Here is a 111,614-nt window from a genome sequence, read left to right as displayed (position 1 = left end):
GCAGGGCAAGGGAAAGCTGCTGCGTCTCGCGGATTATGAGGCTGCGCGCCCCGACCGGATCCTGGGCGACCTGCGCGGCTATTGGGAAAGCCTGCGTCAGGGACGCGCCATTCCGGCCCGCGCCGATGTCGAGCCGCGTGGCATCCGCCGGGCGCTGGACTACGCCTTCATTCTCGAACGGATCGCCCCCGGGGCGGCGCGGTTTCGTCTGGCCGGCCGGCATCTGATCGACCTGATGGGAATGGAGGTGCGCGGCATGCCGGTCTGCTCCTTTCTGAACACCAGTTCGCGCGGGCGGCTGTCGGATGTGCTGGAAAGCGTCTTTCGCGGGCCTCAGATCGCCGAGATGCGGCTGGATTCGCCGGCCTCTTATGGCCGTCCCGGCCTTGTCGGCCATCTGCTGCTTTTGCCGCTGCGCTCGGATCTGGGCGATGTGACCCGCGCGCTTGGCTGTCTGGTCGCCGAGGGCGAGATCGGCCAGAACCCCCGCCGCTTCGATCTGGTCGAAGACCATGAGTTTCCGGTCATTCCCGGCGCCAAGGTGCTGGAGCCCTCAGCCTCGGCGGCAGGTTTCTCGGAACCGCCGCTGCCGTTCCGGGCCGGCCCCGCCACTGAAAAGCCCGCGCTTCCCGCGGATGCCAGCCCCGAGGAACGTCGCGCGCGCTTTCGCGTCATCAGCCAGAACGAAGAATCCAGCGGGCCGCGCCCGCGTCTTTGACGAGACGCCCCGCAGGGCATGAAAAACGGCGGCTGGACCCAAGGTCCGCCGCCGTTTTCGTTACGCTGGGCGCGATGCCCCTCAGCTGGCCATGGCCTGCTTGCCGCCGGCGCCGTTCACGCGGCGATTGCGCAGTTCCTCGGCCACCAAGAAGGCCAGTTCCAGCGACTGGCTGGCATTCAGGCGCGGGTCGCAGGCGGTGTGATAGCGATCCGACAGATCCTCGTCGGTGACCGCGCGCACGCCGCCGGTGCATTCGGTCACGTCCTGGCCGGTCATCTCGAAATGCACGCCGCCGGGGATGGTGCCCTCGGCACGGTGGACGGCGAAGAACTCGCGCACTTCGCGCAGCACACTGTCAAAGGGCCGGGTCTTGTAGCCCGAGGCCGACTTGATCGTGTTGCCATGCATCGGGTCGCAGGACCAGACAACATTCGCGCCCTCTTCCTGCACGGCCTTGATCAGGCGCGGCAGGTGATCGCCCACGGTGCCAGCACCAAAGCGCGCGATCAGCGTCAGCCGGCCCGCCTCATTGGCCGGGTTCAGCTTGGCCATCAGCACCTTCAGGTCATCGGCCGTGGTCGAGGGGCCGGTTTTCAGGCCGATCGGGTTCTGCACGCCGCGGGCAAACTCGACATGCGCGCCGTCCGGCTGCCGGGTGCGGTCGCCGATCCAGATCATGTGGCCCGAGCCCGCGACCGGCAGGCCGGTGGTCGAATCGATCCGGGCCAGCGCCTCTTCGTATTCAAGCAGCAATGCTTCGTGGCTGGTGTAGAAGTCCACCTGCCCCAGATCATGCGCGGTTTCCGAGGTCACCCCCGCCGCCGCCATGAAGGCCATGGCATCGCTGATGCGGTCGGCGATGTCGCGGTAACGCGCCGCCTCTTCGCCGCCGGTGAAATCGCTGATCCAGCTTTGCACGCGATGCATGTCGGCATAACCGCCGGTCGAGAAGGCGCGCAGCAGGTTCAGCGAGGCCGCAGCCTGCGTATAGGCCGCCAGCATCCGCTGCGGGTCGGGAATGCGCGCCTCGGGCGTGAAGTCGAAGCCGTTGATGATGTCGCCGCGATAGCTGGGCAGTTCCTGCGCGCCGATCTTCTCGGTCGGGGCCGAGCGGGGCTTGGCGAATTGCCCGGCCATGCGGCCGACCTTGACGACCGGCAGCTGCGCGCCCCAGGTCAGGACGACCGCCATCTGCAGCATCACCTTGAAGGTGTCGCGGATATTGTCGGCCGAGAATTCCGAGAAGCTTTCGGCGCAATCCCCGCCCTGCAGCAGGAAGGCGCGGCCGGCCGCGACATCGGCCAGATGGGCCCGCAGCCGGCGGGCCTCGCCGGCAAAGACCAGCGGCGGGAACTTGGCCAGCTGGCCCTCGACCGCCTGCAAGGCCGCCTGATCGGGATAGTCCGGCATCTGGACGCGCGGATAGGCGCGCCAGCCACGCTTTTCCCATGCCTGTGCCGGGGTCGCGGAACTGGGTTTCGTCTGTGCCATGATCCTATCCTTCATGTTTAACCGTGATCGCCATATAGTGCGTCGTGACGCGAAGGAAAAGCCTTGCGCGTGGCCCGATAGCCTGCTGATCTGCGCCGGTTCTCAGACGCGCGACCGACATGCCAGACCTTACGCCAGCTGTCCCCCCCGATCCGGCCGCTTTCCCGCGCCCGGTGCCCGACCGACCCCAGCGCTATCTTTTCCTGCTGCTGGACCGCTTTACGATGATTTCCTTCGCCGCCGCGATCGAGCCCTTGCGGCTGGCGAACCGCCTGTCGGGCCGGGCGCTTTACGACTGGCGCCTGCTGGGTGAAGGCGGCGCATCCGCCACCTGCTCGAACGGCGCGCGGCTGGCGCTGGACGGCGATCTGCTTGAAACCCAGCGCGGCGACACGATTCTGGTTTGCGGGGGCGTCGACGTGGCGCGCGCGACCAGCCGCCCGGTCCTGGGCTGGTTGCGGCGCGAGGCGCGGCGCGGGGCGCGCATGGGCGCGCTTTGCACCGGCGCCTGGGTCCTGGCCGAGGCCGGGTTGCTGGACGGGCGCCGGGCCACCATCCATTGGGAAAACCAGGACGGATTCGCCGAGGAATTCCCCGATGTGACCCTGATCCGGACCGTCTTTGTCGAGGATGGCAGCCGCCTGACCGCCGCTGGCGGCACTGCCGCCATCGACATGATGCTGCGCCAGATCGCCCGCGACCATGGCAATGAACTGGCCAGCCGCGTCGCCGATCAGATGATCCACACCTCGATCCGCTCCGAGGACGACCAGCAGCGCCTGTCGATTCCGATCCGCATCGGCGCACGCCATCCCCGGCTGGCCCAGGTCGTGGCCCGGATGGAGGCCAATATCGAGGACCCGGTCAGCCCCGCCCGCCTTGCCTCCGAGGCGGGGATGTCGCCGCGCCAGCTGGAGCGGCTGTTCGCGCGCTATCTGGGCCGCTCGCCCAAGCGCTACTACATGGAAATCCGGCTGGAGCGCGCCCGCAACCTGTTGATGCAGACGGAAATGAGCGTGATCGAGATCGCGCTGGCCTGCGGCTTTGCCTCGGCAGCGCATTTCTCGAAATGCTACCGCACGAGCTATGGCAGCACCCCCTATCGCCATCGCGGCGGCAACGGCGCGGCGGGCTGAGGGCGGCGGCATGGCAAGGGGTGGATGCCGCAGCGTCAGCTTGGCCATTTCGGCAGCGCCGCCCCCCGCCAACAGACTTTTCTTTTCGTCCGGGGGCTTATAGCCTCAGCCGCAGGACAATGTTCCACACAGGGAGTAACTCGATGAAAAAACTTCTTCTGGCCACCGCCGCAGGTGCCCTGATCGCCGGCGCCGCAGGTGCCGAGGAAATCAAGATGGGCATCTCGCTGGGCCTGACCGGTCCGCTGGAATCCATCGCGCCGCCGATCCAGAAGGGTGCCGAGACGGCGATGAAAGAGGTCTCGGACAGCGGCAAGCTGCTGGACGGCTCGACCATCGTGCCGGTCGTTGCCGACAACACCTGCATCGACGCCGCAGCCTCGGTCGCCGCGGTCGAGCGTCTGGTCACCGCCGAAGGCGTCAAGGGCATCATGGGCGGCATGTGCTCGGGTGAAACCATCGCCTCGCTGGAAAAGGTCGGGATCCCGAACGGCATCGTGATGATCTCGCCCTCGGCCACCTCGCCGGCGCTGTCGACGCTGGACGACAAGGGCTTCTTCTTCCGCACCTCGCCCTCGGACGCGCGTCAGGGCGAAGTCATGGCCGATATCGTGCTGGAGCGCGGCATCAAGTCGGTCGCCGTGACCTTCACCAACAACGACTATGGCAAGGGCCTCGCGGACAGCTTCGCCAATGCCTACAAGGCCAAGGGCGGCAACGTGACCGTGGTTTCGGCCCATGACGACGGCAAGGGCGACTACTCGGCCGAGGTCGCGGCGCTGGCCGCAGCCGGCGGCGACGCGCTGGTCGTGGTCGGCTACGCCGATCAGGGCGGCGCGGGCATCATCCAGGGCTCGCTGGACACTGGCGCCTTTGAAACCTTCGTGCTGCCCGACGGCATGGTGAACCAGGCGCTGGTCGACAAGTTCGGCGCGCAGCTGGAAACCTCGTTTGGTCAGAACCCCTCGGCCGAGGGCGACGGGCATGACAAGTTCGCCGAACTGGCCAAAGCCGCCGGCTTCGACGGCACCTCGGCCTTCTCGGGCGAGGCATATGACGCCGCTTCGCTGATCCTGCTGGCCATGCAGGCGGCGAAATCCAGCGACCCCAAGGTCTATAAGGACAAGGTCATGGAGATCGCCAACGCCCCGGGCGAGAAAATCTTGCCCGGCGAGCTGGCCAAGGGCCTCGAACTGCTGGCGGCGGGGACGGATATCGACTATGTCGGCGCGACCTCGGTCGAGCTGGTCGAGCCGGGCGAAAGCTCGGGCGTCTATCGCGAGGTGGACTTCAAGGGTGGCAAGCTGAACGTCGTCGGCTTCCGCTAAGGTCCAGAGAACCCGGAGAGGGTCCGGTTATCCGGACCCTTTCTGCAATATAAAACAGTCCCGTAATGGGTATTCTTCATGCAACGCGTGAAGGTGGGGAGCGACATGATCCAGGTCCATGACCTGCATAAGCATTTCGGGGGCTTTCGCGCCGTGGACGGCGCCAGCCTGACCATCGAAACCGGCTCGATCACCGGGCTGATCGGCCCGAACGGGGCCGGAAAATCCACGCTTTTCAACGTGATCGCCGGGGTTTTGAAACCCACCTCGGGGCGCGTCACCATGGCGGGCGAGGATATCACCGGGCTTGCGCCGCATGAGCTGTTCCACAAGGGACTTTTGCGCACCTTCCAGCTTGCGCATGAGTTTTCCTCGATGACGGTGCGCGAGAACCTGATGATGGTGCCCGCCGCCCAGACCGGCGAGACGCTGGTCAATACCTGGCTGCACCGTGGCCGCATCCGCGAAGAGGAACGCGCGCTTCGCAAGAAAGCCGACGAAGTGCTTGAGTTTCTGACCATTTCCCATGTCGCCGACGAAAAGGCCGGGAACCTCTCGGGCGGGCAGAAAAAGCTGCTGGAGCTGGGCCGTACGATGATGGTCGACGCCCGGATCGTGTTTCTGGACGAGGTCGGCGCCGGCGTGAACCGCACGCTTCTGGGCACGATCGGCGATGCCATCACCCGGCTGAACAAGGAACGCGGCTATACCTTCTGCGTGATCGAGCATGACATGGATTTCATCGGCCGCCTGTGCGATCCGGTGATCGTCATGGCCGCCGGCAATGTGCTGGCCCAGGGCAGCGCCGACAGCATCATGAAGAACGAGGCCGTGATCGAGGCCTATCTGGGCACCGGCCTGAAAAACAAGGTCGCCGCCGAGATCGCCGAGGAATCCGCCTTTCACGAAAGCCATGGCGCCCAGCCCGGTCTTGGCGCCGAGGCCGGTCAGGGTGGCGACGGCAAGCCTGCGGGGGATCTGTGATGGCCCAGACATCGACCGAACGGCCATTCCTGTCCGCCACCGACATGCGCGGCGGCTATGGCAAGGCCGATATCCTGAACGGCTGCACGCTGACCGTTGAAAAGGGCCAGATCGCGGTGATCGTCGGCCCGAACGGCGCCGGCAAGTCCACCGCCATGAAGGCCGTCTTCGGCATGCTGAACCTGCGCGAGGGCGCCGTTCTGCTGGACGGACAGGACATCACCGCCCTGACCCCGCAGGAGCGTGTTCACAAGGGCATGGGCTTTGTTCCCCAGACCCACAACATCTTCCCGACCATGACGGTCGAGGAGAACCTTGAAATGGGTGCCTTCATCCGCACCGACGATTGCCGCGCCACCATGGAGCAGGTCTATCACCTGTTCCCCGCCGTCGCCGACAAGCGCCGCCAGAACGCGGGCGAGCTGTCGGGCGGCCAGCGCCAGCAGGTCGCCGTCGGACGCGCGCTGATGACCCGGCCCAGCCTGTTGATGCTGGACGAGCCGACCGCCGGCGTCAGCCCCATCGTCATGGATGAGCTGTTTGACCGCATCATCGAGGTGGCCCGCACCGGAATCTCGATCCTGATGGTCGAACAGAATGCCCGTCAGGCGCTTGAGATCGCCGATATCGGCTATGTGCTCGTGCAGGGCGCCAACGCTTACACCGACACCGGCCCGGCCCTGCTTGCCGATCCCGAGGTCCGCCGCACCTTCCTGGGGGGCTGAGATGGATATTCTGAACGCCATCGTGTTGTTGCTGAACTTTGTCGTGGTCCCCGCCGCCGCTTATGGCGCGCAGCTCGCGCTTGGCGCGCTGGGGGTGACGCTGATCTATGGCATCCTGCGATTCTCGAACTTTGCCCATGGCGACACCATGGCCTTTGGCACCGCGATGGTCATTCTGGTGACCTGGGGGCTGCAGGCCATGGGCATCAGCCTTGGACCGCTGCCGACCGCGCTTCTGGCGCTGCCCTTCGGCATCGCGCTGACCTCGATCTTCGTGCTGGGCACGGACCGGGTGGTCTATCGCTTCTACCGCAAGAAACGCTCCGAGCCGATCATTCTGGTCATGGCCTCGGTGGGCGTCATGTTCGTCATGAACGGGCTGACCCGGATGCTGCCCGGGATCGGCGTCAACGAGGTGCGCTTTGACGACGGTGCGCGCTTCCTGTTCTCGGTGCAGGAGTTCAAGGCCTGGACCGGGCTGACCGAGGGGCTTTCGCTGCGCGTCAGCCAGGCGCTGACGCTGATCGTGACGGCGCTGTGCTGCTGGGCGCTGTTCCGGTTCCTGAACCGCTCGCGCGAGGGCAAGGCGATGCGCGCCTATTCCGACAACGAGGATCTGGCGCTTTTGTCCGGGATCGACCCCGAGCGCGTCGTGCGCCTGACCTGGATCATCGCGACCGCGCTGGCGGTGACGGCGGGCACGCTTTACGGTCTGGATAAAAGCTTCAAGGCGTTCAACTATTTCCAGATCCTGCTGCCGATCTTTGCCGCCGCCATCGTCGGCGGGCTTGGCAATCCGTTGGGTGCGGTCGCCGGCGGCTTCATCGTCGCCTTTTCCGAGGTCGCGATCACCTATCCCTGGAAAAAGGTCGCAAACTATCTGGGCTTCGAGCCGGATGGGCTGCTGCAGCTGCTGTCCACCGAATATAAATTTGCGGTCAGCTTCGTCATCCTGATCGTGGTCCTGCTGTTCCGGCCGACCGGCCTGTTCCGCGGCAAATCCGTCTGAGGGGGCTGAACCATGTCGAATACCCGTCAAGCCGACGCGACGAGCCCCTGGCGCGCCCCGATCATGTTCCTGATCCTCGCGGCGCTGTTCTTTGCCGAAGGAACCTTTCGCAACGCCATGTTCTCGGGCAGCTGGAACACGGCGCTGAGCATCCTGAACATGGGGCTGATCTCGGCCGTCATGGCCCTGGGCGTGAACATGCAATGGGGCTATGCGGGCCTCTTCAACGCTGGCGTCGTGGGCTTTCTGGCCCTGGGTGGACTGGCCCCAGTGCTGATCTCGAGCGCGCCGGTCGAGGGGGCCTGGGCGGCCGGGATTCCCCGGGTGGCGCTGGCGCTGGTCGTCGGTCTGGGCACGCTGGCGCTGTCTGCGCAGGTCTGGCGCCGGCTTTCCGGCATCGTCAGGGTTCCGGCGCTGATCGGCACTCTGGTGCTGGGCTTCGTGCTTTACCGCTATCTGTTCGATCCCGCCGTCATCGCCATCGAGGCCAATAACGCGGCCTCGGCCGGCAATATCGGCGGTCTGGGCTGGCCGGTGCTGCTGTCCTGGCCGGTGGGGGCGCTTTTCGCCGCCGCCGCCGCCTGGGGTATCGGCAAGGTCGCACTGGGGTTGCGCTCGGACTATCTGGCGATCGCGACGCTGGGGATCGGCGAAATCATCGTCGCGGTCATGCGCAACGAGGAATGGCTGTCGCGCGGCGTCAAGAACGTCTCGGGCCTGCCGCGGCCGGTTCCCTATGAACTGGACCTGCAGGGCGATACCGGCTTTGTCGCCAAGGCCGCCGAATGGGGGATGGATCCGGCCACCGCCTCGGCGATCTGGGTCAAGCTGCTTTACGCGGGGCTGTTCAGCTTTGTGCTGCTGCTCTTGATCCTGCTGGCGGAGCTGGCGTTGAAATCGCCCTGGGGCCGGATGATGCGCGCGATCCGCGACAATGAGACCGCCGCCGAGGCCATGGGCAAGAACGTGACCCGCCGCCATCTGCAGATCTTCATCATCGGCAGCGCCGTGATCGGTCTGGGCGGGGCGATGATGGCGACGCTGGACGGGCTGCTCTCCCCGAACAGCTTCAACCCGCTGCGCTATACCTTCCTGATCTGGGTGATGGTGATCGTCGGCGGCTCGGGCAATAACTGGGGGGCGGCGCTGGGGGCGATCCTGATCTGGTTCCTGTGGATCAAGGCCGAGGTCTGGGGCCCGGAATTCATGCGCCTGATCACCGCGCCCCTGCCCGAGGGGGGATTGCGCGAGCATCTTCTGGGCAGCGCACCGCATATGCGCTTTATCGCGCTGGGGGTGGTCTTGCTGCTGGTCTTGCGCTTTGCGCCGCGCGGGCTGGTGCCGGAGAAATAGGTTTCGGGACAGGTTCGTGGGGCTCTGCCCCACACCCCGGGATATTTTGGCATGAAAGAAGAAGGGGCCGCGTTGGCCCCTTTTTTCATGCAGCGGTGAGGGTGATCGGCGTCAGGTCGCCTTGGGCGAAACGGCGCAGGACCTGCGGGTAAAGGCGATGTTCCTGCGTCAGGACCCGGGCGGCAAGGGTTTCGGCACTGTCGCCCGGCAGCACCGGAACGCGGGCCTGTCCGAGGATCGGGCCGGCATCGAGTTCGGGGGTGACGAGATGGACCGAGGCGCCAGCCTCGGCATCGCCCGCGTCGAGCGCGCGCTGATGGGTGTGCAGGCCGGGATATTTCGGCAGGAGCGAGGGGTGGATATTGAGCATCCGGCCTTCAAACCTTTGCACGAAATCCGGGGTCAGGATGCGCATGAAGCCGGCAAGGCAGAGGATGTCGGGCTCAGCCGCAAGCAGTGGTTCCAGCAATGCAGCCTCGAAGGCCGGGCGGTCGCCCTTGTAGGCGCGATGATCGACAGCGAAGGTCGGCACGCCCATGGCGGCGGCTTTTGCAAGGCCGCCCGCCTGCGGATCGTTCGAGCCGACGATGACCGCCCGCGCCGGGTGGTCGCCGGTCATCGATTCGACCAGCTTGACCATGTTCGAGCCGCCGCCCGAAATCAGGATGGCGACGCGTTTCACCGCAGCCGGCCGGAATAGCGCACGCCCTCGCCCGGGGTCACATGGCCAAGCCGGATGACGGTTTCGCCCTGCGCCTTCAGCAGCGCCTCGAGATCGGTGGCGCGATCGGCCGCGACCGAAAGGATCATGCCGATGCCCGAGTTGAAGGTTTTCAGCATCTCTGGTTCCGAGATGCCGCCGGCCTCGGCCAGCCAGTCGAAAACCGCAGGCAGGCTGTAGCTGTCGAGGTCGATCTGGGCGCCAAGCCCCTTGGGCAGCACGCGCGGCAGGTTCTCGGTGATGCCGCCGCCGGTGATATGGGCCGCGGCATGAACGCCGCCCGCACGGATCGCAGCCAGCACCGGCTGGACATAGAGCCGGGTCGGGACCAGCAGCGCCTGCCCCAGCGTGCCGGTGCCGAAGGGCGCGGGCGAATGCCAATCGAGGCCCGCATGTTCGGCGACCTTGCGCACCAGCGAGAAACCGTTCGAATGCACCCCGTCCGAGGCGAGGCCCAGAAGCACATCGCCATCGCTGACGCCGGCCGGCAGGGCCGCGCCCCGCTCCATCGCGCCGACGGCAAAGCCGGCAAGATCGAAATCGCCCTTGGCATACATGCCGGGCATTTCCGCCGTCTCGCCGCCGATCAGGGCGCAGCCGGAACGGCGGCAGCCCTCGGCGATGCCGTTGATGACGCGCGTGGCCTCATCGACCGAGAGTTTCCCGGTGGCGAAATAGTCGAGAAAGAACAGCGGCTCCGCCCCTTGGCAGACGAGGTCGTTCACGCACATGGCGACCAGATCGATGCCCAGCCCGTCCAGCTCGCCGGTGTCGATGCCGATGCGCAGCTTGGTGCCGACGCCATCGGTCGCGGCGACCAGCACCGGATCCTGATAGCCGGCCGCGCGCGGATCGAACAGCGCGCCGAAGCCGCCCAGACCATCCATCACGCCGGGGCGTTTGGTCGCGGCGGCGGCGGGCTTGATGCGCTCGACCAGCGCATTGCCCGCGTCGATATCCACTCCGGCCTTGGCGTAGGACAGGCCGCTATTGCGCTCGGTCATCTGAAGGGTCCCCTTTGCTTTGGGACCCGATAGCGCAGGCGCGGCGGACAGGCAATCATCCGCAGCGCCCGCGCAGGTTATTCGCCGATGTCCCAGGGCATTTTCGGGTCCACGCGCGGCGGGTCGGGCCAGCCGAAACGCGCGGCGCGGGCCAGGGCGATGACCTCGTCACGGGTTTTGGGTCGCTCAGCCTCTGCCAAGGACGCCATCGTTTCCGCCAGCCAGCGCGTCAGCCGGGGCGTGGCAATGCTGGTGCCGCTGACCAGCGACATCGCTGCGGGCGTCATGCCCGAAGCCAGCACGCCCCGCCGCGCCATGCCGCGATCGCCGGTCGCGACCAGATCGCCCGCCGCGCCGTCTTTCAAAAGCGAGCTATAGGGCGCGATGCGCGTCGGATTTTCGCTGAACGGTCCCAGGGCCGCGCCGCACCGGATCTGCTCACTGCCCCAGGCATAGGCGTTCAGGGTGCCATCACGCCGGATCATCGCCTTGGGCGGGACCGGATCGGGGCCGGGCCATTGCCCGTTCGGAAGCCAGATCTGATAGCCGGGATCGACCAGATAGGACTGCCGCCCCGAAGGCGGAAATCCCGGCACGCGGTCGTCGCGCTGGATCACCACGTCGCAACTGCCGGCCGGGGCGGAAAGCAGTTGCAGCATCCATTTTCCGGCGACGGCGGTGGTCACATCGGGCAGCCAGACGACGCTGGGCGGCATGATGATGGTCAGCACCTGCCGCATCACCGAATCTTCCTCCTCGCCCCAGCCCTGCAGGTAGAGACGCGCCACCTCATAGCCCAGATCGTCGCGGATATAGGCGATCTGGCCCTTGCCCGCCTCGGGCGGAGCGAAGTTGCTGGTCACCGAGCGGCCATCCGGCGCGGTCAGCATGATCCTGATGGCATCCTGTTTGGGGGCGTGCGGCGCGCTCCAGATTTCAAGCGAACTGAGGGTGCGGTCGTCGGGCAGCAACTGCCAGCCGATCTCGTCCATGACCTCGGCTGGCTTGTCCGGCGGAGTCGCGGGCGCAGGCTCTGCCTTTGCTCGAGGGGTCAGCACGGCATTCAGCATCTCTTGCCGGCTGTTGCCGGCTGACAGCACGAAATGCACCGGCCCCAGCCCGGTCGGAGGATTGCGCGACAGCTTGTCCTGCAAACGCTCGATCAGCGACGAGCCGTCACGCGGCCCGGCCGTGATCCCCAGCGAGATATTGATGACCAGCGGCCGCCTGTTCGGCTGCCCCGCCCCGTGCGAGAGCAGCCAGGAAAGGCTTCGCGCCTGAGCGATGATATAGGTGACGCCGGCCTGGATCAGCAGCGGCGTCGCCGCCCCCGAGGTGTCGGCCAGCGCCCAATCGGGCAGGCTGACCCCGATCAGCGGATGCGCCAGCCCGCGCGCGTCTTCGGGCGCATAGCCAGCCGCGGTTCCGGCCACGGCAGCGCCATGGCTGTATTGGCGCATGAACCAGCGTCCGGTGGCATTGGCCGGTGCGATCAGCCCCAGCCAGCGATAGAGTTCCTCGGGGCTACGCCTGACCGGGCCGCCATCCAGCCCGCGCAGATAGTCGATCTGCTGGCCGGTCAGATGCTGGCCGAAGGGGATATGCGGCGCGGGGCTGACCGTGGGCGCACCCTGCAGCCAGATCCCGGCGACGCGGCTATGCCCCGATGCGCAAGTGAGCAGGTGATGCGCAAAGGGAATGGTATGATCGATCACGGCGACGATGCAGGTCGCCTTGGGATTTGGCGGGAACGCCTGCGGTGATAGCGGGCCGTCCTTGGGTCCGAGATCGCGCGCCAGCACGACATCTCTCGGCGCCAGATCGCCGAGATGATCGATATAGTCGCCGACCAGATCGCCAAAGGCATCGATGGTGTTCTGAACAATCATGGCCGGAACGCCAGATCGATGAGTTTCTCGAACGCCCTGCGCCGGCTTTCCGCAAGCCCCTTGGGATGCTCGCTGCCCGGCACCGGATAGCCCTTCGGCGGATGCATCAGGTAATCGACGACTGCGGGTGTATGCGGCCCAAGACGGGCATTCGTCTTGGGCCCGGCTGGGTCCCAGACGAGGCCCTGCTTGCCGTGGTCCTTGTCGTCATCGTCGTTTTCGGGGGGTGTGGGGATCAGCTCCATCTGTTGCTCCATTCGTCAGCGGCCATCTCCCAGACGCCGGAGATCAGCACAGAATCCGGGCCGGTGACGGGTTGGTTGATCGTCAGGCAGGGATCGAGACCTTTCAGCACCTCGCAAAGCAGCGCCAGATAAAAGTCGCGGGTGCCGCCCGGCGCCCCGTCGCCCCATTTCTCGGCATGAAAGTCCATGCTGCGGCAATCGGGGCTGGTCGCGCCCGCCCTGACCGCGATCCAGCGCGCCAGCGTGATCCCAAGAAGCGCGCCGGAAGCGCTGTCCGAGGGGAAATGCACCCCGGCGACGGTCCGGTTCACCGCGATCCGCGCCGCCATCCGAAACAGCTGGCTGTCGGGTGAGACCTCGGCAGGCTTGGTATTGTCCTCGCGGGTCAGGATTGTCAGCAGCATCGCCACCGCAAAGGCCTGCGTGGCATGGCCGCTGGGATAGCTGGCATGCAAGGGGGTGGGCAGCATGGGCTGGACCTGCGTGCTCAGCACATCGGGGCGCGGGGCGTCGAAGGCCAGCTTGATGCGCTGCACGATGGCCGTGGACAGGTTCATGGCCAGATCGATCAGGTAATTCACCATCCGCGCGCGCTGCGCGGGAATCGGCAGGATCGACTTGAAGAACGAAACGATATCGGTGGTCTGAACGGTAATCTCGGGCAGCCGTTCAGAGCGCAGCGTGGCATAGCCCAGGATCAGCTTCAGTTCCCTGGCGAAATCTTCGTCAGTCGGCTGGGTAAGCCTGAGCAACAAGGAGCAGTTCTCTGCGCTATCGTCCTTGCCCGGGGCATCGCCGGCCTGCGCCTCGGCGAGTTCCTTTTCAGAGCTTGTCTTTTCTTTGCAGAACGGGATGCGAGCCATCAGCTTGACATCGGGCAAAGGCGTTTCTTTGGGCGCAGGCACCACGATCAGGCTGTCCAGCATTTCCGACAGCAGGATCGACTGGGCGAAATCATACTCGATCCGCCGCAGCCGCTGGGCCGGGCTGAGATCCTTACGGTCAGGCTTGTCCGTCTTGGGCGGCGTGGCATCGATGATCCCTTCGCGGGCGATGTTGATCGCCTGCGACATCAGCGCCTGATCGACTTCGATGGCGGCGCTATGCGCGTTATGCGCATTGTGTGCGTTATGCGCATTATGCGCATTATGTGCATTATGTGCGTTATTCAGGGCCACGTTCTGCTAGCCTCCCTCTTCATTGTTTCGGTTGTGCCAGGTTAATAAGTATTATTATTCAATCATAACTGTTCACGTCAGGCGAATCGCCATGCCCGCCACGCTGAGTCTGATGGGGTCCGTGCGGCTGCGCGGCACCATCGGGGACGACCTGACCCCCCGCAGCCAGAAGGCGCGCGGGGCGCTGGCGCTGCTTGGCACGGCGCCCGATCTGCGCCTGAGCCGCGCCCGGTTGCAGGACCTGCTGTGGAGCGAGCGGACCAAGCAGCAGGGATCGGACAGCCTGCGCCAGATGCTGCGCGAGCTGCGCGGCGCGCTGGGTGAGGAAAAGCACATCCTGCAGACCGGCGTGGGTTGGGTCGGGCTTGACCCCGAGCGCATGCGCATCGATCTGACGCCGGTCTATGATGCCGGCGGCGCGCCGATCGAATTTGCCGCCGACATCGACATTCCCGACCCCGAATTCGAATGCTGGCTGCGCGACATGCGCCTGCGCCTGACCCCCGAGGATGACGGCCCGACCGCTCTGCAGCGGCAAGGCGGATATGATCAAGCCGACGGCGGCATCAGCGGCACCAGCTCGATCGCTGCCGCGCTGGCCGGGGCCGAGCGCGCGCCCGCCGGCTATGTAGTCGCCCTGGCGCCTGTGGAAAGCAACGATGCCCGCGCCCATGTCATCGGCGAGATGGTCGTGAACGAGGCCGCCGCCCGCGCCTGCGAGATGATCCCGGCACGGCTTGCGGATGATATCTCGGCGCTGAGCCCCTTGGCCGGCACGCAGATCGGTGTCATCTGCTATTCGGCGGGGGTGGATTGCTCGCTGATGGTGGTGATGCGCGACATCCCGAGCGGCCAGCGCGACTGGACGCGCCGCTTCACCATCCGCGCCGCCGACGAGACCGTCACCATGCGCCACGCGGTCGCCCAGATCACCGTCGCCCTGCTGGACCGCGCCCGCCGCACCGCCTCGCCCAACTGGATGACCTTCCCGATCTGGGACGTGTTCAGCTATTCGCGCGAAAGGCTTGAAAATGCCGACCGGGTGCTGGCCGCCATGCCCAGCGGGCCGCAGACCGCGGTCAGCCTGGCGCTGCGCTCCTATCTGCGCAACACGCTGATCATCGAGCGGCTGGTCGACGATCCCAAGGCCTGCTCGGATGAGGCCGACGAGTTTTGCGCCCGCTCGCGCGATCTGGCGCCGAACAACCCCGTCGTGCTGGCTGTCGCCTCGCTGACCGCATCCTGGCGGCGCGATGCCGTGGGGGCGCTCGAACTGGCGCAAGCCGCCTGCCGCGCCGATCCCGACAATGAGCTGGCCTGCCATGCGCTGTCCCAGGCCCTGACCGATTGCGGCCGCGATGCCGAGGCGCTCGAGGCCAATGAGCGCGGCTTTCGCGGCGCGCTGGCCGAGCTGGGTCCGGCATGCTGGCTCATGCGCCGCTCGGTGGTGCAGATCCGGCTGGGCCGTCTTGGCGATGCCGAGAACTCGGCCGCGGCGGCCTTCGCCTTTGCCTCGGACAACCGGCCCTCGCTGCGGTTCCTGGCGGCGCTGCGCTACCATCGCGGCGATCTGTCGGGGGCCGCCGATGCCCTGCGCCATCTGCGCCATGCCGAGCCCGATTTCAGCCTGCCCCTGATGGGAAGCCCGGAATACCCGGTCTCGACCCTGCGCATGGCGGGGCTGATGGGCATTGTCGCCTCGGGTCTCTGATCGCGGGGCATGGCGGGTCATGGCGTCACCAGCACGTCAAAGGCGATCGGCGCGCGCCCCTCGCCACGCTCGACAACCATCCGCGCCCTGCCCGGCGCGACGGCATCGAAGGCCAGCACATAGACCGGCCCCTCGACGGCGCATGGCAGGTTCGATCCGCTCAGGATCTGCGCGCCTTCGATCCGGGCCAGCCCCGGCTTGCGCGCCGCCGGATCCGCCTCATTGCGCAGATGCACTTCCAGCCGGTCGCCGCAGCGCAGCGCGACCGGAGCGTTCATGTGATCTTCGTGAAGGATGCAGGTCGAGGGGCCCTGCCGGGCCGGATAGCGCAAGGGCGGTGCGCCAATGGCCAGCGCGCGCTGCATCGTGTCCAGCCAGGCGCCGCGCAGCCGCGCATCGGTGAGGTCCGCACCGTCAAGCCTTGTGCCGGTCAGGTCGGCACGCTCCAGCTGCGCCCCGCGCAGATCCGCCCCGGCCAGATCGGCAAGGCCAAGACTGGCCCCGACCAGATTGGCGCCCCGGAAATTCGCCCCCTTGGCCTTGGCCGACCACAGGCTTGCGCCCGAAAGCTGCGCCCCCGAAAGATCGGCGCCGCGCAGGTCGGTGTAAGACAGATCGGCCCCGACCATGGTCAGGCCGCTAAGATCCAGTCCCGCCATATCCTTGCCCGCCATTTCCAGTCGTCCGGTCGTCCCGATCTTGCGCATGATGTCGGCGCGGGTGAATTCAGCCATGTCCACCTCTTGTTGTTATTCCGGCGCGGGGCCGGAAGCTTCTGAGTGCCCGGGGAAGGCTGCCTCCTTCCCCGGGCTACCGGATCAGTCTCCCAGGTTGGACTGCATCCAGTATCTCTTGCGGAACCCGCGCGCGCATTCGATCTCGATGCCCTCGCGCGCGACGATCCGTGCGGTATTGCTGCGAACGCCGTAGCCGACCTCAGTCGTGCCCGGCAGAATGGTCAGGTTCAGGGGCGCCGCCCCCCGCGCCGCCAGATCCCGCATCAGCCGCGCGGAATGGCGGGCCAGCGATTGCGCGGTGCCCGGCGCCTCGAGGGCGCAGGTGGGGGCAAAGCCCTCGGGCACCGGCGGATCCTCGGAGCCGCTGTTGGAATAGCTGCGCGCGGGCAGCAGTTCCGCCACCTGACGCAGGGTCGATTCGATGCGCAGAACCGTGCCGTCGGGGCGCATCGCCAGCCGCAGCGTGCCCGCGCCCGGGGTCAGGATCGGAATGCCGCCGATCGACTGGCGGAACTGCACGATGATCTCGTCCAGCGTCTCGACGGGCGGCTCGGCCGCCAGATGCAGGCTCTGTGTCGCCGAGAGCGCCAGCGAAATGCGGTCAAAGACCAGCTCCGAGCCCGGCGAAACAAAGCCGTAGCGGCGCAGCGCGCTGCGCGCCCGGTTGACGAGGGCGCGGCGCTGGATCGGCACGCCGCTCCGCTCGCGCTCGCCGGGTCCGCTGCGGGCAAGTTCCAGCAGGATATGCCCGTCCGCGCGGCGCATGAAATGGATCGCGTCCGAGGAAACCGTCATGCGCCCCTGATCGTCGCGCGGCACCAGCCGGGGCGAGATGTTCAGCGTGTGCAGCACGCGTTCCGCCAGCGCGGTATCCTCGGCCACCGGAACCAATCTGGCGGTGCGCAGCTCGGAGGGCGGTGCCGACAGCACGACATCGCGCCGATGCGCCGGCAGCGTCGCGTGCCAGCGCCAGGCCCACCACGATCCCTTGGCCCGCGCGGCATCAAAGCGGCGCTCGTCAAACAGCGTCGCCAGCGCCTCGTCGCGGGTCGCGCCGCAGGCGGCAACGACCGGATTCTGGTCATGGGCGACGTCCCAGGCGCCGTCCAGCCAGGCTTGGGAAAAGGATTTGCCCATGCGCCAATGGCGCCAGAAATTCGCCCCATACGAGCCCGAATCCCAGCAGACCGAATCGAAACCGAACATCATCCGCAGCCCGGCATTGCTACGTGCCCAGCTGCGCAAGGGATTGCGCCCCTCGGACACGCAAAGCGATTCACTCGTTGACCAAAACAGATACCGCAGCTTGTCGGCGCCAAGCCACATGCGCCCGGATTCCAGACAGGCATCGACGCCGGTCCACAATGCCCCCATCGGCAGGCGGAAGTTCCCGGTATCGTCCATCCGGCCATGCCCGGCATGGTAAAACACGCGGACGGCATCGATATTGCGCCCGGCGGCGGCGGCCAGCCCGGAATCGTAGAGCCAGGATTTCACCGCCGCGTCGCGGCGCCAGTAATCGGGGGCGGCAAAGCTGTCCACCGCATCCAGAAACCCGCCCGCATCGCGATGGGCGGCATTCAGCGCGCCGGCGGCGCGATAGGTCTCGACGCTGCACGCGCCGTAGACCTGGGTCGAGGGGCGGCAGGCATCCAGCATGCCGCTGTTGACGGGCGCGGCAGGGTCGCCGGCAAGGTGCTCTGCCCAGTTCAGGCCAAGCATGCCCGGCTCAAAGCTGTCAAAACTGCCAACGAGATCGTCCATGTTCTGGCTCCTGGCGTAATCGTCCGCGATCCCTTCGGCGGGACCACTGGATCGAATGTTAATGAAAGGCTAAATCATCGACCGTGAAACAGACGTGAATCGCGAATCTTTCCCAGGCACTACCCGAAAATATTAGCATAACATATTGTTTTAAAACAATATCGATTCAACTTGCAGGACGAATCACTCGCTGTCTGTACGCCTGACCATGCCAAAGGACAGTTCGCGCGCAGCCGCGATCACGGTCTCGGAAATGGCCGTCAGCCGCGCATCCCCCATCCGCACCAAGGGTCCCGAGACCGAGATCCCAGCCGCCGCTTCGCCTGCAAGGTCAAAGATCGGTGCGGCAATACAGCGCATGCCAAGGCTGCGCTCTTCATTGTCCAGCGAATAGCCGCGCGCCCGGATCTGTCCGAGATCCTCGAGCAGCGCCTGCGGCTGGGTCAGGGTCATGGGGGTGAAACGCTCAAGCCGCATCTCGCGCAACAGAAAGCGCAGCTCGGTCGGGCGCATATGCGCCAGAAGCGCCTTGCCGATCCCCGAAGCATGCAGCGGCGAGCGGGTGCCGGGCGGGAAAAAGGCGCGGATCGTCTCATGGGTTTCGGCCTGGCTGAGAAACAGCACCGTATCGCCGTTGAGGATGCCCAGATTGGCGGTCTCGCCCGTGGCCTCCATCAGCCGGCGCAGGACCGGGCGCGCACGCTCAACCAGGCCCGAGCGGCGCATGAAGGCCGAGCCGTGGCGAAAGGCAGTCGGCCCGACATGCCAACCCTGGGTCGCATGATCGCTTTCCGCCACGCCCCGCGCGGCCAGCGTGACCAGCACCCGATGCACGGTCGAGGGCGCCAGATCCAGCCGCTGGGCGATCTCGCTCAGCGTCAGCCCGCCCCCTGCGGCAATGAGGTCCAGAATGTCCAGCGCCCGGTGCAGCGCCCGCACGCCGCCGGAATCCTCGCTGCCCGCCGCACGGCCGCGCGGACGACCCCTTTTCCGCGTTTCTGCTGACATTCAACCATTCCTTTCGACTGGTTATCCATTCTATTGAAAATCAAGAATATGAAACGGAAAAACGCAGACCACTGATCTGCAGAGGAAATACACGATTTTTCCATCATTGCGAAATATTTTTCAGAAAAATTGCCCGACTGGACGCCGCGCCCTAGGCTGTTTCACAACTGCGGAGGAAAGCCATGACAAGCCAGAACCCAATCTTTATTCCCGGCCCGACCAACATCCCCGAGGAGATGCGCAAGGCCGTGGACATGCCCACGATCGACCACCGTTCGCCGGTGTTCGGGCGGATGCTGCATCCCGCGCTGGACGGGGTGAAGCAGGTTCTCAAGACCACAGAGGCGCAGGTCTTTCTGTTCCCCTCGACCGGGACCGGCGGCTGGGAAACCGCGATCTCGAACACGCTGTCGCCGGGCGACAAGGTGCTGGCGGCGCGCAACGGCATGTTCAGCCTGCGCTGGATCGACATGTGCCAGCGCCACGCGCTGGACGTCACCATCGTCGAGACGCCCTGGGGCGAAGGCATCCCCGCCGACCGCTTCGAAGAGATCCTGACCGCCGACAAGGGCCATGAGATCCGCGTCGTTCTGGCCACCCATAACGAGACCGCCACCGGCGTGAAATCCGACATTGCCGCCGTCCGTCGGGCGCTGGATGCGGCGGGCCACCCGGCGCTGCTGTTCGTCGATGGCGTCAGCTCGATCGGCTCGATGGATTTCCGCATGGACGAATGGGGCGTCGATATCGCCGTCACCGGCTCGCAAAAGGGCTTCATGCTGCCGCCCGGTCTGGCGATCACCGCCTTTTCGCCCAAGGCCATGCAGGCCGTCGAAACCGCCCGCCTGCCCCACACCTTCTTTGACATCCGCGACATGGCCTCGGGCTATGCGCGCAACGGCTATCCCTATACGCCGCCGGTCGGGCTGATCAACGGGCTGAACCTGGCCTGCCAGCGCCTGCTGGACGAGGGGCTGGAGAATGTCTTTGCCCGCCATGCCCGCATCGCCGGCGGCGTGCGCGCGGCGGTCGATGCCTGGGGCTTCAGGCTTTGCGCCGCGCGCCCGGCGCTTTACTCGGACAGCGTCAGCGCCATCCGCATGCCCGAGGGTTTTGACGCCAACCGCTTTGTCGCCCATGCGCTGGAAACCTATGACATGGCCTTTGGCACCGGGCTGGGGCAACTGGCTGGCAAGGTCTTCCGCATCGGCCATCTGGGCAGCCTGACCGACGCCATGGCGTTGTCGGGTCTGGCCACAGCTGAAATGGTCATGGCCGATCTGGGCCTGCCGGTCACCCTGGGTTCGGGTGTCGCGGCGGCGCAGGAACATTACCGCCGCTCGACCGCGGCGGCCCTGCAGAAGGCGGCCTAGGATGCGGGACGCCATGTATATCCCGACGCTCGATGACATGCTGGTCGCACGCGCCCGCATTGCCCCGCATATCCACCGCACGCCGGTCCTGACCTCGCGCTTTCTGAACGAGCTGACCGGGGCCGAGCTGTTCTTCAAATGCGAGAACCTGCAAAAGGCCGGGGCCTTCAAGGCGCGCGGGGCCAGCAATGCGGTCTTTGGCCTGACCGACGATCAGGCGGCGCGCGGCGTCGCCACCCATTCCAGCGGCAATCACGGCACCTGCTTGTCCTATGCCGCCGGCCGGCGCGGCATCCCCTGCACCGTGGTCATGCCGCGCACGGCGCCGCAGGCCAAGAAGGATGCCGTCAAAGGCTATGGCGGCCGGGTGGTGGAATGCGAACCCTCGACCAGCTCGCGCGAGGCGGTCTTTGCCGAGGTCGTGGCCGAGACCGGGGCCGAGTTCGTGCATCCCTATAACGACTGGCGGGTGATCGCCGGACAGGCGACCTGCTCGGCGGAACTGATCGAACAGGTCGAGGGGCTCAATGCGGTGGTCGCGCCCATCGGCGGCGGCGGCATGATCTCGGGCACCTGCCTGACGCTCTCGAACCTTGCATCGGGGGTGAAAATCTACGCCGCCGAGCCGGAACAGGCCGACGATGCCTATCGCAGCTTCAAGGCCGGCCACATCATCGCCGACGACGCCCCCGAGACCGTCGCCGACGGGCTGAAGGTGCCGCTGAAGGAACTGACCTGGCATTTCGTCAAAAGCCACGTCACCGACATCCTGACCGCCTCGGACCCCGAGATCATTGAGGCGATGAAGCTGATCTGGAAGCGCATGAAGATCGTGATGGAGCCATCGAGCGCCGTGCCTTTGGCCACGATCCTGAAGAACCCCGACACATTCGCCGGCAAGCGCGTCGGCATCATCATCACCGGCGGCAATGTCGATCTTGACCGCCTGCCGTGGAACTGAGGTAACGCCATGAACGCCAAAACGGATTTCGCCGGCTACGAGGTCGGCTATGATATTCCCGCCCTGCCCGGCATGAACGAGGCCGATATCCAGACCCCCTGCCTGATCCTTGATCTGGACGCGCTGGAGCGCAATATCGCCAAGATGGGCGCCTATGCGGCAGCCCATGGCATGCGCCATCGCAGCCATGGCAAGATGCACAAATCGGTCGATGTGCAAAAGCTGCAGGAAAGCCTTGGCGGCGCAATCGGTGTCTGCTGCCAGAAGGTGTCCGAGGCCGAGGTCTTTGCCCGTGGCGGCATTCAGGACATTCTGGTCTCCAATCAGGTCCGCGATCCGCAAAAGATCGACCGGCTGGCGCGGCTGCCGAAAACCGGCGCGCGCATCCTCGTCTGCGTCGATGATGTCGCGAACGTGGCCGACCTCTCGGCGGCGGCGGTGCGCCATGGCACCGAACTGGAGTGCTTTGTCGAGATCGACTGCGGCGCCGGGCGCTGCGGCGTCAAGACCACCCCCGCCGTGCTTGCGATCGCACAGGCCATCGACGCCGCACCCAACCTGAAATTCACCGGCCTTCAGGCCTATCAGGGCGCCATGCAGCACATGGACAGCTTTGAGGATCGCAAGGCGAAACTCGACGCGGCCATCGCGCAGGTGCGTGACGCGGTCGAGGCGCTGACGGCTTTGGGGCTGGAGCCCGAACTGGTCTCGGGCGGCGGCACCGGCAGCTATTACTTTGAGAGCAATTCGGGCGTCTATAACGAGCTGCAATGCGGCAGCTATGCCTTCATGGATGCCGATTACGGCCGCATCAAGGATCGCGACGGCCAGCGCATCGACCAGGGCGAATGGGAAAACGCGCTGTTCATCCTGACCAGCGTGATGAGCCACGCGAAACCCGATCTGGCGGTCTGCGACGCGGGCCTCAAGGCGCAATCGGTCGATAGCGGCCTGCCCTTCATCTATGGCCGCGACGATGTGAAATACATCAAATGCAGCGACGAGCATGGCGTGATCGAGGACAAGGACGGCGTCTTGCGCGTCAACGACAAGCTGCGCCTTGTCCCCGGCCATTGCGACCCGACCTGCAATGTCCATGACTGGTATGTCGGCGTCCGCAACGGCAAGGTCGAGACCGTCTGGCCGGTCAGCGCCCGTGGAAAGGGCTATTGATGCTGGTCGTCGCCGAAAACCAGATCGCCGGGCTGATGACGCCCGAGGCAGCCTTTGACGCCATCGAGGCCGTCTTTGCCGCCATGGCCCGGCGCAAGGCCCAGAACTTTCCGGTCGTGCGTGAGGCGCTGGGGCATGAGGACGCGCTTTACGGCTTCAAGGGCGGCTTTGACGCCGACGCCCTGACGCTGGGCCTGAAGGCCGGGGGCTATTGGCCCAACAACCAGAAGCACGGGCTGATCAACCACCAATCGACGGTGTTCCTGTTCGACGCCGATACCGGGCGCGTCTCGGCGGCGGTGGGCGGGAACCTTTTGACCGCCCTGCGCACGGCGGCGGCCAGCGCGGTCTCGATCAAGTATCTGGCGCCCAAGGGGGCGAAGGTGCTGGGCATGATCGGCGCCGGCCATCAATCCGCCTTTCAGCTTCGTGCAGCGGCCCGCGCCCATGCCTTTGAGCGGGTGATCGGCTGGAACCCCCATCCCGAGATGCTGACCCGTCTGGCAGATACCGCCAGCGAACTTGGTCTGCCCTTCGAGGCGGTGGACCTGCCGACGCTGGGCGCGCAGGCCGATGTGATCATCTCGATCACCTCGTCCTTTGGCCCGCTTTTGATGGACGGCCATGTCGCGGGGCCGACCCATATCGCGGCCATGGGCACCGACACCAAGGGCAAGCAGGAACTCGACCCGGCGCTGGTCGCCCGCGCCCGCGTCTTTACCGATGAGATCGCGCAATCGGTCAGCATCGGCGAATGCCAGCACGCCATCGCGCAGGGCCTGATCGCAGAGGAGACGATCGGGGAACTGGGTGCGGTGGTGACCGGCGACAACCCCGGCCGCGCAGGCGCCGAGGTCACCATCTTCGACGGCACCGGCGTGGGCCTGCAAGACCTCGCGGTCGCGGCGGCCGTGGTCGAATTGGCAAAACAGAAAGGGGTGGCGCAAAAGGTCGATATCTGACCTCAAAGCCACACCCGTCCGATCAGGGAGGATAAGGACGGATGCAAGCAGTTGAAACCCAGACCGGGTTCGACCCGGTCGAGGAACGCATCCCCGGCCCAAGGCTGCTGGCGCTTGGCCTGCAGCATGTGCTGGTGATGTATGCCGGCGCCATCGCGGTGCCGCTGATCGTTGGCCGCGCCCTGCAGCTTGAGGCGCAGGACGTGGCCTTTCTGATTTCCGCCGACCTGTTCGTCTGCGGGATCGTCACCATCATCCAGTCCTTTGGCGTCACGCAATGGTTCGGCATCAAGCTGCCGGTGATGATGGGTGTGACCATCGCCGCCGTCGGGCCGATGGTCGCCATCGCCTCGGCCAGCCCCGGACATGAGGGCGCGCGGATGATGTTCGGCGCGATCATGGCCGCGGGCCTCATCTCGATCCTGTTCGCGCCGCTGGTCGGGCGGCTCTTGCGGTTCTTCCCCAGCGTGGTGACCGGGACCGTCATTCTGGTCATCGGCGTCAGCCTGATGCCGGTCGGGATCAACTGGCTCTTCGGCCTGCCGGTCGGCCCGACCGCGCCCAAGCTGGTCGATCCAGGCCATGCCGCCTGGCTGGAGGGCGCCGTCGCCGCCGGTGGCGTGCCCGCTGGCGTCAAGCTGATGCCTTCGGTCGCCAACCCCGAATATGCCTCGCTGCCGCGGATCCTGATCGGGCTGGTGGTGCTGGGCTCGATCCTGATGATCTCGCGCTTTGCCAAGGGGTTTCTGGCCAATATCGCGGTGCTGATGGGCATCGTGATCGGCGGCATCCTGGCAGCCTCGCTGGGCATGATGCATTTCGACCGGATCGCCGGCGCGGCATGGTTTGCGCCGATCGCGCCCCTGCATTTCGGCACGCCGATCTTTGACCCGGTGATGATCCTGACCATGCTTCTGGTGATGTTCGTGACCATGATCGAATCGACCGGCATGTTCCTGGCGCTCAGCGACCTTTGCGGGCGCAAGATCACCCCAAAGGCGCTGACCGCCGGGCTGCGCGTTGACGGGCTGGGCACCGCGATCGGCGGGCTCTTCAACACCTTCCCCTATACGTCGTTTTCGCAGAATGTCGGGCTGGTCGGCGTGACCGGCGTGCGCTCGCGCTTTGTCTGCGTGGCGGGTGGCGCGATCATGGTGGTGCTGGGGCTGATCCCGAAAATGGGCGCGCTGGTCGAAAGCCTGCCGACGACGGTGCTGGGCGGCGCGGGTCTGGTGATGTTCGGCATGGTCGCCGCGACCGGCATCCGCATCCTTGCAACGGTGGACTTCAAGGGCAACAAGCATAATCTCTTCATTGTCGCCGTTTCCCTTGGGCTTGGAATGATCCCGATGATCGCACCCGACTTCAACCAGTGGCTGCCGCATTCGCTGCATACGCTGATCCATTCCGGCATCCTGCTGGCGGCCGTCGCGGCAGTCCTGCTGAACTGGTTCTTCAACGGCGCCCCCCACGCGACCGAGGAAGACATCCGCAATGCCGGCCACGCCGCCGAGGTGCATTGATGCCCCGCCGCCTGCTGATCCGCGGCGCCGAAGTGGTCGTGACCATGTACGGTGCCCGGCGTGAAATCGCGGGCGGAGACGTTCTGATCGACGGCGGGGTCATCCTCGCCGTCGGCACGAACCTTTCCTCCGAGGGCGCCGAGATCGTCAATGCCCGGGGCTGCGTCGTCACCCCGGGCTTTGTGAACACCCATCACCACCTGTTCCAGACCCTGACCCGCGCCGTGCCCGCCGCACAGGACGCGGCGCTGTTTGGCTGGCTCAGGACACTTTACCCGATCTGGGGCCGCATGGGTCCCGATGACATCCGCCTTTCGACCCGGATCGGACTGGCCGAACTGGCGCTGTCGGGCTGCACCTGTTCGTCGGATCATCTTTACCTGTTCCCGAACGGCGCCCGCCTTGACGACAGCATCGAGGCGGCCTCCGAAATCGGCATCCGCTTCACGGCCACGCGCGGCGCCATGTCCATCGGCGAAAGCAAGGGCGGCCTGCCCCCCGACGCGCTGGTCGAAACTGAGGCCGCGATCCTCAAGGACAGCGAACGCCTGATCGCCGCCTTCCACGACCCGAACCCCGGCGCCATGGTGCAGGTCGGCCTCGCGCCCTGCTCGCCCTTCTCGGTCAGTCGCGAGCTGATGCGCGACGCCGCCATCCTTGCCCGCGACAAGGGCGTGCGCCTGCACACCCATCTGGCCGAAAACGACGAGGATATCGCCTATTCGCTGGCCAATTTCGGCATGCTGCCCGGCGATTACGCCGAAAGCCTGGGCTGGACCGGGGACGATGTCTGGCACGCGCATTGCGTGAAACTCTCGGACACCGAGATCGACCTCTTCGCCCGCACCGGCACCGGGGTGGCGCATTGCCCCTGCTCGAACGCGCGCCTCGCCTCGGGGATCGCGCCCGTCCGCCAGATGCGCAACGCGGGCGTCCCGGTCGGGCTCGGCGTCGATGGCTCGGCCTCGAACGATTGCAGCCATCTCGGGCTTGAGGCGCGCCAGGCCATGCTGGTCGCCCGCCTGCGTGACGGCCCCGCCGCCATGGGCGCGCGCGAGGCGCTGGAGATCGCCACATTGGGCGGCGCCCGCGTCCTTGGCCGCAGCGATATCGGCGCACTGGAACCCGGAAAACGTGCCGACCTGGTGCTGTGGGACGTCTCGGAACTGCCGACGGCCGGGCAATGGGACCCGGTCGCGGCGCTGATCTTCTGCGCCCCGATCCGCCCCCGCGCCGTCTATGTCGAGGGCCGCGCCGTGGTCGATGACCACCGCCTGCTGACCGCTGACACGAACCGCCTGCACGACCAGGCCCGCGCCGCCATCACCCGCCTCGCCGATTGATTACAGGAGCCCACATGCCCGGCTATCTCACCACACATGTCCTCGACACTGCCAATGGCGCGCCCGCGCAGGGCATGCGCATCGAACTCTGGCGCCTCGACGGCGACCGCCGCCTGATCGCCGAAACCGTCACCAATCATGACGGCCGCACCGATGGCCCGATCCTGCCCGAAACCAGCTTCGAGACCGGCGAATACGAGCTGGTCTTCCATGTCGGCGCCTGGCTCGACGCCATCGGCCACAAGGCCGCCGAGCCGCGCTTTCTCGATCAGGTGCCGCTGCGCTTTGGCATGTCCGAACAGGACCATTACCACGTCCCCCTGCTGATCTCGCCCTACGGCTACTCGACCTATCGCGGCAGTTGACCGGCTTCTTTCATGTCCAAATATCCCGGGGGAGGCCCGGTACGGGCCGGGGGCAGCGCCCCCTGAACCGAACGACCGAGGGGGCATTGCCCCCTCTTTCCATTTTCATCATTCCGGCAGATAGATTTTCAACGATCCGTTAAGACAACAAGGGCGAATGCGTGAATAGTCCTGCCCTGCCCGCTCGGGCTAATCTGGCCGCAAGCAAGAACAGGGAGACCCTCAATGTCCGATTTCGCCGTCATCTGGGACTGGCTCGCCTTTGCGATCCGCTGGACGCATGTCGTCACCGCCATCTGCTGGATCGGCTCGTCCTTCTATTTCGTGGCGCTTGATCTGGGGCTGCAAAAGGCGCCCGGACTGCCCAAGGGCGCGCATGGCGAGGAATGGCAGGTCCATGGCGGCGGCTTCTACCATATCCAGAAATACCTGGTCGCGCCCGAGCGCATGCCCGAGCATCTGGTCTGGTTCAAATGGGAAAGCTACATGACCTGGATCTCGGGGGCGGCGCTTCTGATGGTCACCTATTGGGTCGGGTCCGAGCTGTTCCTGATCGACCCCGCCAAGATGGAGCTGGCGCCCTGGCAGGCGATCCTGATCTCGGCCGGCTCGCTCTCGGTCGGCTGGCTGGTCTATACGAACCTGTGCAAATCCAAGCTGGGCGAGACCCCCACGCTGCTGATGCTGCTGCTGTTCGCGCTGCTGATGGTCATGGGCTGGGCCTATAATCAGGTCTTTACCGGCCGCGCCACCATGCTGCATCTGGGCGCCTTCACCGCCACGATCATGACCGCGAACGTGTTCTTCGTCATCATGCCGAACCAGCGCATCGTCGTCGCCGATCTCGGGGCCGGCCGCCCCGCCGATCCGAAATACGGCAAGATCGCAAAACTGCGCTCGACCCATAACAACTACCTGACGCTGCCGGTCGTCTTCCTGATGCTGTCGAACCACTATCCGCTGGCCTTCGCCAATGAATATAACTGGGTGATCGCCGGGCTTATCTTCCTGATGGGCGTCACCATCCGGCATTTCTTCAACACCATGCATGCCCGCAAGGGAATGCCGTGGTGGACATGGGCGGTGACGACGGTGCTGTTCATCATCGTCATGTGGATCTCGACCGCGCCGATGCTGCGCGAAACCGTCGAGGAATCCGAGGCCCGCATCCTGACCCCCACCCAGCAGGCCATGGTCGAGGCGCCCGGCTGGGACGCGGCCTACGGCGCCGTCATGGGCCGGTGTTCGATGTGCCACGCCCGCGAGCCGGGCTATGAGGGCATCCACACCGCGCCCAAGGGCATCTTGCTGGAGACCCCCGACGACATCACCCGCGCGGCGCGCGAAATCTATATCCAGGCCGGCGTCACCGATGCCATGCCCCCCGCCAATGTCAGCTTCATGGAGCCGCAGGAGCGGCAGGCCATCGTGGACTGGTATCGCAGCCTGCCCAAGACCTTCGCCATGAACTGAGGAAAACCGCTTGCCGCGCATCTCCCGGTGCGGCTGGCACTTGGGCGCTCCTCAGGACAGGACAAGCCCACACCGGCTGTTCGCCATGGGCATTTTGACCAACCTTTTGAACCCATACTGGCGCAGTCGCTGGTTCTGGGCGGCCGCCCGGCATGGCTCAAGGCGCAACGCTGGCTGATGGGCATGGTGCTGGCCGCTCTTGCCCTGCGTCTGGCGATCGAGGCCCGGCGCGAAGGATATTTGCCCCACATCGCCCAATCGGCTAGAGCAGCGCAAAGGACATAGCCGGGGGCGCAAATGGACAATAATGGCTGGGACGATTCCGCCGAGGCCTGGATCGCCGATATGGGCGACAAGGGCGATTTTTCGCGCCGCCATGTCCTTGACGCGCCGATGCTGGCGCGCATCCGCGGCCGGGGCTTTCGGAACGCGCTGGATGTCGGCTGCGGCGAGGGGCGGTTTTGCCGGATGCTGGCCGCCGAGGGCATCGCCACCTCCGGCATCGACCCGACCGCGCGCCTGCTGGATGCGGCCCGCGCCCGTGACCCGCAGGGCAGCTATCTGCAAGCCCGGGCCGAGGCCCTGCCCTTTGGCGATGCCGGTTTCGATCTGGTGGTCAGCTATCTGACGCTGATCGACATCGACGACTATGCCGCCGCCATCGCCGAGATGGCGCGCGTCCTGCGCCCCGGCGGCAGCCTGCTGATCGCCAACCTGAATTCCTTCAGCACCGCCGGGGACTGGACCGCCGAGGGCAAGGCCGCCTCCGGTTTTCTGATCGACAACTATCTGGACAGCCGCGCCGAATGGGAAAGCTGGAACGGCATGCTGATCCGCAACTGGCACCGGCCGTTCCACCTGTACATGCAGGCGCTGCTGCAGAACGGGCTGCGGCTGGCGCATTTCGACGAGCCCGCGCCAACGGATGGCGATGCCCAGACCATCGCGCGCTATCGCCGCGCGCCGTGGCTGCATGTCATGGAATGGGTCCGCGACGAGGCCCGCGCCGCCTTTTGATACATGCCGCAGACATGATATGTCTGACGCAATCTCATACGAGGATCGACATGAAGCTGCCGCTGACCAGTCTCGTGCTACTGCCGCTGAGTGCCGGCGCGGCGCTGGCCTGTTCGGCCGTCGAGGTCACGAAATCCACCGTCACGCGCGGCGAGGGCTGTTCGGTCGCCTACAGTTCCGCAAAGCTGTCCATCGCCTCCTACCCCGTCGAGCGGCTTTCCCCACATGTCTTGCGGCAGGTCGTCACCAAGGGCGCCTGCATTGGCGAGCAGATCGTGTTCTATTACGATTGCGCGCAGGGCCGGGGCGTCTGGCTGGGCGGAGAGTTCAGCACCATGGGCGTGTTCTCGCCCGAGCCACCGAAGAAATCCGCCAGCTATGTGCCGCCGGCGATGTCCCCCGGCCCGGCCGCATATTTCGCCGAGAATCTGGAACCGACATTCGCGCCGGGCTACGATATCGACGCCATCCACACCAAGGCCGCCGCCCTGCCTTGGATCACGCAAACGGGCCGGATCAGCACGCCCAAGGTCACGGTCGAGGGCAAACCCTTCAACCTTGCCTGCGGCTGCAAGCTGAAGTCCGCGCCGTAACCGTCAGGCAAAGACCCCCCGCGTCTCGCGGGCGATGAAATCGGCAAACAGCCGCACCTTGGGATCCTGCAAGCGGCGGTGCGGGGTCAGCACGCCGAATTGCGCCGGCACCGGCGGGGTCTTTGCCAGCACCTCGACCAGCCGGCCCTGCGCCAGATGCTCGGCTACCTCATAGCGCGGGCGGTTGACGATGCCGCGCCCCTCCAGCGCCCAGCCGCTGAGCACGTCACCGTCATCGGCGTCGAAACGACCATTCACCAGCAGCTTCTGCGGACCCTCGGGGGTTTGCAGCACCCAGTAATATTCCGGGCTGCGCGGGTAACGCAGCAGCAGGCAGTTATGCGCGGTCAGATCCTCGGGGCGCTCGGGCGTGCCGTGCCGCTCCAGATAGGCGCGCGTCGCCACCAGCACGCGCTTGCATTCGGCGATGCGGCGCCATTTCAGCGCCGAATCCTGCGGCTCTCCCAGAAAGAAGGCCAGATCGATGCCATCGGCGATGATGTCGACATTGCGATCGGAAAGCCTCAGGCGCAGCTCGACCCCCGGATATTCGTCGCAGAACTTGGGCACCAAAGGCGCGATCAGCCGCCGCCCCAGACCCAAAGGCGCCGTCACCCGCAAGGCGCCATGCGGCATGCCCGAAAAACCCGACACCACCGCCTCGGCCTCGTCCAGAGTCTCGATCACGCGGCGGGCATTGTCGTAGAAGGCGCGCCCCACCTCGGTCGGGACCAACTTGCGGGTGGTGCGGTTCAGTAGCCGCACCCCGTAGCGGGTTTCCAGATCCTTGATCCGGTTCGAGGCCACCGCCGGCGACATGCGCAGATCGCGCCCCCCCGCCGTGATCGAACCCAGTTCGACCACCCGCACGAAGACCCGCAGACTTTCAAGATATGGCACGGGGCCGCCCCACTTCTTTCAATGAATGGTGGAAAGTCTTATGCTCATTCGGTGATTTCGCAAAGCCCATTTCGCCACTAGGCTTTTCCCAAGATCCAGCCATCCCACGCGAGAGCCGAATGAACCAGGAATTGCGATTTTTGCTCAATGACACCGAGATCCGGCTGAGCGAGGCCGGAGCCGGCGATACGCTTCTGGACTTTCTGCGCCTGAACCGCCGCCTGACCGGCAGCAAGGAAGGTTGCGCCGAGGGGGATTGCGGGGCCTGCACCGTGCTGGTGGGGCGGCTTCATCACGGCCAGTTGCGCTATGAGCCGATCAACGCCTGCATCCGCTTTCTGGCCTCGTGCCATGGCTGTCATGTGGTGACCATCGAACATCTGCGCGGTCCCGATGGGGACCTGCATCCGGTTCAGGCCGCCATGGTCGAACATCACGGCAGCCAGTGCGGGTTCTGCACGCCCGGCTTTGTCATGGCGCTTTATGGTCTGTGGATGGGAAATCCCCGCCCCGACATGGGGGCGATTGAAACCGCGCTGCAGGGAAATTTGTGCCGCTGCACCGGATATGAGCCGATCGTGAAGGCGGCCTTTGCCGCCAGCGAGGCGGGCGGCCAGCATATGGACGCGCTGATTGCCGAGCGCACCCGCATCAGCGCGCAGCTTGCCGCGATCCCCGCCGACCGGGTCGAGATCGCGCGCGGGGATGACCGCGCCATCCTGCCCGCGGATGCCGCCGATCTGGCGCAGGTGCTGGCCGAAAACCCCAAGGCCACCCTTGTCGCGGGCGCGACCGATGTGGGGCTGTGGGTGACAAAACACCTGCGCAATATCTCGCCCGCCGTGTTCATCGGCCATCTGCAGGACCTGAAACGGATCCAGATCACCCCTGGCCATATCACCATCGGCGCCGGCGTCACCTATTCGGAATTCGAGCCCTTCATTCTGCAGCATTTCCCCGAGGCGCAGGATTACTGGCTGCGCATCGGCGGCTGGCAGGTCAGGAATGCGGGCACGATCGGCGGCAATGTGGCGAATGGCTCCCCCATCGGGGAAACGCCACCTTTGCTGATCGCGCTTGGTGCCAGCTTGGTCCTGCGCAGCACCGAGGGCCGGCGCGAAATCCCGGTCGAGGATTATTTCATCGCATACGGCCAGCAGGACCGCCGCCCCGGCGAATTTCTGGAATCGATCACCGTGCCGCTGCGGGGCGATGCACTGATCGCCGCCTACAAGGTCAGCAAACGCCACCATGCCGATATCAGCGCCGCGGCTGCCGCCTTCCGGGTGGAAACCGACGGCAGCATCATCACCGATGCCCGCGTGGCCTTTGGCGGCATGGCGGGCATCCCCAAACGCGCCCCCCATGCCGAGGCGGCCTTGCAAGGCCAGCCCTTCGCCGCGGAAACCTTTGAGGCGGCGGCTCGCGCCGTGGCAGATGACTTTCAACCGCTCAGCGACTGGCGCGCCAGTGCCGCATACCGCCAGCAGCTTGCCGCCAATTTCTTTCGCCGCTTCTGGCTGGAACAATCCGGCATCGAACATCGCCTGAGGAGGGGCGCATGAAACAGAACGTCTCTCCCAAGGGTGCCGCCCATAGCCCGATCATCCACGATTCGGCACAAAAGCATGTGACCGGGCGCGCGGATTATATCGACGACCTGACCGAACCCAGCGGGACGCTTCACGCCTATCTGGGGCTGTCGGACATTCCTCATGGCCGGATCACCGCCATGGATCTTGAGGCGGTGCGCAAGGCCCCCGGCGTGCATCTGGTCCTGACCGCGGATGATATCCCTGGCGAAAACGACATCAGCCCGACCGGGCTGCATGACGATCCGGTCCTTGCCTTCCCGAATGTGGCCTTTTACGGCCAGCCGATCTTTGCCGTTGTGGCCGAAACCCGCGATCAAGCACGGCGCGCCTGCAAGCTGGCCCGCATCGACTATGAAACGCTGCCCTTTGCGCTGGACCCGATAACCGCCCGTGATGCTGACATGGGCTATGTGACCAAGCCGCTGACGCTGGCGCGCGGCGATATGGAGGATATGGCCCGCGCGCCGCGCCGACTGTCTGCACGGATGACGGTCGGCGGGCAGGAGCATTTCTACCTTGAAAGCCAGATCGCCATGGCCATCCCGGGCGAGGATGACGAGGTCAGCATCCATGTCTCGACCCAGCACCCGACCGAGGTGCAGCACATGGTCGCCCATGTCCTTGGCGTTCCGGCCAGCGCGGTGGTGGTGAACGTGCGCCGCATGGGCGGAGGGTTCGGCGGCAAGGAAACGCAGATGAACCTGTTTGCCTGCGTGGCGGCGGTGGCGGCAAAGCGGCTGGGCCGGGCGGTCAAACTGCGCCCCGACCGCGACGACGACATGACCATCACCGGCAAGCGCCATGATTTCGTCATCGATTATGAGGTGGGCTTTGACGACAACGGCAAGATCCACGCCGTCAGTGGCGATTTCTATGCCCGCTGCGGCTTTTCGGCTGACCTGTCGGGGCCGGTCACGGACCGGGCCCTGTTTCACGCCGACAATGCCTATTACTATCCGGCGGTCGCGCTGCGCAGCCACCCGATGCGCACCAATACCTGCTCGAACACGGCATTTCGCGGCTTTGGCGGCCCGCAGGGCGTGATCCTGGCCGAACGCGTGGTCGAGGATATCGCCTATGCCCTTGGCCGCGACCCTTTGGAAATCCGCAAGCTGAACCTTTACGAAAACGGCCAGCTTACCCCCTATCACCAGACGGTCGAGGATCAGATCCTGCCCCAGATCCTTGCCGAGCTGGAAAGCAGCAGCGACTACCACGCCCGCCGTCAGGCCGTGCTGGACTGGAACGCAAGGGGCGGCGTCATCCGCAAGGGCATTGCCCTGACCCCGGTCAAGTTCGGCATCAGCTTTACCGCGACATGGTACAATCAGGCCGGCGCGCTGATCCATATCTATTCCGACGGTTCGATCCACCTGAACCATGGCGGGACCGAGCTGGGTCAGGGCCTGAACACCAAGGTCGCACAGATCGTGGCCGAGGCGCTTGGCGTCGATATCGACCGCATCCGCATCACCAAGACCACGACTGAAAAAGTGCCCAATACCTCGGCCACGGCAGCGTCCTCGGGCACGGACCTGAACGGCATGGCAGCACTGGACGCCTGCCGCCAGATCCTGGAGCGCCTGACGGGTTTCGCCGTGGACAGCCATGGCGTCAAACCCGATCAGGTCAGCATTGGCGAGGTCGTCCAGATTGGTGACAAGACCCTGCCCTTTGCCGATTTCATTCGTCAGGCCTATATGGCCCGGATCCAGCTTTCGGCGGCGGGCTTTTACAAGACGCCGAAAATCCACTGGAACCGCGACGCGGGACGCGGGCGGCCATTCTATTACTTCGCCTATGGCGCCGCCTGCGCCGAGGTTTCTGTCGATACGCTCAGCGGCGAATACGTGATCGAGCGTGCGGATGTCCTGCATGACGTGGGCCGCAGCCTGAACCCCGCACTGGACAAGGGACAGGTCGAGGGCGCCTTTGTCCAGGGCACCGGCTGGCTGACCAGCGAAGAGCTGTGGTGGGATGACAAGGGGCGGCTGCGTACGCATGCGCCCTCGACCTACAAGATCCCGCTGGCCTCGGACCGGCCAAAGGTCTTCAACGTGGCGCTTGCGGATTGGTCGGTGAACCGCGAACACACCATCAAGCGATCCAAGGCCGTGGGCGAGCCACCCTTCATGCTGGGCATCTCGGTCTTTCAGGCTTTGAATATGGCGGTGGCCAGTTTCAACGACTATCTGGAAAACCCGCGCATCGATGCCCCCGCCACGCCCGAGCGTGTGCTGATGGCCATCGAGAGGCTCAGATGATCCGGGTTGTTATCACGCATACGCGCGGCTCAACCCCGCGCGAGACGGGCGCCGCGATGTTCGTCACGGCGGATGGCACGCAAGGTACGATCGGCGGCGGCCAACTGGAATACATGGCCATCGACCGCGCCCGCCAGATGCTTGTTCGGGCCGAAGACGCAGCCTGCATGGACGTACCGCTTGGCCCCGAGATCGGCCAATGCTGCGGCGGCCGGGTCAAGCTGACGTTGACCCGCATCAGCTCCATGCCCGCCCCGCCCGACCATCCGCAGGTGCTGATCTTTGGCGCGGGCCATGTCGGGCGGGCGCTTGCCCATGCGCTGGCCCCCCTGCCGGTACGACCGATCCTGATCGATCAGCGTGCCCCCGAACTGGCGCAGGCAAGTGGCGAAACCCGGCTGACCCCGCTGCCCGAGGCAGAGATCCGCCGCGCCCCCACGGGCAGCAGCTACCTCATCCTGACCCATGACCACGCGCTTGATTTCCTGCTTGCCGCCGAGGCGCTTCGGCGCCTTGACGCGCCCTATATCGGCATGATCGGCAGCCGGACAAAGCTGGTGCAATTCCGCCGCTTCGCCCATGCGCAGGGGCTGGATACCGACCGCCTGACCTGCCCCATCGGCGCGGGCTGGTCAGGGGACAAGCGCCCCGAAATCATCGCCGCCTTCACCGCCGCCGAACTGATCGGCCGCCTTACCCAAACCGTCTCTTCGTCAAGTGAACACCCATGCGACAACTGATCCGGGGGCGCACGCTCTCTTTCCATGCCGACCCGGCTGAAACCGGCAAGGCCTTCACCTATCATCATGACGGTGCCATCATCACCCGCGATGGCAGGATCGAGGCGATCGGCGACTATGCCACGCTGCGCGCGCCCGACCTGCCCGAGATCGACCACCGGCCGCACCTGATCCTGCCCGGCTTTATCGATCCGCATCTGCATTTCCCGCAGGTACAGGTGATCGCCAGCTGGGGCGCGCAGCTTCTTGACTGGCTCAACACCTATACATTCCCCGCCGAGGCGCGCTTTGCCGATCCGGCACATGCGGCAACCATGGCCGATGCCTTTCTAAGGCTGCTGCTTTCGCATGGCACCACCACTGCGGCCGCGTTCTGTTCAAGCCACCCGCAATCGGCTGACGCCCTGTTCACCGCAGCCAGGGCCCGGAACATGGCCATGATCGCGGGCAAGGTGATGATGGACCGCAATGCCCCCGATGCGGTGCTGGACACGCCGCAGCAAGGCTATGACGACAGCAAGCGGCTTATCGAAACCTGGCACGGGCACGGCCGCCAACGCTACGCCATCACGCCGCGCTTTGCGATCACCTCGACGCCCGAGCAGCTGGCAATGACCGGCCAGCTTGCCCGCGAACATCCCGACTGCCACATCCAGACCCATCTGAGCGAAAATCATGCCGAGATCGAACTGACCCTGAGCCTGTACCCAAAGGCGCGCGACTATCTGGACATCTACGAAACCCATGGCCTGCTTGGCCCAAAGCTTTTGCTTGGCCATTCCATCCACCTTAAGCCGCGCGAGATCGCCCGCATGGCGGAGACCGGCAGCCGCGCCATCTTCTGTCCGACCTCGAACCTCTTCCTCGGCTCGGGCCTGTTTGACGAGGCGGGGCTGCGCGCGGCGGGGATCACCACGGGCATCGCCACCGATATCGGCGGCGGCACCAGCTATTCCATGCTGCAGACCCTGAACGAGGGCTACAAGATCCTGCAACTGCGCGGCCAGAAACTGCATCCCTTGGCCGCCTTCCATTGGGCCACGCGCGGCAATGCGCTGGCGCTTGGCATGGCGGACCGTATCGGCACGCTTGATCCCGGAACGGATGCCGATCTGGTGGTTCTGAACAGCCGCGCCACCCCCGCCATGGCGCTGCGCATGGAAACGGTCGAGACGCTGGCCGAAGAGCTGTTCGTCCTGCAGATCCTTGGTGACGACCGCGCCATTGCCCAGACCTATGTCGCCGGAAAGCCCATGCTGGGCTGATCCACGACAGAAGGCTGTGAACGCCAAGCCCGGCGCATTCTCCGTCAGGCCGCGCTGACCCGCCAGATCACATCGCCCACATCATCGGCCATCAGCAGCGATTTTCCGTCCGGCCCCACGGCCACGCCTACCGGCCGGCCATAGGAAAACTTCTCGTCCGGCGACAGAAATCCGGTCAGAATATCGCGCGCCGGACCCGAGGGGCGGCCATTTTCGAAGGGCACGAAGATCAGCTTGTAGCCCGACAGCGTCGAGCGGTTCCACGACCCGTGCTGGCCGATGGCCATGCCCTCCGGGAAACCGGGCAGCGTGCCCGCCGGCACCCAGCACAAGCCCAGCGAGGCCGTATGCCCCCCCAGCGCATAATCGGGGGTGATGGCACGCGCGACCGAGGCCGGGTCCTGCGGCACCCGGTCATCGACCGTGCCGCCCCAATAGGAATAGGGCCAGCCGTAAAAGCCCCCCTCCTGCACCGAGGTCAGGTAATCGGGCGGCGTCTCGTCCCCCAGCCCGTCGCGTTCGTTGACCACGGTCCAAAGCGCACCGGTCACCGGCTCCCATGCCATGCCGACGGCATTGCGCAGGCCCCCGGCAAAGATGCGCGCCTGTCCGCTTTCCAGATCCAGTTCCCAGATCGCGGCGCGGCCTTCCTCGGCCTCCATGCCCTCATCGGCGATATTGGTCAGCGAGCCCACGCCCGCATAGATGCGCTTGCGGTCGGGCGAGACGATCAGGCTGCGCGTCCAGTGCCCGCCGGGCTTGAAGGTCACCAGCTTGCGCCCCGGCCCGGTCAGCCGCGAGGCGCCGGGCTGATAATCGAAGGCCACAATGCCGTCGGTATTGCCGACATAGAAAATGTCCCCGACCAGCGCCATGCCAAAGGGCTGGCGCTGGCCATCCAGAAAGACCTCGCGCGTTTCGGCCACGCCATCGCCGTCGCTGTCGCGCCACAGGCTGATGCGGTTGGCGCTGGCACCAAGCGCGCGGGCGCGGCGCATGGTCGCCTGCATGGCGCGGTCCATGAGGCTTCGCGGCGGGCCGGCCTCTTGCAGGGCCTCGGCGACCAGCACATCGCCATTGGGCAGCACCTCGATCCAGCGCGGATGCTGCAGGTCGCGGGCAAAGGCGTTGACGCGCAGACCGGGCGCGGGCACCGGGGCCTCATTTCCCTGCCAGCCACGGGCGGTTGGCATCTTCAGCGTCATGATGCCCTGTTTCCGCGCCTCGGGGATTTCGGGGCGGGCACCGAAGGCGGTCTTGCCGGGCGCATGCACGCGCCGCATCCGCACCATGGCGCCGCCGACGATTTCGGTGAGTTTGGCCATCAGGTCCATGCCGCTAGTCTCCGTGTTCCGCGTCGGACGAAAGCTAAACGAGCAGGTTCAGGGGTCAATCCGCGATTTCGCCTAGAGGTGGTGAAGGCCGGAAAATCGGGATATGAGCATGAGAAAATTGGTGCCCGCATGCCCGACCTCTTTGACCGCCCGGCCTCGATCCCCGCTTTTGCGCTGTTTGCGCTGTTGCCCGGTTTTTTGCTGCTGGCGGCGTGTCTGCTGGGCGGGGGCTGGATCTGGGCCGCGCTGATCTGGATGGCGGGGGCAAGCCAGATCGTCGATACGGTGATCGCGCGCGGCTTTGCCGATCCGGCAAGCGAGCAGGCGCCACCGGGCACGGACGGGCTGTCGGTGGTGCTGGCGGGGTTGCATTTCGTCCTGATGATCGCCGGGCTGGCGGCCCTGACCGCCGCGGGAACCGGCGCGGCTCAGCGGATCGCGCTGTTTCTTGCGCTGGGGCTGTTCTTTGGACAGGTCTCGAATTCGAACGCGCATGAGCTGATCCATCGCGGATCGCGGGCGCTCTACCGGCTGGGGGCGGCGGTCTATGTCAGCCTGCTGTTTGGGCATCATACCTCGGCGCATCGGCTGGTCCATCACCGCCATGTGGCGACCGCGCTGGACCCGAACTCGGCGCGGCTGGGGGAAAGCTTCTGGCATTTCTTTCCGCGCGCCTGGTTCGGGTCGTTCCGCGCCGGGCTGGCCGCGGAACGGGCGCTATCGGCTGCGAAACCCGGCCGGATGAACCCCTATCTGGTCTGGGTCGGCGGCGGGATCCTGTGCGGCCTTGCCGTGCTGCTGGCCTTTGGCGGCGCGGGGCTGGGCTGGTATCTGGGGCTGTGTCTTTACGCGCAGATGCAGTTGATGCTGTCGGATTACGTCCAGCATTACGGGCTGGAGCGAGCCCTGCGCCCGGATGGCCGGCACGAGCCGGTCGGGCCGCGCCACAGCTGGGACGCGCCACATTTCCTGTCCTCGTTGATGATGGTGAATGCACCGCGCCATTCAGATCATCACAGCCACCCCTCGCGCCCCTATCCGGGCTTGCGGCTGGGGCGCGAGGAAAGCCCGCGCCCGATGCTGCCCTATTCGCTGCCGGTGATGGCCAGCATCGCCACCCTGCCGCGCCTGTGGCGGCGGGTCATGGACCGGCGCGTCAAGCGGATGCGGGACGGCTGAGGGCGGGTCCGGAATGGTCAGGGGCGGCGCTTGCGGCACCGCCCCATGGATATTTTCATGAAGAAGAAAGATCAGCCGCGCAGTTCGCGCACCAGATGCGCCAGATGCAGGGTCGAGGGGTCATGGCCGGGGGCGGGTTTGCCCTCAAGCAGCGGGGCGACTTTCAGCGCCAGTTCCTTGCCCAGCTCGACCCCCCATTGGTCAAAGCTGTTGATGCCCAGAATGACGCCCTCGGCAAAGACGCGATGTTCGTAAAGCGCGACGATCTGGCCCAGGGCATAGGGGGTCAGCTGCTGGATCAGCAGCGTGGTCGAGGGGCGGTTTCCGGGGAAGACGCGGTGGCGCGCCTGCCGGTCGAGTTCCGCGCCCGTCAGGCCCTTGGCCTGCATCAGGGCGCGCGCCTCGTCCAGCGAGCGGCCGCGCATCAGCGCCTCGGATTGGGCAAGGCAGTTCGCGATCAAAAGCAGGTGCTGATGCGCAAGGTCGGGTTCATGGCCGCGCGCGGCGACGATGAACTCGCAAGGCACCACCGCCGTGCCCTGATGGATCAGCTGGTAGAAGGCGTGCTGGCCATTGGTGCCCGGCTCGCCCCAGACCACCGGGCCGGAAACCAACGCCAGATCGCTGCCATCCATGGCGACGCGCTTGCCGTTCGATTCCATTTCCAGCTGCTGCAGATAGGCCGGCAGCCGCGCGAGGCGGTTGTCATAGGGCAGCACGGCACGGGTCGCGTAGCCGCAGATCTGGTGATGCCAGATGCCGATCAGCGCCAGCAGGATCGGCAGGTTCCTGTCGGCCGGAGCCTCGCGGAAATGACGGTCCATGGCAGCGCCGCCAGCCAGAAAGCGGTCGAAATTCTCGGGGCCGATGGCGATCATAAGCGACAGGCCGATCGGACCCCACATGGAATAGCGCCCGCCGACCCAATCCTCGAAGCCGAAGACGCGGGCCGGGTCGATGCCCCATTCGCCGGTCCTGTCCTGCGCCGAGGAGAGCGCCGCAAATTGCGCCGCCGGGACCTTGACCTTGCGCGCCATCCAGTCGCGGGCGGTCTGGGCATTGGTCATCGTCTCGATGGTGGTGAAGGTCTTTGAGGCCACGATGATCAGCGTGGTTTCCGGGTCGAGTCCTTTCAGCGTATCGGCGATATCGGCGCCGTCCACGTTCGAGACGAAATGCACCCGCGGCCCGTCATGGAAGGGCGACAGCGCCCGCGTCGCCATGGCCGGCCCCAGATCCGAGCCGCCGATGCCGATATTGACCACATCGGTGATGCGCCCGCCCTGCCCGGTAAAGCGGCCCGAGCGCAGGTCATTGGCAAAATCGCTCATGCGCTGGTGGGTGCGGCGCACCTCGGGCATGACGTCCTGACCCTCGACCTGAACGCTGCCGCCCAGATTGCGCAGCGCGGTGTGCAGGACGGCGCGGTTTTCGGTCTCGTTGATGCGCTGGCCGCCAAACATGGCGTCGCGATGGGCGGCGACGGGCGCGGCCAGCTCCAGAAGCAGCCGCAGCGCGCCCTGATCGATCAGCGTCTTTGACCAGTCAAAGACCAGCCCGTCGGCATGGGTCGCGAAACTATCGGCGCGGGTGCCGTCGTCGTGAAACAGCGTCTCGATGCGCAGATCGCCCTGCGATTTGCGGTAATCCTGCAGTCTGGTCCAGATATCGCTCATGTCACTCTGCCCAATGTACGGTGATGTCACTCAGGAATTCACGGATCGGCGCCTCGGTCGGGTCAAGTTTCTGCGCCCGCTCAAGTGCCTCGCGCTTGTCGGCGCCGGTGATCAGCAGATGGGTGTGGATCGCCCCGCGCAGCGCCGAGGCGGTCAGGGTCAGGCGCGGCTCGTCCTTGACGCTGCGGATGGCCATGACCGGCGGCGCATCGGGCGCCAGCGCCAGCACGGTTTCCGAGGCGGCAGGGAAAAGGCTCGCCGTATGCATGTCATTGCCCATGCCCAGCAGCAGGACCGTGATCGGCAGATGCGGCGCGACGGCCTCGGTCAGGGCGGGGACCGCCTCTTCGGGGGTGGCGTCGCCGGTATAAAGGTCCAGATAACGCGCCGCCTGCGCCTTGTCGCGCAGCAGGTGCTGATGCAGGAGACGGCTGTTCGAGCGCGGGTTCTGCCCGTCGACCCAGCGTTCGTCATTGAGCATGACAGTGACGCGGGACCAGTCCAGCTCGCTTGCGGACAGCATCTCGAAGACCGGTGCGGGCGTGGTGCCGCCGGGCACGCAAAGACTGGCGCCGTCGCTCACGCGCAGATGCTGCGACAGCTGCCCGGCAAGCTTGCTGGCCAGGAACAAGGCCAGCATCTCGCGGTCGGGATATTCGATGAACTCCATGCTCATGAGCGGATCTCCCGCCAGCGGCGGTTGTCGCGGTGCAGAAGGCGCAGCGCCTCCTCGGGGCCGCTTGAACCGGAATCGTAGGGTTCGGGGCGTTTTGAGCCACTTTCCCAGGCAGCGATCACCGGATCGGTCCAGGCCCAGGCCGCCTCAAGCTCGTCCCCGCGCATGAACAGGGTCTGGTTGCCGCGAATCACGTCCATGATCAACCGCTCATAAGCGTCGGGCATGTCGGTGCCCTCGGTTCCCAGAGCATCGGCAAAGCTCATGTCCAGAGGCACCTGCACCAGACGCATGCCGCCCGGTCCCGGCTCCTTGATCATCACCGTCAGGTTCATGCCCTCGTTCGGCTGCAGCTTGATGACCAGCTGATTAGCCTTGTGCGAGCCGCCATCGTCAAAGATCGAATGCGGCGGTTCCTTGAAGGTGATGACGATTTCGCTGGTGCGGGCGCGCAGCCGTTTGCCGGTGCGCAGATAAAAGGGCGTGCCGGTCCAGCGCCAGTTCGCGATCCGAAGCTTCAGCGCGACGAAGCTTTCGGTGCGCGAGGCGGGATCGCCCGCATCCTCGAGATAGCCCGGCCCGTCCGGCCCGGCCTGATACTGGCCGCGCACGATATCCTCGGGCGCCAGCGGCTCGAGCGCGCGGATCACCTTGAGCTTTTCGTCGCGCACCGCATCGGGGTCGAAATGATAGGGCGGCTCCATCGCGATCAGGCACAGAAGCTGCATCATGTGGTTCTGCACCATGTCGCGGATGGCGCCGGAATGGTCGTAATATTCGCCGCGCCCGCCCACGCCCACGGTCTCGGCCACGGTGATCTGGACGTGATCGACGTATTGCGCGTTCCAGAGCGGCTCGAACAGGATATTGGCAAAGCGCACGGCCATCAGGTTCTGGACGGTTTCCTTGCCCAGATAATGGTCGATCCGGTAGATCTGGTTTTCGGCGAAATGCCGCGCCAGCGTCGCGTTCAGTTCGCGCGCGGTGGCCAGATTGCGGCCAAAGGGCTTTTCGACGACGATGCGGCTGTCAGCATCGGCAATGCCGTTATCGGCCAGACGCTCGGCGATATCGCCAAACAGCGCCGGCGCCACCGAGAAATAGAATGCATGGACCGCGCCCGGCCGCATCCGCGCCTTGAGTTCAGCCCAACCGCCGGTGCCGCGCGCGTCGATCGCGACATAGCCCAGCGTGTCCAGAAAGGCCGCAAGCTGCGCCTCGTCCTCATCGGGGCCGATGAATTCATGGATCGCCGCGCGCATTTCAGTGCGGAAGGCGTCGTCATCCTGTTTCGTGCGCGCCGCGCCGATGATTCGGGCGCTGGCGGGCATCTGCCCGGCCACAAAGCGCCGATACAGGCCCGGCACGATCTTGCGCCGCGCAAGATCCCCGGTCGCGCCAAAGATCACCAGATCAAAGTCTTCGACCGGAATGATGCGAGAAACCATGGCTGCCTCCTTGTCGCTGAAAAGCGGATTAGCCGATGTTAGCGTTAACAACAAGTCTTGTGATCCCGTTCGTCTCGTCAAGTTCAATTCTGTGGCAAGCCTTCGCCTGCATCCAGCCGCGCCATGGCCTTGGCCAGACGCGGCAGGCGGGCGCGGCGCATCAGTTCCTTGCGGGGCATTGCACCGCCAGCGGCGCGGGCGCGGGCCTCGGCACCGGCAATGGCGGCAAGGATCGGCTCGGGCGCTTGCAGGAAAAGCTCGCGCAGGAATTCGTCGGGGTGGATGGCCGACAGCCCCACCGCAGCCAGCGCGCCGCGCGGAAAATCGCGCAGATTGGCAGTCAAGATCCGGGATGCACCGGCGGCCAGCGCGGTCTCGACCACATGGCGGTCGGCCGGGTCGGGCAGATCAAGGCCCCGTGCATCCCCTGCCCCCTTGACCATCGCCTGCGGAAAACGCTCCTCGGTCAGGGCGATCTCGACCCCGGCATCAAGGTTCTGACGTGCGGCGGCATGGCGCCATTCATCCAGGATGCGCCGTGACCAGACCGGCTGGTAAAGGCCCGCCCCGGCCACATCCGTCAGGATCTCGCGCAGGACGGTGGGGTAAAGGACGCAGGCGTCCAGAACCGCCCTCATCATCCGTCCAGCCGGAAGAACAGCGCCTTGAGATAGCCCGTCTCGGCCAGTTGCGGCAGCGTCGGGTGATCGGGGCCGGCCTGACCGCTGTGCAAAAGCTGCATCCGCCGCCCGCCGCGCCCGATGCCGCGCGCGCTGGCATTGCGAAAGGCCGACAGATCGGCAGCATGGCTGCACGAACACAGTCCCAGATACCCGCCCGGCGCAACCAGCGGCGCGGCCAGCTTCGCCACCCGCTCATAGGCGCGCAGCCCGGCCTCAAGCGCCGGTTTCGAGGGCGCAAAGGCCGGCGGGTCGCAGATCACCAGATCGAACTGCGCCCCCTCGGCGGCCAGCGCCTCAAGCTGGGCAAAGGCATCGCCCTGCCGGGTGACCAGCTGCGCCTCGGCGCCCATGGCGCGGGCGCCGCCCCGGGCCAGCTCCAGCGCCGCGGCCGAGCCATCGACACAGGTCGCCTGCGTGGCCCCGGCCGCCAGCGCCGCAAGGCCAAAGCCGCCAACATGGGAAAACACGTCCAGCACCCGCGCGCCGCCCGCGAGCCGCTGCGCAAAGGCGTGGTTCGGGAGCTGGTCATAGAACAGCCCGGTCTTTTGCCCCTGCGTCAGGTCGGCCAGATAGATGGCGCCGTTCATCGGCACCTCGACCGGGCCGCTGACCCCGCCCGAAAGAACCTCCATCCGCTCGTCCAGCCCCTCAAGGCCGCGAGCGCGGCCCTGCCCGTTCAGGATCACCGTGGTGACGCCGGTCACCTCGCGCAGCGCCCCGGCGATGTCGGCGACCATACGCTCGGCCCAGGCGGCATTGGGCTGGATGACGGCTGCGTCACCAAAGCGGTCGATGATGGTGCCCGGCAGGCCGTCGGCCTCGGCATGGACCAGCCGGTAAAAGGGCTTGTCGTATAGCCGCTCGCGCAGCGCCAAGGCCCGGCGCAGCCGCGCCGCGATCCAGTCGCGGTCGATATGCGTCTGCGGATCGGGATCCATGACCCGCGCGATAATGCGCGAATCAGGGTTCACCGTGACCAGCGCAAGCGGCTGGCGCTCGGCATCCTCAAGCACGGCAAAACTGCCCGGCGCGATGGCCTTGGTGCGCCGGTCGGTCACCAGTTCATCGGCAAAGACCCATGGGAAGCCATGGCGGATCGCCTGCGGTTTTGACTTGGGACGCAAACGGATAATAGGCAGATCGGCGGTCATGCTGGGCCTCATGGGGAACGGCGCAGGATTGCCACGCAAAGACGCTGCGGGCAAGAGCGAGCCGGTTGCATTGTTACCGCTAACGGACTACATTATAGACAAACGGAGGAAGCACGCCATGACCCTGCACGCCACCATCGACCGTGTCACTGATCGCATTCGCGAACGCTCGGCCAAAGCCCGCACCGCCTATCTGGCCAAGATCGCCCGCCAGGCCGAGGAAGGGCCCCGCCGCGCGCATCTGTCCTGCGGCAACCAGGCCCATGCCTATGCTGCGATGCCCGACAAGGACGAGATGGCGGGCACCCGCAAGCCCAATATCGGCATTGTCACCGCCTATAACGACATGCTGTCGGCCCATCAGCCCTATGAGCATTACCCCGACCTGATCCGCAAGGCGGCGCATGCGGCGGGGGCGACGGCGCAGGTGGCGGGCGGCGTGCCGGCAATGTGCGACGGGGTGACGCAGGGCCGCCCGGGGATGGAGCTGTCGCTGTTTTCGCGCGATGTGATCGCGCTGGCGACGGGCGTGGCGCTGTCTCATGACACCTTTGATGCGGCGCTGTATCTGGGGGTCTGCGACAAGATCGTCCCGGGCCTGATCATCGCCGCAGGGACCTTTGGCCATATCCCGGCGGTCTTCGTGCCGGCCGGGCCGATGCCCTCGGGCCTGCCCAATGACGAGAAGTCCAAGGTCCGCCAGCAATTCGCCCTCGGCGAGGTCGGGCGCGAGGCGCTGATGGCAGCCGAGATGGCCAGCTATCACGCGCCGGGCACCTGCACCTTTTACGGGACCGCGAACACCAACCAGATGCTGATGGAGTTCATGGGCCTGCACCTGCCCGGCTCGAGCTTCGTGAACCCGAACACCCCCCTGCGCGAGGCGCTGACCACCGCCGCCGTCACCCGCGCCGCCGCGATCACCCGGCTGGGCAATGACTACCTGCCCGCGGGCGAGGTTTTGGACGAGCGTGCCTTCGTCAACGGCATCGTCGGGCTGATGTCCACCGGCGGCTCGACCAACCTGATCCTGCATCTGCCGGCCATGGCCCGCGCCGCCGGGGTGATCCTTGATCTTGAGGATTTCCACGACCTGTCGGAAAGCGTGCCGCTGATGGCGCGGGTCTATCCGAACGGTCTGGCGGATGTGAACCATTTCCACGCCGCAGGCGGGCTTGGCTTCATGATCGGGCGCCTGCTCGAGGCCGGGCTTTTGCACGAGGATGTGCGCACCATAACCGGCGGCGGGCTGGATCAATACGTGACCGAACCCAAGCTGCGCGACGGACGCGTCGAATGGGTCGAGGGCGCGCGCGAGACGCTGAACGACAAGATCCTGCGCCCGGCCAGCGACCCCTTTGCCAAGACCGGCGGGCTGAAGCAGCTGTCGGGCAATCTTGGCCGAGGCGTCATCAAGGTCTCGGCTGTCGCCCCCGAGCGGCACATCATCGAGGCCCCTGCCCGCGTCTTTGCCGATCAGGAAGAGGTCAAGGCCGCCTTCAAGGCCGGCGCCTTCACCGAGGATACCGTGGTCGTCGTCCGCTTCCAGGGCCCGCGCGCCAATGGCATGCCGGAACTGCATTCGCTGACCCCGATTCTGGCGGTGCTGCAGGATCGTGGTCTGCGCGTGGCGCTGGTCACCGACGGCCGCATGTCGGGCGCCTCGGGCAAGGTGCCGGCCGCGATCCACGTCTCGCCCGAGGCGGCGGATGGCGGCGCGCTGGCCATGATCCGCGATGGCGACATCATCCGTCTGGACGCCGTGAGTGGCACGCTGAGCTGCCTGACCGCTGGGTTCGAGACCCGCGAGCCCGCGCAATACGACCCCTCGCGATCATCCGAGGGGCTGGGACGCGAGCTTTTCGCCGCCTTCCGCGCCCATGTCAGCCCCGCGACCGAAGGCGCAGCCGTGGTCGTCTGACCGCCCGGGACGGGTGACGATGCAAGACAGGCCCCGGGTCAGATCTCTGGCCGGGGCCATAGCCCCTTTATCCATGCCGCGGATAGACCCGGCCATACCCCGCGGCGCTATCCCAGCGATCCGGCAGCTGTTCGACAGGGCGGCCCGGCAGTTGGATGATCGCGGCCCCCGCGCCAGCCAGTTCCGGTGCGACGCTGTGCAGGGGACCGTCCTCGCCAATCGATTCGCGCAGGAAGAGAACGTTCAGGCAGATATCGCCTCGCGAGTCGTGAATCGGACAGATCCGCGCATCGACCCGGAACCGCCGGCCCGCCTTTGAAATCTGGCACAGACCGTGGATGCGATGTTCCTGCCCGTGCCTGGCATCAAGCATGCTGCCCAGCCGCCCCGGCACCTTTTCCGACGGATCAAGCAGCACCATCACAGGGCGGCCGATCAACTCGTCGCAGCGATAGCCACACATGCGCAGGCAGGACTGGTTGACCGCCACGATCCGCCCGACAAGATCGAGAATCAGCACCGCACGATGGGTACGGATCGCCCGCATGGCCCATTCCATGTCGTGTTGAAGCAATTGGACATCCGACATCCGAATACTCCCAAAAGGATTTCCGGCATGTTGACATCAATTGCCTAAGATTCGGTTAGCGCTGACTTATTCGACGATTGGCGGCCCGAAACGCTCGATCATGCGCTTTTGGATCTGATCGCGGACGCTGCGATAAAGCGCCAGCTTGGCCTCGCGCCCCTCGGCCAGACCGGCAGGGTCCATGATCGCCCAGTATTCCACGTCCAGATGCGCGACGCGCGTCAACTCCAGCGCCATGCGCTGGCTGGCCGGCGACAGCGCCACAACCAGATCGAAACTGCCCAGATCATCGCCCCATTCCTTCATTTCCTCAAAGGAACGCGACCGGTGCGCCGACAGCTCGACATCGATTTCATGGCAGACGGCGACGGCGAATCCGTCGATCTCCATGTCGTTCTTGACCCCGGCCGATTGCACATAGGCGCTGCGGCCGTAGAATTTCTTCATCATCCCCTCGGCCATGGGAGAGCGGATGGCGTTGTGATCGCAGCAGAAAAGTACCGAATTGGGGATCGGTCCGGCCACGAATCACTCCTGGATCAAGGCGCAGATCAGGGTGAAAAGGCGTCGGGCAGTATCGATATCAATCTCGGCTTTGCCTTCGAGACGCTCTTGCAAGGTGCGGGCACCCTCGTTGTGGATGCCGCGCCGGGCCATGTCGATGGCCTCGATCTGCGCGGGCGGAAGGCGTTTGACCGCATCGAAATAGCTGGCGCAGATCTGGAAGTAATCCTTGACCGTCTGGCGAAAGGGCCCCAGCGAGAGGTGGAATTCGGCAACCTTTTCGCCGCCCTCGGTGGCGATGTCGAAGACCAGCCGCTTGTCGCGCACCGCCAGAACCAGCGCATAGGGGCCAGCGGGCGCGGGCTGCCCCTCGCGTCCGGGCAGGGTGAAGCTGTTGTCCTCAAGCAGGTCGAATACCGCGACGCGGCGGTCCTGCTCCATCTCGGGGGTGGGCGGCGGCAGCGCGCTGTCGTCGATGTCGATGCGCCCGATGCGATTCTTGGCGTTACCCTTCATCCCTGGTCCTCGTTCAAAACCGCCAGCCGCGCCGAGACGGACAGGCCATGCGCCGACAACCCTTCCGAGGCGGCAAGCCGCACCGCAGCCGGCCCGATCGCCGCCAGCGCCGCCGGCGTCAGCCGCGCCAGGGTCGTACGTTTCAGAAAATCCATCACCGACAGACCCGAGGAAAACCGCGCCGAACGCGCCGTTGGCAGGACATGATTCGGGCCGCTGACATAATCGCCGACCGCCTCGGGCGTCCAGCCGCCCAGAAAGATCGCCCCGGCATGGCGAGTCTTTTGGGCAAGCGCCTCGGGATCGTCGACGCAAAGCTCCAGATGCTCGGGCGCGATGCGATCTGACAGCGCAGCCGCCTCCTCCAGATCACGGGTGAGGATAATCGTGCCGTAGTCGCGCCAGCTTGCCCCGGCGACCGCAGCGCGCGGCAGGCCGGGCAGCAGACGCTCAACCTCGGCCTCGACAGCGCGGGCCAGATCCGCATCGGGGGTGATCAGGATCGATTGCGCATCGGCGTCATGCTCGGCCTGGGCCAGCAGATCCAGCGCCAGCCATTCAGGGTTCTGCGCGCCCTCAGCGATGATCAGCACCTCGGAGGGGCCGGCGATCATGTCGATGCCGACGCGGCCAAAAACATGGCGCTTGGCGGCCGCGACATAGGCATTGCCGGGGCCGGTGATCTTGTCGACCGCGCGGATGGTTTCGGTGCCGTAAGCCATGGCGGCAATCGCCTGCGCACCGCCAATGCGATAGATTTCATCGACACCGGCCAGTTCGGCCGCCAGCAGAACCAGCGGATTGACCACGCCATCGGGCGTCGGCACGCAGATCACCAGCCGCTCGACCCCCGCCACCCGCGCCGGAATCGCATTCATCAGGACCGAGGACGGATAGCTTGCCTGCCCGCCCGGAACATAAAGCCCCGCAGCGGATACCGGCGTCCAGCGCCAGCCCAGCGTCGCGCCTTCGGGGTCGGTCCAGCGCATGTCCTCAGGCATCTGGCGGGCATGATAGGCACGGATGCGGCTGGCGGCCATGGCCAGCGCAGCGCGGTCCTCGGGGGCGACCTTTGCGGTATGTTCGGTGATTTCCGCCTTGGAGAAGGCGAGGCTTGCCGGTGTCAGCGACAGCCGGTCGAAACGCGCAGTCAGATCGACCAGCGCCGCATTACCCCTGCCCCGGACCTCGGCGATGATCGCAGCCACGGCATCGTTCACGTCCGCCGCATCCTCGCGCTTCATCGAAAGCATCCCGGCAAAGCGGGTCTCAAAGTCGGGCTGGGCGGTCGAAAGGTGGATCGGCATGGGGCCTGCTCGGAGTGACTGCACCTTGTTAGCGGCTGCGCGAGGAGCGCTCAAGCGGCGATGACAATTCGAGGCATTCGTCCGATCCGCCAATGGCGCGGCCAGATATGGATATTTAAGTGAAGAAGAAAGGCAGGACGGACGGCCCTGTTTCTTCTTCATTCAAATATCCAAACCGCAGGTCGCGCCGCATTCCTGTCCGTGACATGATGCGCTGTCAGGTCTCGGGGTGCTGGGGTTGCTTGCGCGAAGGCGCGATATAGGGCCGGGTCACGTCGCGTAGCTCGACATTCAGGCATTCCGCGTGAACGGCCAGCGTGCCATCCCCGGCGAAATCCAGCAGCAGGCGGCCAGCCCCGTCGTCGCTCGGCTGCCATTGCAGCGCCAGCAGTTCCAGCACCAGATCGGTGGCGCGCCGGTCGATGCCGTCGCTTTGCACCTTTTGCACATCCGAGATCAGCAGCACCGCGCGCACCCGTTCATAGGGGCGATCCTCGCGCCGAGCCTGTTCGGCATCCTCCCAACGGAAGCGGTTCAGCAGCAGCGCCAGCTGGCGGTGGCGGCTGTCATATGACACGTCGCTGACCTGCAGCACCGCATCCTGCACAAGGGCCGAGATCACCGTCAGGTCTTCGGCATCGCCGGCCAGCAGCGCCAGAGGCGCGGGGTCGGCATCCGCAAAACGCGCGTCAGTCATGGGCAGGCGTCTCCTTGATACGTTCGATCTGCGCGCCGACGCCGCGCAGCTTGCGCACGACTTTTTCATAGCCGCGGTCGAGGTGATAGACGCGGCTGACGATGGTTTCACCCTCGGCCGCCAGACCGGCCAGGATCAGGCTGACCGAGGCGCGCAGGTCAGTCGCCATGACCGGAGCGCCGCGCAGCTTTTGCACGCCATGGACGGTGGCGTGGCCGCCATGGACCTCGATCCGGGCGCCCATGCGGGTCAGTTCAGGCGCGTGCATGAAACGGTTCTCGAAGATCTTTTCCTCAAGCACCGAGGTGCCCTCGGCCGTGCAAAGCAGCGCCATCATTTGCGCCTGCAAGTCGGTCGGAAAGCCTGGGAAAGGCTCGGTGATCACGTCGACCGCCCGCACCCGGCCGTTCTTGCGCGACACTTTCAAGCCGCGATCGGTCTCGGTGATGGAGACGCCGGCCGCGTCGAGTTTTTCGCAAAATGCCGCCAGCAGGTCGATGCGGCCACCAAGGCACTCGACCTCGCCGCCGCAGATCGCCGGGGCCAACATATAGGTGCCCAACTCGATCCGGTCGGTGACGACGGGATGGGTGGCGCCGCCCAGCGAACGCACGCCCTCGACGGTGATGATCGAGGTTCCCTCGCCCTCGATCTGCGCGCCCATGCGACGCAGGCATTGGGCAAGATCGACGATCTCGGGCTCGCGCGCGGCGTTCTTGATGACCGTGGTGCCGCGCGCCAGCGTCGCCGCCATCAGCGCGTTTTCCGTCGCCCCGACCGAGACGATGGGAAAGTCGATGACCGCACCCTTGAGGCCCCCTGCCGGGGCCTTCGCATGGACATAGCCGTCGCGCAGGTCCAGTTCTGCCCCCATCGCCTCAAGCGCCTTGAGATGCAGGTCCACCGGTCGCGCACCGATGGCGCAGCCGCCGGGCAGCGACACGATGGCATGGCCGTCGCGCGCCAGCATCGGCCCCAGCACCAGGATCGAGGCCCGCATCTTGCGCACGATGTCATAATCGGCCGTGTGATTGTCCAGATCATGGCTGGAAAGCGCCAGCACCTGCCCGTCCTGCAAACTTGCCACCTCGGCCCCGAGCGAGCGTAAAAGCTCGGTCATGGTGCGGATATCCGAAAGGCGCGGCGCGTTGGTCAGCGTCAGCGGCTGGTCGGTCAGCAGCGTCGCCGGCATGAGCGTCAGGCAGGCATTCTTGGCCCCGGCAATCGGAATCTCGCCATTCAGCGGCCCGTTGCCCCTTACGATGATCTGGTCCATCTATTCCTCGTTCTCGGGCGCGCGTCCGTTTGGCGGCGTCTCTGGCCCGTTCTGCTCGTCCATCGCGATCCCCTCGCCCGCACGGGCGCGCCCCTGCGCCTTGCGCCGGGCCAGATTGGCCCTGAGCGCCGCCTTGAGCCGCGCCTCGCGTTTGTCACTGGCCTTGGGATCGTGGGGTGTTTTCGTCATGCCCCCTGTTAACGGTCTTGCGGCCTTCCGTCCAGCGGCGGCGCCAGAACCATGCGCTGGATCGGCAGGGAATAACGAAACGTGACCGAAGACAGATTTTTCGCCGCTACCCTCTTGCGCCCCGTTCACACTCGGTCTAAAGCCCCCGCACAGTGCTGTGGTAGCTCAGTGGTAGAGCACTCCCTTGGTAAGGGAGAGGTCGAGAGTTCAATCCTCTCTCACAGCACCATCTTCCCGTTGATATCGAAGAAACTCCCGCATTATCAGGGCCGTGGCCTGCCTCACTTGTATACAGGGCTGGTATACACGGGCTTGAGAATGTCTGCTCCTTGGAAGCATCCAGACACGGGCGTGTTCTACGTCAATGAGCCTGTTCCGGCTGCTGTTCTGGACAGAGACACGGGCAGGAAACTGACCCCCACCGTTGCTGGTCAGGGCCATTCCGTGACGGTGGGGAACGCTGTCAAACTGTCACTGCGGACCAAGGACGCCACCACCGCCAAGGAACGCTTCAGGGACGCCACAGCAGCGCTTCAGGAACATTGGCGCTGATCCAGCAGGAAGCCGCAACCGGGCCTGTGCGACTCACCCAAAGGCGGACGGAAGCCCTTGCTGGGGGCCACTGCCGCGACCCGTATAGCGAGACGCACGAGAACCCCGGCCACCCTGATGATTGGGACGATGGGCTGTCCGCGCTCCATGACATTGGCGAAACCGAAGCGGGGCGAGAAAAGCCGCATCCGACCGGTTCAGATCACGAAAAGGCCGACAATCGCCGGATCCGGAGACGCATCGGGAAATACCGGCACGACCTAATCGGCCGGAAGATAGATCTCCACCGCAAGCACCCCATTCGTCATGGTCGAATACTCGATCCGGGTCACAAAGCGCTCGCCTGGCCAATCCGCAAACAGGGTGAAGTCGTCCTCGCTTTCAGAATCCGGCGGGCTGCCGGCGCAGGCAAGAACCTCGGACCAGCCGCATCCGAACCGCAGGCCACCGGGCAGATCACCGGGCCAGACCGCCGAGCCGTAGCGGCGGTCCCCCGTCAACTGCACCAAGGCCAGAACCATCTCGTCGTCCACGCGCTCGAATTCGAGATAGGCGCCAAGATCCTCGCGCAGATCCATGATCGAGGATGACTCGTCGATCCATTGCAGCCTGTGCGGATAGCCCAGGGAATGCAGCCCCTGCCGCGTCTTCGGATCGTCGACCGGCACGCCGAGAAGCGCGCCGAGCTGGCGCAATGACGGGTAGTTTTCGGCCTGATCGGGACCCTCGCCGGCAGGAGGCTGGCACAGCAGCACGACGAATGACAGGATACCCCCGTCAAGATAGCCGCAAGTGACCATGAAGCCGTCAAAGGCCCAGGTATCAAGCTCGCGGGACCGGCGCTCCTTTGCCAGCGGGTCCAGCTTTGCGCGGATCGTCTCGCGATCGTCGCCGTGATCGATCCCAAATGGCAGGGCGCCGAGATAGCTGGCTGCCTCGGGATGACTCGAATACAGATAGATCTGCGTCAGCAGCATCGGGCCAAGACCCCAGAGATCCGGCGGCTCGCCGTTGAAGGAAGCTTCGTCCTCGAAGCCGAACTCGATCCCGCGGGTGAGGTTCGCCAGCCAGTCCTGCGGGTTTGTGATCTCGGAATCGTCCGGTTCGTCGAAACTGTCGCGCTCGACGCTGGGCATGCGGGTAATCAGGAACTGCCGCAGCAATGCGACCACGGCCCGATCATCCTGCGGCAGGCCGAGATAGCCCAGCATCGGTTCGCGCGCGCGCATCTCAAACCTCTTCGGGAAGATAGACGGTCAGCGTCATGAATTCCTTGAAATCCTCGGAATACAAGGCCGTCACCACAAGACCGTCGATGATCCATTCGTCCCAGGCGTCCTCCTCGTCCGAGTCGCTGGGTTTGCCAAGCTTCTTGCGCAGGGTCTTGCGGGTGTCGTCGCGCGTGATTGCGAACGGCATCTGCCCGGTATAGCCCTCATCTCCATAGTCCTCCAGATGGATGGAGATGCCCGAGAATATTCCGACGCCATCCCCGTACTTGCCTTCATTCCCGAAATAGATCGGGTCGGTCACCGTCACGGTCAGCGCGCCCACATCCTCGCTTGCCTCGACATGATCGCGCGCGATGACCGGAATCTTCGTGATGCCGGCCGCGTGGAACTCGGCGACAAGTGCGGGGTCCAGCGTCGATTGGCCGAAATGGCGCGCCCAATCCGCATAGCTGGCATTTCGTGGGATCGTCATGGGTGTACTCCTTGCTGGCTATTTCCTTTTCCTTTTCTTTCCATATTTTTTCTCGCATTCGGCAACGGCCTTCTTGATCATCCGTTGCGGATCCTGCTTGCGCGCTTTTCGCGCAGCCTTCCTATAGGCGGCGGCGCAGGCCTTGTTCGTTTCGTTCCCGTTCTTGGCCTTTGCATCTAGGTGTTTCTGCATGGCCGCGAGATCGCGGTTGATCGCTTTCTTCATGGCCTCGGGCGAGCTGCTGTCGCTTGTGATCCGGGAGGTCGTGTTGCGTGCCCCACATGTGGGGCTGTAGCCGCGATGCGGAGATTTCGGAATGACGATGGCCAATCCACGGTATTCAAGTGCCGCAAGCACGCAAGCCCTTCCTTTTGGGCTTAGGCCTTGATACTTTTTGTTCTTCTTTGCGGCAGCGAAAAGCTGTGCCTTTGCGGGAACGTGATCCCGCTCGAACCTGCCAGCGGTCCGCTTCTGATTCTTGAGCGTGCCATAGCTGCCCACTTCGCCGCATTTATGAACGTATTTCTTGCCAGTCTTGGGGTCGATCACACCCGACAGATTGGCGGCGTTCTGGTTGTTGTGAAACAGCTTGTCGGTATGGCGGCAGGCGTTCTTGCCGTCGAATTTCACATCAAAGGAATAGGTGATCCAGTCCGTCGCCTTCATGTTGACGCCGGATTTCACCCCGCCCGCCGTGCCGGCCTCGTCGCCGTTCGAGGAACTGAATTGCGAGCCCTTGACCGCGATCATCTGGCCCTTGGCCTTGACCGTGGTGGTGCCATTCTGCAGCGTCGACTGGCTGGCGATATTGGGATAGGGGATCGGCACCGGGCCGCCGGGCGACGGCGTCTTGCAGACATCGGGGATCGTCGCCGTCGACATGCCGATGGTGCCTTTGTAGGTCAGGCCCAGACCGTTGACGACGATATGGGTGGGCATCAGCGGCCTCCCGCGCGGCGCAGGATGGCGGCGCCGCGTTGGCCTGCTGGCGAACTGGCCCAGATCATGCTGAGCGGGCCTTTCGAATAGCCCCGCGCCTCGGCTTCGGCGACAAGTGCGGCATAAAGCGGCCCCGAGGCCGCGCCGACATCGCCCCAGCAATCCGCCGGGGCCTCGAAATCGCCGGCATTGCGAAACAGCGCGGTGCTTTTCAGCACCGCAAAGCCGTATTCATTGCCCCGGTAACGCTCGCCGTTCATGTCGCACAGGATCCGGTCGACCTGCCGGTCGCCGGCCAGACCGGCCCCGCTGCCGGCTTCGTGAAACGCCGCGGCCAGCCCATGACCCAGCACGATATCCTCGGTCCGGATCAGGTTATCCTCGATCGCCGCGCCGACGCCGGCAAGGTCAAGAAGCGGCCGCAGCCCCAGCCGGCGGGCCGCGTCGGGGGCGGCCATCAGCACGAAGCCGGCCGCCTCGCCGGGACAGAAGCCATAAATATTGTCGTCGGAATGAAGTTGCTCGGTCTCATCAAGCCAGTCCAGGGTCTCGGGCGCCAGATAGCTGTCGACACCCCCGGCCAGCACCAGATCGGCCCGGCCCTCGGCGATGATGCGCGCGCCCGCCTCCATCGCGAGGATGCCGCCGGCATGGCCGCCCATCCAGGGCAGCACCCGGCCCGGTGCGAAGCGCGCGTCAAGCCAGGCGCTGAGCATCTCGGCCACGGCGGCGCCGGTTTCCGGCTCCTGTCCCGGACGCGCCTCGCCAAGGCTGAGGGTCAGGGCGATCCGCGGGACCGAGGCGATGCCCGCAAGCGGCGCCAGCGCCTCGGCCATGGCGGGAAGGGCCAGCGCCGCCAGCCGCTCGTCGCCAGCCAGTTCGATATCCAGCGCCGCGTCGCGCGTCACCTTCATAGGGGTCCCGAAACGGTCGATCATCGAAGGGTGCTCGCCAATTGCCGAAATCCCGCAGCGCACGGCCGCGGCGCTGGCGGCGCGGTTGAAGCCCAGAGGCGTGCGCGCCCCGATCCCTATGATCGCGGCCATCGTCATTGCAGCCAGACCCCGGTGGCGCGGACCGAATCCGGCGTGCCGATCCGCCGCCGCAGCCGGACCGTCGTGCCGACAAGCTTTTCCTCGCGCCCCGGCGGCACCTCGAGCGCGGACAGAAACACCAGCTCAAAGCGGCGGTAATCGGGCATCAGCCAAAGCGTGTGGATCGCCGGCCGCTGGCGGATATCGCGCCCGCCCTTGAAGCTGGTGATCACGTCAAGGACGAGGCGCGGCAGGATGAAGCCCAGAAACCCGTCCGGCGTCAGCCCGCCCAGCCGGACCTGCTCATAGCCGACAAGAGGCTGCCGGGTCTGCTGGTCGGCGGGGGCCGAGCGGAAATAGCGGCGGTCGAAATCCTCGGGCAGCAGCGGGTCACGCGTCTTTTGCCAATGCGCGTCATAGGTGCCGGCATAGCCGACGCGCGGCTTCCAGTGATGCGCGACGGGACCCAGCGCGGCCGGGCGGCCCGATCCCGGCCCGCGATAGGCGGCGTCGACATATTCCACATTCGGCGCCAGCGTCTCGTAGAGCCGCTCGACCGAGGTGGCGAACCCCAGACCGGCCGGGTTTTCGGCCACCCATTCCTGGTTCCGGGCCTGCTGGTCCCAGCCGCCATAGGTGCGCTCCCACATCAGCGGCATGGTCAGGAACGGCGCGGCGCCGGTGATGCCAAGCCCGGTGCCGCCCTTGTAGAGCCGCCTTTCGCCATGCACGGTCAGCGTCTTGTCGATCCCCGCGAGCATGATCCGCACCTGCGTGCGCAGCGCAGGCTGGCCATTCGGGGCATGGGCGCGGCCCTGCACCAGCACATCGGTTCCGTCCTTGTGCAGCACGAAATCGCTATCGACCAGCAGCCCGCTGCTTTGCGGATCGCCGGCAAAGACCGGCGCGCGCTGCACCTCGGTCTGCTTTTCGGCGGGCATCTGCTGCCCCTCCGCGTCGATGACAAAGGCCGCCCGCACCGCGACCAGCCAGAATTCCGCCCCCCGTTCATCGCGGGTCCAGGTCCGCTCGGCCGCGAAGGGGGTTTCATTGTTCAGCAACCACACGGAGCAGACCACCCGGCTGAAGGACCACATGCCGGCGCGCCGGTCCCCCTGCGCGCCCAAAACTGTTTCGCCCGCGCCGCCATGATCTCAGTTCAAGTCGATCGAGCCGCCGCGAATGCGGTTCGAGCGCGCGGCATGGCTGACCACATCCTGGCCGCGGATGGTGATGCGGCCGTCCTTTTCCATGATGATGGCCGACCGGCCGACGCGCAGTTCGATCCGCTGCCGGGCGCTGATCCTGACCGTTTCACCGTCGCTGACCACCATCGGCGGCCCGGATCCGTCGCCGCGCACCGGCTCGATGATGCGGCCGATGATCAGCGGCCGTCCAAGATCGCCATCCTCGAACAGCAGCGCGACCTCGGATCCCGGATCCTCTGCGGTCAGAGGGGTCAGGCTGCGGGCGGGTATCGCGTGGTCCTGCGGGTTCGAGGCGAACACGACCAAGGGAATGCCATCGCGGAACCCCAGCAGGAGTCCGATGACAACGCCATCCAAACGGTCCTTGATATCCATGAGCCGTCTCGCATTCGACGGAATAAGAATAAGCACAGTATTTCACGGCGGCTGCGATTCACCAAGGCTTGTAATCATCAAGCCTGCGAATTGCGCCAGACGGACGGCCTGCGCCGGCGAAAAGCCAATTAACCATCGGGCGAAACCGTGGCCGGCACTTATCCTTGGAGGCGTTGCCAGAATCGGGCTTATCTGTAAGACTGTGAGTTCAAGTGAATATCCTCAGATTATTTGTTACCTTTTTAGAAGGTATCGTGGCATGAATCTGGAGAGCCTCCTTGCTCCGCTTCCCGGTGACCAACCTTCGGGGGTGGAGTTGAGGAACGATGCGCGCTTCAACTCGGTCGAACGCCTGCTGGAACCAGCCGCGCGCGCCAATCGGGTCAAGGCCGACGGATCGGTCAACGAGTCCGCGCCGCCGGTGGATTGGGCGGAAATCGCCTCGCTGGGCGAGACGCTTGCAGCCGATGGCCGCGACCTGCGGCTGCTGGTGATCATGGTGCGGGTGCTTTTCGCGACCGAGGGGTTCGAAGGGCTGTCGCAGGGATTGGGCATGCTGAGCCGCAATCTCGATGAATACTGGGACAGCATTCACCCCGTCCTGCGCGCACGCGACGATCCGAAAATGGCCACGATGCCGCGGGCCAACGCATTGCGGCAACTGGAAAACGACGACAACGGCTTGCTGGGCGATCTGCGTTTCGGCGTCGTCTTCAGCCCGCGCGGAATCGGGCCGGTGTCCTACAGTGATGTCGCCTCGGTGCTCCTGTCGGATTTCGACGTGCTGAACCGGGCGGCCTCGGGTCTGAGCAAGGCCGAACAGGACGATATCCTTGCCCGTCACGGCGAGCGCGCCAGACGCGCCGCACTCGCCTGCCGTGTGATGGCCGCCGAACAGGCCGAGGATGTCGCGGCGATGGCAGCGGGCATTGGCGCGGCATTGTCCGGTCTTGAAAGGCTCGCGGCAAGTTTCGGCGAGAAAACCGGCTTCGGCGGCGATGGCGGGCTGGCCCTGACCGGATTGACCGGACTTCTGACCAGCTGCCGCAAGGCGCTGGAAAAGGCGCTGGCCGAGGCCAGTTCCGACGCCGCCGATCCAGGCGCGGCGGAACATGCCGGATCGACCAGCGACGCGTCGGCTCCGGCCGATGGCGCTGCCCCGGTGGCGAAGGCGCAGAATGGCGCAATTAATTCGCGCGATGATGTCGAATCGGCATTGGACCGGATCATTGCCTTTTACGAACGCTCGGAACCGTCCAGCCCAATCCCGCATGTCGCCCGTCGCCTGCGCCGGATGGTGTCGATGGATTTTCTGCAATTGATGCAGGAGGTGGCACCGTCGGGGTTGCGCGAATTCCGCGACATCGCCGGCATCAATAATAAAGAAAACTGAAAACCAGAGAATACGGATGGAAAAGCAGCAATAACGGAAAGGGTCGAGGATGAGCGAGAGCAAGCAGAAGGTCATCGAGCGAAACCGGGCGCCGCGCGTCCAGATCGCCTATGACGTCGAACATTATGGCAGTCCGACCACCATCGAATTGCCTTTCGTGATGGGCGTGATGGCCGATCTGGCCGGCGAATCCGAAACCCGAGAGGCCACGAAGCCGGTCGGCGAGCGCAGCTTCGTGGAGACCGATGCCGGCCGCTTCGGCAAGTTCATGGAGGCGCTGTCGCCGCGGGTAAAGACGCGGGTGCCAAACACCCTGCCCGGCTCGGAGGGAGAGGAGGAACTCTTCGTCGATCTGAGCTTCAAGAGCATGAGCGACTTCGCCCCCGACAAGATCGCCGAGCAGGTGCCGGCGCTCAGCGAATTGCTGAAGATGCGCCGCCAGCTTGAAGAGCTGCTGAGCTACATGGACGGCAAGGTCGATGCCGAGAAGCGGATCGCGCAACTGCTGAACAATGAGCCGCTGCTCCAGCAGGTCGCCGAACAGGCAGTCGCTGCAACCAATTCTGAACAGGCGGGCTGAGCATGGCAGAGGAAAAGCAGCAGGTCGCCGCCGGAGCGGCCGAAGCCGAGGCCATCGACCTGGCCGAGTTCAGCGAACTTCTGGAAAAGGATTTCCGGGTCAAGGACCGCGACGGCGAGAAACTGCAATCGCTGGTCGCAAACCTTGCCGTTGCCGCGAAAGAGCGCTCGGGCACGGCCACGATTTCGGGCAATGCGATCAGGTCGATCAAGTCGCTGATCGCCGGAATCGACCAGGTCCTGTCTAATCAGATGAACGAGATCCTGCATGACGAGAAGGTGCGCCAGATCGAGGGCACGTGGCGCGGCCTGCATTATCTGGTCAACAACACCGAGACCGACTCCAAGCTGAAGATCCGGGTCCTCAACATCAAGAAGGACGAGCTGGCCGACGTGCTCGAAGATTACGAAGGCCAGATGTGGGACCAGTCGCCGGTCTTCAAGAAGATCTATACCGACGAGTATTCGATGTTCGGGGGCGAGCCGCTCGGCGCGCTCATCGGGGCTTATGAATTCGGCCACAAGCCGAAGGATGTCGGGCTGTTGCGCAACCTCTCGGGGGTTTGCGCCTCGGCCCATGCGCCCTTCATCGCCGCCGCCGCGCCGCAGCTGTTCCGGATGGAAAGCTGGCAGGAACTGCCCAATCCGCAGGACCTCCAGCAGATCGTCTCGGGCCCGGAATTCGCCAGCTGGCAATCGCTGCGCGAAAGCGAGGATGCGCGCTATATCGGCCTGACCATGCCGCGGGTGCTGGGGCGGCTGCCTTATGGCGCCGACACTGTGCCGGTGAAGGGCTTCGCCTTCGAGGAACAGATCGACGGCAAGCACGACCACTATGTCTGGATGAACGCGGCTTTCGCGATGGGCGTGAACATCAACCGCAGCCACAAGCTTTATGGCTGGGGCACGCAGATCCGGGGCGTGGAATCGGGCGGTTCGGTCCTGAACCTGCCGGTCCATACCTTCCCGACCGACGATGGCAGCGTGGCGATGAAATGCCCGACCGAGATCGCCATCGACGACCGGCGCGAGGCCGAGCTGGCCAAGCTGGGCATGATGCCGATCCTGCACCGCAAGAACACCGATGTCGCCGCCTTCATCGGCGCGCATAGCCTGCAAGATGACGAGGCCCGGGCCGGGCGGCTGGTCGATCCCGACGCCCAGGCGAATGAGCGGCTATCGGCGAACCTGCCCTATCTGTTCCCGGTGGCGCGCTTCGCCCATTACCTGAAGGCCATCGCCCGCGACAAGGTCGGCACCTTCAAGGAGCGCGGCGACATGCAGAAATGGCTGTCCGAATGGATCAACCGCTATGTGCTGACGAACCCGGCCATGGCGGACGACCGCGACAAGGCCAAGCGTCCGCTGGCTGCGGCAGAGGTCCAGGTGGACAGCGTCGAAGGGCGCCCGGGGTATTACAACGCACGCTTCTACCTGCGCCCGCATTACCAGCTGGAAGGCATCAATGCGAGCCTGCGCCTCGTGTCCGAACTGCCGTCGGTCAAGAGCACCTGACCACGTATGGCTGCTGCCACCATACGAACCCGGTGCGGGCCTGCACGTTCAGGCCCGCACCTTTCGCCAACAAGGCCCGAAACAGAGACATGAAAGGATATTGTCATGGCATTCAGCGGCTACTTGAAGATCGCCGACATCAAGGGCGAAAGCGTGCGGAAGGGTCACGAGAACGAGATCGTGATCGCGTCCTTTTCCTGGGGGGTCAGTCGATCCGCCTTCCGCAATTCCGGCGGCCAGCGCGAAAGCGGCCTGCCCGAGATACAATCGCTCTCGATCAGCAAGGACTACGATGCCTCGTCACCCTACCTGGCGAAGGCCTGCATCAAGGCCGTCAACCTGAAGGAAGTGGTGATGACGCTGCGGAAGGACCAGGGGGAAGAGCATTCCGACTACCTGCAGATCACGATGCAAAACACCCTTGTCGAGAATTATCAGGTTTCGGGCGGTAGCGGCGGCAACCCGGTCGACAGCTTCACGCTCAGCTTTGACAAGATCAAGATCATGTATATCCAGGATGCGAACGACCTGACGAAAGGCGGCGAGCACCCGATCGAGTACGATATCCTCGCGGCAACGTGACCCAAGGTGCTCTGTTGCGCGCACGGGGCTGACAGGTGATCGATCGCACCGATACGCCGCAGGCCATCCGCGAGGCGCTCCAGCCCTCGCTGTGGGACCGGCTCGTGGATGAACTGCACGACCTGGGCGCCGAGGCTGCGGCGCTCAGACGTGAGTTGGGCAAGCTGCTGGACAACGAGCAGGCCGTCGAGACCCTGCTGGCTGGCGGCGCACAGGCGATCGCCGCCGAGTCCCGGCTGGACGATGACGCGCGGCTGCGGGCACATCGGCTGGGCAGGATCCTTCAGCGCCAGTCGCGGCTAAAGGAAGGCGGGGTGGTGGTGACATCCGAGGTGCTGCGCGAGGCGGTCCGGCGCGACATCGAGATGCTGTTCAACACCGAGCGGCTGGAGGTGGCCTATTTGCTGTCCGAACACGAGATGCTTTCCACCCAAAGCCCCGACGACCTGCTGCGGGACTACCCCGAGATCCGGCGTTCGGTGCTGAATTACGGGGTGCCGCCCTTTTCCGGGCGTCGCGGATCGGATTTCGACACCGAGGCGCTGGCCCGCGAGTTGAAAGAGGTGCTGGCGATCTTCGAGCCGCGGCTGCGGCGGGACTCGATCCGGGTCACCGTGAATACCGGGGAAGCGACCGGCCTGCGGGTCGAGATCGACGCCCTGCTGATGCTGACGCCGGTGCCGGAACGGTTGCGGCTGTCGACGCTGATCGATCTGGACAACGGCCGCGCCACGACACGGATGGAGGATAGATGATGGATCGGGTCTTCCTTGACTATTATGAGGAAGAGCTTCAGCACATCCGCTCGCTTGCGACGGGGTTCGCGGCGCTGCATCCCAATGTCGCGCGCAACCTGTCGCTGGATTCCGTGCCCTGCCCCGACCCCTATGTCGAGCGCCTGCTCGAGGGCGTGGCCTATCTGGCCGCGCGCACCCGGCTCAAGATCGATGTCGAATCCAGCCGCTATGTGCGCGATCTGATCGACACGCTCTATCCCGATCTGGCCGGTCCGGCACCGGCCATGACCCTGGTCGACCTGGTGCCCGGCCCGCAGGTCGATCAGATGCTGGACGGGCATATCGTGCGCCGCGGCACGCGGCTGATCTCGTCGCTGCGCGAGGGCAGCCGGACCCGCTGCACCTATACGACGACGCAGGCGGTGCAGATGTGGCCGCTGTTACTGGCTACGGTCGACTATCTGCAGGACAAGGGCGCATTGGCGCAGATCGGGCTGTCCGAGCGCGTCACCCGCGACGCCGAGGCCGCGTTGCGGCTGCGGCTGCGCCGCCGCGGCACCGGCACGCTGTCCGAACTGTCGCTGGAATCGCTGCCGGTGTTTTTCGGTGCCGGCCAGCGCGGCGGCGCGATCTTCGATTCGATCTTCGGCTTTGGCGTCGGGGCTCTGGCCCGGCCTGCGGACGGCAAATCGGTCTTCATACCGATCGAGTCGCCGGCCATGGTCGGCATCTCGGACGATGAGATGCTGCTGCCACGGGTGCGCGAATCCTTCGAGGGCTACCGGCTGCTGCGCGAATATTTCCTGATGCCCGAGCGGTTTCACTTCGCGCGCCTGGGCGGCCTCGCGCGTGCCGTGCGTGCCTGTCGCGAGCCGCAGACCGAACTTGAGATCGTGATCCTGCTGTCGCGCCCCAACGCTGAGCTTGCCAGTGCCACGGCCGAGGACTTCCGGCTTTTCGCGACCCCCGCCGTCAACCTGTTCGAGCATGAATGCAATATCGTCGAGTTGCGCGCCGGGCGCTCGGCCCATCTTGTCCATGCCGACAGGACGCGGCCCAAGGATTTCGAGATCTATCGCCTTCTGCGCGTCGACGATGCCGCGATCGAGGGTCCGCAGGCGCGGCTGACACCGCTGATCTCGGTCGAGGCACGGGGCGAAAACGGTCATGTCTATACCACCGAGCGCCGGCCGCGCCGCCCTGATACCGAGGAGGTGCGGCGCGGCCAGACCCGCTCCAGCTATTCCGGCGATGATTTCTATATCTCGGTCGCCCGTCCCGCCAGCAATCGCAGCGCGCCGCCGGTCACCCGGCTGGACATCCGGGCGCTGTGCACCAATCGCGACCTGCCGATCCTGGATGACCGGCCGACGCTGACGCTGGAAACCGGTGATCCGGTCCAGCAGGTCAGGTTGCTTGCGCCGATGCGCCGCCCCCGCCCCTCGCTGCGCGCCACCTTGCCGTCGGGTGCCGCCGGCGAGACGCAGATGGACGATCTGACCTGGCGCTGGATCGCGCAGCTCAGTCTTGATCACATCTCGCTTGCCGCAGACGAACGTGACGCCGAGCCGCTGCGCGCGCTGGTCAGGCTTTATGCCGATCGCGGCGACCCGACATTGATCCGCCACGGCGAGTCACTGGTGCGGGTGCAGTCGCGCCCACTGATCGAGCGGCTTGAGATCCCCGGCCCTCGCTGCTTTGCCCATGGCACCGAGATCACGCTGGACGTCAATGAAACGCTGCTTTCCGGCGGCAGCGCGCTGCTGCTCTCGGCGCTGCTGGCGCGGCTTTTCGCCCGCCATGCCGCAGTGAATTCCTTTGTCCGCACCCGGACCCGGCTGACGCAGTCGCAAACCGAGGTTTCATGGCCGATCAGGACCGGCACGCGGGCGCTGATATGACACAAGCGCCGCCGCCCGATATCGCCAATACCGATTTCTTCGACCTGCTGCGGCAGTTCGAGACGGCGACGATGCGCTTTGGCCGGGCGGGCGGCGCGGACGCCGAGCCGGCCCGGCTGGGCCAGATGGCGCGGCAGTCCTTCGCGGTCAGCGACGTGGCCGAGGTTATCGCCGGCCAGGACGGTCAAAAGCCGCAGATCTCGGTCAATGTGCTGGGCCTGATCGGACCCGAAGGGCCGATGCCGCTGCATCTGACGCGCTGGATCCTCGCACGCCAATCCAGCCGCTGGTTCGGTGGCACCGGCAGCGAGGCGACGGCCGATACCTCGTTTCTGGACTTTCTCAACATGCTCCAGCACCGGATGCTGGCGCTTTACTGGCGCGCCTGGGCCGATGCACGGGCGGATATCCAGATCGCGCATGGCGAAGGCGGCCGCGTGGTGGCGATGATGCGGGCGATGACGGGCATCGGCCTGCCGGGTACCCGTGGCAGGGACAGCCGCCTTGACAGCGCCAAGCTGCGGCATGCGACCTCGCTGGCGCAAGAGACCCGCAGTCCCGAGCGGTTGACGGCATTCCTGCAAAGCGTGCTGGGCGTGCCGGTGTCACTGTCCGAATTCGTCGGAGTCTGGATCGATATTCCCGACCATCTGCAGACCCGCGTCGGCACCCGCTATACCCGGCTGGGAACCGGCGCCGTGATCGGCGCGCGCCAATTCGACCGCCAGTCCCGGGCGGAAATCCGGCTGGGGCCGCTGACCCGGGCCGAGTTCGATTACTTCGCCGACGATCCGCAGGCCCGGGCCCGGCTGTGTCACGCGCTGGTCTTTGCCCAGGGCCATGATGTCGAATTCGATCTGCGGCTGATCCTTGCGGCGGGCGAGGTGCCAAGGGCGCGGCTAGGCAGCTGCCGCATCGGTCGCACGACCTGGATCGATCCCCGGCCCGGCCGCGACGGGGACGAGCTGTGCTTTCACGGGATCATCCGCGGCACCGCCGATGCCGGCACCGGGAGGGACGCTGCATGAGCCTGCGACTGGTCATCGAATCCGCACCCCATACGCAGGCCGTGACCGAGCGTGTCTTCGATGGCGGGCGGCTGGTCATCGGGCGCAGCGACGAAGCCGACTGGACGTTGAACGATCCCGACATGTTCATTTCGCGCCAGCACTGCATCCTGACCGAAAAGGACGGGCGGGTGCTGGCCATGGATGCCTCAAGCGGCGGGCTGTTCATCGACAATGCCGCCCATCCGGTCGGCGCCAGCAATGCGGTGCCGATCGAGCCGGGCATGCGGCTGCGCATGGGCGATTTCGTGCTGCGGGTCGAGGCGGTCTCGGGTCCGGCGGCGGGACCCGGTCCCGCGCCACGCCCGGCCCCCGGCCCGGCGCCGGGCCGGATGAGCTTTGAATTCGGCCGCGATGCGGACGAGCCGCCGCCGCCCGAACCTGTCGAGCGCCCGAAGGACCTGCCCGATCCTTTCGGTCTTGCCAGCAGCGACCGCAGCCGCGAACGCCGCCGCGAGCCAGCCCACCAACCCCGGCCACTGGATCAGGACGATCCCTTCGGGCTGGATCTGCGCAAGGCATTCGCAGGCCCCGGCGATACGCCGCCGGCTGCGGAGCCTGCCGCCAGATCCGGCGCCGGCGGGCGCAGCAACTATTTCGGCGATTCCGCCGCACCCCTGCCCCCCGGCGACGATCCCGCACGGGATCGCGCCCCTGCCGCGATGCCCGGTGCCAAGCCCGACCTTTTCGCCGGCTGGTCCCAACCCCTCGCGACGCAGCCCCCCGAGACCGCGCCAGAGCCTGAGCCTGAGCCACAGCCCGAAGCCACGCCAGAGCCTGCCCCTGCCCCGCGAACCGAACCGCCATTGGCAGCGGTGGTGAAAGCCGAACCGCAAAGGCCGCCGCTCGTGCCCGATCCGGCACCGCCTGCCCCCGGCGCAGAACCGGCCGCCGCCGACAGCGATCTTTACGCGGCATTGCTGCGCGGCATGGGTCTCGAGCCGTCACAATTCGACGGCGATCCGGTTCAGCAGGCCGAACGGATCGGGCGGTCGACGCGCCTTCTGGTCGAGGGCGTCATGCTGTTGCTGCGCAGCCGTGCCGAGGCCAAGCAAAAGGCCCGGGTCGCGCAGACGATCATCGCCAGCGCGAATGTGAACCCGTTGAAATTCCTTGCCTCGCCCGAGGATGTGCTGGCAAGCTTCATGGAACCGCAACGGCGCGGCTATTTGGCTGCCGACGACGCGGTGAACGAGGCATTCCGGGATCTGGCCGACCATCATCTGCGGACCTGGACCGCGCTTCAGGCAGCGTTGCGGCGGATGATCGACCGCTTTGACCCGGACGAGATCGAGAAGGCGATGGAGAATGTCGGCCTGCTGGAAAGCCTGATCGCGGGAGGACGCAGCGCCAAGCTGTGGCGCCTCTATCAGGAACGCTACCGCGAAATTGCCCGTGCCGCCGAAGACCGCTTTCTGGGTGAGGTCGGCGCGGATTTCCGTGACGCATATGAAAACGAACGGAGGAGAAGGGATGACCAGTCAAATTCATAGAAGAGGCTTTCTTGCCACCGGCATGGCGGTGCTGACCCTGGCGGCCTGTGGCGGCGAGCCGCCGCCCACGGTGCTGTCGGTCACGGCGCAGGGCGCGGCCGGGATGAATCCGGGGCCCGATGGCGCCGACCGGCCGGTCACGCTGAGCATCCTGCAGATGTCGGGCTCGAGCGCCTTCAACGCCGCCGACTATTTCGCCCTGCAAGATCCCGCGGCGGCATTGGGCGCCGAGCTGGTGCGCTCGGATCAGATCGTGCTGTCGCCCGGCACGCCGGTAACCATGCCGATCACCGTGCAGGCGGGGGTGACCGCCATCGGTGTGACCGCCGGCATGCGCAGCCCGACCGGGCGCAGCACGCGCCAGCTGATCACGGTGCCGCCGGCCTCGACCACGATGACAATCTCGGTCGGGCCGAAGGGCATTTCGGTCACCACGGGCTAAAGCCAGAATGGCGGGATCGGCATGACGGACAGAAACAAGGTCGTCTGGTCCGAGGGGCAGTACCTCAGGACACAGCATCTGCAACAGCAGGACCGGCATTTCGACTGGTTGCTGCGGCAGGCCCTGCGCGCCATGCCGCTGCAAAGCTTCGGCTTTGTCGGGTTGCAGCTGGACGAAGAGGCCCGCGAGGCCGGGCAGATGGCGCTGACGGCGGCGGCTGGCGTCATGCCGGACGGCACCGTCTTCGCGATCCCCGAAGGCAGCTTCCCGGTCGAGCCGGTGGCACCGGGCGCCAAGACCGGGGCCGGCCTGGTTCATCTGGCGATCCCGGCCGAGACCGCCGGCGCGGCCGAGATCGACGCCGCCCATGACAAGCCCTCGGGGATGCGCTATCGCGGCGATTACATCACCGTGCGCGACGCCATCCGTGGCGGGGCCGATCCGACCGAGATCGAGGTGGCGCGGCTTGCGCCCAAACTCTTGCTGCCGGGCGAGGAAACCCGCGGCTATGCCACGCTGCCCATCGCCCGGATCACCGGGCTGACGGCGGATGGCGCGGTGGCGCTGGATCGCGGCTTTCTGGCACCTGCGCTGAATATCGGCGCGGTGGCCTGGTACGGGCAATTGCTCAAGGAACTGGTGACCGGGATCGACCGGATCGCCGAGGCGCATGGCTCGATGGTGCTGGGCGGCACCGGCGCCTCGATGGAGAACCTGCTGATCCTTGAGTTGGCCAACAGCGCCCGGCCCCGGCTCGCGCATCTGCTGGCGCAAAACGATTGCCACCCTTCGGATCTGTTTGGCGAGCTGGCCGGGCTGGGCGGGCGGATGGCGACCTATGGCGCCTCGGCGCGGCGCATGGCGGAGCTGCCGGTCTATGACCATGCCGATCCGCAACTGGCCTATACGGCGCTGGCCGATGCGCTGCGGTCGCTGGTGCTGTCCCTGCGCCATGTCGAGCCGAAGTCGCGTGCGCTGCGGGTGTCGCGCCATTCCGAAAACATCTGGACGGTGCGCATCGACAATCCCGAGATCATCAAGTCGAGCCGCATCGTGCTGCGCATCGGCGGCGACATGTCCGAGGCGATGCTGCGCAAGATCTTCGTCGATCAGGCGACGGTGGGCGCGGCGGATGATTTCGACAAGCTGTGGAAATCCAAGCTGCCCGGCATTCCGCTGAAGCCGCTGAACTCGCAGCCGCGCGAAATTCCCTATGACGGCGACCGGCTGTGCCTGGAACTTGACCGAAGCTCGGAACATTACGCGGCGCTGGCCGAGGCGCCGGGCTTTGTTCTGGGCGTGGCCGGCAAGCTGGATCGCGAACCTGAAATCGATTGCTATGCGGTGAACCGATAGGACCGACATGACCAGCGAGGATCCATTTGGACTGGGTGACGATGCCGGACGGACCCGGATCCGTCCGCGAGGGTCGAATGGCGCGCGCCCGGCGGCAGCCGCCACCGCTGCCGCCGCCAGCAATGCGCCGCTGCGCGAAAGCCGCGCCAGTGACAATCCGCTGGTGCGCGCCTTTGCCGCCCTGCTGGGCATCGCCCCCGAGCTTGAGCGTGCCATGGCGCCCGAAAACCCCGACCTGCTGCGCACGCGGCTGCAAGAAAACCTGACCTATGCGCGCGACGGCGCGGTCTCGATGGGCGTGCCGCTGAGTCGGGCCGATCAGGGCGCATGGTTCGTCGGCGCGCTTCTGGACGATGTCGCGATCAACACCCCCTGGGGCGGCTCAAGCGGCTGGCCGCGCCAACCGCTGGTCGCCTCGATGTATGGCAATGTCGATGCCGGCAACCGCTTCTTTGAACTGGCCGAGGACCTGCTGCGCTATCCCGAACGCGACCCGCAATTGCTGGAGCTGGTCTTTTTGTGCCTGTCGCTGGGCTTTCGCGGCAAATACCGCATCAACGGCGCCGCCGGCGAGGCCGAGATCGCCCGGTTGCGCGCGCAGATGGCGCGGCTCATGCACGACCGCGACACCGCCGACCCGCCGCTGGCCCCGCATTGGCAAGGCGTGATCGCCGAGGACGAGGACCGGAAATTCGTGGTTCCGATCTGGTCGATCCTGCTGATCGCGGCGGCGCTGGTGACGGCGATCTATGTCGGGCTTGGCATCCGCCTCTCGGGTCGCGGCGAGCAGCTTTTCACGCTGGCCGGCGTGTTGCCGCCCCCCGAACGCGCCGAGATCTTTCGCCCGGTGATCGACACGGTCACGGCACCGGCGCTGACGGTCGAGCCGCTGGTCTTCGAGCTGCTGCCGCTGTTCGCCGGGGCCGCGCCCAAAGATACCGCCACGGCGCTGACCGGGCGCGAGGATGTCTCGGTCGCGGTGGTGGTGATCCAGGCCAGCAATCCCGAGGTTTTCCGCTCGGCCAGGGCGGATCTGAACGAGGGGTATGTGCCGCTGATCCAGTCCGTGGCCACGGTCATCAAGGACAATGCCGAGCTGATCGGTTCGGTGCGGGTGGTCGGGCATACCGACAGCATTCCGGTCCAGACCTCGAACCCGTTCCGGTCGAACCAGGGTCTCAGCGAGGCGCGGGCCAAGACCATCGCCGACCTGCTGGTCAAGGCCGGGGTGCCGGCGGGGCTGGTGACCTCGGAAGGCAAGGCCGCGACCGAATCCATCGCCGATAACGGCACCAAGGACGGCCGGGCCCGCAACCGCCGGGTCGAGATCATACTGCAGAAGAAGGTCTGAGCGATGCGCGTGCTGAAAAAGATCTTCGGCTTCCTGTTCTCGCGCTTCCTGTGGACGCTGATCGGGATTGCGGTGCTTTGTACCCTGATCTGGTTTTACGGGCCGCTGATCTCGGTCGGCGACATGCAGCCTTTGGCGGCGGATCTGACCCGCCTTGTCGTGATCGCCGTCATCATCATCTTGTGGCTGGTCTCGATGCTGATCCGCCAGATGCGCGCGGCTTCGGCCAACCGCGTCTTTGTCACCGAACTGGCCGCCGCCCCGCCCCGGACCGCCGGCCCCGGCGAAGAAAACCTGGCCGAGGTCCATGGCAAGTTCCAGGGCATCCTTGAGCAGATGAAGCGCTCGAAGCTGGGCGGGCGGAAATTCCTGCGCGACATGCCCTGGTATGTCATCATCGGACCGCCCGGCACCGGCAAGACCAAGGCGCTGCGCCAGTCGGGGCTGCATTTCCCGATCGACCTTTCCGACGATCTGAAGGGCATCGGCGGCACCCGCAACTGCGACTGGTTCTTTACCGAGGATGCGGTGCTGATCGACACTGCGGGGCGCTATGTCCAGCAGCAATCCGACCCCGACGCCGATGCCGCCGAGTGGAAAGGCTTCATGCAGATGCTGGTCCGCCATCGCGGCCGGCGGGCGCTGAACGGGGTCATCCTGACCCTGTCAGTGCAGGAACTGGCGGGCGACAATGTCTCGATCCGCGAGCATGGGCGCGAGATCCGCAAGCGCCTGGCCGAGCTGCGTCAGGAGACGGGGCTGAAACTGCCGGTCTATCTGATGATCACCAAGGCCGATCTGGTTCCCGGATTCGAGGAGTTCTTCGGCGATCTGAATTCGCGCCAGCGCGAACAGGTCTGGGGCGCGACCTTGGGAACCGCCGATCGGGTCGATGAAATGACCGTCGAGCGCGAGATGAAGGTGCTGCAGGAGGCGTTGGAAAAACGCATGACCGAGCGCATCGCGGATGATCTGCCGCTGTCGCAGCGGGCAGAGGTGTTCCGCTTTCCGTCGCAGCTTGACCTGCTGACCGGCCCCCTGAAAGTGCTGGTCGAGGCTATCTTCGGCGAAAGCCGCTATGAGGAAAGCCCGTGGCTGCGCGGCATCTACTTCACCTCGGCCACGCAGGAAGGCTCGCCCATCGACCGCATGGTGGCCGGGATCGCCGGATCGCTGGGACTGTCGCCGCCAGCGCCCGAGGCGCGCCGACATGGCGAGAAGCGCAGCTTCTTTCTGCGCAATCTGCTGATCGAGGTCATTTTCCCCGAGGCCGGGCTGGGCCGCTTCGACCCCCGCGCCGAAGAGCGCCGGCGCTGGATCTGGCGCGGCACGCTGGCCGCCTCGGTCGCCGTCGTCGTGTTGCTGGGCACGCTGTTTCTGTTCTCGTATCTGCGCTGGAACGGGGCGCTGCGCGATCAGGAACGCCAGCTTGCGGATCTGACCGCGAGGCTCGCCAATATCGCGGCCCGGCAGGCGCCGACCGATCCGCTGGACCTGAACCTGGCGCTGGACGCCGCAACCGAGGTCAGGAATGCCGCGACACCCGCCCCCGTCGGCGCGCTGACCGCGCTTGGCCCCGGCGCGGGACCGGAATTGCAGCAGGTCGACACGATCGCCTATGACCGGACGCTGCGCAATATCCTTGAGCCGCGCATGGTCGCCCTGCTCGAGGCGACGATGTGGCGCCACAGCCGCGACCCGGAATTCCTGCTGGATGCGCTGAAAGCCTATCAGATGCTGACCGGACAGGCGCCCTATGACGCCGATTTCCTTGCCGCCTTCTGGCAGGAGAAGCTGCCGCAATACGCCCCTATCGACGCGTTCCCGACCGATGAAAGTCTGAACCACCAGCTGGCGGCCATCGACCGGATGCGGTCCGAGGAGAGCAAGATCAAGCCCGATCCGCAACTGGTCGCGGTCGCGCTGGAAAGCATCTGCACCATCCCGCTTGCGGTGCGCGCCTATCGCAGCCTGCGCTCGGACCCGGCGGTGGCCGGGCTGGCGGAATGGGTGCCGGCCGAAAAGGCCGGGCCGAATGGCGCAAGCGTCCTGACGCGGGTGTCGGAAAAATCGCTGCGCACGGGGCTGCCGGGCGCCTTCACCTATGCGGGCTTTCACGAGGTGGTGCTGCCGCTGGTGCCCGAGGTTGCGGCACAGGCGACGCTTGACCGCGCCGTCTTCGCCGGCGGCTGCAATGAAAGCGCCGAAGCCTCGGCGGACACGCTCGAGACCGATATTCTCAAGCTCTATTACGACGATTCCATCGCGCAATGGGACGGCTTCCTGCGCGATGTCCGGCTGACGCCGATCAACGATCTGGCCGAGGCGCAGCGCAATCTCAAGGACCTGTCCTCGGCTGACAGCGCGCTGAAACGCCTGCTCGAGGCGGTGGTGGCGGAAACCGATCTGGCCCGCCCGGTCGCGCCCGAAGCTGAGGCCATCGACACCGCCGCCGCGCAGCAGGCCGGGATGAAGGCCGCCGCCAAACTGGGCAAGCTTGGCAAGCTGGTCAAGGCCGGCAGCAAGATCGTCGGGAAACCCGGTGCCGAGGCCGAGGCGCCACCGCCCCCGCCGGGGCAGCCGGTTTCCGACCATTTCGCCGCGATCCGCGCCACCGTGCAGGAGGTGGACGGCAAGCCGCCGCTGCTGGGGGATGCGGTGACCGCGCTGGCGGCCCTGTCCAACGAGTTGCAGACCGTCGCCGCCAGCCCCGACCCGCAATCGGCGCTGCTGGCGCGAGGGGGGTTGCCGCAGCTGACCGGCAGCATCGCCAATGAGGCCGCGCGCCTGCCCGATCCGATCGACAAATGGGTGGCGGGCATCGCCGGCGACACGATCAGCGTCACGCGCGAGGCGGTGATCGCCCAGCTGAATGCCCGCTGGCGGGCCGATGTGCAGCCCTTCTGCCAGTCGGCGACGGCGGGGCGCTATCCCTTCGATCAATCCTCGGCCATCGACGTCAACACCCAGGACTTCCAGCGCCTGTTCGGACCGGGCGGGCTGATCGACGGCTTCACCAACGACAACCTTCAGGCCTATATCGACACCACCGTGCGGCCTTGGGCCTGGCGGGCCGATTTCGGGCTGGACAATGCGCTGCTGGCGCCGTTCGAGCGGGCGCGCTCGATGCGCGACGCGCTGTTTCCGGGCGGATCGGGGCCGGTCATGGCCTTCAGCCTTGAGCCCAAGGACCTGTCGGCCAATGCAAGCCGGGTGACGCTGAATGTGGACGGTCAGGTGCTGACCTATTTCAATGCCGCCGCCCGCCCCGAGCCGATGACATGGCCGGGCCGCGACGGCACAAACATGGTCACGCTGAGCTTCGCGCCCGTCGACGGCTCGGCCGAGGTCATCACCTCGCAGACCGGCAGCTGGGCCTTCCTGCGGCTGCTGCGCGGCGGTCAGCTCTCCAAGTCGGCGCAGCCCGACGTGTTCAGCCTGCGCCTGTCGGCGCGGGGATTTTCGGCCAGCTTCGACCTGCGCGCCAACTCGGTCGAAAACCCGTTTGATCTGACCATGTTCTCGGGCTTCAGTTGCCCGCGCGGGTTCTGAGCCATGGGCACCGGCTTTTTTGGCAAGCTGCCCACGAATGGCGACTTTGTCGCGCGCGGCCTGCCCGCCGGGGTGCAGCCGGTGCTGGATCGCTGGCTGACCCGGCTGCTGGTGGCCTGCGGCGATGCTGCCGAGCGCTGGCCGGAAGACGGTCTGCGCGGGCTGATCGCCCATGCCGGCCATCCGCTCGCTCTGCTTGTCGTGCCAAGTCAGGATGCGGCGGGGCGGGAGTTTCCGCTGGCCGCGCTGACCCCCGCGAATGATGCCGGACGAGCGGAAATCGACATCTGGGCCGGGCTGGCCCTGCCTGCCCTGCGTGACGCGGCACAAGGCGGGCTCGATGCGGCGGGGCTGGTCGCGTCGCTGGGCAGCATCCCCGCAATATCGGGGCCGGGGGATGGCGCAGGACTTGTGCCGCCGCTCGTCTGGACAGGTGTGAACCCGCCCGAGGATCCTGCCGATTTCATGGCGCGCATGACCGGGATTGGCTGTTCGGCCCCAAATCGATGATGGACCGGATCGGGCGCAAGCCTGCCCGCAAAAGCATTCAGGCCTGCACATGCGGCGATGGGCGCGACCGAACAGATGACAAGGCTGGATATGTGTCAGCCGGAACCGATAGCGCCTCTAGAAGGAAATCTCGGCACCGGTCTCGTCCAGTTCCCAACTGAGACGGCGGCCATCGTCGCGGGCAAGACCGCCCAGCAGCAGAAACTGCACTTCCGAGGGGGTCGGTTCGGGACGCTCGCGCAGCTGGTCGGGATCGAGCCAGGACCACAGCGCCGGATCGTGCTTGGTCCGGCTGGCCTCGGCCACTAGCCGCCAGCCCTGCGCGCCGCGACAGACCAGAACGCTGCCGCCCCAGGGCATCGCCGTTTCCAGACACATCAGCGCCAGCAGGATCATCCGTGCCTCGCCGCGCGGCAGGTCGCCCTCGGCCTCGATCCGCAGCCGCAGCCGTCCGGCCTTTTCGACATCGGCCAGAAGTGCCGCGATCTCGGCGATGCTCAACCGCTGGTCGGTCGCGGCATGACCGAAAGCCACCCGGAAACAGCGGATCCGCGCCCGCGCCGCATTCAGGCTTTCAAGGATCAACGCCATCTCACCGCTGTTCGTGATTCCGGGAAACTCGCCCGAGAGTTCCAGCAGCTCCAGACCGTTTCCGATCGCGCCCAGCGGCGAGACGAGATCGTGGCAAAGCCGCGATCCCAGCAATACGGCAAGATGCTCGGGCCCGGCAGCGACCGGGTTTCGCGACGTACGGTAGATTGTCAGATCGTCCATGGATGTTTAGCCTGCCTGCTGCCAGATATGAGGGCGTGTGATGAATGAAATTCTTGAACCCGGTATGATCGTCCGCCATCCCGGCGCGCCCGAATGGGGCACCGGACAGGTCCAGTCGCGTATCGGGGATCGTATCACGGTCAATTTCGCACATGCCGGCAAGCAGGTGGTCGATGGCCGCCATATCAATCTCGAACTGGTCACGGATGCGTCCTCCAGAGAATAACGCGAGGTTAGTTCAACTATTACGTGTGTCAATTATCAAAGCTGTAGCCTGGGAACATGCGGCACCGCGACGCTGTTGCAATGTCGCCCCCCGCCGCCTAGACACAGGCCACACGGATATGACTGCGATCAGGCGGGATTTCAGGCTGGAAGATGACTGTCGAGACCTCCTTTTTCGAAACCCGGCTGGCCACCGATGAAACCGACCTTCTGGCGGCGCAGCGGCTGCGCTATCGCGTCTTTGTCGAGGAGCTGGGCGGCGACGGCCCGCTGGTCGATCATGAGCGCCGGCTGGAACGCGATGAGTTCGACACCGTCGTCGATCAGATGATCCTGGTGGACAACCGCCGCTCGCGCGATGACCTTGACCATGTCGTCGGTGTCTATCGCCTGCTGCCGGGGGACCGGGCCGAACGCTTCGGGCGGTTTTACTGCGACAGCGAATATGACCTGAGCAGCCTGCGCAGTTCCGGTCGCTCGCTGCTGGAAATGGGGCGTTCCTGCGTCGATCCGGCCTTTCGCGGCGGCGCCGGCCTGATGTTGCTGTGGAGCGCGCTGGCCGAATATGTGCTGTCGCGCGATATCGACATCCTGTTCGGGGTCGCCTCGTTCCATGGCACCGATGCCGGGCGTCTGGCCCAGCCGCTCAGCTGGCTGCACCACAACCACCTGGCCCCGTCCGAGATGCGTCCGCGCGCCCTGCCCGACGCCTATCAGCCCATGGACCTGATCGCCGCGCCCCAGCTGGACCGGCGCGCGGCGATGGTGGGCATGCCGCCGCTGATCAAGGCCTATCTGCGGCTGGGTGGCCAGATTGGCGAAGGCGCATGGATCGACCACGAATTCAACACGACCGACGTGTTCCTGCTGCTGGACACCAAGGCCATGTCGCAAAAGCATCGCAAGTTCTACGAGACCCGGCAGGAGCAATGAGCGAGGGCGCAAGCGCCACCTGGCGTGGCGAAGAGCCGCCGCCCATCCCGCGACCCGGCCCGCTGGGCTGGGTGCTGATCGCGCTGCGCGGCGGCGGCATCGTTCTGGTGCTGGCGCTTGGCGTGCTGCTGATCCTGCCGATCCGCTTCGCCGAACGCCTGCTGACCGGCCCGCGCCGCCCGGTGACCGGGCCATGGGTGCAGGGTGTCTGCCGAATCTGCCTGTGGATCATGGGGCTGAAATGGCAGCGCCAGGGGGTGCCGATGCGCGGGTCCGGCGCGGTGGTCGCGAACCATTCCAGCTGGCTTGACATCTTCGTCCTGAACGCGGCCATGCCGGTGTTTTTCGTCTCAAAGGCCGAGGTCGCGGGCTGGCCGGGCATCAATATCCTGACCCGCGTCACCGACACCCATTTCGTCACCCGCGACCCGAAACTGGCCCGCGAACAGGCCGAGGAATTCGCCGCCCGCACCCGCGCCGGCCACCGTCTGCTGTTCTTTCCCGAGGGCACCAGCACCGACGGTCAGCGCGTGCTGCCCTTCAAGCCGACGCTGTTTCAGGGCTTTCTGGACCCGGGCCTGCCCGAAACCCTCACCATCCAGCCGATGAGCGCGCATTACCACGCCCCCAGGGGCCGCGATCCGCGCTTTTACGGCTGGTGGGGCGACATGGATCTGGGGCCGCATCTGCTGGCGGTGCTGGCGCAATATCCGCAGGGTCGGGTGACCGTGCGCCTGCATGATCCGATCCCGGTCGCGGGCGAGACGCGCAAGACGCTTTCCGCCGCCGCCGAGACCGCGATCCGCAGCGGCTTCGACAGGGACTAGCCCGGCAGCGACTGCGCCGGCCTTACAGCGGCCAGAACAGCGGAATGGTCAGGCAGGCGACGATGCCGGTGATGATGTCCAGGGGCACGCCGACGCGGATGAAATCGCTGAACTTGTAGCCGCCGGGGCCATAGACCATCATATGGGTCTGGTAGCCGATGGGCGTCGCGAAGGCGACCGTGGCCGAGAACATCACCGCAACCACATAGGCGCGCGGATCATGCCCCAGCGAGGTCGCGAGCGCGATGGCGATGGGTGTCAACAGCACCGCGACGGCGTTGTTGGACAGGACCTCGGTCATCGCCAACCCAAGGAAATAGACGCAGACCAGCGTGACAAAGGGCGGCATGCCGGCCAGATAGGGCGCGACGAAATCCACGATCAGCGCGACGGTGCCGGTATGTTCCAGCGCCTCGCCCACCGCCAGCATGGCAAAGATCATCGCCAACAAGCGGCCATCGACAAAGGAAAACGCCTCTTCGGCATCGACGCAGCGCGTGACCAGAACCACCGCCGAGGCGATGAAGGCCAGCGCCATGATCGGCGCCACATCCATCGCCGCCAGCACCACGACCGAAAGCAGCGCCAGAATCGCGATGGGCGCCTTTTCGCGGCGATAGGCCCGGGCCGAAGGGCGCGAGACATCGACCAGTTCCATATCGACCGCCAGACGGCCGATATCCTCGGGCGCACCTTCGAGCAGCAGCGTGTCGCCCACCCGCACCACCAGATCGTCCAGCTGGCGGCCGATATTCTGGCTGCGGCGATGCGCGGCCAGCACATAGACGCCATAGCGGCGGCGCAGGCGCATGTCGCCCAGACGCCGCCCGATCAGCCGCGCGCCGGGCGAGATCAGCACCTCGACCGTCTCGGTCGCGACCGAACTCAGCTTGTCGACCATCTGCAGGTTCTTGTTGCCCTGCATCTCCAGCAGGTCGGCGATCTCGGTGCGCAGAACCACGCGGTCGCCCGGCTCGAGCACCACCTCGGCCAGATTGCGGCGCAGCGAGGCATCGCCGCGCAAGACGTCCACCACCCGCACCGCCTGGCGCTTGAACAGCGGAATCTCCAGCACCGGCTGGCCGACAAGGCCGGAATCCTCGGGGATGGCGACCTCGGTGAAATATTTCATCTCGCGGCGCGAGCCCAGAAAGGTGGCAAGCGAACTGCGATCGGGCAAGAGCTTGCGGCCGATCAGCGCGAAATAGGCAATGCCCGCCAGCGTCACCGCAATCCCGACCGGGGCGATCTCGAAGATGGTAAAGGGCTTCATCCCCGCCTCGCGCGCGACGCCATCGACCAGAAGGTTGGTCGAGGTGCCCAAAAGCGTCATCATCCCGCCCAGAATGGTGAAATAGCTCAGCGGCATCAGGAACTTGGAGGGGGAAACTCCAAGCCTTATAGCCACCTGGATAAAGATCGGGATCATCACCGCGACCACCGGCGTGTTGTTCATGATCGCCGAGGCCAGAATGACAAAGCCGAACAGCATGATCACCGTCAGCACCGGCTGGGTCGAGATGCGGCTGGAAACCGCGCGCGACATCATCTCGAGCGCGCCGGTCCTGAGCAGACCGCCCATGATCAGGAACATGAAGGCGATGGTCCAGGGCGCGGCATTCGACAGAACGCCCGCCGCCTCTTTGACCGGCAAAAGCCCCAAAAGCATCATGATCGCGGCCGAGCCGATGGCGACGACCTCGGGCGGGTGTTTCTCGCGGATGAACTGGATGAAGGTCATGGTGACGATGACCAGCATGGCCAGCGCCGCGTTCGTTCCGGTCAGCTCAAATCCGAACATTCACAACCTGCAAATTTGCGCCGCAAGATCCGGCCCGCCCGTTGGGTGATATGCGGTTTCGCCCCGGCCCCGCAAGCGCAAGCCCGCGTCTCAGGCAGAAACCGGCGAAGGCGACAACCGCCCGCCCTGCCGCACCGGCTCGATCGCGGTGGCAAGTCCGGTGCGGTCGTCGGTGGTGACGATGACGCCCGAGAGAGTCGCCTCGCCCTCGGCGGGTGAAAAACGCTCTGCGGCCATGCCGGTCAGGAAGCGGCGCAAGGGCTCGGTCTTTTCCATGCCGATCACGCTGTCATAATCGCCGCACATGCCGGCATCGGACTGATAGGCGGTGCCACGGTTCAGGATCATCGTGTCCGAGGTCGGCACATGCGTATGCGTGCCGATGACCAGACTGCTGCGACCGTCGCACCAATGGCCCATGGCCATCTTTTCGCTGGTTGCCTCGGCATGGATATCGACGACGCTGGCCTGCACGAGCCCGCCCAGCGGATGCGCGCGCAAGACCGCATCAATGGCCGAAAACGGATCGTCAAAGGGCCGCTTCATGAAGACCTGCCCCAGCACCTGCGCCACCAGAACCTTGCGCCCGCGCGTCGCCTCATAGACGCGCGCGCCCTTGCCGGGCGCGGCCTTGGAATAGTTCAGCGGCCGGATAATCCGGGGTTCCGTCTCGATATAGGACAGCATGTCCTTCTGATCGAAGGCATGGTCGCCCAGAGTGATGCAATCGGCCCCCGATTCGAGGATCAGCTTGGCATGGCTGCCGGTCAGCCCCATGCCGCCGCTGGCATTCTCGCCGTTCACCACGGTGAAATCGACGCGCAGCCGCTCCTTGAGGGCGCCAAGCCCCTCATTGATCGCCCGCCGTCCGGCACGGCCCATCACATCGCCAAGATAGAGTATTCGCATGGGGCACAGGGTTAGGGCAAAGCCGGGGCGCGCTCAACCCCCCGGCCCTGCCATGGGCTCAACCCAGCCACAACCCGGCCAGCATCGCGGCGATGGCGATGGCGCCGCCGGCGATCATGCCGGTGATGATGCCGGCGCGGCGCGGCTCACGCGCGGGGGGCGGCGGTTCGCGCAGCAATTCGGGCATGCGGCGTTCCAGAAACTCTGGCAGCAGCGGCGCGAAACGGCCCAGAACCTGCGCCGAGCGCAGCAGATCGCGCGCCGCAGCCTTTGGCCCCAGATTGTCGCGGATATAGTTTTCGACCACCGGGCGGGCGACTTCCCACATGTTGATCTGCGGATCGAGCGAGCGCGCGACGCCCTCGACCACCACCATGGTGCGTTGCAGCAGGATCAGTTCCGTGCGGGTGGCCATGCCGAAGCGCTCGGTCACCTCGAAGAGATAGGCCAGAAGGTTCGCCATCGAGATGCGGCTGGCATCGGCGCCAAAGATCGGCTCGCCCACGGCGCGCAGCGCACGGGCGAATTCCTTAATGTCGCGGTCGCGGGGCACATAGCCCGCCTCGAAATGGACCCGCGCGACGCGTTCGTAATCGCGGCGGATGAAGCCCATCAGGATCTCGGCATAGACGCGACGGGTATATTCGTCGATCTCGCCCATGATGCCGAAATCATAGATGACGATATCGCCATTGGCCGCGACCTTCAGGTTGCCCTGATGCATGTCGGCGTGGAAATAGCCGTCGCGCAGCGCATGGCGCAGGAAAAGCTGCAGCACATGGGTGCCGATCAGTTGCAGATCGTGGCCTGCGGCACGCAGGGCGGCGACATCGCTCATGGCGATGCCCTCGGCCCAGTCGGTGGTCAGGACGCGCCGGGCGCTCAGGTGCCAATGCGGCCTTGGCACGGCCATGCCGGCATCGCCCGTGGTGTTTTCCGCGAATTCCGAGGCCGAGGCGGCTTCGAGCCGCAGATCCAGCTCGCCATTCACCACCGATTCGAAATGGCTGATCACGTCGCGCGGACGCAGGCGCCTTGTGGCGGGGGACAGGCGCTCGATCATGCCAGCGGCGAAATGGAAGGCGTCGATATCGCGGCGGAAGGCACCCTCGATCCCCGGGCGCAGCACCTTGACCGCGACCTCGCGCCCGTTGTCGATCCGGCGCGCGCGGTGAACCTGCGCGATCGAGGCGGCGGCGACGGGGTCGGAGAATTCGCTGAACAGCGCGCCGACCGGCTCACCCAGCGCGGATTCGATGGTCTGGCGCGCGCGTTCGGTCGGAAAAGGCGGCAGCCGGTCCTGCAGCATGGAGAGCTGGTTGGCCAGCTCGACCCCGACCACATCGGGGCGCGTGGACAGAATCTGGCCGAATTTCACATAGGCCGGCCCCAGCGCGGTGATGGCGCGGGTGACGGGGGGCAGCGACGGGTCGCCCTTGTAGCCCAGCCAGGCAAAGGGCCAGCCGAGGATGCGGGCGGCGACGCGCACGCGGCCGGGTGCGTTCAGCGCGTCCAATGCGGCCTTCATCGCGCCGGTGCGCTCGAACGTGGCGCCGGTGCGGATCAGGCGCCAGATGTTATGGGGTCCGCGCATCGCTCAGAGTTTCCAGCCCGAATGCAGCGCGGCGATGCCCATGGACAGGTTGCGCCATTGCACGCGGCCGAAACCCGCCTCGCGGATCATCTGGGCGAAGGCCTCCTGATCGGGGAATTTGCGGATCGATTCGACCAGATACTGATAGCTGTCGCGATCATTGGCGACGACCTGCCCCATGACCGGAATGACGTTGAAGGAATAGCGGTCGTAAAGCCATTGCAGCATCGGCACCGGGATCTGGCTGAATTCCAGCACCATCAGCCGGCCGCCGGGTTTCAGGACGCGGCGTGCCTCGGCCAGCGCGTCGGGAATGCGGGTGACGTTGCGGATGCCGAAGCTGATCGTATAGCGGTCAAAGCTGTTATCGGCAAAGGGCAGCGCCATCGCGTCGCCCGTGACCCAGCCAAGACGCTCGGCCAGCTTGCCGGCCTCGGCGCGCTTGCGGCCCTCGACCAGCATGGATTCGGTCATGTCGCAGACGGTGACCCGGGCGCCGGGGGCGCGTTCCAGGAAACGAAAGGCGATGTCGCCGGTGCCGCCGGCCACATCCAGCAGGTGCTGGCCGTCGCGCGGCACCAGCCAATCCATCATCGCGGTTTTCCAGACCCGGTGGACGCCCACGCTCATCAGGTCGTTCATCACGTCATAGCGCGAGGCGACGCGGGAAAAGACGCCATGGACGAGGCCGGCCTTGTCCTTCTCGGCCACGGTACGAAAGCCGAAATGGGTTTCCTTGGGCTCGTCACGGGTCATGTCGCTTGTCCATTCGTCGTTTCGCGCCCAGATAGTCCGAAAACGCGGCGCGCGCCAGCCGGGCGCGGGCGCACCATGCGATGAATGGGACGAAAATGCCAGAACTGCCAGAGGTCGAAACCGTCCGACGCGGCCTTCAGCCGCATCTTGAAGGGCACCGCATTGCCCGGGCCGAGGCCCGCCGCCCCGATCTGCGCTGGCCGCTGCCACCCGATCTGGTGCAGGTGCTGACCGGGGCGCGGGTCACCGGCCTGCGGCGACGCTCGAAATACATCCTGGCCGATCTGGAGGATCGCGGCAGTCTGCTGCTGCATCTGGGCATGTCGGGCCGGATGCTGATCGAGGACGAGGCGCAAGGCGCGTTTCACCGCGATCCGGCGATCCTGCCCCGTCACGATCATGTGGTGATCTGGAACGATCAAGGCACGCGCATCACCTTCAACGACGCGCGCCGATTCGGCATGGTCGATCTGGTCGCGCCGGGGGCCGAGCATCCGCTGCTGGCGCATCTGGGGCCGGAACCCTTGTCCGAGGAATTTACCCCCGAGGTGCTGGCGCGGGCCTTTGACGGGCGTCGCGCCCCGGTCAAGGCGGCGCTGCTGGACCAGCGAATCGTCGCGGGGCTGGGCAATATCTATGTCTCGGAGGCGCTGCACCGGGCCGGGATCGATCCGCGCCGGGCCGCGGGCCGGATCGGGCCTGCACGGCTGGCCGCGCTGGTCGGCCATATCCGCGACGTGCTGGTCGAGGCCATTGCGGCGGGCGGATCGTCCTTGCGCGACCACCGGCAGGCCAGCGGCGAGCTGGGCTATTTCCAGCATTCATTTCGGGTCTATGACCGCGAGGGCGCGCCCTGCCCCAATCCGGAATGTGCGGGCAGGGTCCAGCGCATCGTGCAATCGGGGCGGTCAAGCTATTTCTGCGGGCTTTGCCAGAAGTGAAGCGGCCCATGGCCGCTGCCTCCGGCGGGGATATTTGGGCATGAAAGAAGCGGATGCGGCGGTGCTGGTCTTGAGCCGCTGCTTTTGCTAGGAGTCGCGGTCAGCTTACTTCCGAAAGGCGAAGAGACAATGGCTTACCAGACCATTATCGTCGAGATCGAAGACTATGTCGCATTGATCCGACTGAACCGGCCCGAGGCGCTGAACGCGTTGAATTCGCAGCTGATGCGCGAATTGGGCGAGGCGCTGACCGAGGCCGACCGCAATGAAAAGGTGCGCTGCATCGTGCTGACCGGCAGCGAAAAGGCCTTTGCCGCCGGAGCCGACATCAAGGAGATGTCGACGAAGAATTTCGTCGACGTCTATACCGAGAACCTGTTTGGCGACGAGATCGAGCGCATCACCGCGACCCGCAAGCCGATCATCGCCGCCGTCTCGGGCTATACGCTGGGGGGCGGCTGCGAACTGGCCATGGCCTGTGATTTCATCATCTGCGCCGACAATGCGAAATTCGGCCAGCCCGAGATCAATCTGGGCGTCATGGCCGGCATCGGCGGCACCCAGCGCCTGACCCGCTTTGTCGGCAAGTCGAAATCGATGGAGATGCATCTGACCGGCCGTTTTATGGATGCGGTCGAAGCCGAGCGCGCAGGTCTGGTCAGCCGGATCGTGCCGGCCAGCAAGCTGCTTCCCGAGGTCATGGCCGTCGCGCGCAAGATCGCGGAAAAATCCCAGATCGCCGTCGTCGCCGCCAAGGAGGCGGTGAACCGCGCCTATGAGACCACGCTGAGCGAGGGGCTGCTGTTCGAGCGGCGCAATTTTCAGGCGCTGTTCGCGACCGAGGACCAGAAGGAAGGCATGGCCGCATTCCTTGAAAAGCGCGAGCCGCAATTCCGCGATAAGTGATTTGCGCTTGGCTTTCGACCCCGGCCCCTGTATAGGGCCGGGCTTACATGCGCGTGGGCCCGCTTAAGGCAAGAATCATGACCGTCCCCTGATGGACGGTGCCATGGGGCTTTTGCGTGATCGATTTCGTAAAGACTAAAGACAGGAACGCCCCCATGGCCAATACGCCCCAGTCCAAGAAACGCGCCCGCCAGATCGAGCGTCAGACCGCCGTCAACAAGGCTCGCCGCTCGCGCATCCGCACCTTCCTGCGCAAGGTCGAAGAAGCCATCGCCAGCGGCGATGCGGCTGCCGCCCGTGATGCGCTGCAAAGCGCCCAGCCCGAACTGATGCGCGGCGTGACCAAAGGCGTCGTCCACAAGAACACCGCCGCGCGCAAGATCTCGCGTCTGTCGGCCGGCGTGAAGGCTCTGGCCACCGCCTGATCGGCTGCGGCATTTACGCAACTAAAAGTAGAATAAATGAGGGGCGCGCTCAGCTTTAGCGCGCCTTTTTGTTGCGGATACCCACAGTTGACGTTGCGTAATGCTATATATTTCAATTAGTTATGACCTGTCACGCTGGTGTTGCAGCATCGTCAGATTCGCTACGGCAAAGTGACTGTCAAGCGCGAAGAACAGTTGCTGGCGGGGCCTGCTTCTTGGTAGCTTCATGCTGCGATTCACGTCGCACCTGGGGGACATGTTCTGAAGAATCGGCGCTGCCGCCGAGGATTCAGGGCGGCTGCACGATCCTTGCGATCTGCGGTTGATGATGCGCAAGCCGACTGCCACCGGCTCGCGTTTCGTGTCTGTATCTTTGGCCGCAGAACGGCCCCGCGTGCCTCCTTGGCGGCGCCGGGATGTTCTGTTGCCGATACGCACGTCCTCTGGGCTGGATGCGAATCGTCTCACGTCGGGAAAATCCGGCGGAGTCAGGGGATAAGAAACGGAACCGGGTCAGATGGACAAGCTTTGGGGGCAAGCGCGTGAAGAACTTCAGAAAATCGTCGGAGCCGATAGTTTCGCCACCTGGATCGAGCCGCTGCGCCTGACCGGCGTCTCCGAGGGCACCGCCACCATCGCCTGCCCGACGCGGTTCCTGTCCGACTGGGTCGCCCGCCATTACAGCAACGACATCCTGCAGGTCCTCGACCGGATCGAGGGGCCGGTGCAGCGCCTGAACTTCGAGACCCGCGCCCAGACCGCGCGTCAGGCCGCCGCCCCCGCCAAGCGCGTCGCCGCGCCGCGCCCTGTCGCCGCCAATGACGATCTGGCCGCGCCGCTGGACCAGCGCTTCACCTTTGAGAATTTCGTCGTCGGCAAGCCCAACGAGCTGGCCCATGCCGCCGCCCGCCGGGTGGCCGAGGGCGGGCCGGTGACCTTCAACCCGCTGTTTCTTTACGGCGGCGTGGGTTTGGGCAAGACGCACCTGATGCATGCCATCGCCCGCGAGATCCAGACCCGCCAGCCCGAGGCGCGGGTGCTGTATCTGTCGGCCGAGCAGTTCATGTACCGCTTTGTGCAGGCGCTGCGCGAACGCACGATGATGGATTTCAAGGAAATGTTCCGGGCCGTCTCGGTGCTGATGGTCGATGACGTGCAGTTCATCGCCGGCAAGGATTCCACGCAGGAGGAATTCTTCCACACGTTCAACACGCTGGTCGATCAGGGCAAGCAGATCGTCATCTCGGCCGACCGTTCGCCGGGCGAGATCAAGGATCTGGAGGAGCGCATCAAGTCGCGCCTGCAATGCGGCCTTGTCGTCGACCTGCACCCGACCGATTACGAGCTGCGTCTGGGCATCCTGCAATCCAAGACCGACAATTTCCGCCAGCAATATCCGGGCCTCAAGATCGCGCCAGGCGTGCTGGAGTTTCTGGCCCATCGCATCACCTCGAACGTGCGGGTTCTGGAGGGCGCGCTGCAGCGGCTGTTCGCATTCGCCAGCCTGATGGGCCGCGAGATCAATCTGGACATGACTCAGGAATGTCTGGCCGACATCCTGCGCGCCAATGACCGCAAGGTCTCGATCGAGGAAATCCAGCGCAAGGTGGCCGAGCATTACAACATCCGCCTTGCCGACATGATCGGGCCCAAGCGGGTGCGCACCGTCGCCCGGCCGCGCCAGATCGCGATGTATCTGTCCAAGCAGATGACCTCGCGTTCGCTGCCGGAAATCGGGCGCCGGTTTGGCGGGCGCGACCACACCACCATCATGCATGGCGTCAAAAAGATCGAAGAGCTGCGCAGCGCCGACCATAGCCTGGCAGAAGATATCGACCTGCTGCGCCGCCTGCTGGAGGCCTGAGTCTGAAAGCTTGACCCTGCGCTGGTTTGTGCCAAATTGGCGCCCCGCAGGTCGGGACAGATAAAAGGCCGGAACGTCATAAGGGTTGACCATGAAATTCTCGATCGAACGTGCCGCTCTGGTAAAGGCCGTCTCTCAGGCCCAGTCCGTCGTTGAACGCCGCAACACCATTCCGATCCTGGCCAACGTGCTGATCGAGGCCACGCCCGAGGGTGTCAGCTTCCGCGCGACCGACCTGGATACTGAAATCGTCGACCGCACCATCGCGCAGGTCGAACGCCCCGGCGCGACCACGGTCTCGGCCAGCATGCTCAACGACATCTCGCGCAAGCTGCCCGATGGGGCGCTGGTGCAGCTTAGTCTGGACAGCGCCTCGCAGCGGCTGTCGGTGCAGGCCGGGCGCTCGAACTTCAATCTGGCGACCCTGCCGCGCGAGGATTTCCCGCTGATGTCCTCGTCGGAATATGGCGCGAATTTCTCGGCCCCTGCCGCGGTACTGCGCCGGCTGTTCGACAAGTCGAAATTCGCCATCTCGAACGAAGAGACGCGCTATTACCTGAACGGCGTCTATATGCATGTCGCCCAGTCCGAGGACGGCCCCTGCCTGCGCTGCGTGGCGACCGATGGCCACCGGCTGGCGCGCATCGACGCACCGCTGCCCGCGGGCGCCGATGGCATGCCCGGCGTGATCGTGCCGCGCAAGACCGTGGCCGAGCTGCGCAAGCTTCTGGATGATGACGAGGCGCAGATCGCCGTTTCGGTCAGCGAAACCAAGGTCCGCTTTGCCACGCCCACGATCACCCTGACCTCGAAAGTGATCGACGGCACCTTCCCCGATTACAGCCGGGTGATTCCCTCGGGCAATACCCGCAAGCTTGAGGTGGACGCAGGCGATTTCGCCAAGGCCGTGGACCGCGTGGCCACCGTCAGCAGCGAACGCTCGCGCGCCGTCAAGCTGGCGCTGGACGAGGATCGGCTGGTCCTTTCGGTCAATGCCCCCGATGCCGGCGCCGCCGAAGAGGAGCTGCCCGTCGCCTATGCCGACGAGCCGTTGGAAATCGGCTTCAACGCCAAGTACCTACACGAGATCGCCAGCCAGATCGAACGCGAGAACGCGGTCTTCCTGTTCAACGGCTCGGGCGATGCGGCGCTGATCCGCGAGGGCGGCGACAGCTCGGCCGTCTATGTCGTCATGCCGATGCGCGTGTGACGCTGACGCGCCTGCACCTGACCCAGTTTCGCAGCTGGAACAGGCTTGAACTTGACGCCGATGACCGGCCCGTGGCGATCCATGGGCCGAATGGCGCGGGCAAGACCAATATCCTTGAAGCCGTCTCGATGCTGGCACCCGGTCGCGGCATGCGTGGCGCCCTGCCCGGCGATCAGGCCCGCAAGGGGCCGGATGTCGGCTGGCAGATCCGCGCCGGGATCGGCGAATATCAGGTCCTGACCCGCGCCCTGCCCGGCCAGCCGCGCGAGGTGCTGGTCGATGACAAGCCCTCGACCCAGATCGCGCTGGGGCGGCTGATGCGGGTGATCTGGCTGACCCCGGCCATGGACCGGCTTTGGACCGATACGCCCGAACAGCGCCGCCGCTTTCTGGACCGGGTGACGCTGAGCTTCACCCCCGGCCATGCCGAGGATGCGCTGGCCTATGAAAAGGCTATGCGTGAAAGGAACCGCCTGCTGCGCGACGAGGTGCGCGACATTGGCTGGTATCGCGCGCTTGAGGCGCAGATGGCCGAGACCGGCGCCGCCATCACCCGCAACCGTCAGGACGCCATTGCCCGGATCACAGCGGCGCAGGACGGTGTGGCGCAAGATGGTGCGGGCGACTCATTTCCCGCCGCCCGGCTGACGCTTTTGCCCGGCGAGGGCTTTGCCGACGATCCCGACCCCGAAAGCATCGCCAGCCGTCTGGCCGAGACCCGCTCCCGCGACATGGCGGCGGGGCGGACCCTGACCGGGCCGCATCGCGCCGATCTGGGTGCGCATTGGGGGCCGCAGGACATGCCCGCCGCGCTGTCCTCGACCGGTGAGCAAAAGGCGCTGCTGCTGTCGCTGATCCTTGCCAATGCCCGGGCGCTGTCGGGGGAAAACCCGGTCCTGCTCTTGGACGAGGTGGCGGCGCATCTGGATGCCGACCGCCGCGCCGCGCTTTATGACGAGATCACCGCGCTCAAGGCGCAGGCCTTCCTGACCGGCACCGGCCCCGAGCTCTTCGAGACCCTGCAAGGCCGCGCGCAGTTCCTGTCGGTCCTGCGCGAGGGCGCGACCTCGCATCTGGCCTAGACCAGCAGATCGACCAGCTCGAACCGCGTCACATCGACGATCCCCAGATCCGAGATGCGCAATTCCGGGATCACCACCAGCGCCAGCAGCGAATGCTGCATATAGGCGTTGTTGAGCTGGCAGCCGCAATCCTGCATGGCACGGACGATGCCCTGCGCGGCCTCGGCCACCTCTGTGGCGGGGCGGTCCGACATCAGCCCGGCGATGGGCAGCGGCACGGTCGCCAGTTCCTGCCCGTCACGGAAAACGGTGACGCCACCGCCGATCCGGCCCAGATGATTGGCCGCCGCCGCCATGGTCTCGCGGTCAGTGCCGACGACGATCATGTGATGGCTGTCATGGGCCACGGTCGAGGCCACCGCCACCCGGCCCTGATAGCCAAAGCCCGCGACAAAGCCGTTGACCACGCCGCCAGTGGCCCGGTGCCGCTCGACCAGCGCGATCTGGCAGATATCGTCCCGGCCCTCGATCACGCCGTCGCGAATGGGCAGATCGGCCTCAAGCGCGCGGGTCGGTGCCTGATTTTCGACGACGCCGATGACGCGGACACGGGCCGATTCGCCCGTGGCGATCACGGCGAAATCGTCACCGGCCAGTTCCTTACCCAGATGCACCGAGTTGCGCGCGGACTCGGGCCAGTCGATGCGTGGGCAGTCAACCAGCAGCCGGCCGTTTTCCGCCACAAGCTGTCCCTGCGCGATCACCGCCTCGATGGGCAGGGTCCGCAGGTCCGAGCTCAGGATCACATCCGCCCGCCGCCCCGGCGTGATCGAGCCCAGCTCACGCTCCAGTCCGAAATGGCTGGCGGCATTGATTGTCGCCATCTGGATCGCGACCAGCGGGTCGCAACCGCAATCCACGGCATGGCGCACCACCCGGTCCATATGTCCGTCATGGACCAGCGTGCCGGAATGGCAGTCATCCGTGCACAGGATGAAAAAGCGCGGGTCCAGCCCCTTTTCGGTGATCGCGGTGATCTGGCTTTCGACGTCATACCATGCGCTGCCCAGCCGCATCATGCAGCCCATGCCCTGCCGGACGCGGGCGATGCCCTGCGCCTCGCTGGTGGTTTCATGGTCATCATTCGCCCCGCCCGCGACATAGGCGTGAAAACCGCGCCCCAGATCGGGGCTGGCATAATGGCCGCCCACGGTCTTGCCGGCGGCACGGGTCGCGGCGATCTCGGCCAGCATCTGGCCATCGCCCGCCACCACGCCGGGGAAATTCATCATCTCGCCCAGACCGATGATCCCCTCCCAGCCCATGGCCTGGGCGACCTCGCCCTCGCTGATCGGGCTGCCGGTGGTTTCCAGCCCGGGGGCCGAGGGCGCACAGCTGGGCATCTGGGTGAACATGCTGACCGGCTGGATCAGCGATTCGTCCCGCATCAGCCGCACCCCCTGAAGGCCAAGGACATTCGCGATCTCATGGGGGTCGTGAAACATCGTGGTCGTGCCATGCGGAATCACCGCGGCGGCAAAACCGGCCGGGGTCAGCATGCCCGATTCGACATGCATATGGGCGTCGATCAACCCGGGCAGCATATAGCGGCCGGCGGCCTCGATCACCTGCGTATCGGGGCCGATCGAGGGCCCGGCATCCGGCCCGACATAGGCCACGCGGCCATCCGCGATGGCGATATCCATGCCCTCGATCAGCTCGCGCGTATGGACATTGACCCAGATCCCGCCCCGGATCACCAGATCCGCCGGGGCGCGTCCCGCCGCGATCTCGACCAGCCGGGCCTGCGCAAGTGTCCATGGTTTCAGCATGTCAGCCTCTCTTGTTCGCTTGCCCCTGTTTGCGGCAGGGTGGCCGCGAAAGAAAGGTGCAAGAATGGAATGGAGCGGCGAAGCCAGCGTCATGACGCAACGAAGGCATGGCGAGAATGCCGTGATCCTGACCGTTTTCGCGCGCGATACCGGACTGATCTCGGGCTTGGTGCCGGGCGGCGCCAGCACGAAACGCGCCGCCATCCTGCAACCGGGAAACCGCGTCGCCCTGCGCTGGCGGGCGCGGCTTGAGGATCAGTTGGGCACGTTCTCGGTGGAACCCGCCCGCGCCCGGCCCGGCCTGATCGGCAGCGCGGATGCCTTGGCGGGGGTGAACGCGGTGACCGCGCTGATCGGCTTTGCCCTGCCCGAGCGCGACCCGCATCCGCGCCTGTCGGACGCGACCGAGGCGCTGCTGGACGCCATCGATCAGGGCGAGGACTGGGCCGAGGCCTATCTGCAATGGGAAATGCGCCTGCTGGACGAGTTGGGCTTTGGCCTTGATCTGGGCAGTTGCGCCGTCACCGGCACGCGCGAGGGGCTGGCCTATGTCAGCCCGCGCACTGGCCGCGCGGTCAGCGCGGCGGCGGCCGGGGAATGGGCATCGCGGCTTTTGCCGCTGCCGGCCATCTTTGGCGGGCGCGGCAATGGCGGGCTGGCGGACGCATTCGCGCTGACCGGGCATTTCCTGGCCTCGCGGCTGGCCGAGGACCACGCCGGACGCCCCCTGCCCGCCGCCCGCGCCCGGCTGGTGGCGCGTCTTGCCGCGCGCGAGGCGGGCGCGTTCTGACATCACGGCCCGGAATGAAAAACGGCGCCGCGTGATGCGGCGCCGTTTCTGGTCCGGCTGCGGAGGGCTTACTTTTCCTTGCGGTAGCCCGGCTCATAGGTCAGGTAGGTCGGCCCCTGAACGGTAAGGACACCGCCTTCAAAGGTGATGCCATTGGCGCCTTGCAGCGCCTCAAGGTAGCGGCGCTCAAGCCGGCCGGCGCCGCCGCCGCAACCCATCTTGGTCGTGACGATCGGTCCCAGCGCAAAGCCCGGCGGCTCGGCGGTCTGCGGGGCCGAATAATGGTTGCAGGGCGCCTGCCCCGAGATCGAGCCATCCGCCTCGATGGTCATGCCGACATTGCGCTGCGGCACGGTGTCCGATCCGATGCCGACCAGCACATAGGGGCCGGTCGGGATATTGGCGCCGGGGGTCGAGGAAGTCGTCGGCTCGCAGGCAGCAAGGCCGAGCGTGGCGGCGATGGCCGCCGAAATCAGGGGGATGCGGGTCATTGGCAGCTCCGGTTTTCATTGTCTGGCGTCATAATGCCTGATCGCCCCCCGCTGTCCAGAAGGGCGCCGGATTTCCGGCCCGCGCAGTCACCCGCTTGCAATAGCGCCAAGCGGCGCGAATGGGCCTTGCGGCCATCGGCGCTGCACCGCAATTTGCCGCCATGTTCGGACTGGACCCCTTTTCCTTCTGGATCGTGATCGTGGTCACGCTGTTTTCGGGCTTTGTCAAAGGCGCGGTCGGCTTTGCCATGCCGATGATCATGATGTCGGCGCTGGGGTCGTTCCTGCCCGCGCAGCAGGCCCTGGCGGTGCTGATCCTGCCGACGCTGTTCACCAATATCGGCCAGGCCTTCCGGCAGGGCTGGCGGCCGGCATGGGAATCGATCGTCACCTATCGCTGGCATATCGGCATGGTCATGCTGTTCATTCCGCTCAGCGCGATGCTGGCGCCGGTGGTGCCGCAATGGATCATGTATGCGCTGCTGGGCGTGCCGATCACCGGTTTCGCGCTGTGGCAGCTGGCCGGGCGCAGTCTGGCCATTCCCATCCATCACCGCCGCCGGGTCGAGATCGTCACCGGCATCATCGGCGGGCTTTACGGCGGCATCTCGGGGATCTGGGGGCCGCCGCTGATCGTCTATCTGCTGTCCGTCGGCACCCCCAAGACCGAACAGGTCCGCGTGCAGGGCGTGGTCTTTCTGTTGGGCGCGGTGGCGCTGACCTTCGCACATCTGAACTCGGGCCTGCTGAACGCCCAGACCCTGCCCCTGTCGGCGGTGGTCGTCATCCCGGCGCTGATCGGGCTTTGGCTGGGCTTTCTGGCCCATGACCGGCTGGACGTGGCGCAGTTCCGGCGCTGGACGCTGGTGCTGTTGGTCCTGACCGGCGCCAATCTGATCCGCCGCGCGCTGGAAATCGCCGGATCAGAGCCGTAACATCCCTGCCGCCATCACCGAATTCCCCTTGTGCATATCGCATCCGAAAGGCCCGCCATGCCCCAAAACCCCGACGCCGCCGACCTGACCGCCCGCCTGATCCGCTGCCCCTCGGTCACGCCCGACGAGGGCGGCGCGCTGACGCTGCTTGCCGATGAGCTGGTGGCGGCGGGCTTTATCTGCCAGCGCGTCGACCAGAACGGCACCCCGAACCTGTTCGCGCGCTGGGGCGCCAAGGGGGCGGCGCGCAGCTTTGGCTTCAACGGCCATACCGACGTGGTCCCGCCCGGCGATCCGTCCAGCTGGACCCACCCGCCCTTTTCCGGGCACGAGACCGACGGCTGGATCTGGGGCCGCGGCGCCACCGACATGAAATCCGGCGTCGCGGCCTTCGTCGCCGCCGCCATCGCCTTTGTGCGCGAGACCCCGCCAAAGGATGGCGCGCTGATCCTGACCATCACCGGCGACGAAGAGGGCGCCGGTAAGGACGGCACGCTGGCGCTGCTGGACTGGATGCGCGCCGAGGGCGAACAGATGAGCGTCTGCCTGGTGGGCGAGCCCTCGAACCCCGACCGCATGGGCGAGATGATCAAGATCGGCCGGCGCGGCTCGATCACCATCCATATCGAGGCGCGCGGCCTGCAGGGCCATGCCGCCTATCCGCATCGGGTGCGCAACCCGCTGCATGCGCTGACCCGGCTGCTGCATGATCTGGTCACCACGCCGCTGGATCATGGCACGGCGCATTTCGACCCTTCGGGCCTGCAGGTGACGACCATCGATTGCGGCAACCCGGCCTCGAATGTGGTGCCCGAAAAGGCCCGCGCCACGCTGAACATCCGCTTCAACGACCTCCATAGCGGCGCCAGCCTTGAGACGATGATCCGCGACCGCGCGGACACCATCTCGGCCGAGACCGGCGTGGATTTCACCATGACCAGCGACATCGCGGGCGAAAGCTTCCTGACCGAACCCGGCCCCTTCGTCGATCTGGTGGCGGGCGTGGTGCGCGAGGAAACCGGGCTGGATCCGGTCCTGTCCACCTCGGGCGGGACGTCGGATGCGCGTTTCGTCAAGGATCACTGCCCGGTCCTTGAATTCGGCCTTGTCGGCCATTTCATGCATCAGGTGGATGAGCGCGTGCCGGCCGATCAGGTCCGCCAGCTTGCCCGCATCTATCGCCGCATCCTGGAGCGTTACTTCGCATGATGATCGCAAGAACCGACGATATCGACGCCTGCCTGTTTATCCGGCGCGAGGTGTTCATCGATGAACAGAACGTCCCCGAGGCCGAGGAAATCGACGATCTGGACGCAGGCGCCATCCATCTGCTGGCCCGCGACGCCGAGGGCCAGCCATGGGGCACGGCGCGGCTGCTGATCCAGGGCGCGACCGGCAAGATCGGCCGCGTCGCCGTGCGCAAGGGCGCGCGCGGCACCGGCTTGGGCGCGCGGCTGATCGAGGCCTCGATCACGGAACTGGGCAAGGTGCCCGGCGTCACCCGGCTGAAGCTGAGCGCCCAGACCCATGTCATCCCCTTTTACGAACGCTTCGGCTTTGTCGCCCATGGTCCCGAATATGACGATGCGGGCATTCCACATCGCGACATGACCCGGGATCTTTAGGGTGATCCGCCCGGAACTGGCCGCGCGCCTGCGCCCCTGGGCGGAAACCGGCGTCGCGCTGGCGGCGACGGCCTTTGGCCTATGGGTGTTTTCGCTGGGCGGCTGGATCCTGTGGCCTCTGGGCGCGGTCATCGCCGGGGCGGCGGCGCTTTGGGCGCTGGACGCGCGTCGGCGCATGCGCTTTCGCCATGAGGCGCTGGGACCGGGCATGGTCGAGCTGGACGAGGGCGCGATCCGCTATCTGTCCCCGAACCGTCTGCTGGGCGGCGAGGTCTCGCTGCGCGAGCTGGGCGAGATCCGGCTGATGCGCCTGAACGGCCGTCGCCACTGGCGGCTAAAAAGCACGGACGGTCAGGCACTGCTGATCCCCGTCGATGCGGCCGGGGCCGAATATCTGGCCGGGGCCTTTGCCACCCTGCCCGGCGTCGATATGGGCCGCGTCTCGGCGGCGCTGGCCCCTGACGCCCCCACGATACAGACCGTCTGGAGCCGCGCCCCCCGCGCGTAGCGGCTTGACTTGCCCCCCAAGCATTGCCACCTGTGGCGTGCATGAAAATGAAAGGCCTCCGATGTCCATTCCCCAGCAGGGCGGCGGCCCGATCGAGCGTCCCGAACAACTGGCCGAATATATCGCCTCGGGCGAAAAGCCGCGCGATGCCTGGCGCATCGGCACCGAGCACGAGAAATTCGGCTATCGCCAATCCGACCTGATGCCCCTGCCCTATGAGGCGCCGGCGGGCCAGCCCTCGGTCAAGGCCATGCTTGAGGGGCTGCGCGACGCTTTTGGCTGGACCCCGGTGCTTGAGGCCGGCCATATCATCGGGCTGGAGCGCAATGGCGCCAATGTCAGCCTTGAGCCGGGCGGGCAACTGGAACTGTCCGGCGCACCGCTGGAGACCATTCACCAGACCTGTGACGAGGTGAACCAGCATCTGGCCGAGGTGAAGACCATCGCCGACAAGATGGGCGCGGGTTTCATCGGGCTGGGCGCGGCGCCGATCTGGCATCAGGACCAGATGCCGATGATGCCCAAGGGCCGCTACCGGCTGATGACCGATTACATGGGCCGGGTCGGCACGCTGGGCACGCAGATGATGTATCGCACCTGCACGGTGCAGGTGAATCTGGACTTCGCGTCCGAGGCGGACATGGTCCAGAAACTGCGCGTGGCGCTGGCCTTGCAGCCGGTGGCGAACGCGCTTTTCGCCAACTCGCCTTTTCTTGACGGCAAGCCGAATGGCTGGAAAAGCTGGCGCGCGCATATCTGGCAAAACCTTGACGATGCGCGCACTGGCATGCTGCCCTTCGCGTTTCAGGACGGCATGGGCTATGAGGCCTGGGTGGATTACGTCCTCGATGTGCCGATGTATTTCGTCTATCGCGACGGCAAATATATCGACGCCCTGGGGCAGAGCTTCCGCGATTTCCTGAAGGGCCGCCTGCCCGCCCTGCCGGGCGAGGTGCCGACGCTGTCGGATTGGGCGGATCACCTGACCACCGTCTTCCCCGAGGCGCGGGTCAAGAAATTCATCGAGATGCGCGGCGCCGATGGCGGCCCGTGGCGCCGGCTTTGCGCCCTGCCCGCGTTCTGGGTCGGGCTGATCTATGACCAGTCGGCGCTGGATGCGGCCTGGGATCTGGTCAAGGGCTGGGATCATGAGACCCGCGAAGGCCTGCGCCGCGCCGCCGGAATCCATGCGCTGGAGGCGCAGGTCGGCGACATCAGGATGCGCGATCTGGCGCGGGAGGTTCTGGCGATTTCCGAGGCTGGACTGAAGGCCCGCGCCCGCACCGGCGCCGGTGGGCTGGTCCCGGACGAGACCCATTTCCTGAACGCGCTCAAGGAAAGCGTCGAGACGGGCAAGGTGCCCGCCGATGAGATGCTGGAGAAATATCACGGCGAATGGGCGGGCGATCTGTCGCACGTCTATGCCGAATATTCCTACTGAGAACCTGCGTTTCGACGAACAGAAGGGCCGGGGTTTCCCCCGGCCCTTTTTCCATATCAGGGTGATGCGGTCAGTTCTGCGGTTGGCGCGGTTCGCCCCGGCCTTCGATGAACTGGTCGAACTCGGCCTTGTCCTTGGCCTCGCGCAGCTTTTTCAGGAAGTCGAGGAATTCGCGGTGCTCATCCTCAAGCCGTTTCAGCGTTTCTTCGCGATAGGCGTCAAAGGCCGAATTGCCGGTCGGCGCGGCAAAGCCGTGGCGGCGGAAGCCGTGATTGTCATTGCGGTGACAGCGGGAAAACATGCGTTTGCTCCAGATCAGATAGGCAAGAAGGGCCAGCCCCACCGGCCAGCAGGCGACGAAAGCCAGGATCATTGCGGCGATCCAGGCGCCCTTTCCGCGCTCGTCCAGCCAATCGCGGATCCCGGCCAAAGCCGAACCGATCCGGTCCATGACGGAAGGGCGGGCGGCGATTTCTGTGTGACTCATTGACGGTGCCTTTCCATGTTAATGTTATTCACATTTACATAAATGGGGGATGCGCGCCGGCAGTCAAGAGAAAGTTGAAGAATTTTTTGAAAGGATGCCCGGACAGCGCCGCCCTGCGCCTTCGGGCGCCGCTATTCCTCGTGCGCGCAGGGGTCGCGGTCACGCGCGTGATGATGCAACAGCGGGAATGGCGGCAGCCAGCCTTCGCGGCGGATGGTCCACAGCTCATAGGTCGGAACCATCTGATTCGGCGTGTCGAGCGAACCCAGATGCACCTCGATCTCGTCCTCGCTGCGGGAAAAGACCGGCGAGCCGCAGCGCGGGCAGAAAAAGCGCCCGTCATATTCGCCCGCCTGCCCCGCGACGGTCACCGCGTTTTCGGGAAACACCGCCGAAGCATGAAACAGCGCGCCATGATGCTTGCGGCAGTCCATGCAGTGACAAAGCCCGACCCGATAGGGCATCCCCCATGCCTCGATCCGCAGATTTCCGCACAGGCAACCACCAGTGAATCGCTCCATGCCCGCCTCCTTCACCATCACCTGAGGAAAATCTTAGCAACGAAGCGTGGCGGGCGTCCACTGCCGGAAACCGGCGAACAAAGGCCCCGGCCCACAGATCAATCGGTGATGACGCCCAGCCCGCGCAGATAGATCAGCGCCCCGCTTTCCAGCATGTCCGCGGGAGAGATGGGCGAGCGGCTGCCGGGCTTGCCGCGGCTGAACAGCTCGACCACGCCATGGCTCAGCGCCCAGATGTGGTCGGCGACCATGCCGGGGGGCGGGCGACGCCCCTCGGGCAGCTTGTCGAAAAGGCCGCCGGCCGCGCGCACCAGCACCCCCCGCGCCCGTTCGGACGCCAAAGACAACCCGGCATTGCCTGCAATCGAGATGCCGGATTCGAACATGGCGATGTAATAGCCGCGCCGGTCGGCGGCAAAGTTCAGGTATTCCTGACCCATGCGCAGGAATGCGGTCAGCGCGCGCGGACGGCCGTCGTCATAGGCGGCCTCAAGCCGGTCGGCGAATTCCTCGAACCCCTGCCGCGCGACGTCTTCCAGCAATTCGTCGCGGCCGGTGAAATGGCGATAAGGCGCGGCGGCGCTGACGCCGGCCAGCCGCGCGGCCTCGGCCAGGGTAAAGCCCTGCGGACCATTTTCCTCGATCAGCCGGACGGTCGCCTCGACCAGGGCCTGACGCAGATTGCCGTGATGATAGGATGAGCGGGCCACGATCCCGCCTTACATGCCTTCGCCGAAGTAATCTCCGACAAGGGCGCTCAGCGCGTCAGCCAGCTCGGCCGCTTGCGCGCCGGTGGTGGTGATGCGGATGGTGCTGCCGCGCGGGGCGGTCAGCATCAAAAGGCCCATGATCGAATCGCCCGACACGCTCATGCCGTCCTTTTCGACGGTGGCGCGGGCATCGAAGCGTTCGACGGTTTCGACGAATTTGGCACTGGCCCGCGCATGCAGGCCCTTTTCGTTGATGATGGAAAGGTCACGGGTCACAGCCCCGTTCAACAGATCACTCATGAAGCAGCACGGTTGGGAATGGGAAGGATATCGGCAGGTAGAACGTCGTAGCTGTTGATATATTTGCGTCCAGCGTCCTTGGCCAGCGATACCGCATCGGCCACCGACATCTTGCGCGACTTGGCCAGCTTGACCAGCATCGGCAGGTTGGCGCCGTAAAGGATGGACCTGTTTCGTGCCGCGCAGGCCATCAGCGACAGGTTCGAGGGCGAGCCTCCGAACAGATCCGTGACCACCACCACCCCGTCGCCCGAATCCACCGCATCGGCGGCGGCGCAGATTTCGGCCTGCTTTTCGCCCCGATCATGGTTTTCCTCGATTGCCACGGCCTTGATGCCGGTCTGCGGCCCCACGACATGCTCGACCGCCGAGAGATATTCCCGCGCGAGGCCCCCATGTGCCACGATGACAATTCCGATCAATTCGCCCCACCACGCACAGCCGTCTGTCCTTGCGCCCTTTCTGTACGGGGGGCTGTCACAAGCCCGTCATCCCCAGGTGCCGGCGCCTTTTCACGGCGTTCAAGTTCCCGATGCCTAATTGACACCTGCCAACCTGCTTTCGCAAGCGCATCTGCCATTTTTTCCGCCATTGTGACGGAACGGTGTTGCCCCCCCGTACAACCGAAGCCGATTGCCAGATGGGCCTTGCCCTCCTCCAGATGGGCAGGAAGGGTAAAAAGTGCAAGATCCCTGACCCGCTGAAAGAACTCGGCGAATCGGGGATCGGATGCAACATAATTCTGCACCGCGGCATCGCGCCCGTCCAGAGCGCGCAGCGACGGCGCCCAATGCGGATTGGACAGGAACCGGCAGTCGAACATCATGTCCACGCCCTGCGGAATCCCGCGTTTATAGGAAAACGACTGCACCGAGACCGTCAGCCTGCGGCCCTGCGCGGTGTCGAACCAGCGCGCCAGCTCGGCCTTGAGATCATGCGGCGACAGCTCCGAGGTATCGACCAGCACATCGGCGCGGGCGCGCACCGGTGCCAGCATCGCGCGCTCGGCCAGAATCGCGTCGAGCGGCGGCCCGTCGGCGCGCAACGGATGACGGCGGCGGGTTTCATTGAACCGTCGCAAAAGCTGTTCGGTCGTGCAGTCCAGAAACAGCATCTCGGGGGCGTATCCGGGCTGGCGCACCAACCGGTCGATCAGCTCGATCAGGTTCGCGGCCGAGAAGTCGCGATTGCGCACATCCAGCCCCAGCGCCAGCGGCACCGGCCGCGCCGGCCCATCCAGCAGCCGCGGCACCAGCGACAGCGGCAGGTTGTCGATGGCCTCGTAGCCCAGATCCTCAAGCACGTTGATCGCCGTCGAACGGCCCGCCCCCGAAGGACCGGTCACCAGAACCAGTCTTTGGATCTCATCCGCGATCCGGTCGGGATCATGCGTCGTCTGGGTCATCGCGTCATCCATCGTGATGCAAGTTCGTGTCGGCGCGTCCGCCTTCAAGATATTGCAACAAAGTTGATGCAAGATGAACACGCCCCGCCCCCAGGACAAGAGGGAGGTTACCTAGAGAAATGGACAGCTCGCGCGCCGGTGGCAGCCGGTCCGGCTCGGCCTGTCCCAGATCGACCGCCAGGGCCAGCGGCACCGGACCATGCGCGCGGGCGTTCAGGATCCCCACCCCCCGCGCCTCGATCCGGCCGCGAATGGCTTCTGGCGAATCAGCGATGATCTGCCCGCCCGCCCCGCACAGCTGCGTGCGGTCATCGGCCACCAACACCGCGCCAAAGGCCATCATTTCAAGGGCCAATGTCGACTTGCCTGCACCGGAGGGACCCAGGATCAGCAGCCCGCGCCCGCGATGCGCCACGCAGGATGCGTGCATGATCATGTCTTCTCTCCTGCTTCCGTTCCGGGACGGGCGCGCGAATCATGCCCATCGGGTCGGGGCATCTGCTCGCCTTTGTGGCGAAATCATGACCGCAAGACCGCGGTTCTGCAAATGATTGCGCTAACCAAGTCTGGTTGCGCTAACCCTACCCAAATGTGCGCTTTCGCTGAGGAAAAGCCGTGCTATTAGGACCGCACGGACCATTTCTGGCCCGGAATAATCAGCAGGAGATCAGGTATTATGACCGAACCGCGCGTCAATCCGAATTGTCGTCTTGAAGACCAAGGGATCACGGGTTTCGGCAATGCCTATTATAACCTGCTTGAACCGGCCCTGATCGAGGCGGCGATCCAGCGCGGCGAAGGTCGTCTGGGTCTTGGCGGTGCCTTCCTGGTTTCGACCGGCGCCCATACCGGCCGCTCGCCCAAGGACAAGCATGTCGTCCGCACCCCCTCGGTCGAAAAGACCATCTGGTGGGAAAACAACCGCGAGATGACCCCCGAAGCCTTTGACCGCCTGCATGCCGATATGCTCGCGCATATGAAGGGCAAGGATTACTTCGTGCAGGACCTGTTCGGCGGCGCCGATCCGGCGCTGCGTCTGGACGTGCGCGTGGTCACCGAACTGGCCTGGCATGGCCTGTTCATCCGCCACCTGCTGCGCCGCCCCGAAGCCGCCGAACTGGCCAGCTTTGTCCCCGAATTCACCATCATCAACTGCCCCAGCTTCAAGGCCGATCCCGCGCGTCATGGCTGCCGCAGCGAGACGGTGATCGCGCTGAACTTCGACAAGAAGCTGATCCTGATCGGCAACACCGCCTATGCCGGCGAGAACAAGAAGTCGGTCTTCACGCTGCTGAACTACCTGTTGCCGGAAAAAGGCGTGATGCCGATGCATTGCTCGGCCAACCATGCCATCGGCAACCCGGCGGATTCGGCGATCTTCTTTGGCCTGTCGGGCACCGGCAAGACCACGCTGTCGGCCGATCCCTCGCGCACGCTGATCGGCGATGACGAGCATGGCTGGTCGAATAACGGCATCTTCAACTTTGAAGGCGGCTGCTACGCCAAGACCATCAACCTCTCGGCCGAGGCCGAGCCGGAAATCTATGCGACCTGCTCGAAATTCGGCACCGTGATCGAGAACATGGTCTATGATCCCGACACGCTGGTCCTGGATTTCGAGGACAACTCGATCACCGACAACATGCGTTGCGCCTATCCGCTGGACTTCATCTCGAACGCCTCAGACAGTTCGCTGGGCGGCCAGCCGAAAAACGTCATCATGCTGACCTGCGACGCTTACGGCGTGCTGCCGCCCATCGCGCGGCTGACCCCGGCGCAGGCCATGTATCACTTCCTGTCGGGTTTCACCTCGAAGACGCCGGGCACCGAAGTTGGCGTGACCGAGCCAACGCCGACCTTCTCGACCTGCTTTGGCGCCCCCTTCATGCCGCGCCGCCCCGAGGTCTATGGCAAGCTTTTGCAGGACAAGATCGCCCAGACCGGCGCGACGTGCTGGCTGGTCAATACCGGCTGGACCGGCGGCGCCTTTGGCACCGGAAAGCGCATGCCGATCCGCGCCACCCGCGCGCTGCTGACGGCGGCGCTGGACGGTTCGCTGAACAACGCCACCTTCCGCAAGGATCCGAATTTCGGCTTCGAGGTCCCGGTCTCGGTTCCCGGGGTCGAGGACAAGCTGCTGGATCCGCGCCAGACCTGGACAGACGCCGGCGCCTATGACGCGCAGGCCAAGAAGCTCGTGGGCATGTTCAGCGACAATTTCGCCCAATATGCCGACAAGATCGACGAGGATGTGCGCGCAGCCGCCATCGGCTGAGCGCAAGCAAAATCCACTGGGAGGGTGGGAAAGGGGCGGCCTTGGCCGTCCCTTTTTCCGTTGCGCGGTAGACATTTATTGCCCCGACGGCAACAATCCTCGGGCCGTATAACCCCGAGGAGAAACCACAACATGTTGCGCGCCTTATCCCGCCCGGCCACTCGGCTCATGGAACGCTGGTTGCCCGATGCCTTCATCTTCGTGCTGGTCTTGACGATCATTGCCGCCCTTTGCGCCATGATATTCGAGGCCAACAGCCCGATCGCCGTCATCCGCATGTGGGGCGACGGGTTCTGGAAGCTGCTGGAGTTCTCGATGCAGATGCTGCTGGTTCTGGTCACCGGCTACATTCTGGCCAGCTCGCCCCCGGTCAAGGCGGCTCTGGCGCGGATGGCGGGGCTGGCCACGTCACCCGGCTCGGCAATCCTGCTGGTCTCGGTCGTGTCGCTGGTCGCCAGCTGGCTGAACTGGGGCTTTGGCCTGGTCGTCGGCGCGATCTTTGCCCGCGAACTGGCACGCCATATCCGCGTTGACTACCGGTTGCTGGTTGCCGCCGCCTATTCCGGTTTCGTGATCTGGCATGGCGGGATTTCCGGCTCGATCCCGCTGACCATCTCGACCCCCGGTCATTTCACCGAAAGCCAGATCGGCATCATCCCGACCTCGGCGACGATCTTTTCCTATTGGAATCTCGCGATCTGTGCGGGCCTGTTCATCGCCATTCCCATCGCCAACCGCATGATGCTGCCCGAGGACCACGAGATGGTCATCGTCGACCCAGCCAAGCTGCGCGATGCCCCGGACGAGCCGATGCCCGAGCATCCGACCCCGGCGCAGCGGCTGGAGAACAGCCGTATCCTGATGTGGGCCGTGGGCATTCCGGGCCTGATCTGGCTGGTCCTGCATTTCAGTGGCGGCGGCGCGCTGAACCTGAATGTCGTCAACACGATCTTCCTGTTTCTGGGTATCGTGCTGCATGGCACCGCGCGCAGCCTGCTGGCCTCGCTGGATCAGGCGGTCCGGGGCGGTGCGGGTATCGTGATCCAGTTCCCGTTCTATGCCGGGATCATGGCGATCATGACCGGATCGGGCCTGGCGACCAGCCTGTCCGAGTTCTTCGCCTCGATCTCGACCGCCGCGACCCTGCCTTTCTGGAGCTTCATCGCCGGCGGCATCGTCAATATCTTCGTGCCCTCGGGCGGAGGGCAATGGGCGGTACAGGCCCCGGTGATGCTGCCTGCGGCCGAGGCGATTGGCGCCGACATGCCCCGCGTCGCCATGGGGGTGGCCTGGGGCGATGCCTGGACCAACCTGCTGCAACCCTTCTGGGCACTGCCGATGCTGGGCATTGCCGGGCTGAAGGCGCGCGACATCATGGGCTATTGCGTGGTCATGCTGCTGGTGACCGGCATGGTGATCGGCGCAGGCCTTCTGCTGCTGTGACCGGACAAGGCTGAGCAGAGAGATGGCGGGCGACGGCCCGCCATTTCCATATCCGCCACCGGATAGGGCGCATCATATCGACGGGCATCGCACCATCGATCAGCACCAGGGTTCGTCCGGATTTTGGGGGATGGTGGGCGACCCTGGAGTGACGCAAACAAGCAAAATCAATCGCTTGTTCTGTAAACCCCGCCGGAATCGTTCCGTTGAAATTCCTGAATATTCTTCCGATCTGTCAACCCTTGCGGGGCCTTCGATGAAGGAACTGCATTGTGAAAGACCTCACTTCCACCGACCTCAGCGACCTGTTCGAATGGACGCCACCAGATAAGGAAAACGCCGCTGCGGCTGGTCCCCGCAGCGGCGTTGAATCATCGGCGGCTCACAAAATCGCCTGTGAGAAGGATACTGAATCCAGCCCCGAAAATCAAGCATGGGCTGCGCTGGACGCCGCGCCTCAGTGGTGCGCATGGCGGGAAGAACGCCGGGGCGAAAGATGGACCAAGGTTCCCTATTCAACGCCTCAGCGCATGGCGCGGGCGAACGATCCTGCCACCTGGCTGGCCCGGACGCGCGCTGACGCGGTTGCCGCCGATCTGCCAGCGGAACGCCTCAAGGGCGTAGGGCTGTTCCTTGGCGGCGCGGGCGATCTGCGGTTCGGCGGGATTGACCTCGACTCCTGCCTTGGGCTGCTTGGCGATCTGGAACCGTGGGCAGCCGAAGTGCTGGCGCGCTTCCCGTCCTATGCCGAAGTCAGCCCGAGCGGCACCGGGGCCAAGGTCTTCTTTGCCTACCGTGCCGCCGATCTGGAACCCTTGCGGGCGATCATGGGCACGAAATGGGGCAAGTCGTTTTCGCGCGGCAGTCACCATGAAATCGCCCTGCATCTGGGCAACCGCTATTTCACCGTGACCGGGCAGCGCCTCGACTCCGCGCCCGCGACTATCGAGACGGTCGACCGGGCGGCGCTGGAATGGCTCATCACCGATGCAGGGCCGCGCTTCAAGGGCGAGGAACCGGCAACCGCGCCCAAGGATGAATCGAGATCGGGCCGCGCCTTCCGCATCGCGGGCGAGTGCCGCCGCGCGGGGCTGGACCTGGACGCCTTCAAGGCGGAACTGGCGAAAGACCCTGACCTTGCCAAATGGGCCAAGGATGCGCGGCAGGTGCAGCGGGCTTGGGATCGAAACGCGGGCGAAGACCTGTCGACCGTGATGGACGATTTCGATGACATGGACGATCTGCCTGAGGCGAGCAAACGCAACCCTGTCACCGCGTTGAACCGGGATCATGCCGCCGTGATGATCGGGGGCAAGTTTCGGATCATCATTGAGAACGGCGGCGAGTATGAGGTTTTTAACGACACCGAACTGCACAAAATGAATGCCAATAGGCGGGTAAAGGTCTCGGGCACAAATCGAACCGAACCGATCACGGCGGCTTGGATGCGTCATCCTCAGCGGCGAGAGTATCGGGGCGGCTTGGTGTTCAATCCCAAAGAAACGCCAGCCGGGGCTTATAACGTCTGGCGCGGATGGGCCGTGCAGCCGAACCCGGACGCTTCCTGCGACCTGTTCCTTGCCCATGTGCGGGACGTAATCTGCGATGGCAGCGAACGGGAATTCCAATGGCTCTTGGGATGGATGGCGCATCTTGTGCAGCATCCCGAGCAAAAGCCCGGCACGGCGGTTGTGCTGCGCGGCGCGAAAGGCGCGGGCGAGGATACCGTGGGCCATTATCTCGGGGCGCTGTTCCCGCGCCACCATGTCACCCTTTCGCAGCCGGAACACCTCACCGGGCGCTTCAATGCGCACATGGAAACGGCAATCCTGATTCACCTTGAGGAAGGCTATTGGGCCGGGAACCATGCGGCGGAAGGCGTCCTGAAAAACCTCATCACCTGCCAGTCCCTCGAAATCGAGCGCAAGGGCATTGACCCTTACAAGATCGACCATTTCGGGCGGTTGCTGATTACATCCAATGCCGATTGGGTTGTGCCAGCGACACCGGGCGAACGGCGGTTTTTCGTGCTGGACGTGTCGCCTGCCCATGCGAAGGACACTGCCTATTTCGGGGCGATCTGGAAGGAACAGGCGAACGGCGGCGCGGGCGCGCTGCTGCACTTCCTGCAATCGTTCGATCTGAGCGGCTTCGATGTGCGCAACCCGCCCGAGACGGCTGCGCTGACGCGACAGAAAGTTGAGGGGCTGCGCAATGTGGAAGCCTGGTGGTTTGACCGGCTTTCCGAAGGCGACCTGCGGCACGGGGCTGGTGACGGCTTCGATGATGACGAACCGGCTTGGGAACGTGAAGCGATCACCGTTTCCCGCGACTATCTGCGGCGCGACTATGAGGAATGGCTTGCCGCGCGCCGCTGGCATGGGAATGCCGTGTCGGTCGACGTTTTCGGCAAGACGCTCAGGGCCATTTGCAGCGGATTGGAAGATAAGCGGGGCAGTGTCTCAGGTCAGCGAGTGCGGCAATACATCCTGCCGCCTTTGGCAGAGTGCCGCGCCACCTTCGCCGCTCATATCGGTGGGGAAATGGAGTGGGATCAATGATCGTTTCTGTTCCATCTTCTCAGATTGATTGCAGCTCATTTGCCTTGAACGCGGTCCAACCTGTCCAACCTAGCCTTGCCGCTGAGTGGCAGGTTGGACGCGAAAAGCCCAATGAAATCAATGCCCCGTCCAACCTGTCCAACCTGTCCAACCTATTTCTGCATTCGTTCGGGAAGGTGAGGCGTGACAGAGCGGAAGGGCAGCGGGTAGCACCGTGCGCAGCATGGGACGCCACCGAGTCAAAACTGGTTGGACAGGTTGGACAGGTTGGACGTGTCAACGATTCCAATGGGTTGCGAGACGCTGAGGTTGGACGCCGGTTGGACGCCGGTTGGACGCCGGTTGGACAGGTTGGACGCGGCAAGATGGGCTGCAACCGATCATAGGTTCTTCCCTAGGGGTGGCACCCGCGGGGGCACCGACCCCCGAAAAAACGCTCTTGACAAGAAAAATTGATTCGTGAGGCCGAAAGGTAAACCATGCTGACCCAATCTGAAACCAATCTCGATGACCTCTTGGACCTCGAAACCGGCGTCCCTATCCCCGGCACCATGACCGAGGCAGAAATTGCAACCTTCCTTGGGATCGGCACAAGCCGAGTGCGCACCCTTGCGCGCGACGGTCATCTTGTGAAGGTCAGCCGGGGCCGGTTCGATGTGCGGGCGTCCCTTGCTGCCTACCTTTCTCGGCTGAGGGACGGCGCAGTTAAGGCCGGGCCGGTCACGGATGAAATGAAGGCTGCGAAGTTAAGGCAGACGGAAGCGGCGGCGCAGAAGATCGAAATTCAGAACGCCGCTGCCCGAGGCGAGTTGATGCCTGCCTCTGCGGTTGCATCCGAATGGGCTGGAATCCTGCGAACCGTTCGGGCCGGGTTGCTGGCCGTGCCAAGCCGGGTTTCCGCGCGCCTTGGCCACCTGAGCGCGCATGACCTCAGCGAAATGGACCTCGAAATCCGGGCTGTGCTGGCCGAACTGGCAGGGGGCGAAGATGCTGCATCCTGATACCCAAGCTGCCCTGCAACGGACCCGCCGCAACGCCTTGGCCGCGCTGACGCCACCGCCGCGCCTATCCTTGGGCGAGTGGATGGAAGCCCAAATGCGGCTGCCCGAGGGTGTTTCTGCAACGCCTGGGCGCGTTCGCCTGTGGCCGTATCAACGCGGCATAGCTGACGCTATCAGCGACCCGAAAATCGAGCGTGTGACCATTGTTAAGCCGGTGCGCGTGGGCTTCTCGACTCTGCTGACCGGCGCGCTTGCGTCCTATGTCGCCAATGAACCTTCCCCGATCTTGCTCTTGCTGCCCACCGAGGCCGATTGCCGGGATTACATGGTCAGCGACGTTGAACCGATCTTTGAGGCGACCCCGGCCTTGTCCGGGCTGCTTTCGGCTGAGGCTGATGATGCCGGGCGCAATACGCTGCTGTCGCGCCGCTTCGCGGGCGGTTCGCTCAAGATCGTGGCGGCGAAGGCACCCCGCAACCTTAGAAGGCACAACGTCCGAGTCCTGCTGATGGATGAAGTCGACGGGATGGAAACCACGGCGGAAGGTTCGCCGCTGATCCTCGCGGAAAAGCGCACCCTCAGCTTCGCTAATCGCAAGATCATCCTGGGCAGCACCCCGACGATTGAAGAAACCTCGAACGTGCTGCGCTCTTACCGGCTGAGCGATCAACGCATCTTTGAAGTGCCCTGCCCCGAATGCGGGGCCTTCACCGAAATTCAGTGGGGGCATATCGAATGGGAACCGGACAAGCCGGAAACGGCTGCCTTCCGCTGCCCGCATTGCGAGTCCCTTGTCAGCGAACGGCACAAACCCGCGATGGTGGCGCAAGGAGTCTGGCGCATCACCCGTCCCGAGATCAAGGGCCACGCCGGATTCCGGCTCAATGCGCTTGTCTCGGGCTTAGCGAATGCCTCATGGGCGAAACTTGCGGCCGAGTGGCTTGCAGCCAAGGGGCAACCCGACACGTTGCAGGTATTCGTGAACACGATCCTTGCCCAAGGCTGGCGGGAAGCGGCAGAGGAAGCCGACTCCGGCGAACTGGAATCCCGTGCCGAAGATTTCGGGCTGACCAATATCCCGCCCGAGGTGCTGTTTGTCACGGCGGGCTGCGACGTGCAGCATGACCGCTTGGAAATCAGCTTCATTGGGCATACGCGGGACGCCGCGCTTGTGCTGGGGCACTCGATCATCTGGGGCAGCCCCGGTGACGACTCCACATGGTCCGAACTCGATGACCTGTTGAAAAGCACGTGGGCGCATCCCAAGGGCGGCACCCTGAAACTGGACGCCTGCGTGATCGACAGTGGCGATGGCACATGGACTCAGCGCGTCTATGACTTCTGCAAGCCCCGGTTCGGTCGCAAGGTGCTGGCAGGGAAAGGGGCCAGTGGCAACCGCCCGCCGCTGACGCGATCGAGCGCGAAGGGCGTTCCGCTGTTCATCATCGGGGTTGATGGTCTCAAGAGCCAAATCCTGCAACGGCTGACGCGCGGCAACACGATCCGATTCAGCCGCGATCTGCCCACCGCCTATTATGAACAGGTGGCAGCGGAACGGCAGGTCATCCGGTATGTGCGCGGGGCACCCGTGCGGCGGTTCGAGCGCATCCCCGGACGCCGGGCAGAGGCGCTTGACTGTCTGGTCTATGGGCTGGCAGCCGGTTACGCGCTGGCGCTGAACTTGGATCGGCGCGAAGACGAACTGTCATCCCCCGCCGCGCCGATCAAGAAATCTGCCGTGGTCAAATCGTCTTGGCTCAATCGGTAGGCTTTTCCCACCCAAGCGCGGCCATTGCCATGACGGCTTCAATCAAGTGATAGTTAGATTTGATGTTGTTCAGCGCGGCGGTTCTTATTGCCTCTACGGCGATTTGAACCGCTTCCTCATAGTCGGTTTTGCTGGCTTCAACAAAGTCAGCAATGATCCGCGCGGCACCTTCGCGCCCCTGCTGTTTCGATTCTTCCAGCGGATCGTTCACTTCGCCACCCGTTCCGCAATCGAGTGCAGGAAGCCGATGGAAACGCCGGTATTCTGTCCGGCCATGTCACGAATCTTGCGCACCAACTTGGGCTGGTTGCCGGTTTCAAGGCATTCCGCCACGGCGCTTGCGGCGATTTCGCGGCCGTATTGGCATTGTTGGTCATAGGTCATGGTCGACTCCTTTGGTTGAACCTGAGTCGACCATACGCCGACCAGAAAACGAGTCAATATATTGTTTTTACAATATAAATTGTCACTTCTGGCGTGCAATTCACGCCAGGAGTGCTTTTACGCCTTCACCTGGAAGACCCGCTCAAGGTTGGCAATCGAGAACGCCCCAAGGAACTTGAGGCGCATCCCGACAATGAACGCGGTCCCCTCATAGGACAGCTCGCTTTCGGTCAAGATCGTGGCCAGCGTTCGGACGCTGCGCAGTTCGGCAGTGGTCAATTTTCGCATGATCTGACTCCTTTCAATAAAAGGGGCGGCAGGAACCCGACGACCTGCCGCCCTTCAAGCCGGGTAAAGGAACAAACCCCGGCTATCCGCGCGCAACTCTTGGGTGGAGAAACCCGGAACGCGCGAATCCTGTCTGTTGAATCGGGCCGAGCGCACCCGCCCCGATTCGATGGCTCATCAACATCTGTGGCACCTGTATGCCATAGAGGAATTAATAATTCTAGTGGAATCTTTGATCTTGCAGAATCGTCAATTCCGATGTAGAAGGTAGGCAAGATAAAGGAGACCTAGACCATGAACACGATCACCCTGCGGGACATGGCGAACATCATCGCTACGTCAGAGAAGCGCGCCGAAGAGAAGGTTTTCAACCAACTCAAGGGCCTTGCGGGACGCAACATTCTTACCGCCGTTCCTGACATCTACGGCAAGAAAGGTGCACTGCTGTTCCCGCAAGATGAAATCTATCGCGCCAGGATGCTGCTTGCCGCCCTCGACAACGGCTTCGCAGCCGAAGCATTGGCCAAGTTCGACTCTCAGATGCGTAGCGAGTCACGGGAAGTCTACCCTGACAGCAAGCAGGTCGAACGCGGCCTGCACCATGCCATTGCTGCGCTTGCAGTGGGCACCGACAAGTGGGTTTTCCAGATCGGACAGCTTCGCGTCGACGGCGAACTCGATTTCAGTGGACATTGGGCAATCAATGGCAGGCACGGAAGCGCGCCGGATTGGCTCGCGCCACCGCCTGATGGCTTTGAATATGACTACGCTGGTAGCTTTGAAGCCGTCTCGACGATCATGTTTACCAACATTTGCCAGCCGATCTTCGCTGAAATCGAACGGCGCAAGAAGGTGGAGTCCTGATCTTGGGCGTGCTGGACCTCTTCAAGCGCAAGGCCGAACCTGCCCGCGTTCGCAGCTTTGACGGGGCAGCCGGGGGCCGTCGCGCCTCTGGCATGGGGCAATTCGGGCGGATCAATCCCGAGGTTGCGGCGGCTGCACCGTCGCTGCGGTCGCGGGCGTCCTATCTGGCGATGAACAATCCGTGGATTTCGCAGGCTTGTGCCAACTGGACCGGCGCTCTTGTCGGGGCCGGGATCGTGCCAACCTCGAAACACCCGGACCCGGCTCAGCGGAAAGCGATCAATGGATACTTTGAGGGATGGGCTGGCGCTGCTGACAGTGAGTGCCGCACTGACTTTTGGGGGATGCAGGCAATTCTTGCTGACTCGATGGTCAAGGCGGGCGAAGCGGTCGCGCTAATCCTCGAAACCGAAGACGGGCCGCGCCTGCGGATCATTCCTGCCGATCTTCTGGACGAGTCCAAGACCGGCGAACTGTCGGAAGGGCGTTCGATCTATTCGGGCGTGGAACTGGACCCGAACGGCAAGCGGCTGGCCTATTGGATCGTGCCCGAGAAGCCCGGCAACCTTTTCGCCCAATCGCAAAGCGTCCGGGTTGATGCCGGTTCCGTGCTGCATGTCTTCAAGCCACTGGCACCGGGGCAGGTGCGTGGGGTTAGCTGGCTGGCCCCTGTGATCCTTCCCGCTGGCGACTTCGATCAACTCTGCGATGCGCTGCTTGTCGGGGCCAAGGTCGCGGCGATGCATACCGGCTTTATCACCGACATGAACGGAACGTCGACCGATGCCTATGACGACTCGGGCGACGTGAGCCTTGAACCGGGCGCGCTGCGGCGGCTTGGCGTCGGGCAGGACGTAAAATTCAATACGCCGGGACAACTGCAACAGGTTGAAGCCTTCCTGAAACTGAATCTGCGGCAACTCGCGGCTGGCCTTGGGCTGCCCGATCACCTGCTTTCCGGCGATCTAACAGGGGCGAACTATTCCAGCTTGCGCGCGGGGCTGCTGCCCTTCCGCACCCGCGTTGAACAGATTCAGTATGGCACCCTTGTTCCGCAGTTTCTCGCGCCCGTCTGGCGCAAGGTCATCGCGCATGGCGTCCTGTCGGGCGAGTTGGATGCACCGGATTTCGAGCGCAACCCGGCTGCCTATCTGACTGCCGACTGGTTGCCGCCCCGCCCGCTGCAAGTCGACCCGCTCAAAGACATTCAAGCGACGGTTGCCGAACTGGAAGCCGGGCTGACCTCGCGCCGCAAGGCGGTCGCGGAACGCGGCTGGAACCTCGATGACCTTGACGCGGAAATTGCCGCCGAGGGCGGGCGGAAGGGCACCGATGAAGCCTGAGAAAAGCCCCCAATGGCGCAAGGGATGGTCACGCGCCCTGTCGAACGAAAGCGACAGACCCGTGACCCTGCCGAAAGCCCCTTGGGAAACCGAAACGAAAGAGGATTCCAAATGAACATGCTTCACCGCGCCGCCGATTTCCAACCCGAGTCCTTCAATGCCGAGGGGCTGACGGTTGATGCCGTCATTTCGACCTTTGCCGATGTGACCCGGCGCGATGCGCGCGGGGCCTATGTCGAACGGCTGGACCCTGCCGGACTAGACCTGTCGCGGCTGGTGGGCGCACCCGTCCTGGACGGGCACCGCCAAGGTTCTGCCCGCGACGTTATCGGCACTGTCACCGGGCACCGGATGGAAGGTGGGCAGCTTGTCGTGTTGATTGCCACTGAGATTTGACCCGGCATTGTCACCGAGAACTGACCCACCCAGTGGTTATGTTCTGCGTGTTATGATGGCGTCAATGCTAGT

106 protein-coding genes and 1 tRNA gene (1 of these 107 running past the window's edge) are annotated in these 111,614 nt (G+C 65.3%); 61 read left to right on the top strand and 46 right to left on the bottom strand.

Going from position 1 to position 111,614, the window contains the following annotated elements; translation table 11 throughout:
* Window positions 1–718: the 3' portion of a PAS domain-containing protein gene (locus DFP89_RS00530; RefSeq protein WP_114347787.1), read on the top strand. Its footprint begins 62 nt before the window's first position; the window shows 718 of its 780 coding nt (coding positions 63–780); the start codon falls outside the window, past its left edge; the stop codon is at window positions 716–718.
* An 81-nt stretch (window positions 719–799) separates the two neighbouring features.
* On the opposite strand, the gene DFP89_RS00525 is transcribed toward DFP89_RS00530, so the two are convergent.
* Window positions 800–2,212 (bottom strand): class II 3-deoxy-7-phosphoheptulonate synthase, encoded by a 1,413-nt coding sequence (locus DFP89_RS00525; protein ID WP_114347431.1) that lies wholly within the window; start codon window positions 2,210–2,212, stop codon window positions 800–802.
* Window positions 2,213–2,331: 119 nt separating this feature from the next.
* On the opposite strand from DFP89_RS00525, the gene DFP89_RS00520 reads away from it, so the two are divergent.
* The 6 genes from DFP89_RS00520 to DFP89_RS00495 all read left to right on the top strand — a co-directional run bounded on the left by DFP89_RS00520 (window position 2,332) and on the right by DFP89_RS00495 (window position 8,747).
* Complete coding sequence (locus DFP89_RS00520) at window positions 2,332–3,348, top strand: GlxA family transcriptional regulator (protein ID WP_114347430.1); 1,017 nt, start codon at window positions 2,332–2,334, stop codon at window positions 3,346–3,348.
* 143 nt (window positions 3,349–3,491) lie between these two features.
* Window positions 3,492–4,676 carry an ABC transporter substrate-binding protein gene (locus DFP89_RS00515; RefSeq protein WP_114347429.1) on the top strand — a complete coding sequence of 395 codons (1,185 nt, stop codon included), beginning with the start codon at window positions 3,492–3,494 and terminating at the stop codon, window positions 4,674–4,676.
* Between the two features lie 105 nt (window positions 4,677–4,781).
* Window positions 4,782–5,660: an ABC transporter ATP-binding protein gene (locus DFP89_RS00510; RefSeq protein ID WP_114347786.1), complete on the top strand. Its 879-nt coding sequence runs from the start codon at window positions 4,782–4,784 to the stop codon at window positions 5,658–5,660.
* On the top strand, window positions 5,660–6,385 hold the full coding sequence (locus DFP89_RS00505) for an ABC transporter ATP-binding protein (RefSeq protein ID WP_114347428.1): 726 nt from the start codon (window positions 5,660–5,662) through the stop codon (window positions 6,383–6,385). The genes DFP89_RS00510 and DFP89_RS00505 overlap by 1 nt, the downstream gene beginning before the upstream one ends.
* 1 nt (window position 6,386) lies before the next feature.
* Window positions 6,387–7,394, top strand: coding sequence for a branched-chain amino acid ABC transporter permease (locus tag DFP89_RS00500; RefSeq protein ID WP_114347427.1), 1,008 nt, complete (start codon window positions 6,387–6,389; stop codon window positions 7,392–7,394).
* Between the two features lie 12 nt (window positions 7,395–7,406).
* On the top strand, window positions 7,407–8,747 hold the full coding sequence (locus DFP89_RS00495; RefSeq protein ID WP_114347426.1) for a branched-chain amino acid ABC transporter permease: 1,341 nt from the start codon (window positions 7,407–7,409) through the stop codon (window positions 8,745–8,747).
* Window positions 8,748–8,832: 85 nt separating this feature from the next.
* Here the strand turns inward: DFP89_RS00495 and purN are convergent, their stop codons facing one another.
* The 5 genes from purN to DFP89_RS00470 all read right to left on the bottom strand — a co-directional run bounded on the left by purN (window position 8,833) and on the right by DFP89_RS00470 (window position 13,784).
* The gene (gene purN, locus DFP89_RS00490; protein WP_114347425.1) at window positions 8,833–9,429 is read right to left on the bottom strand and encodes a phosphoribosylglycinamide formyltransferase; all 597 of its coding nucleotides are present in this window, start codon (window positions 9,427–9,429) and stop codon (window positions 8,833–8,835) included.
* Window positions 9,426–10,472, bottom strand: coding sequence for a phosphoribosylformylglycinamidine cyclo-ligase (purM, locus tag DFP89_RS00485; protein WP_114347424.1), 1,047 nt, complete (start codon window positions 10,470–10,472; stop codon window positions 9,426–9,428). Before purM ends, purN begins: the two co-directional genes overlap by 4 nt.
* A gap of 77 nt (window positions 10,473–10,549) precedes the next feature.
* Window positions 10,550–12,361: a S8 family serine peptidase gene (locus DFP89_RS00480; protein WP_114347423.1), complete on the bottom strand. Its 1,812-nt coding sequence runs from the start codon at window positions 12,359–12,361 to the stop codon at window positions 10,550–10,552.
* Window positions 12,358–12,606 (bottom strand): hypothetical protein, encoded by a 249-nt coding sequence (locus DFP89_RS00475; protein WP_114347422.1) that lies wholly within the window; start codon window positions 12,604–12,606, stop codon window positions 12,358–12,360. The genes DFP89_RS00480 and DFP89_RS00475 overlap by 4 nt, the downstream gene beginning before the upstream one ends.
* A complete protein-coding gene (locus DFP89_RS00470) occupies window positions 12,597–13,784 on the bottom strand; it encodes a phosphatase PAP2 family protein (protein WP_114347421.1) in 1,188 nt (395 codons plus the stop codon). Before DFP89_RS00470 ends, DFP89_RS00475 begins: the two co-directional genes overlap by 10 nt.
* A 91-nt stretch (window positions 13,785–13,875) precedes the next feature.
* Between DFP89_RS00470 and DFP89_RS00465 the strand changes: the two genes are divergently transcribed.
* A complete protein-coding gene (locus tag DFP89_RS00465) occupies window positions 13,876–15,495 on the top strand; it encodes an AfsR/SARP family transcriptional regulator (RefSeq protein WP_114347420.1) in 1,620 nt (539 codons plus the stop codon).
* 17 nt (window positions 15,496–15,512) lie between these two features.
* Here DFP89_RS00465 and DFP89_RS00460 read toward each other — a convergent pair whose 3' ends face one another.
* From DFP89_RS00460 to bhcR, 3 genes are all read right to left on the bottom strand, one after another.
* A complete protein-coding gene (locus tag DFP89_RS00460) occupies window positions 15,513–16,229 on the bottom strand; it encodes a pentapeptide repeat-containing protein (RefSeq protein WP_114347419.1) in 717 nt (238 codons plus the stop codon).
* A gap of 84 nt (window positions 16,230–16,313) precedes the next feature.
* Window positions 16,314–17,996 (bottom strand): DUF6345 domain-containing protein, encoded by a 1,683-nt coding sequence (locus DFP89_RS00455; RefSeq protein ID WP_114347418.1) that lies wholly within the window; start codon window positions 17,994–17,996, stop codon window positions 16,314–16,316.
* Between the two features lie 183 nt (window positions 17,997–18,179).
* Window positions 18,180–19,004: an HTH-type transcriptional regulator BhcR gene (bhcR, locus tag DFP89_RS00450; protein WP_114347417.1), complete on the bottom strand. Its 825-nt coding sequence runs from the start codon at window positions 19,002–19,004 to the stop codon at window positions 18,180–18,182.
* Between the two features lie 182 nt (window positions 19,005–19,186).
* Here bhcR and bhcA point away from each other — a divergent pair, with 182 nt between their 5' ends.
* The 10 genes from bhcA (at window position 19,187) to DFP89_RS00395 (ending at window position 29,787) form a co-directional block, all read left to right on the top strand.
* Window positions 19,187–20,377, top strand: a complete 1,191-nt coding sequence (gene bhcA / locus DFP89_RS00445) for an L-aspartate--glyoxylate aminotransferase BhcA (RefSeq protein ID WP_114347416.1) — start codon at window positions 19,187–19,189, stop codon at window positions 20,375–20,377.
* 1 nt (window position 20,378) lies between these two features.
* Complete coding sequence (gene bhcB / locus DFP89_RS00440) at window positions 20,379–21,338, top strand: beta-hydroxyaspartate dehydratase BhcB (protein ID WP_220269789.1); 960 nt, start codon at window positions 20,379–20,381, stop codon at window positions 21,336–21,338.
* Window positions 21,339–21,347: 9 nt separating this feature from the next.
* Complete coding sequence (bhcC, locus tag DFP89_RS00435; protein ID WP_114347415.1) at window positions 21,348–22,511, top strand: 3-hydroxy-D-aspartate aldolase BhcC; 1,164 nt, start codon at window positions 21,348–21,350, stop codon at window positions 22,509–22,511.
* On the top strand, window positions 22,511–23,473 hold the full coding sequence (bhcD, locus tag DFP89_RS00430) for an iminosuccinate reductase BhcD (protein ID WP_114347414.1): 963 nt from the start codon (window positions 22,511–22,513) through the stop codon (window positions 23,471–23,473). The genes bhcC and bhcD overlap by 1 nt, the downstream gene beginning before the upstream one ends.
* Window positions 23,474–23,514: 41 nt before the next feature.
* Entirely contained in the window at window positions 23,515–24,996 is a 1,482-nt protein-coding gene (locus DFP89_RS00425; protein WP_114347413.1) for a nucleobase:cation symporter-2 family protein, read from the top strand.
* The gene (locus DFP89_RS00420; protein ID WP_114347412.1) at window positions 24,996–26,339 is read left to right on the top strand and encodes an 8-oxoguanine deaminase; all 1,344 of its coding nucleotides are present in this window, start codon (window positions 24,996–24,998) and stop codon (window positions 26,337–26,339) included. Before DFP89_RS00425 ends, DFP89_RS00420 begins: the two co-directional genes overlap by 1 nt.
* 14 nt (window positions 26,340–26,353) lie before the next feature.
* Window positions 26,354–26,704, top strand: a complete 351-nt coding sequence (gene uraH, locus DFP89_RS00415) for a hydroxyisourate hydrolase (protein ID WP_114347411.1) — start codon at window positions 26,354–26,356, stop codon at window positions 26,702–26,704.
* 225 nt (window positions 26,705–26,929) lie between these two features.
* Window positions 26,930–28,177 (top strand): urate hydroxylase PuuD, encoded by a 1,248-nt coding sequence (locus DFP89_RS00410; protein WP_114347410.1) that lies wholly within the window; start codon window positions 26,930–26,932, stop codon window positions 28,175–28,177.
* A gap of 297 nt (window positions 28,178–28,474) precedes the next feature.
* Window positions 28,475–29,194 (top strand): class I SAM-dependent methyltransferase, encoded by a 720-nt coding sequence (locus DFP89_RS00400; RefSeq protein ID WP_114347409.1) that lies wholly within the window; start codon window positions 28,475–28,477, stop codon window positions 29,192–29,194.
* A gap of 50 nt (window positions 29,195–29,244) precedes the next feature.
* Window positions 29,245–29,787 (top strand): hypothetical protein, encoded by a 543-nt coding sequence (locus tag DFP89_RS00395; protein WP_114347408.1) that lies wholly within the window; start codon window positions 29,245–29,247, stop codon window positions 29,785–29,787.
* Between the two features lie 3 nt (window positions 29,788–29,790).
* Here the strand turns inward: DFP89_RS00395 and DFP89_RS00390 are convergent, their stop codons facing one another.
* Window positions 29,791–30,687: a LysR family transcriptional regulator gene (locus DFP89_RS00390; RefSeq protein ID WP_114347407.1), complete on the bottom strand. Its 897-nt coding sequence runs from the start codon at window positions 30,685–30,687 to the stop codon at window positions 29,791–29,793.
* Between the two features lie 119 nt (window positions 30,688–30,806).
* Here DFP89_RS00390 and xdhA point away from each other — a divergent pair, with 119 nt between their 5' ends.
* From xdhA to guaD, 4 genes are read left to right on the top strand one after another with little or no spacing between them, the layout of a single operon-like run.
* Complete coding sequence (gene xdhA / locus DFP89_RS00385) at window positions 30,807–32,252, top strand: xanthine dehydrogenase small subunit (RefSeq protein ID WP_114347406.1); 1,446 nt, start codon at window positions 30,807–30,809, stop codon at window positions 32,250–32,252.
* The gene (xdhB, locus tag DFP89_RS00380; protein WP_114347405.1) at window positions 32,249–34,546 is read left to right on the top strand and encodes a xanthine dehydrogenase molybdopterin binding subunit; all 2,298 of its coding nucleotides are present in this window, start codon (window positions 32,249–32,251) and stop codon (window positions 34,544–34,546) included. Before xdhA ends, xdhB begins: the two co-directional genes overlap by 4 nt.
* On the top strand, window positions 34,543–35,286 hold the full coding sequence (gene xdhC, locus DFP89_RS00375; RefSeq protein ID WP_114347404.1) for a xanthine dehydrogenase accessory protein XdhC: 744 nt from the start codon (window positions 34,543–34,545) through the stop codon (window positions 35,284–35,286). The genes xdhB and xdhC overlap by 4 nt, the downstream gene beginning before the upstream one ends.
* Complete coding sequence (guaD, locus tag DFP89_RS00370) at window positions 35,274–36,551, top strand: guanine deaminase (RefSeq protein ID WP_114347403.1); 1,278 nt, start codon at window positions 35,274–35,276, stop codon at window positions 36,549–36,551. Before xdhC ends, guaD begins: the two co-directional genes overlap by 13 nt.
* 44 nt (window positions 36,552–36,595) lie before the next feature.
* Here the strand turns inward: guaD and DFP89_RS00365 are convergent, their stop codons facing one another.
* On the bottom strand, window positions 36,596–37,885 hold the full coding sequence (locus DFP89_RS00365; protein WP_114347402.1) for a PQQ-dependent sugar dehydrogenase: 1,290 nt from the start codon (window positions 37,883–37,885) through the stop codon (window positions 36,596–36,598).
* A 129-nt stretch (window positions 37,886–38,014) separates the two neighbouring features.
* On the opposite strand from DFP89_RS00365, the gene DFP89_RS00360 reads away from it, so the two are divergent.
* The gene (locus DFP89_RS00360; RefSeq protein WP_114347401.1) at window positions 38,015–39,064 is read left to right on the top strand and encodes an alkane 1-monooxygenase; all 1,050 of its coding nucleotides are present in this window, start codon (window positions 38,015–38,017) and stop codon (window positions 39,062–39,064) included.
* A 71-nt stretch (window positions 39,065–39,135) separates the two neighbouring features.
* Here DFP89_RS00360 and pgi read toward each other — a convergent pair whose 3' ends face one another.
* The 5 genes from pgi to DFP89_RS00335 all read right to left on the bottom strand — a co-directional run bounded on the left by pgi (window position 39,136) and on the right by DFP89_RS00335 (window position 44,698).
* On the bottom strand, window positions 39,136–40,740 hold the full coding sequence (gene pgi, locus DFP89_RS00355; RefSeq protein WP_114347400.1) for a glucose-6-phosphate isomerase: 1,605 nt from the start codon (window positions 40,738–40,740) through the stop codon (window positions 39,136–39,138).
* A gap of 1 nt (window position 40,741) precedes the next feature.
* A complete protein-coding gene (pgl, locus tag DFP89_RS00350; protein ID WP_181870217.1) occupies window positions 40,742–41,410 on the bottom strand; it encodes a 6-phosphogluconolactonase in 669 nt (222 codons plus the stop codon).
* A gap of 2 nt (window positions 41,411–41,412) precedes the next feature.
* On the bottom strand, window positions 41,413–42,864 hold the full coding sequence (zwf, locus tag DFP89_RS00345) for a glucose-6-phosphate dehydrogenase (protein WP_114347398.1): 1,452 nt from the start codon (window positions 42,862–42,864) through the stop codon (window positions 41,413–41,415).
* Between the two features lie 83 nt (window positions 42,865–42,947).
* Window positions 42,948–43,505 (bottom strand): RSP_2648 family PIN domain-containing protein, encoded by a 558-nt coding sequence (locus tag DFP89_RS00340; protein WP_245948554.1) that lies wholly within the window; start codon window positions 43,503–43,505, stop codon window positions 42,948–42,950.
* A complete protein-coding gene (locus DFP89_RS00335) occupies window positions 43,502–44,698 on the bottom strand; it encodes an RSP_2647 family RNA methyltransferase (RefSeq protein ID WP_114347396.1) in 1,197 nt (398 codons plus the stop codon). Before DFP89_RS00335 ends, DFP89_RS00340 begins: the two co-directional genes overlap by 4 nt.
* Window positions 44,699–44,816: 118 nt before the next feature.
* On the opposite strand from DFP89_RS00335, the gene edd reads away from it, so the two are divergent.
* Window positions 44,817–46,619, top strand: coding sequence for a phosphogluconate dehydratase (gene edd / locus DFP89_RS00330; RefSeq protein WP_114347395.1), 1,803 nt, complete (start codon window positions 44,817–44,819; stop codon window positions 46,617–46,619).
* Between the two features lie 67 nt (window positions 46,620–46,686).
* Here the strand turns inward: edd and DFP89_RS00325 are convergent, their stop codons facing one another.
* From DFP89_RS00325 to DFP89_RS00295, 7 genes are all read right to left on the bottom strand, one after another.
* On the bottom strand, window positions 46,687–47,208 hold the full coding sequence (locus DFP89_RS00325; RefSeq protein ID WP_114347394.1) for a PAS domain S-box protein: 522 nt from the start codon (window positions 47,206–47,208) through the stop codon (window positions 46,687–46,689).
* Window positions 47,209–47,274: 66 nt separating this feature from the next.
* Window positions 47,275–47,733 (bottom strand): arsenate-mycothiol transferase ArsC, encoded by a 459-nt coding sequence (locus tag DFP89_RS00320; RefSeq protein ID WP_114347393.1) that lies wholly within the window; start codon window positions 47,731–47,733, stop codon window positions 47,275–47,277.
* Window positions 47,734–47,736: 3 nt separating this feature from the next.
* Window positions 47,737–48,228: a UPF0262 family protein gene (locus DFP89_RS00315; protein ID WP_114347392.1), complete on the bottom strand. Its 492-nt coding sequence runs from the start codon at window positions 48,226–48,228 to the stop codon at window positions 47,737–47,739.
* A complete protein-coding gene (hisD, locus tag DFP89_RS00310) occupies window positions 48,225–49,535 on the bottom strand; it encodes a histidinol dehydrogenase (protein WP_114347391.1) in 1,311 nt (436 codons plus the stop codon). Before hisD ends, DFP89_RS00315 begins: the two co-directional genes overlap by 4 nt.
* 217 nt (window positions 49,536–49,752) lie before the next feature.
* Window positions 49,753–50,232 (bottom strand): DUF2948 family protein, encoded by a 480-nt coding sequence (locus DFP89_RS00305; protein ID WP_114347390.1) that lies wholly within the window; start codon window positions 50,230–50,232, stop codon window positions 49,753–49,755.
* The gene (murA, locus tag DFP89_RS00300) at window positions 50,225–51,508 is read right to left on the bottom strand and encodes a UDP-N-acetylglucosamine 1-carboxyvinyltransferase (RefSeq protein WP_114347389.1); all 1,284 of its coding nucleotides are present in this window, start codon (window positions 51,506–51,508) and stop codon (window positions 50,225–50,227) included. Before murA ends, DFP89_RS00305 begins: the two co-directional genes overlap by 8 nt.
* The gene (locus DFP89_RS00295) at window positions 51,509–51,697 is read right to left on the bottom strand and encodes a hypothetical protein (RefSeq protein ID WP_114347388.1); all 189 of its coding nucleotides are present in this window, start codon (window positions 51,695–51,697) and stop codon (window positions 51,509–51,511) included.
* A 154-nt stretch (window positions 51,698–51,851) separates the two neighbouring features.
* Between DFP89_RS00295 and DFP89_RS00290 the strand changes: the two genes are divergently transcribed.
* Window positions 51,852–51,926, top strand: a tRNA-Thr gene (locus tag DFP89_RS00290).
* 583 nt (window positions 51,927–52,509) lie between these two features.
* On the opposite strand, the gene DFP89_RS00285 is transcribed toward DFP89_RS00290, so the two are convergent.
* Genes DFP89_RS00285 through DFP89_RS00260 form a run of 6 tightly spaced genes read right to left on the bottom strand, consistent with a single transcriptional unit; the run spans window position 52,510 to window position 57,509 of the window.
* On the bottom strand, window positions 52,510–53,478 hold the full coding sequence (locus DFP89_RS00285) for a hypothetical protein (RefSeq protein ID WP_114347387.1): 969 nt from the start codon (window positions 53,476–53,478) through the stop codon (window positions 52,510–52,512).
* A 1-nt stretch (window position 53,479) separates the two neighbouring features.
* Window positions 53,480–53,953 carry a hypothetical protein gene (locus DFP89_RS00280; protein ID WP_114347386.1) on the bottom strand — a complete coding sequence of 158 codons (474 nt, stop codon included), beginning with the start codon at window positions 53,951–53,953 and terminating at the stop codon, window positions 53,480–53,482.
* An 18-nt stretch (window positions 53,954–53,971) separates the two neighbouring features.
* Window positions 53,972–54,835 (bottom strand): DUF4150 domain-containing protein, encoded by an 864-nt coding sequence (locus DFP89_RS00275; RefSeq protein WP_220269788.1) that lies wholly within the window; start codon window positions 54,833–54,835, stop codon window positions 53,972–53,974.
* 56 nt (window positions 54,836–54,891) lie between these two features.
* A complete protein-coding gene (locus DFP89_RS00270) occupies window positions 54,892–55,938 on the bottom strand; it encodes a beta-ketoacyl synthase N-terminal-like domain-containing protein (protein ID WP_220269787.1) in 1,047 nt (348 codons plus the stop codon).
* Window positions 55,939–55,940: 2 nt separating this feature from the next.
* The gene (locus tag DFP89_RS00265; protein WP_147273256.1) at window positions 55,941–57,023 is read right to left on the bottom strand and encodes a DUF2169 family type VI secretion system accessory protein; all 1,083 of its coding nucleotides are present in this window, start codon (window positions 57,021–57,023) and stop codon (window positions 55,941–55,943) included.
* 57 nt (window positions 57,024–57,080) lie between these two features.
* On the bottom strand, window positions 57,081–57,509 hold the full coding sequence (locus tag DFP89_RS00260; RefSeq protein WP_114347382.1) for a DUF6484 domain-containing protein: 429 nt from the start codon (window positions 57,507–57,509) through the stop codon (window positions 57,081–57,083).
* Here DFP89_RS00260 and tssA point away from each other — a divergent pair.
* From tssA to tagF, 13 genes are all read left to right on the top strand, one after another.
* Entirely contained in the window at window positions 57,508–58,902 is a 1,395-nt protein-coding gene (gene tssA / locus DFP89_RS00255; RefSeq protein WP_245948553.1) for a type VI secretion system protein TssA, read from the top strand. The two genes, DFP89_RS00260 and tssA, sit on opposite strands and share 2 nt — an antisense overlap.
* A 49-nt stretch (window positions 58,903–58,951) precedes the next feature.
* Window positions 58,952–59,482, top strand: coding sequence for a type VI secretion system contractile sheath small subunit (tssB, locus tag DFP89_RS00250; protein WP_114347380.1), 531 nt, complete (start codon window positions 58,952–58,954; stop codon window positions 59,480–59,482).
* 2 nt (window positions 59,483–59,484) lie between these two features.
* Window positions 59,485–60,996 carry a type VI secretion system contractile sheath large subunit gene (gene tssC, locus DFP89_RS00245; RefSeq protein ID WP_181870201.1) on the top strand — a complete coding sequence of 504 codons (1,512 nt, stop codon included), beginning with the start codon at window positions 59,485–59,487 and terminating at the stop codon, window positions 60,994–60,996.
* A gap of 105 nt (window positions 60,997–61,101) precedes the next feature.
* A complete protein-coding gene (locus tag DFP89_RS00240) occupies window positions 61,102–61,578 on the top strand; it encodes an Hcp family type VI secretion system effector (protein WP_114347378.1) in 477 nt (158 codons plus the stop codon).
* Between the two features lie 35 nt (window positions 61,579–61,613).
* On the top strand, window positions 61,614–62,333 hold the full coding sequence (gene tssE, locus DFP89_RS00235; protein WP_114347377.1) for a type VI secretion system baseplate subunit TssE: 720 nt from the start codon (window positions 61,614–61,616) through the stop codon (window positions 62,331–62,333).
* Window positions 62,330–64,216 carry a type VI secretion system baseplate subunit TssF gene (gene tssF, locus DFP89_RS00230; protein ID WP_245948552.1) on the top strand — a complete coding sequence of 629 codons (1,887 nt, stop codon included), beginning with the start codon at window positions 62,330–62,332 and terminating at the stop codon, window positions 64,214–64,216. Before tssE ends, tssF begins: the two co-directional genes overlap by 4 nt.
* The gene (gene tssG, locus DFP89_RS00225; protein ID WP_181870200.1) at window positions 64,213–65,244 is read left to right on the top strand and encodes a type VI secretion system baseplate subunit TssG; all 1,032 of its coding nucleotides are present in this window, start codon (window positions 64,213–64,215) and stop codon (window positions 65,242–65,244) included. The genes tssF and tssG overlap by 4 nt, the downstream gene beginning before the upstream one ends.
* Window positions 65,241–66,776 carry a type VI secretion system-associated FHA domain protein TagH gene (gene tagH / locus DFP89_RS00220; protein ID WP_114347374.1) on the top strand — a complete coding sequence of 512 codons (1,536 nt, stop codon included), beginning with the start codon at window positions 65,241–65,243 and terminating at the stop codon, window positions 66,774–66,776. Before tssG ends, tagH begins: the two co-directional genes overlap by 4 nt.
* Window positions 66,757–67,218, top strand: coding sequence for a type VI secretion system lipoprotein TssJ (tssJ, locus tag DFP89_RS00215; protein ID WP_245948551.1), 462 nt, complete (start codon window positions 66,757–66,759; stop codon window positions 67,216–67,218). The genes tagH and tssJ overlap by 20 nt, the downstream gene beginning before the upstream one ends.
* A 21-nt stretch (window positions 67,219–67,239) precedes the next feature.
* Complete coding sequence (tssK, locus tag DFP89_RS00210; RefSeq protein ID WP_114347372.1) at window positions 67,240–68,574, top strand: type VI secretion system baseplate subunit TssK; 1,335 nt, start codon at window positions 67,240–67,242, stop codon at window positions 68,572–68,574.
* Between the two features lie 7 nt (window positions 68,575–68,581).
* On the top strand, window positions 68,582–69,925 hold the full coding sequence (gene icmH / locus DFP89_RS00205; protein ID WP_114347371.1) for a type IVB secretion system protein IcmH/DotU: 1,344 nt from the start codon (window positions 68,582–68,584) through the stop codon (window positions 69,923–69,925).
* Between the two features lie 3 nt (window positions 69,926–69,928).
* Window positions 69,929–73,477: a type VI secretion system membrane subunit TssM gene (gene tssM, locus DFP89_RS00200; RefSeq protein WP_114347370.1), complete on the top strand. Its 3,549-nt coding sequence runs from the start codon at window positions 69,929–69,931 to the stop codon at window positions 73,475–73,477.
* A gap of 3 nt (window positions 73,478–73,480) precedes the next feature.
* Window positions 73,481–73,987: a type VI secretion system-associated protein TagF gene (tagF, locus tag DFP89_RS00195; protein ID WP_114347369.1), complete on the top strand. Its 507-nt coding sequence runs from the start codon at window positions 73,481–73,483 to the stop codon at window positions 73,985–73,987.
* Window positions 73,988–74,104: 117 nt separating this feature from the next.
* Here the strand turns inward: tagF and DFP89_RS00190 are convergent, their stop codons facing one another.
* Window positions 74,105–74,761, bottom strand: a complete 657-nt coding sequence (locus DFP89_RS00190; protein ID WP_114347368.1) for a histidine phosphotransferase family protein — start codon at window positions 74,759–74,761, stop codon at window positions 74,105–74,107.
* 40 nt (window positions 74,762–74,801) lie between these two features.
* Here DFP89_RS00190 and DFP89_RS00185 point away from each other — a divergent pair, with 40 nt between their 5' ends.
* From DFP89_RS00185 to olsA, 3 genes are all read left to right on the top strand, one after another.
* A complete protein-coding gene (locus DFP89_RS00185; RefSeq protein ID WP_114347367.1) occupies window positions 74,802–74,987 on the top strand; it encodes a DUF3553 domain-containing protein in 186 nt (61 codons plus the stop codon).
* Between the two features lie 152 nt (window positions 74,988–75,139).
* Entirely contained in the window at window positions 75,140–75,919 is a 780-nt protein-coding gene (gene olsB / locus DFP89_RS00180) for an L-ornithine N(alpha)-acyltransferase (RefSeq protein WP_114347366.1), read from the top strand.
* Entirely contained in the window at window positions 75,916–76,746 is an 831-nt protein-coding gene (gene olsA / locus DFP89_RS00175; RefSeq protein ID WP_114347365.1) for a lyso-ornithine lipid O-acyltransferase, read from the top strand. Before olsB ends, olsA begins: the two co-directional genes overlap by 4 nt.
* A gap of 22 nt (window positions 76,747–76,768) precedes the next feature.
* On the opposite strand, the gene DFP89_RS00170 is transcribed toward olsA, so the two are convergent.
* The 4 genes from DFP89_RS00170 to ubiE all read right to left on the bottom strand — a co-directional run bounded on the left by DFP89_RS00170 (window position 76,769) and on the right by ubiE (window position 81,806).
* Complete coding sequence (locus DFP89_RS00170) at window positions 76,769–78,547, bottom strand: SLC13 family permease (RefSeq protein WP_114347364.1); 1,779 nt, start codon at window positions 78,545–78,547, stop codon at window positions 76,769–76,771.
* Between the two features lie 90 nt (window positions 78,548–78,637).
* Window positions 78,638–79,456: a TIGR00282 family metallophosphoesterase gene (locus DFP89_RS00165; RefSeq protein WP_114347363.1), complete on the bottom strand. Its 819-nt coding sequence runs from the start codon at window positions 79,454–79,456 to the stop codon at window positions 78,638–78,640.
* Window positions 79,457–79,514: 58 nt separating this feature from the next.
* Window positions 79,515–81,050: a 2-polyprenylphenol 6-hydroxylase gene (gene ubiB, locus DFP89_RS00160; protein WP_114347362.1), complete on the bottom strand. Its 1,536-nt coding sequence runs from the start codon at window positions 81,048–81,050 to the stop codon at window positions 79,515–79,517.
* A gap of 3 nt (window positions 81,051–81,053) precedes the next feature.
* Window positions 81,054–81,806 (bottom strand): bifunctional demethylmenaquinone methyltransferase/2-methoxy-6-polyprenyl-1,4-benzoquinol methylase UbiE, encoded by a 753-nt coding sequence (gene ubiE / locus DFP89_RS00155; RefSeq protein ID WP_114347361.1) that lies wholly within the window; start codon window positions 81,804–81,806, stop codon window positions 81,054–81,056.
* A 95-nt stretch (window positions 81,807–81,901) separates the two neighbouring features.
* Here ubiE and mutM point away from each other — a divergent pair, with 95 nt between their 5' ends.
* The 6 genes from mutM to recF all read left to right on the top strand — a co-directional run bounded on the left by mutM (window position 81,902) and on the right by recF (window position 88,234).
* Entirely contained in the window at window positions 81,902–82,747 is an 846-nt protein-coding gene (gene mutM, locus DFP89_RS00150) for a bifunctional DNA-formamidopyrimidine glycosylase/DNA-(apurinic or apyrimidinic site) lyase (RefSeq protein ID WP_114347360.1), read from the top strand.
* A gap of 129 nt (window positions 82,748–82,876) precedes the next feature.
* The gene (locus DFP89_RS00145; RefSeq protein ID WP_114347359.1) at window positions 82,877–83,653 is read left to right on the top strand and encodes an enoyl-CoA hydratase; all 777 of its coding nucleotides are present in this window, start codon (window positions 82,877–82,879) and stop codon (window positions 83,651–83,653) included.
* A 155-nt stretch (window positions 83,654–83,808) separates the two neighbouring features.
* Window positions 83,809–84,078 (top strand): 30S ribosomal protein S20, encoded by a 270-nt coding sequence (gene rpsT / locus DFP89_RS00140; protein WP_114347358.1) that lies wholly within the window; start codon window positions 83,809–83,811, stop codon window positions 84,076–84,078.
* A 517-nt stretch (window positions 84,079–84,595) separates the two neighbouring features.
* Window positions 84,596–85,942 carry a chromosomal replication initiator protein DnaA gene (dnaA, locus tag DFP89_RS00135; RefSeq protein ID WP_114347357.1) on the top strand — a complete coding sequence of 449 codons (1,347 nt, stop codon included), beginning with the start codon at window positions 84,596–84,598 and terminating at the stop codon, window positions 85,940–85,942.
* Between the two features lie 91 nt (window positions 85,943–86,033).
* A complete protein-coding gene (dnaN, locus tag DFP89_RS00130) occupies window positions 86,034–87,152 on the top strand; it encodes a DNA polymerase III subunit beta (protein WP_114347356.1) in 1,119 nt (372 codons plus the stop codon).
* On the top strand, window positions 87,149–88,234 hold the full coding sequence (recF, locus tag DFP89_RS00125; protein ID WP_114347355.1) for a DNA replication/repair protein RecF: 1,086 nt from the start codon (window positions 87,149–87,151) through the stop codon (window positions 88,232–88,234). Before dnaN ends, recF begins: the two co-directional genes overlap by 4 nt.
* Here the strand turns inward: recF and ade are convergent.
* Entirely contained in the window at window positions 88,231–90,006 is a 1,776-nt protein-coding gene (gene ade, locus DFP89_RS00120; protein WP_114347354.1) for an adenine deaminase, read from the bottom strand. The two genes, recF and ade, sit on opposite strands and share 4 nt — an antisense overlap.
* 64 nt (window positions 90,007–90,070) lie before the next feature.
* On the opposite strand from ade, the gene recO reads away from it, so the two are divergent.
* Window positions 90,071–90,796 carry a DNA repair protein RecO gene (gene recO / locus DFP89_RS00115; protein WP_114347353.1) on the top strand — a complete coding sequence of 242 codons (726 nt, stop codon included), beginning with the start codon at window positions 90,071–90,073 and terminating at the stop codon, window positions 90,794–90,796.
* Between the two features lie 68 nt (window positions 90,797–90,864).
* On the opposite strand, the gene DFP89_RS00110 is transcribed toward recO, so the two are convergent.
* Window positions 90,865–91,287, bottom strand: coding sequence for an META domain-containing protein (locus tag DFP89_RS00110; protein ID WP_114347352.1), 423 nt, complete (start codon window positions 91,285–91,287; stop codon window positions 90,865–90,867).
* 119 nt (window positions 91,288–91,406) lie between these two features.
* Between DFP89_RS00110 and DFP89_RS00105 the strand changes: the two genes are divergently transcribed.
* The 5 genes from DFP89_RS00105 to DFP89_RS00085 all read left to right on the top strand — a co-directional run bounded on the left by DFP89_RS00105 (window position 91,407) and on the right by DFP89_RS00085 (window position 95,796).
* Window positions 91,407–92,222 carry a sulfite exporter TauE/SafE family protein gene (locus tag DFP89_RS00105; RefSeq protein WP_342770927.1) on the top strand — a complete coding sequence of 272 codons (816 nt, stop codon included), beginning with the start codon at window positions 91,407–91,409 and terminating at the stop codon, window positions 92,220–92,222.
* A gap of 57 nt (window positions 92,223–92,279) precedes the next feature.
* Window positions 92,280–93,431, top strand: a complete 1,152-nt coding sequence (gene dapE / locus DFP89_RS00100; RefSeq protein ID WP_114347351.1) for a succinyl-diaminopimelate desuccinylase — start codon at window positions 92,280–92,282, stop codon at window positions 93,429–93,431.
* Entirely contained in the window at window positions 93,428–93,847 is a 420-nt protein-coding gene (locus tag DFP89_RS00095; RefSeq protein WP_181870199.1) for a GNAT family N-acetyltransferase, read from the top strand. Before dapE ends, DFP89_RS00095 begins: the two co-directional genes overlap by 4 nt.
* A gap of 1 nt (window position 93,848) precedes the next feature.
* Window positions 93,849–94,355: a hypothetical protein gene (locus DFP89_RS00090; protein ID WP_114347350.1), complete on the top strand. Its 507-nt coding sequence runs from the start codon at window positions 93,849–93,851 to the stop codon at window positions 94,353–94,355.
* A gap of 61 nt (window positions 94,356–94,416) precedes the next feature.
* A complete protein-coding gene (locus tag DFP89_RS00085; protein WP_114347349.1) occupies window positions 94,417–95,796 on the top strand; it encodes a glutamate--cysteine ligase in 1,380 nt (459 codons plus the stop codon).
* Window positions 95,797–95,866: 70 nt separating this feature from the next.
* Here DFP89_RS00085 and DFP89_RS00080 read toward each other — a convergent pair whose 3' ends face one another.
* From DFP89_RS00080 to DFP89_RS00050, 7 genes are all read right to left on the bottom strand, one after another.
* A complete protein-coding gene (locus DFP89_RS00080) occupies window positions 95,867–96,283 on the bottom strand; it encodes a DUF2852 domain-containing protein (RefSeq protein WP_425452618.1) in 417 nt (138 codons plus the stop codon).
* Between the two features lie 131 nt (window positions 96,284–96,414).
* Window positions 96,415–96,804: a GFA family protein gene (locus DFP89_RS00075; RefSeq protein WP_114347347.1), complete on the bottom strand. Its 390-nt coding sequence runs from the start codon at window positions 96,802–96,804 to the stop codon at window positions 96,415–96,417.
* A 98-nt stretch (window positions 96,805–96,902) separates the two neighbouring features.
* Window positions 96,903–97,514: a TetR/AcrR family transcriptional regulator gene (locus DFP89_RS00070; protein WP_114347346.1), complete on the bottom strand. Its 612-nt coding sequence runs from the start codon at window positions 97,512–97,514 to the stop codon at window positions 96,903–96,905.
* Window positions 97,515–97,523: 9 nt separating this feature from the next.
* A complete protein-coding gene (locus DFP89_RS00065) occupies window positions 97,524–97,814 on the bottom strand; it encodes an HPr family phosphocarrier protein (RefSeq protein WP_114347345.1) in 291 nt (96 codons plus the stop codon).
* Window positions 97,811–98,236, bottom strand: coding sequence for a PTS sugar transporter subunit IIA (locus DFP89_RS00060; protein WP_114347344.1), 426 nt, complete (start codon window positions 98,234–98,236; stop codon window positions 97,811–97,813). The genes DFP89_RS00065 and DFP89_RS00060 overlap by 4 nt, the downstream gene beginning before the upstream one ends.
* The gene (gene rapZ / locus DFP89_RS00055) at window positions 98,233–99,189 is read right to left on the bottom strand and encodes an RNase adapter RapZ (RefSeq protein WP_181870216.1); all 957 of its coding nucleotides are present in this window, start codon (window positions 99,187–99,189) and stop codon (window positions 98,233–98,235) included. The genes DFP89_RS00060 and rapZ overlap by 4 nt, the downstream gene beginning before the upstream one ends.
* A gap of 34 nt (window positions 99,190–99,223) precedes the next feature.
* Entirely contained in the window at window positions 99,224–99,655 is a 432-nt protein-coding gene (locus DFP89_RS00050) for an HPr kinase/phosphorylase (RefSeq protein ID WP_114347342.1), read from the bottom strand.
* Window positions 99,656–99,895: 240 nt separating this feature from the next.
* Between DFP89_RS00050 and DFP89_RS00045 the strand changes: the two genes are divergently transcribed.
* The 5 genes from DFP89_RS00045 to DFP89_RS00025 all read left to right on the top strand — a co-directional run bounded on the left by DFP89_RS00045 (window position 99,896) and on the right by DFP89_RS00025 (window position 108,267).
* Window positions 99,896–101,494 (top strand): phosphoenolpyruvate carboxykinase, encoded by a 1,599-nt coding sequence (locus tag DFP89_RS00045; RefSeq protein WP_114347341.1) that lies wholly within the window; start codon window positions 99,896–99,898, stop codon window positions 101,492–101,494.
* Between the two features lie 132 nt (window positions 101,495–101,626).
* Window positions 101,627–102,937, top strand: a complete 1,311-nt coding sequence (locus DFP89_RS00040) for a short-chain fatty acid transporter (protein WP_114347340.1) — start codon at window positions 101,627–101,629, stop codon at window positions 102,935–102,937.
* A 272-nt stretch (window positions 102,938–103,209) separates the two neighbouring features.
* The gene (locus tag DFP89_RS00035; protein ID WP_147273255.1) at window positions 103,210–105,498 is read left to right on the top strand and encodes a primase-helicase family protein; all 2,289 of its coding nucleotides are present in this window, start codon (window positions 103,210–103,212) and stop codon (window positions 105,496–105,498) included.
* A gap of 479 nt (window positions 105,499–105,977) precedes the next feature.
* Entirely contained in the window at window positions 105,978–106,499 is a 522-nt protein-coding gene (locus tag DFP89_RS00030) for a hypothetical protein (protein WP_114347338.1), read from the top strand.
* On the top strand, window positions 106,486–108,267 hold the full coding sequence (locus DFP89_RS00025) for a phage terminase large subunit family protein (RefSeq protein ID WP_114347337.1): 1,782 nt from the start codon (window positions 106,486–106,488) through the stop codon (window positions 108,265–108,267). The genes DFP89_RS00030 and DFP89_RS00025 overlap by 14 nt, the downstream gene beginning before the upstream one ends.
* On the opposite strand, the gene DFP89_RS00020 is transcribed toward DFP89_RS00025, so the two are convergent.
* The 3 genes from DFP89_RS00020 to DFP89_RS20220 all read right to left on the bottom strand — a co-directional run bounded on the left by DFP89_RS00020 (window position 108,257) and on the right by DFP89_RS20220 (window position 108,939).
* Window positions 108,257–108,478 (bottom strand): hypothetical protein, encoded by a 222-nt coding sequence (locus DFP89_RS00020; protein WP_114347336.1) that lies wholly within the window; start codon window positions 108,476–108,478, stop codon window positions 108,257–108,259. The genes DFP89_RS00025 and DFP89_RS00020 overlap by 11 nt on opposite strands.
* The gene (locus tag DFP89_RS20225) at window positions 108,475–108,651 is read right to left on the bottom strand and encodes a hypothetical protein (protein WP_181870198.1); all 177 of its coding nucleotides are present in this window, start codon (window positions 108,649–108,651) and stop codon (window positions 108,475–108,477) included. Before DFP89_RS20225 ends, DFP89_RS00020 begins: the two co-directional genes overlap by 4 nt.
* Window positions 108,652–108,768: 117 nt before the next feature.
* Window positions 108,769–108,939 (bottom strand): hypothetical protein, encoded by a 171-nt coding sequence (locus tag DFP89_RS20220; RefSeq protein WP_181870197.1) that lies wholly within the window; start codon window positions 108,937–108,939, stop codon window positions 108,769–108,771.
* Window positions 108,940–109,233: 294 nt separating this feature from the next.
* Between DFP89_RS20220 and DFP89_RS00015 the strand changes: the two genes are divergently transcribed.
* The 3 genes from DFP89_RS00015 (at window position 109,234) to DFP89_RS00005 (ending at window position 111,542) form a co-directional block, all read left to right on the top strand.
* Window positions 109,234–109,803 carry a hypothetical protein gene (locus DFP89_RS00015; protein WP_114347335.1) on the top strand — a complete coding sequence of 190 codons (570 nt, stop codon included), beginning with the start codon at window positions 109,234–109,236 and terminating at the stop codon, window positions 109,801–109,803.
* Window positions 109,804–109,895: 92 nt separating this feature from the next.
* Window positions 109,896–111,146, top strand: a complete 1,251-nt coding sequence (locus DFP89_RS00010; protein WP_114347782.1) for a phage portal protein — start codon at window positions 109,896–109,898, stop codon at window positions 111,144–111,146.
* A 111-nt stretch (window positions 111,147–111,257) separates the two neighbouring features.
* Window positions 111,258–111,542, top strand: a complete 285-nt coding sequence (locus DFP89_RS00005; protein WP_114347334.1) for a hypothetical protein — start codon at window positions 111,258–111,260, stop codon at window positions 111,540–111,542.
* Window positions 111,543–111,614 lie beyond the last annotated feature (72 nt).

It is taken from the genome of Paracoccus lutimaris (assembly GCF_003337565.1).
GTDB lineage: Bacteria > Pseudomonadota > Alphaproteobacteria > Rhodobacterales > Rhodobacteraceae > Paracoccus > Paracoccus lutimaris.
This window is presented reverse-complemented; position numbering and strand designations above follow the sequence as displayed.

What these genes read in the sequence shown, in the direction of transcription:
- DFP89_RS00045 (WP_114347341.1), top strand. Translation starts at nt 99,896, where the DNA reads ATGACCGAACCGCGCGTCAATCCGAATTGTCGTCTTGAAGACCAAGGG.
- DFP89_RS00095 (WP_181870199.1), top strand. Translation starts at nt 93,428, where the DNA reads ATGATGATCGCAAGAACCGACGATATCGACGCCTGCCTGTTTATCCGG.
- DFP89_RS00425 (WP_114347413.1), top strand. Translation starts at nt 23,515, where the DNA reads ATGCAAGCAGTTGAAACCCAGACCGGGTTCGACCCGGTCGAGGAACGC.
- tssF (WP_245948552.1), top strand. Translation starts at nt 62,330, where the DNA reads ATGATGGATCGGGTCTTCCTTGACTATTATGAGGAAGAGCTTCAGCAC.
- DFP89_RS00465 (WP_114347420.1), top strand. Translation starts at nt 13,876, where the DNA reads ATGCCCGCCACGCTGAGTCTGATGGGGTCCGTGCGGCTGCGCGGCACC.
- hisD (WP_114347391.1), bottom strand. Translation starts at nt 49,535, where the DNA reads ATGCCGATCCACCTTTCGACCGCCCAGCCCGACTTTGAGACCCGCTTT.
- DFP89_RS00190 (WP_114347368.1), bottom strand. Translation starts at nt 74,761, where the DNA reads ATGGACGATCTGACAATCTACCGTACGTCGCGAAACCCGGTCGCTGCC.
- DFP89_RS00395 (WP_114347408.1), top strand. Translation starts at nt 29,245, where the DNA reads ATGAAGCTGCCGCTGACCAGTCTCGTGCTACTGCCGCTGAGTGCCGGC.
- tssC (WP_181870201.1), top strand. Translation starts at nt 59,485, where the DNA reads ATGGCAGAGGAAAAGCAGCAGGTCGCCGCCGGAGCGGCCGAAGCCGAG.
- recO (WP_114347353.1), top strand. Translation starts at nt 90,071, where the DNA reads ATGGAATGGAGCGGCGAAGCCAGCGTCATGACGCAACGAAGGCATGGC.
- murA (WP_114347389.1), bottom strand. Translation starts at nt 51,508, where the DNA reads ATGGACCAGATCATCGTAAGGGGCAACGGGCCGCTGAATGGCGAGATT.
- DFP89_RS00315 (WP_114347392.1), bottom strand. Translation starts at nt 48,228, where the DNA reads ATGAAGGGTAACGCCAAGAATCGCATCGGGCGCATCGACATCGACGAC.
- pgi (WP_114347400.1), bottom strand. Translation starts at nt 40,740, where the DNA reads ATGAGCGATATCTGGACCAGACTGCAGGATTACCGCAAATCGCAGGGC.
- ade (WP_114347354.1), bottom strand. Translation starts at nt 90,006, where the DNA reads ATGCTGAAACCATGGACACTTGCGCAGGCCCGGCTGGTCGAGATCGCG.
- DFP89_RS00365 (WP_114347402.1), bottom strand. Translation starts at nt 37,885, where the DNA reads ATGGACCTGATGGCCAAACTCACCGAAATCGTCGGCGGCGCCATGGTG.
- DFP89_RS00145 (WP_114347359.1), top strand. Translation starts at nt 82,877, where the DNA reads ATGGCTTACCAGACCATTATCGTCGAGATCGAAGACTATGTCGCATTG.
- DFP89_RS00075 (WP_114347347.1), bottom strand. Translation starts at nt 96,804, where the DNA reads ATGGAGCGATTCACTGGTGGTTGCCTGTGCGGAAATCTGCGGATCGAG.
- ubiE (WP_114347361.1), bottom strand. Translation starts at nt 81,806, where the DNA reads ATGACCCGTGACGAGCCCAAGGAAACCCATTTCGGCTTTCGTACCGTG.
- DFP89_RS00305 (WP_114347390.1), bottom strand. Translation starts at nt 50,232, where the DNA reads ATGACTGACGCGCGTTTTGCGGATGCCGACCCCGCGCCTCTGGCGCTG.
- DFP89_RS00495 (WP_114347426.1), top strand. Translation starts at nt 7,407, where the DNA reads ATGTCGAATACCCGTCAAGCCGACGCGACGAGCCCCTGGCGCGCCCCG.
- xdhB (WP_114347405.1), top strand. Translation starts at nt 32,249, where the DNA reads ATGAAACAGAACGTCTCTCCCAAGGGTGCCGCCCATAGCCCGATCATC.
- DFP89_RS00480 (WP_114347423.1), bottom strand. Translation starts at nt 12,361, where the DNA reads ATGATTGTTCAGAACACCATCGATGCCTTTGGCGATCTGGTCGGCGAC.
- purM (WP_114347424.1), bottom strand. Translation starts at nt 10,472, where the DNA reads ATGACCGAGCGCAATAGCGGCCTGTCCTACGCCAAGGCCGGAGTGGAT.
- tssA (WP_245948553.1), top strand. Translation starts at nt 57,508, where the DNA reads ATGAGCCGTCTCGCATTCGACGGAATAAGAATAAGCACAGTATTTCAC.
- DFP89_RS20225 (WP_181870198.1), bottom strand. Translation starts at nt 108,651, where the DNA reads ATGACCTATGACCAACAATGCCAATACGGCCGCGAAATCGCCGCAAGC.
- DFP89_RS00105 (WP_342770927.1), top strand. Translation starts at nt 91,407, where the DNA reads ATGGGCCTTGCGGCCATCGGCGCTGCACCGCAATTTGCCGCCATGTTC.
- olsA (WP_114347365.1), top strand. Translation starts at nt 75,916, where the DNA reads ATGAGCGAGGGCGCAAGCGCCACCTGGCGTGGCGAAGAGCCGCCGCCC.
- DFP89_RS00360 (WP_114347401.1), top strand. Translation starts at nt 38,015, where the DNA reads ATGCCCGACCTCTTTGACCGCCCGGCCTCGATCCCCGCTTTTGCGCTG.
- DFP89_RS00455 (WP_114347418.1), bottom strand. Translation starts at nt 17,996, where the DNA reads ATGGACGATCTCGTTGGCAGTTTTGACAGCTTTGAGCCGGGCATGCTT.
- DFP89_RS00475 (WP_114347422.1), bottom strand. Translation starts at nt 12,606, where the DNA reads ATGGAGCTGATCCCCACACCCCCCGAAAACGACGATGACGACAAGGAC.
- tssK (WP_114347372.1), top strand. Translation starts at nt 67,240, where the DNA reads ATGACGGACAGAAACAAGGTCGTCTGGTCCGAGGGGCAGTACCTCAGG.
- DFP89_RS00005 (WP_114347334.1), top strand. Translation starts at nt 111,258, where the DNA reads ATGAACATGCTTCACCGCGCCGCCGATTTCCAACCCGAGTCCTTCAAT.
- DFP89_RS00170 (WP_114347364.1), bottom strand. Translation starts at nt 78,547, where the DNA reads ATGTTCGGATTTGAGCTGACCGGAACGAACGCGGCGCTGGCCATGCTG.
- DFP89_RS00280 (WP_114347386.1), bottom strand. Translation starts at nt 53,953, where the DNA reads ATGACGATCCCACGAAATGCCAGCTATGCGGATTGGGCGCGCCATTTC.
- DFP89_RS00185 (WP_114347367.1), top strand. Translation starts at nt 74,802, where the DNA reads ATGAATGAAATTCTTGAACCCGGTATGATCGTCCGCCATCCCGGCGCG.
- bhcA (WP_114347416.1), top strand. Translation starts at nt 19,187, where the DNA reads ATGACAAGCCAGAACCCAATCTTTATTCCCGGCCCGACCAACATCCCC.
- bhcC (WP_114347415.1), top strand. Translation starts at nt 21,348, where the DNA reads ATGAACGCCAAAACGGATTTCGCCGGCTACGAGGTCGGCTATGATATT.
- DFP89_RS00110 (WP_114347352.1), bottom strand. Translation starts at nt 91,287, where the DNA reads ATGACCCGCATCCCCCTGATTTCGGCGGCCATCGCCGCCACGCTCGGC.
- DFP89_RS00040 (WP_114347340.1), top strand. Translation starts at nt 101,627, where the DNA reads ATGTTGCGCGCCTTATCCCGCCCGGCCACTCGGCTCATGGAACGCTGG.
- DFP89_RS00460 (WP_114347419.1), bottom strand. Translation starts at nt 16,229, where the DNA reads ATGGCTGAATTCACCCGCGCCGACATCATGCGCAAGATCGGGACGACC.
- bhcD (WP_114347414.1), top strand. Translation starts at nt 22,511, where the DNA reads ATGCTGGTCGTCGCCGAAAACCAGATCGCCGGGCTGATGACGCCCGAG.
- bhcB (WP_220269789.1), top strand. Translation starts at nt 20,379, where the DNA reads ATGCGGGACGCCATGTATATCCCGACGCTCGATGACATGCTGGTCGCA.
- guaD (WP_114347403.1), top strand. Translation starts at nt 35,274, where the DNA reads ATGCGACAACTGATCCGGGGGCGCACGCTCTCTTTCCATGCCGACCCG.
- dapE (WP_114347351.1), top strand. Translation starts at nt 92,280, where the DNA reads ATGCCCCAAAACCCCGACGCCGCCGACCTGACCGCCCGCCTGATCCGC.
- bhcR (WP_114347417.1), bottom strand. Translation starts at nt 19,004, where the DNA reads ATGTCAGCAGAAACGCGGAAAAGGGGTCGTCCGCGCGGCCGTGCGGCG.
- DFP89_RS00065 (WP_114347345.1), bottom strand. Translation starts at nt 97,814, where the DNA reads ATGAGTGATCTGTTGAACGGGGCTGTGACCCGTGACCTTTCCATCATC.
- DFP89_RS00010 (WP_114347782.1), top strand. Translation starts at nt 109,896, where the DNA reads ATGGGGCAATTCGGGCGGATCAATCCCGAGGTTGCGGCGGCTGCACCG.
- tssJ (WP_245948551.1), top strand. Translation starts at nt 66,757, where the DNA reads ATGACCAGTCAAATTCATAGAAGAGGCTTTCTTGCCACCGGCATGGCG.
- xdhC (WP_114347404.1), top strand. Translation starts at nt 34,543, where the DNA reads ATGATCCGGGTTGTTATCACGCATACGCGCGGCTCAACCCCGCGCGAG.
- DFP89_RS00030 (WP_114347338.1), top strand. Translation starts at nt 105,978, where the DNA reads ATGCTGACCCAATCTGAAACCAATCTCGATGACCTCTTGGACCTCGAA.
- DFP89_RS00420 (WP_114347412.1), top strand. Translation starts at nt 24,996, where the DNA reads ATGCCCCGCCGCCTGCTGATCCGCGGCGCCGAAGTGGTCGTGACCATG.
- DFP89_RS00515 (WP_114347429.1), top strand. Translation starts at nt 3,492, where the DNA reads ATGAAAAAACTTCTTCTGGCCACCGCCGCAGGTGCCCTGATCGCCGGC.
- DFP89_RS00260 (WP_114347382.1), bottom strand. Translation starts at nt 57,509, where the DNA reads ATGGATATCAAGGACCGTTTGGATGGCGTTGTCATCGGACTCCTGCTG.
- DFP89_RS20220 (WP_181870197.1), bottom strand. Translation starts at nt 108,939, where the DNA reads ATGCGAAAATTGACCACTGCCGAACTGCGCAGCGTCCGAACGCTGGCC.
- DFP89_RS00400 (WP_114347409.1), top strand. Translation starts at nt 28,475, where the DNA reads ATGGACAATAATGGCTGGGACGATTCCGCCGAGGCCTGGATCGCCGAT.
- zwf (WP_114347398.1), bottom strand. Translation starts at nt 42,864, where the DNA reads ATGGTTTCTCGCATCATTCCGGTCGAAGACTTTGATCTGGTGATCTTT.
- uraH (WP_114347411.1), top strand. Translation starts at nt 26,354, where the DNA reads ATGCCCGGCTATCTCACCACACATGTCCTCGACACTGCCAATGGCGCG.
- tagH (WP_114347374.1), top strand. Translation starts at nt 65,241, where the DNA reads ATGAGCCTGCGACTGGTCATCGAATCCGCACCCCATACGCAGGCCGTG.
- dnaA (WP_114347357.1), top strand. Translation starts at nt 84,596, where the DNA reads ATGGACAAGCTTTGGGGGCAAGCGCGTGAAGAACTTCAGAAAATCGTC.
- DFP89_RS00510 (WP_114347786.1), top strand. Translation starts at nt 4,782, where the DNA reads ATGATCCAGGTCCATGACCTGCATAAGCATTTCGGGGGCTTTCGCGCC.
- xdhA (WP_114347406.1), top strand. Translation starts at nt 30,807, where the DNA reads ATGAACCAGGAATTGCGATTTTTGCTCAATGACACCGAGATCCGGCTG.
- DFP89_RS00270 (WP_220269787.1), bottom strand. Translation starts at nt 55,938, where the DNA reads ATGGCCGCGATCATAGGGATCGGGGCGCGCACGCCTCTGGGCTTCAAC.
- pgl (WP_181870217.1), bottom strand. Translation starts at nt 41,410, where the DNA reads ATGGAGTTCATCGAATATCCCGACCGCGAGATGCTGGCCTTGTTCCTG.
- DFP89_RS00335 (WP_114347396.1), bottom strand. Translation starts at nt 44,698, where the DNA reads ATGACCGCCGATCTGCCTATTATCCGTTTGCGTCCCAAGTCAAAACCG.
- DFP89_RS00050 (WP_114347342.1), bottom strand. Translation starts at nt 99,655, where the DNA reads ATGATCATGCACGCATCCTGCGTGGCGCATCGCGGGCGCGGGCTGCTG.
- DFP89_RS00285 (WP_114347387.1), bottom strand. Translation starts at nt 53,478, where the DNA reads ATGCGCGCGCGCGAACCGATGCTGGGCTATCTCGGCCTGCCGCAGGAT.
- DFP89_RS00015 (WP_114347335.1), top strand. Translation starts at nt 109,234, where the DNA reads ATGAACACGATCACCCTGCGGGACATGGCGAACATCATCGCTACGTCA.
- icmH (WP_114347371.1), top strand. Translation starts at nt 68,582, where the DNA reads ATGACCAGCGAGGATCCATTTGGACTGGGTGACGATGCCGGACGGACC.
- DFP89_RS00340 (WP_245948554.1), bottom strand. Translation starts at nt 43,505, where the DNA reads ATGATGAGGGCGGTTCTGGACGCCTGCGTCCTTTACCCCACCGTCCTG.
- rpsT (WP_114347358.1), top strand. Translation starts at nt 83,809, where the DNA reads ATGGCCAATACGCCCCAGTCCAAGAAACGCGCCCGCCAGATCGAGCGT.
- tssB (WP_114347380.1), top strand. Translation starts at nt 58,952, where the DNA reads ATGAGCGAGAGCAAGCAGAAGGTCATCGAGCGAAACCGGGCGCCGCGC.
- DFP89_RS00410 (WP_114347410.1), top strand. Translation starts at nt 26,930, where the DNA reads ATGTCCGATTTCGCCGTCATCTGGGACTGGCTCGCCTTTGCGATCCGC.
- DFP89_RS00325 (WP_114347394.1), bottom strand. Translation starts at nt 47,208, where the DNA reads ATGTCGGATGTCCAATTGCTTCAACACGACATGGAATGGGCCATGCGG.
- DFP89_RS00520 (WP_114347430.1), top strand. Translation starts at nt 2,332, where the DNA reads ATGCCAGACCTTACGCCAGCTGTCCCCCCCGATCCGGCCGCTTTCCCG.
- edd (WP_114347395.1), top strand. Translation starts at nt 44,817, where the DNA reads ATGACCCTGCACGCCACCATCGACCGTGTCACTGATCGCATTCGCGAA.
- DFP89_RS00240 (WP_114347378.1), top strand. Translation starts at nt 61,102, where the DNA reads ATGGCATTCAGCGGCTACTTGAAGATCGCCGACATCAAGGGCGAAAGC.
- DFP89_RS00275 (WP_220269788.1), bottom strand. Translation starts at nt 54,835, where the DNA reads ATGTCGACGGCGACGATCCCCGATGTCTGCAAGACGCCGTCGCCCGGC.
- DFP89_RS00080 (WP_425452618.1), bottom strand. Translation starts at nt 96,283, where the DNA reads ATGAGTCACACAGAAATCGCCGCCCGCCCTTCCGTCATGGACCGGATC.
- tssM (WP_114347370.1), top strand. Translation starts at nt 69,929, where the DNA reads ATGCGCGTGCTGAAAAAGATCTTCGGCTTCCTGTTCTCGCGCTTCCTG.
- DFP89_RS00525 (WP_114347431.1), bottom strand. Translation starts at nt 2,212, where the DNA reads ATGGCACAGACGAAACCCAGTTCCGCGACCCCGGCACAGGCATGGGAA.
- DFP89_RS00265 (WP_147273256.1), bottom strand. Translation starts at nt 57,023, where the DNA reads ATGTGGTCCTTCAGCCGGGTGGTCTGCTCCGTGTGGTTGCTGAACAAT.
- DFP89_RS00295 (WP_114347388.1), bottom strand. Translation starts at nt 51,697, where the DNA reads ATGACGAAAACACCCCACGATCCCAAGGCCAGTGACAAACGCGAGGCG.
- mutM (WP_114347360.1), top strand. Translation starts at nt 81,902, where the DNA reads ATGCCAGAACTGCCAGAGGTCGAAACCGTCCGACGCGGCCTTCAGCCG.
- tagF (WP_114347369.1), top strand. Translation starts at nt 73,481, where the DNA reads ATGGGCACCGGCTTTTTTGGCAAGCTGCCCACGAATGGCGACTTTGTC.
- DFP89_RS00165 (WP_114347363.1), bottom strand. Translation starts at nt 79,456, where the DNA reads ATGCGAATACTCTATCTTGGCGATGTGATGGGCCGTGCCGGACGGCGG.
- tssG (WP_181870200.1), top strand. Translation starts at nt 64,213, where the DNA reads ATGACACAAGCGCCGCCGCCCGATATCGCCAATACCGATTTCTTCGAC.
- ubiB (WP_114347362.1), bottom strand. Translation starts at nt 81,050, where the DNA reads ATGCGCGGACCCCATAACATCTGGCGCCTGATCCGCACCGGCGCCACG.
- DFP89_RS00085 (WP_114347349.1), top strand. Translation starts at nt 94,417, where the DNA reads ATGTCCATTCCCCAGCAGGGCGGCGGCCCGATCGAGCGTCCCGAACAA.
- DFP89_RS00505 (WP_114347428.1), top strand. Translation starts at nt 5,660, where the DNA reads ATGGCCCAGACATCGACCGAACGGCCATTCCTGTCCGCCACCGACATG.
- DFP89_RS00025 (WP_114347337.1), top strand. Translation starts at nt 106,486, where the DNA reads ATGCTGCATCCTGATACCCAAGCTGCCCTGCAACGGACCCGCCGCAAC.
- dnaN (WP_114347356.1), top strand. Translation starts at nt 86,034, where the DNA reads ATGAAATTCTCGATCGAACGTGCCGCTCTGGTAAAGGCCGTCTCTCAG.
- DFP89_RS00500 (WP_114347427.1), top strand. Translation starts at nt 6,387, where the DNA reads ATGGATATTCTGAACGCCATCGTGTTGTTGCTGAACTTTGTCGTGGTC.
- olsB (WP_114347366.1), top strand. Translation starts at nt 75,140, where the DNA reads ATGACTGTCGAGACCTCCTTTTTCGAAACCCGGCTGGCCACCGATGAA.